The 108879-nt window shown below is 70.9% G+C and carries 91 protein-coding genes and 2 pseudogenes; 48 read left to right on the forward strand and 45 right to left on the reverse strand.

Annotation, left to right across the window (positions count from 1 at the left end; translation table 11 throughout):
- Nucleotides 1-1006: 1006 nt before the first annotated feature.
- The 3 genes from ME121_RS12860 to ME121_RS12870 are packed head-to-tail and all read right to left on the reverse strand — an operon-like array spanning nucleotide 1007 to nucleotide 3227.
- Complete coding sequence (locus ME121_RS12860; RefSeq protein WP_012329875.1) at nucleotides 1007-1852, reverse strand: ABC transporter substrate-binding protein; 846 nt, start codon at nucleotides 1850-1852, stop codon at nucleotides 1007-1009.
- The gene (locus ME121_RS12865) at nucleotides 1825-2535 is read right to left on the reverse strand and encodes an ATP-binding cassette domain-containing protein (RefSeq protein ID WP_012329876.1); all 711 of its coding nucleotides are present in this window, start codon (nucleotides 2533-2535) and stop codon (nucleotides 1825-1827) included. Before ME121_RS12865 ends, ME121_RS12860 begins: the two co-directional genes overlap by 28 nt.
- Entirely contained in the window at nucleotides 2532-3227 is a 696-nt protein-coding gene (locus ME121_RS12870) for an ABC transporter permease (RefSeq protein ID WP_041372974.1), read from the reverse strand. The genes ME121_RS12865 and ME121_RS12870 overlap by 4 nt, the downstream gene beginning before the upstream one ends.
- A gap of 376 nt (nucleotides 3228-3603) precedes the next feature.
- On the opposite strand from ME121_RS12870, the gene ME121_RS12875 reads away from it, so the two are divergent.
- The 3 genes from ME121_RS12875 to ME121_RS12885 all read left to right on the forward strand — a co-directional run bounded on the left by ME121_RS12875 (nucleotide 3604) and on the right by ME121_RS12885 (nucleotide 7165).
- Nucleotides 3604-4695, forward strand: a complete 1092-nt coding sequence (locus ME121_RS12875) for a molybdopterin-binding protein (RefSeq protein WP_059408951.1) — start codon at nucleotides 3604-3606, stop codon at nucleotides 4693-4695.
- Nucleotides 4692-6680 carry a molybdopterin biosynthesis protein gene (locus ME121_RS12880; RefSeq protein ID WP_041372976.1) on the forward strand — a complete coding sequence of 663 codons (1989 nt, stop codon included), beginning with the start codon at nucleotides 4692-4694 and terminating at the stop codon, nucleotides 6678-6680. Before ME121_RS12875 ends, ME121_RS12880 begins: the two co-directional genes overlap by 4 nt.
- Nucleotides 6681-6835: 155 nt before the next feature.
- Nucleotides 6836-7165 carry a winged helix-turn-helix domain-containing protein gene (locus ME121_RS12885; RefSeq protein ID WP_024827492.1) on the forward strand — a complete coding sequence of 110 codons (330 nt, stop codon included), beginning with the start codon at nucleotides 6836-6838 and terminating at the stop codon, nucleotides 7163-7165.
- A 261-nt stretch (nucleotides 7166-7426) separates the two neighbouring features.
- On the opposite strand, the gene fdhF is transcribed toward ME121_RS12885, so the two are convergent.
- The 3 genes from fdhF to ME121_RS12900 form a co-directional block, all read right to left on the reverse strand.
- On the reverse strand, nucleotides 7427-10396 hold the full coding sequence (gene fdhF / locus ME121_RS12890; protein WP_012329881.1) for a formate dehydrogenase subunit alpha: 2970 nt from the start codon (nucleotides 10394-10396) through the stop codon (nucleotides 7427-7429).
- Nucleotides 10397-10451: 55 nt separating this feature from the next.
- A complete protein-coding gene (locus ME121_RS12895; protein ID WP_059408952.1) occupies nucleotides 10452-12170 on the reverse strand; it encodes an NAD(P)H-dependent oxidoreductase subunit E in 1719 nt (572 codons plus the stop codon).
- 62 nt (nucleotides 12171-12232) lie between these two features.
- Nucleotides 12233-12547 carry a hypothetical protein gene (locus tag ME121_RS12900; RefSeq protein WP_012329883.1) on the reverse strand — a complete coding sequence of 105 codons (315 nt, stop codon included), beginning with the start codon at nucleotides 12545-12547 and terminating at the stop codon, nucleotides 12233-12235.
- A gap of 249 nt (nucleotides 12548-12796) precedes the next feature.
- Here ME121_RS12900 and mobB point away from each other — a divergent pair, with 249 nt between their 5' ends.
- From mobB to ME121_RS12915, 3 genes are all read left to right on the forward strand, one after another.
- On the forward strand, nucleotides 12797-13315 hold the full coding sequence (gene mobB / locus ME121_RS12905) for a molybdopterin-guanine dinucleotide biosynthesis protein B (protein ID WP_012329884.1): 519 nt from the start codon (nucleotides 12797-12799) through the stop codon (nucleotides 13313-13315).
- Between the two features lie 4 nt (nucleotides 13316-13319).
- A complete protein-coding gene (locus ME121_RS12910) occupies nucleotides 13320-14576 on the forward strand; it encodes a molybdopterin molybdotransferase MoeA (protein ID WP_059408953.1) in 1257 nt (418 codons plus the stop codon).
- 138 nt (nucleotides 14577-14714) lie between these two features.
- Nucleotides 14715-15068: an avidin/streptavidin family protein gene (locus ME121_RS12915; protein WP_076729952.1), complete on the forward strand. Its 354-nt coding sequence runs from the start codon at nucleotides 14715-14717 to the stop codon at nucleotides 15066-15068.
- A gap of 563 nt (nucleotides 15069-15631) precedes the next feature.
- Here the strand turns inward: ME121_RS12915 and ME121_RS33595 are convergent.
- Nucleotides 15632-15753 (reverse strand): annotated as a pseudogene (locus tag ME121_RS33595) (IS5/IS1182 family transposase); the annotation flags it as partial.
- A 405-nt stretch (nucleotides 15754-16158) separates the two neighbouring features.
- Between ME121_RS33595 and ME121_RS12920 the strand changes: the two are divergent.
- The 9 genes from ME121_RS12920 to ME121_RS12960 all read left to right on the forward strand — a co-directional run bounded on the left by ME121_RS12920 (nucleotide 16159) and on the right by ME121_RS12960 (nucleotide 29414).
- Nucleotides 16159-17283 carry a sensor histidine kinase gene (locus tag ME121_RS12920; RefSeq protein ID WP_059408979.1) on the forward strand — a complete coding sequence of 375 codons (1125 nt, stop codon included), beginning with the start codon at nucleotides 16159-16161 and terminating at the stop codon, nucleotides 17281-17283.
- A complete protein-coding gene (locus tag ME121_RS12925) occupies nucleotides 17267-17692 on the forward strand; it encodes a response regulator (protein WP_012329888.1) in 426 nt (141 codons plus the stop codon). The genes ME121_RS12920 and ME121_RS12925 overlap by 17 nt, the downstream gene beginning before the upstream one ends.
- An 8-nt stretch (nucleotides 17693-17700) precedes the next feature.
- Nucleotides 17701-18870, forward strand: a complete 1170-nt coding sequence (locus ME121_RS12930; RefSeq protein WP_012329889.1) for a hybrid sensor histidine kinase/response regulator — start codon at nucleotides 17701-17703, stop codon at nucleotides 18868-18870.
- A gap of 167 nt (nucleotides 18871-19037) precedes the next feature.
- Nucleotides 19038-19847 (forward strand): Crp/Fnr family transcriptional regulator, encoded by an 810-nt coding sequence (locus tag ME121_RS12935; protein ID WP_012329890.1) that lies wholly within the window; start codon nucleotides 19038-19040, stop codon nucleotides 19845-19847.
- An 8-nt stretch (nucleotides 19848-19855) separates the two neighbouring features.
- Complete coding sequence (locus ME121_RS12940) at nucleotides 19856-23419, forward strand: PAS domain S-box protein (protein WP_052516986.1); 3564 nt, start codon at nucleotides 19856-19858, stop codon at nucleotides 23417-23419.
- Nucleotides 23420-23496: 77 nt separating this feature from the next.
- Nucleotides 23497-23895, forward strand: coding sequence for a DNA-binding transcriptional response regulator (locus tag ME121_RS12945; RefSeq protein WP_059408954.1), 399 nt, complete (start codon nucleotides 23497-23499; stop codon nucleotides 23893-23895).
- A gap of 296 nt (nucleotides 23896-24191) precedes the next feature.
- Nucleotides 24192-26942: a hybrid sensor histidine kinase/response regulator gene (locus ME121_RS33600; protein ID WP_089231015.1), complete on the forward strand. Its 2751-nt coding sequence runs from the start codon at nucleotides 24192-24194 to the stop codon at nucleotides 26940-26942.
- Between the two features lie 800 nt (nucleotides 26943-27742).
- The gene (locus tag ME121_RS12955; protein ID WP_059408980.1) at nucleotides 27743-28729 is read left to right on the forward strand and encodes an alpha/beta fold hydrolase; all 987 of its coding nucleotides are present in this window, start codon (nucleotides 27743-27745) and stop codon (nucleotides 28727-28729) included.
- A gap of 265 nt (nucleotides 28730-28994) precedes the next feature.
- Complete coding sequence (locus tag ME121_RS12960; RefSeq protein ID WP_024827482.1) at nucleotides 28995-29414, forward strand: RidA family protein; 420 nt, start codon at nucleotides 28995-28997, stop codon at nucleotides 29412-29414.
- A gap of 88 nt (nucleotides 29415-29502) precedes the next feature.
- On the opposite strand, the gene urtA is transcribed toward ME121_RS12960, so the two are convergent.
- The 9 genes from urtA to ME121_RS13005 form a co-directional block, all read right to left on the reverse strand.
- A complete protein-coding gene (gene urtA, locus ME121_RS12965) occupies nucleotides 29503-30735 on the reverse strand; it encodes an urea ABC transporter substrate-binding protein (RefSeq protein ID WP_012329896.1) in 1233 nt (410 codons plus the stop codon).
- Between the two features lie 176 nt (nucleotides 30736-30911).
- Nucleotides 30912-31748 (reverse strand): urease accessory protein UreD, encoded by an 837-nt coding sequence (locus tag ME121_RS12970; protein WP_059408955.1) that lies wholly within the window; start codon nucleotides 31746-31748, stop codon nucleotides 30912-30914.
- A 2-nt stretch (nucleotides 31749-31750) separates the two neighbouring features.
- Complete coding sequence (gene ureG / locus ME121_RS12975; RefSeq protein WP_059408956.1) at nucleotides 31751-32377, reverse strand: urease accessory protein UreG; 627 nt, start codon at nucleotides 32375-32377, stop codon at nucleotides 31751-31753.
- Nucleotides 32378-32419: 42 nt separating this feature from the next.
- Complete coding sequence (ureC, locus tag ME121_RS12980; protein WP_059408957.1) at nucleotides 32420-34132, reverse strand: urease subunit alpha; 1713 nt, start codon at nucleotides 34130-34132, stop codon at nucleotides 32420-32422.
- Nucleotides 34133-34142: 10 nt separating this feature from the next.
- Nucleotides 34143-34838 (reverse strand): urease subunit gamma, encoded by a 696-nt coding sequence (locus ME121_RS12985; RefSeq protein ID WP_059408958.1) that lies wholly within the window; start codon nucleotides 34836-34838, stop codon nucleotides 34143-34145.
- Between the two features lie 10 nt (nucleotides 34839-34848).
- The gene (locus ME121_RS12990) at nucleotides 34849-35532 is read right to left on the reverse strand and encodes an urease accessory protein UreF (protein WP_012329901.1); all 684 of its coding nucleotides are present in this window, start codon (nucleotides 35530-35532) and stop codon (nucleotides 34849-34851) included.
- Nucleotides 35526-35990 (reverse strand): urease accessory protein UreE, encoded by a 465-nt coding sequence (ureE, locus tag ME121_RS12995; RefSeq protein ID WP_012329902.1) that lies wholly within the window; start codon nucleotides 35988-35990, stop codon nucleotides 35526-35528. Before ureE ends, ME121_RS12990 begins: the two co-directional genes overlap by 7 nt.
- A 157-nt stretch (nucleotides 35991-36147) precedes the next feature.
- Nucleotides 36148-36942: an ABC transporter permease gene (locus tag ME121_RS13000; RefSeq protein ID WP_024827480.1), complete on the reverse strand. Its 795-nt coding sequence runs from the start codon at nucleotides 36940-36942 to the stop codon at nucleotides 36148-36150.
- Nucleotides 36943-37104: 162 nt separating this feature from the next.
- Complete coding sequence (locus ME121_RS13005) at nucleotides 37105-37686, reverse strand: hypothetical protein (RefSeq protein ID WP_059408959.1); 582 nt, start codon at nucleotides 37684-37686, stop codon at nucleotides 37105-37107.
- 165 nt (nucleotides 37687-37851) lie between these two features.
- Here ME121_RS13005 and ME121_RS13010 point away from each other — a divergent pair, with 165 nt between their 5' ends.
- Nucleotides 37852-38751: a helix-turn-helix transcriptional regulator gene (locus ME121_RS13010; RefSeq protein ID WP_059408960.1), complete on the forward strand. Its 900-nt coding sequence runs from the start codon at nucleotides 37852-37854 to the stop codon at nucleotides 38749-38751.
- A gap of 52 nt (nucleotides 38752-38803) precedes the next feature.
- Here ME121_RS13010 and uraH read toward each other — a convergent pair whose 3' ends face one another.
- Nucleotides 38804-39157 carry a hydroxyisourate hydrolase gene (gene uraH / locus ME121_RS13015; RefSeq protein ID WP_012329906.1) on the reverse strand — a complete coding sequence of 118 codons (354 nt, stop codon included), beginning with the start codon at nucleotides 39155-39157 and terminating at the stop codon, nucleotides 38804-38806.
- Nucleotides 39158-39432: 275 nt separating this feature from the next.
- On the opposite strand from uraH, the gene ME121_RS13020 reads away from it, so the two are divergent.
- From ME121_RS13020 to uraD, 3 genes are read left to right on the forward strand one after another with little or no spacing between them, the layout of a single operon-like run.
- On the forward strand, nucleotides 39433-40686 hold the full coding sequence (locus ME121_RS13020; protein ID WP_012329907.1) for a urate hydroxylase PuuD: 1254 nt from the start codon (nucleotides 39433-39435) through the stop codon (nucleotides 40684-40686).
- A 40-nt stretch (nucleotides 40687-40726) separates the two neighbouring features.
- On the forward strand, nucleotides 40727-41683 hold the full coding sequence (puuE, locus tag ME121_RS13025) for an allantoinase PuuE (protein WP_029357845.1): 957 nt from the start codon (nucleotides 40727-40729) through the stop codon (nucleotides 41681-41683).
- Nucleotides 41680-42189, forward strand: coding sequence for a 2-oxo-4-hydroxy-4-carboxy-5-ureidoimidazoline decarboxylase (uraD, locus tag ME121_RS13030; protein WP_059408961.1), 510 nt, complete (start codon nucleotides 41680-41682; stop codon nucleotides 42187-42189). The genes puuE and uraD overlap by 4 nt, the downstream gene beginning before the upstream one ends.
- Nucleotides 42190-42199: 10 nt before the next feature.
- On the opposite strand, the gene ME121_RS13035 is transcribed toward uraD, so the two are convergent.
- The 6 genes from ME121_RS13035 to ME121_RS13060 all read right to left on the reverse strand — a co-directional run bounded on the left by ME121_RS13035 (nucleotide 42200) and on the right by ME121_RS13060 (nucleotide 50420).
- On the reverse strand, nucleotides 42200-43129 hold the full coding sequence (locus ME121_RS13035) for a LysR family transcriptional regulator (protein ID WP_024827474.1): 930 nt from the start codon (nucleotides 43127-43129) through the stop codon (nucleotides 42200-42202).
- A gap of 128 nt (nucleotides 43130-43257) precedes the next feature.
- Nucleotides 43258-44274 (reverse strand): hypothetical protein, encoded by a 1017-nt coding sequence (locus ME121_RS13040; RefSeq protein WP_089231010.1) that lies wholly within the window; start codon nucleotides 44272-44274, stop codon nucleotides 43258-43260.
- A 25-nt stretch (nucleotides 44275-44299) separates the two neighbouring features.
- Nucleotides 44300-45628, reverse strand: coding sequence for a cytochrome c (locus tag ME121_RS13045; protein ID WP_059408962.1), 1329 nt, complete (start codon nucleotides 45626-45628; stop codon nucleotides 44300-44302).
- A gap of 8 nt (nucleotides 45629-45636) precedes the next feature.
- On the reverse strand, nucleotides 45637-46182 hold the full coding sequence (locus ME121_RS13050) for a (2Fe-2S)-binding protein (RefSeq protein WP_012329913.1): 546 nt from the start codon (nucleotides 46180-46182) through the stop codon (nucleotides 45637-45639).
- Entirely contained in the window at nucleotides 46179-49016 is a 2838-nt protein-coding gene (locus ME121_RS13055; protein ID WP_059408963.1) for a xanthine dehydrogenase family protein molybdopterin-binding subunit, read from the reverse strand. Before ME121_RS13055 ends, ME121_RS13050 begins: the two co-directional genes overlap by 4 nt.
- Before the next feature lie 12 nt (nucleotides 49017-49028).
- Nucleotides 49029-50420 carry a nucleobase:cation symporter-2 family protein gene (locus ME121_RS13060; protein WP_059408964.1) on the reverse strand — a complete coding sequence of 464 codons (1392 nt, stop codon included), beginning with the start codon at nucleotides 50418-50420 and terminating at the stop codon, nucleotides 49029-49031.
- Nucleotides 50421-50860: 440 nt separating this feature from the next.
- Here ME121_RS13060 and ME121_RS13065 point away from each other — a divergent pair, with 440 nt between their 5' ends.
- Nucleotides 50861-52219: an 8-oxoguanine deaminase gene (locus tag ME121_RS13065; protein WP_059408965.1), complete on the forward strand. Its 1359-nt coding sequence runs from the start codon at nucleotides 50861-50863 to the stop codon at nucleotides 52217-52219.
- A 211-nt stretch (nucleotides 52220-52430) separates the two neighbouring features.
- On the opposite strand, the gene bhcD is transcribed toward ME121_RS13065, so the two are convergent.
- From bhcD to bhcA, 4 genes are all read right to left on the reverse strand, one after another.
- Entirely contained in the window at nucleotides 52431-53396 is a 966-nt protein-coding gene (bhcD, locus tag ME121_RS13070; protein ID WP_059408966.1) for an iminosuccinate reductase BhcD, read from the reverse strand.
- A gap of 150 nt (nucleotides 53397-53546) precedes the next feature.
- Nucleotides 53547-54704, reverse strand: coding sequence for a 3-hydroxy-D-aspartate aldolase BhcC (gene bhcC / locus ME121_RS13075; protein ID WP_059408982.1), 1158 nt, complete (start codon nucleotides 54702-54704; stop codon nucleotides 53547-53549).
- Nucleotides 54705-54738: 34 nt separating this feature from the next.
- Nucleotides 54739-55698 carry a beta-hydroxyaspartate dehydratase BhcB gene (gene bhcB, locus ME121_RS13080; protein WP_029357832.1) on the reverse strand — a complete coding sequence of 320 codons (960 nt, stop codon included), beginning with the start codon at nucleotides 55696-55698 and terminating at the stop codon, nucleotides 54739-54741.
- A gap of 11 nt (nucleotides 55699-55709) precedes the next feature.
- Nucleotides 55710-56900, reverse strand: a complete 1191-nt coding sequence (gene bhcA, locus ME121_RS13085; RefSeq protein WP_012329920.1) for an L-aspartate--glyoxylate aminotransferase BhcA — start codon at nucleotides 56898-56900, stop codon at nucleotides 55710-55712.
- A 187-nt stretch (nucleotides 56901-57087) separates the two neighbouring features.
- Here bhcA and bhcR point away from each other — a divergent pair, with 187 nt between their 5' ends.
- On the forward strand, nucleotides 57088-57936 hold the full coding sequence (gene bhcR, locus ME121_RS13090; protein ID WP_012329921.1) for an HTH-type transcriptional regulator BhcR: 849 nt from the start codon (nucleotides 57088-57090) through the stop codon (nucleotides 57934-57936).
- Nucleotides 57937-57962: 26 nt separating this feature from the next.
- Here the strand turns inward: bhcR and ME121_RS13095 are convergent, their stop codons facing one another.
- Nucleotides 57963-58208 (reverse strand): hypothetical protein, encoded by a 246-nt coding sequence (locus ME121_RS13095; protein ID WP_059408967.1) that lies wholly within the window; start codon nucleotides 58206-58208, stop codon nucleotides 57963-57965.
- A 257-nt stretch (nucleotides 58209-58465) separates the two neighbouring features.
- Between ME121_RS13095 and ME121_RS13100 the strand changes: the two genes are divergently transcribed.
- The 3 genes from ME121_RS13100 (at nucleotide 58466) to ME121_RS13110 (ending at nucleotide 63726) form a co-directional block, all read left to right on the forward strand.
- Complete coding sequence (locus ME121_RS13100) at nucleotides 58466-59098, forward strand: phospholipase A2 family protein (protein ID WP_012329923.1); 633 nt, start codon at nucleotides 58466-58468, stop codon at nucleotides 59096-59098.
- Nucleotides 59099-59230: 132 nt separating this feature from the next.
- A complete protein-coding gene (locus ME121_RS13105; RefSeq protein WP_029357828.1) occupies nucleotides 59231-61549 on the forward strand; it encodes a CHASE domain-containing protein in 2319 nt (772 codons plus the stop codon).
- A gap of 137 nt (nucleotides 61550-61686) precedes the next feature.
- Complete coding sequence (locus tag ME121_RS13110; RefSeq protein WP_053621545.1) at nucleotides 61687-63726, forward strand: YgiQ family radical SAM protein; 2040 nt, start codon at nucleotides 61687-61689, stop codon at nucleotides 63724-63726.
- Nucleotides 63727-63864: 138 nt separating this feature from the next.
- On the opposite strand, the gene ME121_RS13115 is transcribed toward ME121_RS13110, so the two are convergent.
- A complete protein-coding gene (locus ME121_RS13115) occupies nucleotides 63865-64557 on the reverse strand; it encodes a winged helix-turn-helix transcriptional regulator (protein WP_059408968.1) in 693 nt (230 codons plus the stop codon).
- A gap of 99 nt (nucleotides 64558-64656) precedes the next feature.
- Here ME121_RS13115 and ME121_RS13120 point away from each other — a divergent pair, with 99 nt between their 5' ends.
- Genes ME121_RS13120 through ME121_RS13130 form a run of 3 tightly spaced genes read left to right on the forward strand, consistent with a single transcriptional unit; the run spans nucleotide 64657 to nucleotide 66618 of the window.
- Nucleotides 64657-65448: a VOC family protein gene (locus ME121_RS13120; protein ID WP_012329927.1), complete on the forward strand. Its 792-nt coding sequence runs from the start codon at nucleotides 64657-64659 to the stop codon at nucleotides 65446-65448.
- Nucleotides 65449-65459: 11 nt separating this feature from the next.
- On the forward strand, nucleotides 65460-65960 hold the full coding sequence (locus tag ME121_RS13125; RefSeq protein WP_029357825.1) for a VOC family protein: 501 nt from the start codon (nucleotides 65460-65462) through the stop codon (nucleotides 65958-65960).
- Nucleotides 65953-66618, forward strand: a complete 666-nt coding sequence (locus ME121_RS13130) for a dihydrofolate reductase family protein (RefSeq protein ID WP_059408969.1) — start codon at nucleotides 65953-65955, stop codon at nucleotides 66616-66618. Before ME121_RS13125 ends, ME121_RS13130 begins: the two co-directional genes overlap by 8 nt.
- Nucleotides 66619-66722: 104 nt before the next feature.
- Here the strand turns inward: ME121_RS13130 and ME121_RS13135 are convergent, their stop codons facing one another.
- Together ME121_RS13135 and ME121_RS13140 are read right to left on the reverse strand one after the other, a co-directional pair.
- Nucleotides 66723-68513, reverse strand: coding sequence for a thiamine pyrophosphate-requiring protein (locus ME121_RS13135; RefSeq protein ID WP_012329930.1), 1791 nt, complete (start codon nucleotides 68511-68513; stop codon nucleotides 66723-66725).
- Between the two features lie 196 nt (nucleotides 68514-68709).
- Nucleotides 68710-69654, reverse strand: a complete 945-nt coding sequence (locus ME121_RS13140) for an SMP-30/gluconolactonase/LRE family protein (RefSeq protein ID WP_083743807.1) — start codon at nucleotides 69652-69654, stop codon at nucleotides 68710-68712.
- A 298-nt stretch (nucleotides 69655-69952) separates the two neighbouring features.
- Between ME121_RS13140 and ME121_RS13145 the strand changes: the two genes are divergently transcribed.
- The 11 genes and pseudogenes from ME121_RS13145 to ME121_RS13195 all read left to right on the forward strand — a co-directional run bounded on the left by ME121_RS13145 (nucleotide 69953) and on the right by ME121_RS13195 (nucleotide 81083).
- A complete protein-coding gene (locus ME121_RS13145) occupies nucleotides 69953-70612 on the forward strand; it encodes a cytochrome c3 family protein (RefSeq protein WP_024827459.1) in 660 nt (219 codons plus the stop codon).
- A complete protein-coding gene (locus ME121_RS13150) occupies nucleotides 70600-73395 on the forward strand; it encodes a 4Fe-4S dicluster domain-containing protein (protein ID WP_059408970.1) in 2796 nt (931 codons plus the stop codon). The genes ME121_RS13145 and ME121_RS13150 overlap by 13 nt, the downstream gene beginning before the upstream one ends.
- Nucleotides 73392-74750, forward strand: coding sequence for an NrfD/PsrC family molybdoenzyme membrane anchor subunit (nrfD, locus tag ME121_RS13155; protein ID WP_053621551.1), 1359 nt, complete (start codon nucleotides 73392-73394; stop codon nucleotides 74748-74750). Before ME121_RS13150 ends, nrfD begins: the two co-directional genes overlap by 4 nt.
- Nucleotides 74747-75274: a DUF3341 domain-containing protein gene (locus ME121_RS13160; RefSeq protein ID WP_043074977.1), complete on the forward strand. Its 528-nt coding sequence runs from the start codon at nucleotides 74747-74749 to the stop codon at nucleotides 75272-75274. Before nrfD ends, ME121_RS13160 begins: the two co-directional genes overlap by 4 nt.
- Nucleotides 75271-75799, forward strand: a pseudogene (locus tag ME121_RS13165) (c-type cytochrome). Before ME121_RS13160 ends, ME121_RS13165 begins: the two are co-directional and overlap by 4 nt.
- Nucleotides 75796-76761 (forward strand): hypothetical protein, encoded by a 966-nt coding sequence (locus tag ME121_RS13170; protein WP_059408971.1) that lies wholly within the window; start codon nucleotides 75796-75798, stop codon nucleotides 76759-76761. Before ME121_RS13165 ends, ME121_RS13170 begins: the two are co-directional and overlap by 4 nt.
- Entirely contained in the window at nucleotides 76754-77311 is a 558-nt protein-coding gene (locus ME121_RS13175) for a hypothetical protein (RefSeq protein ID WP_059408972.1), read from the forward strand. The genes ME121_RS13170 and ME121_RS13175 overlap by 8 nt, the downstream gene beginning before the upstream one ends.
- Nucleotides 77308-78390 (forward strand): cytochrome c oxidase subunit II, encoded by a 1083-nt coding sequence (gene coxB, locus ME121_RS13180; protein WP_043074979.1) that lies wholly within the window; start codon nucleotides 77308-77310, stop codon nucleotides 78388-78390. The genes ME121_RS13175 and coxB overlap by 4 nt, the downstream gene beginning before the upstream one ends.
- A gap of 28 nt (nucleotides 78391-78418) precedes the next feature.
- The gene (gene ctaD / locus ME121_RS13185; RefSeq protein ID WP_053621553.1) at nucleotides 78419-80116 is read left to right on the forward strand and encodes a cytochrome c oxidase subunit I; all 1698 of its coding nucleotides are present in this window, start codon (nucleotides 78419-78421) and stop codon (nucleotides 80114-80116) included.
- Nucleotides 80113-80790: a cytochrome c oxidase subunit 3 gene (locus ME121_RS13190; RefSeq protein WP_024827451.1), complete on the forward strand. Its 678-nt coding sequence runs from the start codon at nucleotides 80113-80115 to the stop codon at nucleotides 80788-80790. Before ctaD ends, ME121_RS13190 begins: the two co-directional genes overlap by 4 nt.
- Nucleotides 80787-81083 (forward strand): cytochrome C oxidase subunit IV family protein, encoded by a 297-nt coding sequence (locus ME121_RS13195; RefSeq protein ID WP_059408973.1) that lies wholly within the window; start codon nucleotides 80787-80789, stop codon nucleotides 81081-81083. Before ME121_RS13190 ends, ME121_RS13195 begins: the two co-directional genes overlap by 4 nt.
- A 7-nt stretch (nucleotides 81084-81090) precedes the next feature.
- Here the strand turns inward: ME121_RS13195 and ME121_RS13200 are convergent, their stop codons facing one another.
- Entirely contained in the window at nucleotides 81091-81507 is a 417-nt protein-coding gene (locus ME121_RS13200) for a YetF domain-containing protein (RefSeq protein ID WP_206406776.1), read from the reverse strand.
- Here ME121_RS13200 and ME121_RS33605 point away from each other — a divergent pair.
- Nucleotides 81500-81901, forward strand: coding sequence for a hypothetical protein (locus ME121_RS33605; RefSeq protein ID WP_206406777.1), 402 nt, complete (start codon nucleotides 81500-81502; stop codon nucleotides 81899-81901). The two genes, ME121_RS13200 and ME121_RS33605, sit on opposite strands and share 8 nt — an antisense overlap.
- A gap of 72 nt (nucleotides 81902-81973) precedes the next feature.
- Here ME121_RS33605 and ME121_RS13210 read toward each other — a convergent pair whose 3' ends face one another.
- Both ME121_RS13210 and ME121_RS13215 read right to left on the reverse strand, forming a co-directional pair.
- A complete protein-coding gene (locus ME121_RS13210; protein WP_266280480.1) occupies nucleotides 81974-82198 on the reverse strand; it encodes a hypothetical protein in 225 nt (74 codons plus the stop codon).
- A complete protein-coding gene (locus tag ME121_RS13215; protein WP_012329946.1) occupies nucleotides 82195-82419 on the reverse strand; it encodes a hypothetical protein in 225 nt (74 codons plus the stop codon). The genes ME121_RS13210 and ME121_RS13215 overlap by 4 nt, the downstream gene beginning before the upstream one ends.
- A gap of 1112 nt (nucleotides 82420-83531) precedes the next feature.
- On the opposite strand from ME121_RS13215, the gene ME121_RS13220 reads away from it, so the two are divergent.
- Entirely contained in the window at nucleotides 83532-84278 is a 747-nt protein-coding gene (locus ME121_RS13220; protein ID WP_012329948.1) for a MauE/DoxX family redox-associated membrane protein, read from the forward strand.
- A gap of 878 nt (nucleotides 84279-85156) precedes the next feature.
- On the opposite strand, the gene ME121_RS33610 is transcribed toward ME121_RS13220, so the two are convergent.
- On the reverse strand, nucleotides 85157-86023 hold the full coding sequence (locus ME121_RS33610; RefSeq protein ID WP_182179837.1) for a hypothetical protein: 867 nt from the start codon (nucleotides 86021-86023) through the stop codon (nucleotides 85157-85159).
- Between the two features lie 59 nt (nucleotides 86024-86082).
- On the opposite strand from ME121_RS33610, the gene ME121_RS13235 reads away from it, so the two are divergent.
- Nucleotides 86083-86502 carry a hypothetical protein gene (locus ME121_RS13235; RefSeq protein WP_012329951.1) on the forward strand — a complete coding sequence of 140 codons (420 nt, stop codon included), beginning with the start codon at nucleotides 86083-86085 and terminating at the stop codon, nucleotides 86500-86502.
- Between the two features lie 291 nt (nucleotides 86503-86793).
- Entirely contained in the window at nucleotides 86794-88773 is a 1980-nt protein-coding gene (locus ME121_RS13240; RefSeq protein ID WP_024827446.1) for an AI-2E family transporter, read from the forward strand.
- 88 nt (nucleotides 88774-88861) lie between these two features.
- On the opposite strand, the gene ME121_RS13245 is transcribed toward ME121_RS13240, so the two are convergent.
- The 5 genes from ME121_RS13245 to ME121_RS33615 form a co-directional block, all read right to left on the reverse strand.
- The gene (locus ME121_RS13245; RefSeq protein ID WP_059408974.1) at nucleotides 88862-89323 is read right to left on the reverse strand and encodes a low affinity iron permease family protein; all 462 of its coding nucleotides are present in this window, start codon (nucleotides 89321-89323) and stop codon (nucleotides 88862-88864) included.
- Between the two features lie 180 nt (nucleotides 89324-89503).
- Nucleotides 89504-92053, reverse strand: a complete 2550-nt coding sequence (locus tag ME121_RS13250; RefSeq protein WP_059408975.1) for an HWE histidine kinase domain-containing protein — start codon at nucleotides 92051-92053, stop codon at nucleotides 89504-89506.
- Nucleotides 92054-92658: 605 nt separating this feature from the next.
- Entirely contained in the window at nucleotides 92659-93789 is a 1131-nt protein-coding gene (locus tag ME121_RS13255) for an SMP-30/gluconolactonase/LRE family protein (protein WP_059408976.1), read from the reverse strand.
- Between the two features lie 44 nt (nucleotides 93790-93833).
- Nucleotides 93834-95003: a zinc-dependent alcohol dehydrogenase gene (locus ME121_RS13260; RefSeq protein ID WP_053621562.1), complete on the reverse strand. Its 1170-nt coding sequence runs from the start codon at nucleotides 95001-95003 to the stop codon at nucleotides 93834-93836.
- An 11-nt stretch (nucleotides 95004-95014) separates the two neighbouring features.
- Nucleotides 95015-95722 (reverse strand): SRPBCC family protein, encoded by a 708-nt coding sequence (locus tag ME121_RS33615; RefSeq protein WP_089231091.1) that lies wholly within the window; start codon nucleotides 95720-95722, stop codon nucleotides 95015-95017.
- Between the two features lie 1167 nt (nucleotides 95723-96889).
- Between ME121_RS33615 and ME121_RS33620 the strand changes: the two genes are divergently transcribed.
- Complete coding sequence (locus ME121_RS33620; RefSeq protein WP_210383152.1) at nucleotides 96890-98662, forward strand: PAS domain S-box protein; 1773 nt, start codon at nucleotides 96890-96892, stop codon at nucleotides 98660-98662.
- Between the two features lie 74 nt (nucleotides 98663-98736).
- Here ME121_RS33620 and ME121_RS13275 read toward each other — a convergent pair whose 3' ends face one another.
- The 3 genes from ME121_RS13275 to ME121_RS13285 form a co-directional block, all read right to left on the reverse strand.
- The gene (locus ME121_RS13275) at nucleotides 98737-99582 is read right to left on the reverse strand and encodes a Crp/Fnr family transcriptional regulator (RefSeq protein ID WP_059408977.1); all 846 of its coding nucleotides are present in this window, start codon (nucleotides 99580-99582) and stop codon (nucleotides 98737-98739) included.
- Between the two features lie 66 nt (nucleotides 99583-99648).
- Complete coding sequence (locus ME121_RS13280) at nucleotides 99649-100746, reverse strand: hypothetical protein (protein WP_029361341.1); 1098 nt, start codon at nucleotides 100744-100746, stop codon at nucleotides 99649-99651.
- Between the two features lie 108 nt (nucleotides 100747-100854).
- Nucleotides 100855-101217 carry a hypothetical protein gene (locus ME121_RS13285; protein ID WP_012329961.1) on the reverse strand — a complete coding sequence of 121 codons (363 nt, stop codon included), beginning with the start codon at nucleotides 101215-101217 and terminating at the stop codon, nucleotides 100855-100857.
- 82 nt (nucleotides 101218-101299) lie between these two features.
- Between ME121_RS13285 and ME121_RS13290 the strand changes: the two genes are divergently transcribed.
- The 4 genes from ME121_RS13290 (at nucleotide 101300) to ME121_RS13305 (ending at nucleotide 105225) form a co-directional block, all read left to right on the forward strand.
- Nucleotides 101300-102460, forward strand: coding sequence for a peptidoglycan-binding domain-containing protein (locus ME121_RS13290; RefSeq protein ID WP_024827436.1), 1161 nt, complete (start codon nucleotides 101300-101302; stop codon nucleotides 102458-102460).
- A 234-nt stretch (nucleotides 102461-102694) separates the two neighbouring features.
- Nucleotides 102695-102946, forward strand: a complete 252-nt coding sequence (locus ME121_RS13295; RefSeq protein WP_024827435.1) for a hypothetical protein — start codon at nucleotides 102695-102697, stop codon at nucleotides 102944-102946.
- 494 nt (nucleotides 102947-103440) lie between these two features.
- Nucleotides 103441-104616: a zinc-dependent alcohol dehydrogenase gene (locus tag ME121_RS13300; RefSeq protein ID WP_024827434.1), complete on the forward strand. Its 1176-nt coding sequence runs from the start codon at nucleotides 103441-103443 to the stop codon at nucleotides 104614-104616.
- 18 nt (nucleotides 104617-104634) lie between these two features.
- Nucleotides 104635-105225, forward strand: coding sequence for a hypothetical protein (locus tag ME121_RS13305; protein ID WP_089231086.1), 591 nt, complete (start codon nucleotides 104635-104637; stop codon nucleotides 105223-105225).
- A gap of 466 nt (nucleotides 105226-105691) precedes the next feature.
- Here ME121_RS13305 and ME121_RS13310 read toward each other — a convergent pair whose 3' ends face one another.
- Nucleotides 105692-107020, reverse strand: coding sequence for a Y-family DNA polymerase (locus tag ME121_RS13310; RefSeq protein ID WP_059408978.1), 1329 nt, complete (start codon nucleotides 107018-107020; stop codon nucleotides 105692-105694).
- The gene (locus ME121_RS13315; RefSeq protein ID WP_024827431.1) at nucleotides 107017-107469 is read right to left on the reverse strand and encodes a LexA family protein; all 453 of its coding nucleotides are present in this window, start codon (nucleotides 107467-107469) and stop codon (nucleotides 107017-107019) included. Before ME121_RS13315 ends, ME121_RS13310 begins: the two co-directional genes overlap by 4 nt.
- Before the next feature lie 197 nt (nucleotides 107470-107666).
- On the opposite strand from ME121_RS13315, the gene ME121_RS33625 reads away from it, so the two are divergent.
- The gene (locus ME121_RS33625) at nucleotides 107667-108104 is read left to right on the forward strand and encodes a hypothetical protein (RefSeq protein ID WP_432442971.1); all 438 of its coding nucleotides are present in this window, start codon (nucleotides 107667-107669) and stop codon (nucleotides 108102-108104) included.
- Nucleotides 108105-108879 lie beyond the last annotated feature (775 nt).

Here is a 108879-nt window from a genome sequence, read left to right on the forward strand (position 1 = left end):
TCGGCCACCTTCGACTTGACGGCATAGAAATCAGTCCAGAGGCAACGTCTGCTTTCGAGATGACGGCGGCACGACCTTTTCGTCCGGATTGGGCGCGAAGCCGAACGTCCGGTTCTGCGCGCGTTGACGATCCGGCATGACGCAGTCTGGCCGGAAGCAGCTCGCCTGCTTCGGAGCAGATCCGACACACCACATTCCGGGACCATACATCTAGCGCTGCTCCGCTCGCGCGAAACGGCTGGATCTCAGTGAACATCGGCCATGGAGCGGATCTCACGGCAGGATCGTCAGCGCACGGCGTCCGGGCACCCGAAACAATCGCTGCAGCTCTCGATGTCGCGAGCAGATCCGATGCCTTCTCTGTGAGCGGGCCGGCTCGCGCGGCCGGCGTCTCCCGGCTCTAGCGCTCCGGTGATGTCGCCGTAAGAGACCCGGATCTTCCGGATCGAGGCTCGGGGCGAGCATCATCCAGGGCAGGCCGGGGCCGCATCGGCTGAGAAGTCAGGCAGTGCGGATAGAGTTCGAGCTTCGCAGCATAGTCGCGCTCGACCCGATTCCGGCCAGACACCGTCTTCTGTGACGATGATGTCCGTAGGGACGTCGTGCACCTGCGGGTCCATCGACGCGCGCCCGCGCGTCGATGGACCCGCACGAGCCTCGGTGGCCTCGCCGAACGCTGTTTCAGCACCTTCGGTTCGGCGACGCGGATCGTGACATCCCGCATCACCACGACCGTCCCGGTCATCCCTCCCTGTGCGGCTTGGAGAGGCACGATGGCGGACTTCAGCGAGATCGACCGCCCATCCTCGCGGACGACCGGGACGGATGGGGGAGCGCCCGCACCATAGTGGCTCTCCCTGGTCGCCGTAGTCTTGCGGCACCCCTCGCGGCGGGGCTCGCGCGGTCGTTCGGGCATGATGAGGTCGAGCGGTCGGCTCATGGCCTCCGGCCCTCTGCTCCAGCCTGTGTCGACGCCGGTCCGGTTCCCCAAATCGCGGATACCGGGTCAGCGCGTCGTGAGCGCACTCGCGCTCGGGAAAAACAGCTCTTCGCCACCGACCTTGTAGCCCGCGATCGCCCCCTGCCCCTCCGGCGAGACAAGCCAGTCGATGAAGGCCTGCCCCTCCTTCGCCTTCACGCCGGGGTGCCTGTCGGGGTTCACCAGCATTACGCCGTAGGGGTTGAACAGGCTCGGATCCCCCTGAACCAGGATGACCAAGTCGGCGCGGTTCTTGAACGCGAGCCACGTCCCCCGGTCGGCGAGGATGTAGGCGCCGAGAGCCGAGGCCGCGTTGAGCGCGGGGCCCATGCCCTGGCCGACGTCCCGGTACCAAGGACCGCGCACGGCGGCGAGATCGACGCCGGCCTCCCTCCAGCTGCGCAACTCGGCGCTGTGGGTGCCCGAACGATCACCGCGCGACACGAACGCCGCCTTGCTGGCCGCGAGCTTGGCGAAGGCCTCGCGCACGCCCAGGCCGCGCACGCCGGCCGGATCGGAGGCCGGGCCGATCAGCACGAAATCGTTGTACATCACGTCGTACCGCCTCTTCGCGAAGCCCTCGGCGAGGAACTTGTCTTCGGCCGGACGGTCGTGGACCAGGACCACGTCGGCATCGCCGCGGCGCGCGGCGTCGAGCGCCTGGCCCGTGCCCAGAGCGACGACCTTCACGTCGATCCCGGACGTCTCCCGGAAGAGCGGGAGGATGTGCTTGAACAGGCCGGACTGCTCGGTCGAGGTCGTCGAGGCGACGACGATCGCGGTCGGTTCGGCGTCGGCCGATGGCAGGAGGCCGGCCGCGCTCAGGAGCGCGGCCAATCCCAGGGTCAGGAGGCGACGACGGAAGGGGTCCACGGCAATTCCCCGGCGAGGTAGGCCCGCGCCTCGGACGTGCGGGGCGAGAACAGGATCTGGCGGGATGGACCATGCTCGACGGCGCGGCCGGAGGCCAGCACGATCGCCGTGTCGGCGAGGCGCGCCACCTGCCCGAGATTGTGTGAGACGAGCACCACCGTGGTGCCCGCCCGCGCCATCGCGGACACCAGCCCCTCGACGATCTCGGTCGAAGCCGGGTCGAGGTTCGCGGTCGGCTCGTCGAGGAGGAGCAGGTCGGGTCCGACCGCCCAGGCGCGGGCCAGCGCCAGCCGCTGCTGCTCGCCGCCGGAGAACCGCGTCGCGGCATCGCGTGCGCGCTCCGCGAGTCGGACCCGGGCGAGCGCCTCCTGCACCCGCGCGGCGCGCGCAGGACGGGGCAGGCTTCCGAGAGCCAGCGCGACGTTCGCGGCGGCGGTCGCGCGGATCAGCGCGGGCCGCTGAAACACGAAGGCCCGCCGGTGCGGGCCGACCCGGACCGTCCCGCCGTCGGGTCGCAGGAGCCCGTCGATGACCCTGAGCGTGACGCTCTTGCCCGCTCCGTTCGGTCCGATGACCGCCGTGACGCTGCCCGAAACGACCTCCAGGCAGAGACGGTCGAGCACCGTTCGCCCGTCGAGAGACAGCGTCACGTCCTCGAGGCGGATGGCCGGCGCCGCGCTCATCCGTACACGCGCGCGGCGTGGCGGCGGAGCAAGGCCACGGCGACGTTCACCACCAGAACGAGGCCGATCAGCACGAGGCCGAGCGCCAGGGCAAGGCTGAGATCGCCCTTCTGGGTCTCCAGCGAGATCGCCGTCGTCATCGTGCGGGTATACCCGTCGATGTTGCCGCCGACGACGAGGACCGCGCCGATCTCCGAGATCGCCCGGCCGAACGCGGCGAGCGCCGCGGTCACGAGGGAGAAGCGCACGTCGTAGATCATCGCCCCGGCCTGACGCGGTGCGGAGAGCCCGAGGGAGCGCAGCTGCTCGCCGAGATGCACCCGGGCGTCGGCGACGACCTGCTGCGTCAGGGCGGCGACGAGCGGGGTCGCGAGCGTCGCCTGTGCGGCGATCATCGCGCCGGGGGTGAACAGCAGGCCGAGCGTGCCGAGCGGGCCGGAGCGGGAGAGGACGAGGTAGAGCGCGAGGCCGACGAGCACCGGCGGCAGCCCCATGAAGGCGTTCAGCAGGCCGACCGCGGCGCCGCGTCCGGGAAAGCGGGCCACAGCCAGGAACGCACCCAGGGGTATGCCGAGCACGAGGCCGATGCCGACGGCGGTGAGGCTGACACGCAGCGACAGCCACGCGATCGCCAGCACGTCGCGATCCAGGCTGAACAGGCGGGAGAGGATGTCCTGGAGCGTCTGCATCACGCGCCCGGGCCGGTCCTCAGGAACAGGACGCGGCGGATGGCGAGATCAGCCGATGAGGCCGACCTCGAGATGCAGGTTCGGCGGAATGGTCCTGTCATGCCTACCAGGGAGCGCGCGGATACCGGGTGAGCATATCGCCCGGAGCGCTTGTTGTCGTGCCGTCGGGACGTTCGAAGTGGCCATCGCCGTCCGTCGGGGATGTGAGCCCCTCTGCGGGGGAACCTGCCCGTCGGGGGCGTCGTCGGTGCCGCGCTCCGGGCGGGCCGCCCGGATTCTCGCCGACGCGGCTTCTCTCGGTACGCGAACGCGGCGCATGCCGGGTCGACCGCCGCGCCGGCCCTTGATCCTCGAACCCGGATGGCGCATCGCCGCCAGGATGATCCGAAATGCGTCCTCGGCGCTGATCCCACTTCGGGAGGCGGCGAACCTGCTCAGCGGCGAGTCTGCGCCCGTCGCCCCCGCGACCGTTCCGCTCGAAGCGGCGCTCGGATGCATCGCCGCGGGAGCGGTCGTCGCGCGCTCCGCCGTGCCCGCGGCCATGACGGCGGTGCGAGACGGATTCGCGGTCGAGGCCGCTGCGGTGGGAGGCGCGTCGGCCTACGCGCCGATCTTCCTGGCGCGGCCACCGCCATGGGTCGAGGCGGGACAGCCGCTGCCTTCCGGCACCGACGCCGTATTGCCCCCGGAGGGATACGCGGACGGGACGGTCGTCGCGGACATCGCCACGCGGGAAGGCGTGTGCGGGGCGGGCGACGACGTCGCTGACAACGCGAGGCTGATCGAGGCGGGCACCCGGATCGAGCCGCTTCACCTGCTCGTCCTGGAGGCGGCCGGCCTGGAGACGATAGACGTCCGTCAGCCACTCTTGCGCGTCGTCACCGCGGGGACGTCGAGCCTCGATACCGTGTCGCCCCTGCTCAGGCGTCTGATCGCGCGGGCAGGCGGGGTGACCGAGGCGGTTCGCGCCCGGGGAGTCGAGGACATCGTCGCGGCCATCCGCGGCGGCACGGCGGACGCGGTGCTGGTGGTCATGGGAAGCGGCTTCGGCCGCTCGGACCATAGCGCGGCGGCCCTCGGCCTCGCCGGAGAAGTCCGCGCGCACGGCATCGCGTTGCGGCCCGGGGAAACCACCGCCGTCGGCTCCGCAGCCGGCAGGCCGGTTCTTCTGGTGCCCGGGCGTCCCGAGGCGGCGCTCGCCGCGTTCTTGGCACTGGGCCGTCCTCTCATCGCGAGGCTCGCCGGCGCGCAGGACCGCTGGCCTCGGCGGCATGTCCTCGTACGGAAGATCGTCTCGTCGATCGGTCTGTCCGAGGTCGTCTTCGTCCGGAGCGGGTCCGAGGGCGTCGAGCCGCTCGGCGGAGCCGGGCTTCCGCTCGCTCGGTTGGTGCAGGCGGACGGGATCGTCGTGGTCGAGCCGGAGAGCGAAGGCTTCCGGGCTGGCGAGGAGGCAGAGGTTTGGGCCCTGTGAGCGGCGACGCAGACCGTGACGAGGCGGCGGATTTCGCCGCGCGTCTCGCCGCGGCCTCGAGCCAGGAGCAGTTTCTCAGGGTGATGAGCCGGGACGACGCGCTCGCGGCGTTCCGGGCGGCGGTCCCGCACACGCGCCTGCCGTCCGAGACGCTGCCCTTGGAGGAAGCGCTCGGGCGCGTGCTCGCCCGCGACGTCGCCTCGCCCATGGACGTTCCGCCCTTCGACCGTTCCCTGGTCGACGGATTCGCCCTGCGCGCGGCCGACACGGAAGGAGCCGGGCCGGCGAGCCCGCGGCGTCTCGCGCTGAACCGCGAGATCCTCGCCTGCGGTGTCGCGCCGACGGTCGTCGTTCAGCCCGGAACGGCGACGCCGATCTCCACCGGCGGCATGATCCCGCGCGGCGCCGACGCCGTGGTGATGGTCGAGCACTCGGAGTTCGACGCCCGGAGCCTCGCCGTCGACATTCTGACCGCCGTTCGGCCGGCGCAGTTCGTGGGATATGCCGGGGCCGACATGGCACGCGGCGAGACGGTGCTGCGCGAGGGCACGCGGATCACCGCCCGCGAGATCGGCATGCTGGCGGCGTGCGGCCTTCCGGCCGTCGACGTCACCCGACGCCCGCGCGTCGCCGTCCTCTCCACGGGGGACGAGCTGGTCGCACCGGGCGAGCCCCTGCCCGAAGGCGCGATCTACGACTCGAACGGCGCGATCGTCGCGGCCGCGGTGACCGAGAACGGCGGGGAACCGGTCCGGCTCGGGATCGTGCGCGACGACGCCGCCGTCCTGGAGGCAGCCCTCCACTCCGCCCTCCGGGACAGCGACCTCGTCGTGCTCTCGGGGGGCACGTCCAAAGGGACCGGCGACGTCTCCCACCGGGTGCTGTCCCGCCTCGGCGAGCCGGGCATCCTGTTCCACGGCGTAGCGCTCAAGCCGGGGAAGCCGCTCTGCGTGGCGGTGGCTCAGGGAAGGCCGATCATCGTCCTGCCGGGATTCCCCACCTCCGCGATGTTCACCTTCCACGACTTCGTCGTTCCCTTCGTGCGGGCGCTCGCCGGGCTGCCGCCGCGGGAGGACGAGACGATCGCGGCGCGCGTGTCCCAGCGGGTGCCCTCCGAACTCGGCCGCACCGAGTTCGTGATGACCTCCCTCGCCCACGGTCCCGAGGGGACGATCGCCCTGCCGCTGCCGAAGGGCTCAGGTTCGGTCACGGCGTTCTCGCAAGCGGACGGCTTCTTCGCGGTTCCCGCCGCGCGCGCCGGCGTCGAGGCCGGAGAGGGCGTCGCCGTGGTCCGCCTGGGCGCCGGCGTTCGGGCGCCCGACCTGACGATCGTCGGCAGCCATTGCATCGGTCTGGACCGGGTGGTCGGCCTGCTCGCCGAGCGCGGCTACCGCGCCCGAACCATCTGGGTCGGGTCGGCCGGCGGTCTCGCCGCCCTGCGGCGCGGCGAATGCGACGTCGCCGCCATGCACCTCTTCGATCCCGAGACGGGCCGGTACAATGCCCCGTTCCTCGCCGAAGGGATGTCCCTCGCGCCCGGCTGGCGCCGCCTCCAGGGCGTCGTGTTTCGCCGCGGCGACGCCAGGTTCGAAGCCCGGAACGCCGCGGACGCGGTCGCCGCGGCGCTCGCCGACCCCGACGCCGTGATGGTCAACCGCAACGCCGGATCGGGCACGCGCCTGCTCGTGGACGGCCTGCTGGACGGTGCCCGGCCGGCGGGGTTCTGGAACCAGCCGCGCTCGCACAACGCCGTCGCCGCAGCGGTCTCGCAGGGCAGGGCGGACTGGGGCGTGGCCATAGCGAGCGTCGCGGATGCCTACGGGCTGGGCTTCCGCCCGCTGACGGAGGAGGCTTACGACCTCGCGTATCGCGCGGACGCGCGGGAGATGCCGGCGCTCGCGGCCTTCCTGAGCCTGCTGGGCGAGCCCGGGACGGCCGCCGCGCTGCGCGCTCTGGGCTTCACGCCCGCCGCGGGAGCCGCGTGACGCGCGCACCGTCGGCCGGCCTCGACGGAACGGGACGGACGATCCTGTCGCCCGCCGGGATGATCGACGCGGCCGTTTCGCGTAGGGACGCCTGCGAGGCGCTGGGGCCTCCGGCGAAGCGGCGGTGTGCGTTGGGCGAGGACACGAGCATCAGTTTGCGGATCGAGCTCGGCTCGGACACCCTGCTGGGACCCGGCAAAGCCGCCCTCCTGAGCGGCATCCGCGACACCGGCTCCATCGCCGCCGCGGGGCGACGGATGGGCATGAGCTACAAGCGAGCCTGGTACCTCATCGACACGTTGAACAAGGCGTTCCAGGAGCCGCTCGTCTCCGCGAGCAAGGGCGGCCGCCGGGGCGGCGGGGCCGTCCTGACGGGCACGGGCGACGCCATCCTCGACAGCTACCTGCGCATGGAGCGGCTCGCCTCGGAGGCCGTGGCGGGCGAACTCGACCTTCTGGCCTCGCTGATGAAGGTTGATTCCTAGGAGCGAGGCCGGGCGGAGGCGCGCCTCCGTGGGAAGCGGTCTCTCGAGGGCGGGCGTCGGCTTCGGTCTGTGCAGCCCGCTGCGTCATCGCGGGCGCAGCGAAGTGACCCAGGGCCGCGCGACATCTGTCGGCGTCGCGCCGACTGGATTGCTTCGCTGCGCTCGCAAGGACGGCACCGGGCCGATCGACCGGAAACGGTATCAGCCCGCGAGCCCGGTGTCCGGCGGCACGCCTGGGCGCGCCGCCGGAGGTCACGCCGCCTACTCGGCGGCCATGGCCGTGTGGACGGCGGAGGCCCGGGCCGCGCAGAACTTGAACTCGGGGATCTTGCCCATCGGGTCGAGCGCCGGGTTCGTCAGCAGGTTGGCCGCGGCCTCGGCGTAGCAGAACGGCATGAAGATCATGCCGACCGGCACGTCGCGGTCGGAGCGCACCTTCAGGTGGACGGCGCCGCGGCGCGTCTCCAGCTTCATCGTGTCGCCGGGCTCCAGCCCGAGCCGGTAGAGCTCCTTCGGGGCCATGAAGGCGACCGCCTCGGGCTCCAGCGCGTCGAGGACGCCGGCGCGCCGGGTCATCGATCCGGTGTGCCAGTGTTCGAGCACGCGGCCGGTCGACAGGACCATCGGGTAGTCGTCGTCCGGCAGCTCGTCCGGCGGCACCACGGCGGCCGGAACGATCTTCGCGCGCCCGCTCTCCGTGGGGAAGCCGGCGTAGAAGATGATCTCGTTGCCGGGCTTGTCCGGCGCGTCGACCGGATAGGTCACGGCGCCCTCGCGCTCCAGGCGCTCCCAGGTGATGTTGTTGAACGACGGCATCACCATGGCCATCTCGCGGAAGATGTCGGCCGGACCGCCGTAGTTCCAGGGCAGGCCGAGGCGCTTCCCCAGTTCCTGGATGATCCACCAGTCCTGCCGCGCGTCGCCCGGCGGGGACACCACCGGCTGCGAGATCTGCACGCGACGGTCGGTGTTGGTGAAGGTGCCGGCCTTCTCGGCGAAGGCGGAGGCCGGCAGCACCACGTCGGCGTGGAAGGCGGTCTCCGTCAGGAACAGGTCCTGCACGACGAGGTGGTCGAGCATCGCCAGGGCGTGCCGGGCGTGGTTCAGGTCGGGGTCGGACATCGCCGGGTTCTCGCCCTCGACGAACATGCCCTTGATCTCGCCGGCGTGGATCGCCCGCATGATCTCGACGACGGTGAGGCCCCTCTGCGGGTCGAGCTTCTGACCCCAGAACTCCTCGAACATCTCCCGCACCGCGGCCTTCTCGACCGACTGGTAGTCCGGGTAGACCATCGGGATCAGGCCGGCGTCGGACGCGCCCTGGACGTTGTTCTGGCCGCGCAGCGGATGCAGGCCGGTGCCGGGGCGCCCGATCTGCCCCGTGACGAGGGCGAGCGCGATCAGGCAGCGCGAGTTGTCGGTGCCGTGGACGTGCTGGCTGATGCCCATGCCCCAGAAGATGATCGAGGACTTGGCGCGGGCGTAGAGCCGGGCGACCTCGCGCAGCGTCTCCGCGTCGATGCCGCAGACCGAGGCCATCTTCTCCGGCGTGAACTCGACGATCTTCTCCTTCAGCGCCTCGAAGTTCTCCGTGTACCCCGCGATGTACTGCTCGTCGTAGAGCTCCTCCTCGATGATCACGTTGAGCATCGCGTTGAGCATCGCCACGTCCGAGCCGGGCTTGAACGCGAGGTGCTTGTAGGCGTGCCGCGACAGCACCTGCCGGCGCGGGTCCATGACGATCAGCTTGGCGCCGCGCTGCTTCACGGCGTTCTTGAGGAAGGTCGCCGCCACCGGGTGGTTCACGGTCGGGTTGGCGCCGATCACGATGATGACCTCGGCGTCGAGCGCTGCCGAGAACGGCGCCGACACGGCGCCCGAGTTCAGGCCTTCCATGAGGGCCGCCACCGACGAGGCGTGGCACAGGCGGGTGCAGTGGTCGACGTTGTTCGAGCCGAACCCGAGCCGCACCAGCTTCTGGAAGAGGTAGGCCTCCTCGTTCGAGCCCTTCGCCGAGCCGAAGCCGGCGAGCGCCTTGCGGCCGTGCGTGTCGCGGACCGTCTTGAGGCCCCCGGCGGCGCGGTCGAGCGCCTCCTCCCAGGTCGCCTCGCGGAAGTGCGTCCACGGGTTGGCCGGGTCGACCTGATCGTTGGCGTCCTTCGGGACGTTGTCCAGGCGGATCAGCGGCGCCGTCAGGCGGTGGGGGTGGTGGACGTAGTCGAAGCCGAAGCGCCCCTTCACGCAGAGCCGGTTGTGGTTGGCCGGCCCGTTCACGCCCTCGGCGTAGACGATCTTCTCGTCCTTCACCTTGTAGGAGACCTGGCAGCCGACGCCGCAATAGGGGCACAGCGAGGTCACCTCGCGGTCGGGGTACACCGTCCGGGTCTTGTGCTCGGCGTCGAGATAGGCGGACGGCATCAGCGCGCCGGTCGGGCAGGCCTGGACGCACTCGCCGCAGGCCACGCAGGTCGAGCCGCCCATCGGGTCGTCGAAGTCGAACACGACCTTGGCGCCGGCCGAGCGGTAGGCCATGCCGATGACGTCGTTGACCTGGACCTCGCGGCAGGCGCGGACGCAGAGGTTGCACTGGATGCAGGCGTCGAGATTGACGCTCATGGCCGGGTGGCTGAAGTCGCCGGTCCAGCGCTCGGCCGCGGGGAAGCGGCTCTCGGACACGTCGAGGAAGTCGGCCTGCACCCAGAAATGCGAGGTCGGGTCGTGCGAGGTCGCGCGCTCGGGCTGGTCGGCCACGAGCAGCTCGAGCACCATGGCGCGGGCCTTGGTGGCGCGCTCGGTCGCGGACTTGACCTTCATGCCGACGGCCGGCGTGCGCTTGCAAGAGGCGGCCAGCACGCGCTCACCCTCGATCTCGACCATGCAGGCGCGGCAGTTGCCGTCCGGGCGGTAGCCGGGCTCGGGCTTGTGGCAGAGGTGCGGGATGTGGGTGCCGAGGCGCTTGGCGACGGCCCAGATCGTCTCGCCGGGGGCGGCCTCGACCTGCTGTCCGTCAAGCTCGAACGCGATGGTCGGGGGGGCGGTCGGCCGCCCCTTCAGATCGTGCAGGCCCGACGGCTCAGGGGCCGCTTGGCCGCCCGCCTTCGCCCCTTCCGAGTAGGAGCCGCCGGCCCCCGGCTTCGGGCCCGACGCGGGCCCGCCCGCATCCTGCAGCCCGTCGGCCCGGATCTCGGGCTTCTCGGTCTCGTCGCCGCGCTGTTCGGGGGCGTTGCTCATGCGGCCGCTCCTGGCTCGGACATCGGGATAGGGTTCGCCGGCACCATCGGTTGCCTCACTCGGCAGCCGCGGCGCGGGGGGCGGGGAACAGGTCCGGGAAGTACTTGATGACGCTGCTGAGCGGGTTCGAGGCGGCTTGGCCGAGGCCGCAGATCGAGGCATCCCGCATGCACTGGGACAGCTCGCCCAGGAGCTCGGTGTCCCAGACGCCCTGCTCCATCAGGATGCGGGCCTTCTGGGTCCCCGAACGGCAGGGGGTGCACTGCCCGCAGCTCTCGTCCTCGAAGAACCTCATCAGGTTCAACGCGGCGCCGCGCACATCGTCCCGATCCGACAGGATCACGACGGCGGCAGAGCCGATGAAGCAGCCGTACTTCTCCAGGGTCCCGAAATCGAGCGGGATGTCGTTCATCGACGCCGGCAGGATGCCGCCCGACGCGCCGCCCGGCAGGTAGGCCGCGAAGGTGTGGCCGTCGGCCATGCCGCCGCAATACTCGTCGATGAGCTCCTGGATGGTGAGGCCGGCCGGGGCGAGCTTCACCCCCGGCTCTTTCACGCGTCCCGAGACCGAGTAGGAGCGCAGGCCGACGCGGTCGTTGCGGCCGTGGCTCTTCCACCAGTCGCCGCCCCGCTCGATCAGGTCGCGGACCCAGAACAGCGTCTCAATGTTGTTGATCAGCGTCGGACGGTTGAACAGGCCGACCTGGAACGGGAACGGCGGCTTGTGCCGCGGCAACCCGCGCTTGCCCTCGAGGGACTCGATCAGCGAGGATTCCTCGCCGCAGATATAGGCGCCGGCGCCGCGGCGCAGGTGGATGCGCGGGCCGCCCTCGGGGAGCTTCGCGATCTCGCGCGTCAGGATCTCGCGGGAGATGGGGTACTCGTCCCGCAGGTAGATATACACCTCCGGCGCCTCGACGACGTGGGCGCCGATCAGCATCCCTTCGAGGAAGCGGTGCGGGTCGGTGTTGAGGTAGAGCTGGTCCTTGAAGGTGCCGGGCTCGCCCTCGTCCCCGTTGACCGCCATCAGCCGGGGCCCGGGCTCGCCGCGCACCGAGCGCCACTTGCGCCCCGTCGGGAAGCCCGCGCCGCCGAGGCCGCGCAGTCCGCCGTCGTCGAGCACCTTCAGGACGTCGTCGACCGGAAGGTCCCCGCTGCGGAGCCGGTCGAGGGTCGCGTACCCGCCGGCGGCCCGATAGGCGTCGTAATCCACGTAGTCCGGGACATGGGCGTGTGTGTCGCCGGCCTCGACCGCGGCCCTCACGGAGGCGAGGTCGGCCTTGTGCAGGAAGTTGTGCCCGACCTCGACGGCGGGCGCGTGGTCGCACAGGCCGACGCAGGGCGCGCGCACGACGCGGACGGCGTCGGAGGCGAGTTCCCGCTGGAGCGTCTCCAGCAACTCGTCGGCGCCGAACATCGCGCAGGTGATGCTGTCGCAGACCCGGACGGTCAGCCTCGGGATGGCGGCGTCACCCTCCTTCACCACGTCGAAATGCGCGTAGAAGGTCGCGGTCTCGAAGACCTCGGCGAAGGCCAGGGCCATCTCGTCGGCCAGCGCCGCCAAGTGCTCGGCGCTGATCTGGCCGTAGGTGTCCTGGATCAGGTGGAGGTGCTCGATGAGCAGGTCGCGCTGGCGCGAGCGGGAGCCGAGAAGCTCCTCGATCTCGACCTTCGCCCGCGGCTCGACCTGGCGCCCCTTGGGTACGCTGCGCGCCTTGTTCCGCCCCCGGCCGGGATGCGAGAAGTTCCTGACGGTCCCCGGTGCCTCACTCATGCGATATCTGGTTTCCAACTGCTGGGGCGGTTAGTCGCGGCGTCCTGACGGTCGGTCGGGGCTTACTGGCCGCCGAAGGCCCGGAGCGGCTGGCCGGCCTCGGACCGATGTTCCATCGCGACGGCGCCCGTCGCCGCGTCCAGGGAGGTGATCCTGGGCCCGACGACGGAGCGAAGCTCGATCTCGAACGCGTCGAGGGTGGCGTTGAGGCGGTCCATCAGGGACTTCGAGGCGTCCGCGGTCGAGGAAGCGATCGTCCCCGCGAGCGCGTCGCGAACGCGGTCCGCGAGCTCCTGCGTGAGCGGCGGCTTCGCGTCGGCGCAGTAGGCGTCCGTCACGATGGCGGCCCAGTCCGCCGCAGAGGATGCGTCGCTCATGCTCATGCCTGCGCGATCAAGGGAAGGTCGGAGTCGTGCATGGCGTGCCCGTTCGGGTCCGTTGGCGTGGCGTTCGCTCGTGGCATACCAAATGGCAGCCGTTATAGCGGAGGTGTTATATCGTTTTTGAAGTCGTTTCAATTTGCGTGAGGCGGGGTCACGCGCCCCGACGGCGTGGCTGACGCTTGCTCTGAGACATCGTGCGGGGCAGTGGAAACGTCGCGAGGGAGGCGGTCAGAGGTGTCCGGCATGCGCGTGATCGGACTTGCCGGGTGGAGCGGGGCTGGCAAGACCACCCTGCTGGTTCGGGCCATCCCCGTGCTCGTCGCCCGCGGCGTGAAGGTGGCGACCCTCAAGCATGCCCACCACGACTTCGACACAGACTGGCCCGGGAAGGACTCGTACGAGCACCGCAGGGCGGGGGCGGTCGAGGTGCTCGTGTCGTCGGGCCGCCGGTGGGCCCAGGTCCACGAGCTGCGGGACGAGGCGGAAGCGACCCTGGCTCAGCTCCTGCGGCGGATCAGCCCCTGCGACCTCATCGTCGTGGAAGGCTACAAGCGGGAGCCGATCCCCAAGCTCGAGGTCCATCGCGCCGAGAACGGCCGCCCGCCCCTCCATCCTTTGGACCCCACCATCGTGGGCATCGCGAGCGACGTCGGATTTCCGGCCTCGGGCATTCCCGTCGTAGATTTGAACGACCCGGAGGCGGTGACGGGGCTGATGCTCGACGTCGCCGTTCCCTTCGAAGACGTCCTCGGGAGGCTCTAGCCGGATGGCCCAGCTCAGCGACGACTGCTTCGCGTTCGGCGGCCCCCTGATGACCATCGAGGACGCGCACGCCCTGTTCGGCGAGCGGCTCGTAGCGGTCGTCGGCACCGAGGATGTTCCCGTCCAGGACGCCGACGGACGCATCCTGGCCGAGGATTGCGTCGCGCCCATCGACGTCCCGCCGTTCCCCAACTCGGCCGTCGACGGCTACGCGGTCCGTTTCGCGGACCTGCGCGCCTCCGACGCGACGGTGCTGCCGGTCGGCGCGGTCGTCGCGGCCGGCGGGTCGTCCGAGGGCGTGTCGGCGGTGGGCTCGGCTACCCGGATCTTCACCGGGGCCCCGATGCCGGCCGAGGCCGACACCGTCTTCATGCAGGAGGACGTCCACGTCCTGCCCGACGGCCGGGTGTCCTTGCCGCTCGGGCTGAAGCGCGGCGCCAACAGCCGCGACGCCGGCGAGGACGCGGCCAAGGGCTCGTCGATCATCGCGGCCGGCCGGCGTCTCCGGCCGCAGGACTTGGCTCTGGCGACCGCGGTCGGCCTGCGCATGTTGAAGGTTCGCCGCACCCTGCGGGTCGGCGTGTTCTCGACGGGCAACGAGCTCGTCGAGCCGGGGGCGCCCTTGAGACCAGGCGCGATCTACGACTCGAACCGCGTCCTGCTGCTCGCGCTTCTCCGGCGGATGGGCGTCGCGGCGAGCGATCTCGGCGTCATCCGTGACGATCCGACGGCGCTCGCGGCGAGGCTCTCGACGGCGGCCGCCGAGCACGATGTGATCCTGACTTCGGGCGGCGTGTCGACCGGTGACGAGGATCACGTGAAGACCGCCGTCGAGACCATCGGGCGCCTCGTCTTCTGGAGGCTGGGAATCAAGCCGGGGCGTCCGGTCGCGATGGGCATGATCGACGGCAAGCCGTTCCTGGGCCTGCCCGGCAACCCGGTGGCCGTCTACGTCACCCTGTTGTTCGTCGTGCGGCCGCTCCTCGCCCGGCTCGCCGGCGAGGCTTACGCGCCGCCGCGCGGGTTCAACGCCAGGGCGGCCTTCTCCTACCGGAAGCGAGCGGGCCGCAGAGAGTTCGTCAGGGTCAGCCTCGCCCGGGACGCCGACGGCACCTGGGAAGTCCGGAAGTTCCAGCGCGACGGCGCGGGCATGCTGTCATCGCTCACCGAGACCGAAGGCCTCGTGGAACTGGAGGATAACCGGACCGAGGTCGTGCCGGGCGACGTCGTGCGGTTCCATCCGCACGAAGTCCTTTGGTAGCGAGGCCGCACGCAGAGCCTCACGGGACACAGACCGCGCCCGAGCATTGCCGGGCCCGCGCCTTCGTTATATCAAATCTGCTATATCGCTTGTGATAGGCCGTGCGAGCGGCCGCTCGGTCGGCGGGCTTGGGCAACGATGTTCGATGGTGTCTGGCGGAGCCGAGCAGGCGCGGAACTTCGCCTCCTCCAGATGGGCGAGGCCGTCTCCGGGACCTACACCGCCGCCAATCCCGGCCCTGCGCAGACGCATCGAAGCCGCATCCTCGTCGGCACGGCCGAGGGCGACATCATCGGCTTCGTGACCAGCACGTCGTCGCCGCAGGAGATCACGGCCTGGACCGGGCGTCTCGTGCGCGCCGACGAGGAAACGGCCGAGGAGATCCACGCGGTCTTTCATGCCGTCGAGCGGTGTTCCAAGCCGAAGGCAGAGGACAACCCCATCGCCCTCGAGACGACCATCTTCTCAAAGGTCGAGAACGCCTGTTCATGATGGCAGGGCCGCTTCCATCCTCGATGTCATCCTGAGGAGCGGGCGGCGCGATCGAAGGGAGGAGCGGTCGGCGCGTTCATCGCCGACAACGATCGGCTTGCCGCTGCGTCCTCCAACCCGTCCTCTCGGCATCGGGTCAGCGAATGGCTGTTCGCACGTGGGGGCGTCCGCTTGCGGAACGTCTTCCAGTCCAGCGGAATGGCCGGGAGGGGCGCGAAGCTGACTGTCTGGTGCTGCGTGTGCTGCCGATCCGGCGCGCCGTAATAGGGTCGACAGCGGAACTGCTTCGGCGAAGCCCAGTTCGAAGCGGGCGGCCTCTCACCGAGCCAACGCGGTCGTAGAAGCCCGCCCAGGCAGCACCGCCACCGTAGACGTTCGTGCGCCAGCTATCCGATCACTTGGCGGCCCTGAAGGCTGCCAAGCCGATACAGCTCATCCTTTTGCGGGAGAACAACGGAGCGCGTATTGAGCGTCTCGGGGGAACGCCATCGCGGCCCACCGCCGCCTCCGGAAGCCTGCCCTCACAAAGCTGCCTCGAGCCATCCCTCGGGTCGGGGACTCCTTCAAGTCCATGCGATGACACAGGAAACGCGCGCGACAGCGGCGAGATCGTTGCAGGTCGAGCGAACACAGCGGGTCGCAACGCGCCCCAGTTTCTGAGATGGCCGGACAGGCGCCCGGTCCGCCCGCTCTTTCACCCCGGCAGATGAAGCATGGCAGCTGCCAGTGCGCGCCGCTCCGTAGGGCGGATGCGTTGGCCGCGCGCCGGGACGGTAAGGGTTGGCGCAGGGAGGCCCGCGGGCCGCCAGGTCGCCCACCGCCTCAACGCGGTCCTCCCGCTCGGCAGCCTCATCCAACGGGCGGCGCCTCATGGCCCGCGTCCCGTCGCGCATCGGGTCCGCGTCGTCCGATCGTTCGAGATCGCCGTCGTCGAGGCGATGCTGAGGTGGCGAGCATCGGTGAATCCGGTCACGCGTCGGCAGGCCTTGCCACCGCCGCCTTCCAGTCCCACTTGGCGCCCGCGCCGGTTCCCGATCGGGAAGAGTTGTTCTTCGCCGTCTCACCCGCCGCCTCGACGAAGGAGAGCTGGGTGGAGCGAGCCGCGAACCTGACGGCGGACGATTTTCGCGCGCTGGCCGACGCCCTGCCGCAGATGGCCTGGGTGGCCGAGCCGAACGGCGACATCATCTGGTACAACCGCCGCTGGTACGACTACACCGGCACCACCATCGAGCAGATGCGTGGATGGGGCTGGCGCGACGTCCATCACCCCGACCACGTCGAGCGCGTGGTGGGACGCATCAGCGAGGCGTTCCGGACCGGCGAGCCGTGGAAGGATACCTTCCCGCTCCGCGGCGCCGACGGTGAGTACCGCTGGTTCCTGTCGCTGGCACAACCCCATCGCGGATCCGACGGACGCATCCTGCGCTGGTTCGGGACCAACACCGACATCACCGAGCGCAAGGGCTTGGAGCGCCGGCTCGCCCGTCACGCCATCGACCTGCGCCGCTCGAACGAGGAACTGGAGCAGTTCGCCTACGTCGCCTCCCACGACCTGAAGGCGCCCCTGCGCGGCATCGAGAACCTCGTCGGGTGGATCGAGGAGGATCTGGAAGGCTCGCTGACCGGCGACGTGCAAACGAACATGGAGCTCCTCAAGAGCCGCGTGCGTCGGCTGGACAGCCTCCTCGACGACCTCTTGGCCTACTCCAGGGCGGGAAGGGCGGACGCGACCATGGACACGGTCGACACCCGGGCGCTGGTCGGGGAGCTCGCCGTCCTGGTCAGCCCACCCGAGGGCTTCACCATCTCGGCAGACGCCTCCCTGCCGACGATACATGCCCCCCGGGCGCCCCTCACCCAGGCCTTGCAGAACCTGATCGGCAACGCCATCAAGCACCACGACCGGCCGGCCCAAGGGCACATCCGGGTGGAGGCCAAACCATCGGGGGGCGCGGTCGAGTTCGTCGTGACCGATGACGGGCCGGGCATCCCCGAGCAGTTCCGCGAACGCGTGTTCGGCATGTTCCAGACGCTCAAGCCCCGCGACGAGGTCGAGGGCAGCGGCATGGGGCTCGCCATCGTGCGCAAGCTGGTCGACCGGCAGGGCGGCAAGGTCTGGCTCGCGGACGGCTCCGACGGGCGTGGCCTGACGGTGCATTTCACGTGGCCGCTCGACGGCGGGAAGGGGCGGACGGATGGGTTCGACGGTTAACATCCTGCTGGTCGACGACGACGAGGTCGACGTCCAGGGACTCAAGCGCGCCTTCAAGAAGAGCAAGATCGGCAACCCGATCACCGTCGCCCGCGACGGCATCGAGGCCCTGGAGATCCTGCGCGGCGAGAACGGGCGCGAGCGCCTGCCCAAGCCGCACCTGGTCCTGCTCGACCTGAACATGCCGCGCATGAACGGCATCGAGTTCCTGGAGGCGGTGCGCGCCGACGAGGACCTGCGCTCGGCGGTGGTGTTCATGATCACCACGTCGAAGGCCGACGAGGACCGGATGCGCGCCTACGGGCACAACGTCGCCGGCTACATCGTCAAGCGCGACCCGGCCAACACCTTCATGGAGGCGGTCGCGCTGCTGGAGCATTACTGGAAGGTCGTGGAGTTCCCGGCGTAGCCGCCCCCGTGACGACCCCGACCCGCATCCTGCTGATCGACGACGACGCGGTCGACCGGGCGGCCGTGCGCCGGGCGCTGGCCAAGTCCGGGCTCAAGCACTCGCTGACGGAGGCGCCGGGAGGCGACGAGGGCCTGCGCCTCGCCGCGGAGGAAACCTTCGACTGCGTGCTGCTCGACTACCGGCTGCCGGGCATCGACACGTTCGCGCTGCTCAGGACGCTGCTGGCGGCCGAGGGGCAGGCGCGGGCGGTGCTGATGCTGACCGGCGAGGCCGACCCGGACCTCGCGACCCGGCTGATGCGGGCGGGGGCGCTGGACTACCTCGACAAGGCCGAGGTCACGCCCTCCGGCCTGGCCCGTGCGATCCGCTACGCCGAGGCCCGACAAGCCTTCCAGGCGGAGCTCGCCGCGGCGCGGCGCGAGGCGGAGGCGAAGTCGCTCGAACTCGACACGCTGAACCGGCAGAAGTCCCTCCTGTTCTCGATCATCGCCCACGACCTGCGCAATCCGTTCCAGGCGCTGCTCGGCCTGTCCGAGGTGCTGGGCAAGGCCGTCGCGGCGCGCGACCCCGCGTCCGTGGAACGTCGGGCGAAGGGCATCCACGAGGCGGCGACGCAGGCCTATGACCTGCTCGAAAGCCTGTTCTCCTGGGCGAGCCTGCAGATGGACACGATGGCGGTGGCCCTGACCGACGTCGGTCTCGACGCCTTGGCGGCCGAGGTGATGCAGGGTGCGTCCGAGGCTGCCGCCGATAAGGGCATCGGCCTGGTGGTAACGTGCGACCGGGTCGTCGTTCGGGCACAGCGGGACATGCTCGCCACGGTGCTGCGCAACCTCGTGAGCAACGCGGTCAAGTTCACGCTGCCGGGCGGAACCGTCACGGTGGCCGGTCGGCGCGACGGCGACGAGGTCGAGATCTCGGTGACCGACACCGGCATCGGCATGCCGCCGGGCAAGGTCGATGACCTGTTCCGCCTGGACAGGCGGACGACGACGAACGGCACGGCGGGTGAGCGTGGGAGCGGGCTCGGCCTGTTGCTCTGTAGGGACCTCGTCGAGCGCCAGGGGGGCGTGCTGACCGTGACGAGCGCCATCGACCGGGGAACCACCTTCCGATTTCGGCTGCCGGCCCCCGTCGTGTCGGGGCCGATCCCGTCCGTCGCGGCGCTCACCTGACCCGCCGGCGCGCACCGTCCGTTGTCCGTCGGCGTTAGTCGAGGCAATCGACGGCTGAAATCCCGTGCCGCGGCGGTCACTTCGCCGCCAGTTGTCAGGTATCGGACATCTTCGCGCCCGGAAGTCCGCTACTGGACAATTCGGCCGCGCCGGCCCGGACCGCTCTCGTGACTGCCCGAAAATCGTCTTCCATCGACGGCAACCTGCTGCTCGAAGCCCTCAACGCGGCCGACCGCGCCTTGCTGGCCCCGCACGTCGAGCGTCGCGAGGTCAGTCGCGGCGACGTGCTGTTTCGCGCCGGCGACGACGTCAGCCACGTCACTTTCCCCGCGCAACGCTGCGTCGTGACCCTGGTGGTGCCGCTCATCGACGGGAAGTCGGTCGAGACAGCGACGATAGGCCGAGAAGGCGCCATGGGCGGCGTCGTCAGCCACGGCTACCTGCCGGCGTTCGGGCAGGCGGTGGTCCAGGTTGGCGGGCCCGTCATCCGGATCGACGCCGCGCGTCTGTCCGCGGCCAAGCACGCCTCCAAGGGCATCCGCGACCTGTTCGTGCGCTACGCCGACTGCCTGCTCGCCCAGGTGCTGCAGTCGGTGGCCTGCAACGCCGCCCATACCATCGAGCGGCGTTGCCTGCGTTGGCTCCTGACCCTGCAGGACCGGATCGGCACCGCCGAACTGCCGGTCACCCACGAGCTCCTCGCCGACATGCTCGGTGTGAGACGAGCGTACCTGACCGAAGTCCTCGGCCGCATGCAGCGCGAAGGGCTGATCGGCATCGGACACGGGCGCATCACGCTGCCGGACCGCGCCCGCGCCGAGGCCGGAGCCTGCGAGTGCCATGCCACCGTGCGGCGGCACTTCGAGGAAGTGATGGGCGCCGTTTACGCGCCCGGCGGGCGGATCATCGCCGTCGACGTCGCCGAGCCCGAGAGACTCCGGCCGCCATCGACGGTCGTGCGGGAGGGGAGCCCGTGAACCAAGTCATGCCTGTCGCCCGGATCGAGGAGGACGCGCGGCTTCTCGCGCTCGCGGCGTTCGGCATCCTCGATACGCCGCCCGAACGCGGCTTCGACGACATCGTCCACCTCGCCCGCCAGCTCTGCGCCGCGCCAGTGGCCTTGATCAGCCTGCTCGACCGAGACCGGCAATGGTTCAAGGCTCGCGCCGGCTTCCCGCCCTGCGAGACCGACCTCGACCGCTCGGTGTGCAAGTTCGTCCTCGCCGAAACGGGCGTGCTGCAGATCCCGGACCTGACGCTCGACCCGCGCACGCTCGGCAACCCCTTGGTGACCGGCGAGCCGCACCTGCGCTTCTATGCCGGCGCGCCGCTGCGAAGCCCCGGAGGCGAAGTCCTGGGAAGCCTCTGCGTTATCGACCACGCACCCCGCCCGGGAGGGCTGACACCGGCCCAGGTCGAGAATCTTGAGCGCCTCGCGCGACAGGTGGTGGACCAGCTGGTGCTCCGCCGCGCCCTGGCCGAGCGCGACCGGGGCGAGCGCCAGCGTACGGCCATCGCCGAGACCCTCGCCGCGGTCGTCGCGACCGGCGGCGATCTCGACGCGAGTTTCAGGGCGGTCCTGGCCGGCGCCATGCGTGCCGTGCCGGCAGCGGAGGCCGGCGCGGTCGAAATGCGCGACGGCGAGGACTTGGTCTATCGCGCCGTCACCGACGACCTGACGCCGCATCTCGGCCTCCGCTTCCCGGTCCAGGGGAGCCTCGCCGGCGCCTGCATCAGGGAGGGCATCCCGCTCCTCGTCCCGGACGTCCTCCGAGACCCGCGGGCGAAGCGGGACGTGCTGGAGAGCTCGCGCCTGCGCTCCTGCCTCCTCGTCCCGGTGCGCCGCGGCGGCACCGTGGTCGGCGTCCTGAAGCTGCAGTCGAGCCGGCCCGCCGCCTTCTCGGAGGACGACCTCAGGGCCGCCGCGGTCTTCGCCGCGACGGTCGCCACGGGCCTGGCCGAGGCGGGCGAGGTCGCCGCCAGGAGCGAGGCTTCGCGGACCGAGTACCGTCGCCGGGCCGTGTTCGACAGCGCGCATGACTACGCCATCATCGTCTTGGACCTCGAAGGCCGCGTCACCGACTGGAACTCCGGCGCGACGCGCATCCTGGGCTGGCGCTCCGAGGAGATGTGCGGCAAGCCTGCCGACGCGTTCTTCACGCCCGAGGACCGGCGTGACGGCATCCCCGACAAGGAGATGCGGTCCGCCATGGAGAACGGCCGCGGCATCGACGAGCGTTGGCATCTGCGCCGCGACGGCGAGCGTTTCTGGGCGAACGGCGAGATGATGGCGCTGCGCGACGAGGACGGCGCCGCCATCGGCTTCGTGAAGATCCTGCGCGACCGGACCGAGCAGAAGGAAGCCGTCGCCCGGCTGGAGGAGAGCCGGGAGCGCTACCGGCTCGTCGCGCGGGCGACCAACGACGCGATCTGGGACTGGGACCTGGCGACGAACCACGTCCTGTGGAACGAGGCCCTCAACGAAGCCTACGGCCATGCCTCCGGCGCGGTCGAGCCGACCGGCGAATGGTGGATCGCGCACATCCATCCCGAGGACCGAGCCCGCATCGATTCCGCCATCCGCGCGGTCATCGACGGCGCGGGGACGGCCTGGACCGAAGAGTATCGCTTCCTGCGCGCCGACGGGTCCTACGCCCACGTGCTCGACCGCGGCTACGTCATCCGCGACGCCGAAGGACGCGCGAGGCGCATGATCGGCGCGATGCTCGACCTGAGCGAACGCAAGCAGGCGGAGGACGCGCTGCGGGAGAGCGAGCGCCGGTTCGCCCTGGAACGCGGCCTGCTCCACGCGGTCTTCCAGCAGGCGCCGGTCGGGATCTCCATAGCGGGCGCCACGGCGGAGGTGCCGTCGGTCATCAATGCCAGGGCCGAGGAACTCCTCGGGCACGGGCTCGGGACCGAGGGCGACGCCCGCTACGTCTCGTATGGCGCGCAGCATCCCGACGGGCGCCGCTACGAGCCGGGTGACTATCCGACCTTGCGGGCCCTGCGTCACGGCGAGACCGTGCGAGCCGAGGAGATGCATTATCGCAACGCCGCTACCGGCCTCGTCCGGCCCCTGGAGGTGTCGAGTGGTCCCGTGCGGGACGCGGACGGTACGATCCAGGCCGCCGTGACCGTGTTGGTCGACGTCGAGGACCAGCGCCGGGCGGAGGCGGAGGCGCGCAAGCTCGCCGCCCTCGTCGAGCAGTCGCGTGACTTCATCGGCCTCGCCGCACCCGACGGAACGGTCGACTTCGTCAACGAGGCCGGCCGCCGGCTTGTCGGGCTGCCCGATCTTGCCGCCCGGACCAACCGCATCCTCGACTACTTCGTGCCGGGGGAGCACGACCGGATCCTCGCGGATGTCCTTCCCGCGGCCGAGCGCGACGGGTTCTGGGAGGGCGAGCTGCACTTCCGCAACTTCGCCACCGGCGCGGGCGTACCCGTGCACTACAACATCTTCCAGGTCCGCGACCGCAATGGCGAGCTGCTCGGCTACGGCACGGTCACCCGCGATCTGACGGAGCAGCACCGCGCTCGGCAGGCCCTGCAAGCGAGTGAGGCGTCGCTTCGGGCGGTCCTCGATACCGTGCCGGTGGGCATCCTGTTCGCGGAAGCGCCTTCGGGTCGCATCGTCGGCGGCAACCGCCGGCTGGAGGAGATCTTCCGTCACCCGGTGCTGCCATCGCCGAACGCCGAGAGCTACGGGGAGTGGGTCGCCTTCCACGAGGACGGACGGCGCGTCGAGCCCAACGAGTACCCGTTGAGCCGGATCATCCGCGAGGGTGCCGAACACGCGGCGCTCGAATGCCACTACCAGCGCGGCGACGGGACCCGGGTCTGGATCGAGATCGTCGGCGTGCCGATGCGCGACGAGAGCGGCACGATCGTCGGCGCTGTCGTGGCGGTCGCCGACATCGACGCCCGTCATCGGGCCGAGGAACGGCAGGACCTGCTCAACCAGGAACTCTCGCACCGCATGAAGAACCTGCTGGCGATGGTGCAGGCCATCGCCGCCTCGACGCTGCGCGGCGCGGCCGACATGGACACGGCGCGCGAGGTCCTCGGCAGCCGGCTGGTCGCCCTCGGTAAGGCGCATGACGTGCTCCTCGGCGGCGCCGCCGAGAGCGCCTCCCTGGCGGCTGTGGTCCGGGAGGGCGTCGGCGTGCAGGAATCGGCGGGGCGCCGCGTCGCCTTCGTGGGTCCGGACGTCGAGATCGGCGGAAAGGCCGTCCTGTCCCTCGCCTTGACCCTGCACGAGCTGACCACCAACGCGGTCAAGTACGGCGCGCTATCGGTGCCTGACGGGACCGTCACGGTCGAGGCCGCCCTGGTCGGGCCGGCAGCGGCGCCGCGCCTGCGCATCGCCTGGACCGAGCGCGGCGGCCCGCCGGTCGTGCCGCCGGCTCGTAAGGGCTTCGGGTCGCGCCTGATCGAGCGCGGCCTGACGGCACAGGTCAGCGCCAGCCTCGCACTCGACTACCGTCCCGAGGGGGTGAGCTGCGTCATAGAGGCCGCGCTCACCGATTTTCAGGCCACCGGCTGAGGATGCGGCGCAGCGGAGGGCGGCCCCGACCGTTGCCGCGCGCCACGACCGTTTGCCCGACACCGACGACGGCCCTGGTGGTCCGGGACGAGATGCTGTTCCGGCTGGAGGTTTGCGACCACCTCGAAGCCGGGGGCTACGAGGTGGTCGAGGCCGGGAACGCCGCACCGGCGCTCGAACGGCTGGACGGCGCGGTCGCCCTGACGGTCACCGACGGCCGCATGCCGGGTTCCGTGGATGGCCTCGCCCCCGCGCGCGAGGTGGTCCTCCGCCGCCCGGACGCGGCCCTGGTCGCGGTCTCGGCGCAGATGACCCCGCGACCGGGCGACCTGCCGGGAGGCGTCCCGTTCGTCGCCCGCCCGTGCCTGGAAAGCCACCTGCGCGAGGCGGTCCTGCGCGTCGCGGCCAGGCGGGCCGGCCGCATCCCGGCCCTGCGCGACGCCCTGCGGCAACGAGCGGCGCTAACGTTCGGGTAAAGGGATTGAACGAGGTGGAAAGCCGGCCGAGGGCGCATCCGCCGGAAACTGTGCGCGTTGACGTCCGCCGCTCGACAGGCGCACCCCGGGGATTTCACCATGCAATCTGACACGCCGCGCCCGGGAGGCGAGCCTCCGCCGCCCATCGGCGATCCGCCGCCCGGTCCGGTCAACGCTCCATGACCGCGCGGTACACATCTCGCCGGTATCCCGCCCGCCGGGCCGGAGCCGCTCACCACAACCAATGCGTCTTCTGACCGGTCGCGAGCGATGCGGCTGGAACCTGTCGAGCGATCATGCACCTACCCCTACCGGACCCGGGAACGCTGTCCCGCGAGGAACTGGAAGCCGAGGTTCGGCGCCTGCGCGGGCACTCGGCCTCCCTCGCGCAGATGTTCGAGCAGGCCCCGAGCTTCGTCGCCCTGCTCAGCGGGCCCGAGCACCGTTTCACGCTGACGAACGCGGCCTACCAGCGCATGGTCGACGGTCGCGACGTGGCCGGCCGCACCGTCGCCGAGGCGCTGCCGGAGGCCGCCGCTCAGGGCTACGTCGACCTGCTCGACGAGGTGTTCCGTAGCGGCCGAGCCCACCGGGCGACCGGCGCGAGGCTCGACCTTCAACCCGACCCGGGCGGCCCGGCCACGGAGCGCTACTTCGACTTCGTCTACCAGCCGGTCGCTGGCGCGGACGGTCGGGTCGCGGGCATCTTCGTCGAGGGCCACGACGTCACGGAGCGCACACGCGCCGAGGTCGCTCTGCGCGAGAACGAGGCGCGCTACCGGACCCTGTTCGAGAGCATCGAGGTCGGGTTCTGCATCATCGAGATCAGGTTCGAGGACGCGTGCGCCGTCGACTACCGCATCGTCGAAGCCAACCCTGCCTTCGTGCGGCAGACTGGCGCCGACGTTGCCGGCAAGTGGGTGAGCGAGTTCGCGCCGAACCTGGAGCGACACTGGTTCGACACCTACGGGCGCGTCGCCCTGACCGGGGAGCCCGCGCACTTCGAGCACTTCGCCGAGGTGTTCGGGCGCTGGTTCGACGTGCGCGCCTTGCGGACCGGCGAGGCCGCGGCGAACCGGGTCGCCGTCTTCTTCTCGGACATCACCGAGCGGCGCCGGGTCGAAGAGCGCGCCGAAGCCGGCGAGCGGGAACTCCGCCTGATCGCGGACGCCCTGCCGGTGCTCATCGCCTTCATCGGCGCGGACCACGTCTACCGGTTCGCCAACGAGGCCTATGACGACTGGTTCTTCGTCCCGGCCGGGCAGATCGTCGGTCGGGATGTCAGGGACTTGCTCGGGCCGGACGCGTACTCGGCACGCCGACCCTTCATCGACCGGGCTCTCGGCGGTGAGCCGGTCACCTTCGAGATGGACTGGCCGCATCGCGACGGGCGCCACCGGGTCGCCGAGATCCGCTACCTCCCGCGCCGGGACGCCGGCGGCCGCGTCGACGGCTTCCATGTTTTCGTGCAGGACGTGACCGTTCGGGCGCAGACCGAGGCCGACCTCGCCCGCCAGGTCGCCGCCCGGACCGCCGAACGCGACCAGATCTGGCAGGCGTCGTCCGACCTGCTCTGCGTGGCCAGCCTCGACGGCTACTTCGTCAGCCTCAACCCCGCCTGGCCCCGGACCCTCGGGTGGACCGACGCCGAGATGAAGGCGCGCCCGTTCCTCGATTTCGTCCACCCCGACGACGTCGCCGCGACCGTGTCGGCAGCCGGCGGCCTGGCGCGCGGGGAGGCCCAGCTTACCTTCGAGAACCGATACCGTTGCAAGGACGGCAGCTACCTTTGGCTGTCGTGGAACGCGGTGCCGCGCGACGGGCTCATCTACTCGTCGGTGCGCGACGTGACCGAAATCAAGCGGCAGGCCGAGGCGCTGGCCAGGACCGAGGAGGCCTTGCGGCAGTCGCAGAAGATGGAGGCGGTGGGGCAACTGACCGGCGGCCTCGCGCACGACTTCAACAACCTGCTCGCCGGCATCTCCGGCTCGCTGGAACTGATGCAGACCCGCATGTCCCAGGGACGGATGGGCGACCTCGAGCGCTACATGACGGTCGCCCAGGGCGCGGCCAAGCGCGCCGCCGCCCTGACCCACCGCCTGCTCGCCTTCTCCCGGCGTCAGACTCTCGACCCCAAGCCGACCAACGTGAACCGCTTGGTCAAGGACATGGAGGAGCTGGTCCGGCGGACGGTCGGCCCATCGATCCACCTCGAGGTCGTCGGGCTCTCGGGGCTGTGGCCGGCACTGATCGATCCGGGGCAGCTGGAGAACGCGCTTCTCAACCTGTGCATCAACGCGCGTGACGCGATGCCGGATGGCGGCCGCATCACCATCGAGACCGCGAACAAGTGGATCGACGAGGCGGGTGGCCGCCAGCACGACCTGTCTCCCGGCCAGTACCTCAGCGTCTGCGTCACCGACACCGGTACCGGCATGTCGGCGGACCTCGTCGACAAAGTGTTCGAACCGTTCTTCACCACCAAGCCCACCGGCGAGGGCACGGGCCTCGGCCTGTCCATGGTCTACGGCTTCGCCCGCCAGTCCGGCGGCCAGGTGCGGATCTACTCCGAGGTCGGCGAGGGCACGACCGTCTGCCTGTACCTGCCGCGGCACTACGGCGAGGCCGACGAGGACGAGGTCGCGCGAAGGCTCGCCGAGGTGGGGCAGGCCCGCCAGGGCGAGACGGTGCTGATCGTGGACGACGAGCCTTCGGTGCGGATGCTGGTCACCGAGGTGCTGGAGGACCTGGGCTATACCGCCATCGAGGCGGCCGACAGCGTCGCCGGACTCAAGGTGCTGCAGTCGGACGTGCGCATCGATCTGCTGGTGACCGACGTCGGGCTACCCGGCGGCATGAACGGACGGCAGATGGCGGATGCCGGCCGCGAACGGCGTCCCGACCTGAAGGTGCTGTTCATCACCGGCTACGCGGAGAACGCGGTCCTCGGGAACGGCTACCTGCGCCCCGGCATGCAGGTCCTGACTAAGCCGTTCGTGCTGGAAACGCTCGCCACCCGCATCAAGGACCTCATCGCTGAGGCTTGAACCGCGCCGCCCGCCCCGTGGGTGGCGACCCGCGTCAGCGTCCGCAGGGACCGGGGCCTCGCCTCGGCTTTGCCGCATGCGACTGACCGACCGGAGCCGTCACGCTGAACCCCTTCTATGCCGCGTTCCTGCTCGCGGCGGAGGCGCAGAAGGTCGTCGCGGCCATGGAGGCCGCCGATACCCTGATGGCGGGCGCCACCACGGCGACGGCATCGCGAGTTGCGGGGCGCTCGCCGCGGACGAGACCCTCCGGTCGATGGCCTGAGCTGTCTTCGAGGACGCCCTTCGAACGGCCATCCTAAGCCCGGCCTTGGAGCGTGGCGAGAACCGTCCCGTGGCTCGAAGCAGCGATCGTGCTGGACTCACACGTCCGTCTTCTTCCTGAGGATGCCGAGGTTGAGCGGCTCCCCTCGTCGTGGCGGGGCGGCAGGCGCTGGTGCTGCGACCGTTCGAACTCGACCCGATCCCGATCCGCCTCGTCCAGGTCGGGCAGGGACCGCCCCGCTCAAGGTACGGGCGTTCCTCGACTTCGCGACACCCTCGAGAGGAGCGCTGGACTTTCGTGAGCGGATCCTTCGCCGCGACGCCCGTCGACCGTTTCACGGCGCGGAAGGGTGAATTGCAGCGACACCCTGTTCTGATCCGCGCCGCGTCCCTGCATGATGGTCTCGCCATCGGGTCCGCGCGTCCGGGCCGCCGCCCGGTCAGGCGTGCCGCTGTCCCTCTCAGCGGTCGCGCCGTTCGACCCGGCGGCCGTCGAGCTCGACGCGTTCCGTCCCGCCAGCCTGAGGCGCGCCACGATGCGACACGAGTACGGACCTGAGGTCACCGGGCGCGGATTGGCGCGCGCGACGCGGCGGCATCTTCTCGCCGGCGGTGTGCTGGCGACGGGTGTGGGGGTGGGGGCCGCGCGGGCGGAGCTCCGCCCCGCGCAGGCCGGAGAGGTCCGCCACGGAACCGTCCGGGCCGACGGCGTCGACGTCTTCTACCGGGAGGCTGGCCGCCCGGACGCCCCGCTCCTCCTGCTGCTGCACGGCTTCGCCAATTCGTCCTTCTACTTCCGGCACCTCATGCCGAAGCTGGCCGATCGCTTCCGCCTGATCGCGCCCGACCTGCCCTCCTTCGGGTTCACGCAGGTGCCGGAGGATCGCGCCTACGTCTACGACTTCGCGTCGCTGTCGCGCACGATGGGGGCGTTCGTCGACGCGCTCGGCCTCGACCGCTACATCCTCTACGCGTTCGATTACGGGGCGCCGGTCGCGTGGGATCTGGCGCTCACCCGTCCCGACCGCGTCGCCGGTATCGTCTCCCAGAACGGCAATGCCTATCTCGACGGGCTCGGCGAGGCGGCCTGGGCGCCGCTGCGGGCGTACTGGGCGGCGCCGGACGAGACCGCCGTCGAGGCGATCCGCGCCCGCATGACCCTCGACGGCGTCAAGGCCGCCTATGTCCACGGAGTGGCCGACCCGTCCCGCATCGAGCCCGAGGCGTACACGCTCGACGCCGCCATCCTGGCGCGGCCGGGCAATGCCGACCGGCAGGTGACGCTGAAGCTCGACTACAAGCGCAATCTCGAGCGTTACCCGCTGATCCAGGCCTTCTTCCGCGCGCGCCGTCCGAAACTGCTCGCCGTCTGGGGCCGCAACGACCCGTTCTTCGTCCCGCCCGGAGCCGAGGCGTTCCGGCGCGACATCCCGGAGGCGCGCGTCACCCTCCTCGACACCGGGCATTTCGCCCTCGAAACCGACGGTGACGCGATCGCGGAGGAGATCCGGCGGGTCTTCTGAGCCTGTCCACCGCTCAGGAATGGTTCGTGCCGTCGCACGCAGTTCGCGTGCGGCCGGCCTCCTCCGGCCCGAGCGGCGATCGGCACGATCGGCTTCGGGGTGATCGGGATCCGCCGGGGGCGGCTCGGATCCGGCTGCCGGGCCGACACTATCCCCGGCCCGCTCGTGACCTTACGGTCGCGGACCTGGAGCACGAAGATCGGGCAGGTCGAGCCCGTCGTAAAGGGAGATCGCGGTGCCGCAGCCCCACTCAGCCTCGTCGGCCATGCTGTTTCACATGGTCTCCGGAGGGCCGCAGCCGGTCGCCCCGTTCAGCCACGCGGTCGAGGTCGACGGTTTCGTCTTCGTCACCGGCCAGATGCCCGACACCCCGGACAGGCCCGGCGTCCTGCCCGACGGGATCGAGGCGCAGACCCGCAACGTGATGGCCAATCTCGGTACAGTCCTGGCCGGCCTCGGTCTGGGCCTCGAGAACGTCGTCGTGGCGCGCGCCTTCCTGACGGAGTTCAAGCGCGACTACGCCGCCTTCAACGACACCTACAAGTCCTTCTTCCCGCCCGACCGGCTGCCGGCCCGGACCTGCGTGGGCACGACGGGGCTCGCCTATGACGCCCTGGTCGAGATCGACCTCATCGCCCATCGCGGCGGCGCGGCTCCGCCGTCGTCGGACGCGCGCGAGGGCTGAGCCGCGTCGCCCGCGCGGGGACGATGTCCTGCGGGGATGCTGTTCGGCCCGGTCTCCCCGCGCCCGCCGGATCACCCGGCCGCGCGCCTCACTGGTAGCCCTTCGGGAACGGGTCGGGTTTGATCAGCTCGGGGCTGGTATAGACGATCTCGAACTGGCCGTCGGGCTTGGCCCGGCCCACCCGGGTCTTCGACCAGAGGTGATGGTTCTCGTCGATCTTCACGTAGCCTTCGGGCGCGCCCTTGAACTCCAGCCCCGGCGAGGCCGCCACCACCTTGTCGACGTCGAACGAGCCGGCCTTCTCGCAGGCCATCTTCCACAGGAACGGGCCGAGATAGGCCGCCTGCGTCACGTCGCCGATGACCGTCTTCTCGCCCCACATCTTCTTGAAGGCGGCCACGAACGCCTTGTTGTTCTCGTTCTGGATCGACTCGAAGTACTTCATGCACGAGTAGGCCCCGGCTATGTTCTCGCCGCCGATGCCGTCGACCTCGTCCTCGGTGACCGACAGCGTCATCAGCACCTGCTTCGACAGGTCGATGCCGGCCGCCTTGAGCTGCTTGTAGAACGCCACGTTCGAGCCGCCGACGATCGTCGCGAAGATCACCTTCGGCTTGGTCAGCTTGATCTTGTTGATCACCGAGTTGAACTGCGTGTGGCCGAGGGGGAAGTACTCCTCGCCGACGACCTTGCCCTTGAGCACGGTCTCGATGTGCCTGCGGGCGATCTTGTTGGAGGTGCGCGGCCAGATGTAGTCGGAACCGATGAAGTAGAAGCTGTCGCCGCCCTTCTCCTTGTGGACCCAGTCGAGCCCGGCGAGGATCTGCTGGGTGGCCTCCTGGCCCGTGTAGAAGACGTTCTTCGACTGCTCCAGGCCCTCGTAGAAGGTCGGGTAGTAGAGCAGGCCGCCGTACTGCTCGAAGACCGGCAGCACAGCCTTGCGCGACGCCGAGGTGAAGCAGCCGAACACGGCGGCGCAGTGGTCGTTGACGAGGAGCTTCTTGGCCTTCTCGGCGAAGGTCGGCCAGTCGGAGGCGCCGTCCTCCTGGATGATCTTGATCTTGCGGCCGAGCACGCCGCCGGCGTCGTTGATCTGCTGGATCGCCAGCTTCTCGCCCTGGCTCGGCCCGGTCTCGGAGATCGCCATGGTGCCGGTGATCGAGTGCAGGATGCCGACCGTCACCTCGCGGTCGGTCACCGCCAGCCCGCCGGCATCGGCGGCCGCCGCGACGCGCGGCAGCGAGGCCGCCAGCGGCGCCGCCGCCAGGCCGAGCAGCAGGCGCCGGCGGAGGGTGAAGTGTGCGGGATCGTCTGTCACCATGGCGGGCTGATCCTTCCGATCGTCCGAGAGGGTTGAGCCGCCCCATCCGCAGCGGATCAGCCGTCACGCAGGGGATCGTCTCCGCATGCATATTTCTTCCAAAGAAAATATATTTCCTCAAGATGAAAACATCGGCAGCCTGCCCATATCGGCGGCGGCGTGCCGGGCGTCGGGGGCTATTTGCGGCGGCGCGCCGGCGCGAGGCCGGTCAGCGCCGCGAAGGCGCAACCGGCGGCCGCCTCCAGGCCCGCCGCGAGGGTCCCGCCGTCGGGCGCGAGGAGCCGGAGGCCGAGGCCGGCCGCGTTCGGCAGCGGGCTGAGCCCGGCCCGGCAGCCGGTGCGGTCGGCCGCGGCCTGGACGTCCCCGGGGTCCGGCAGGCACGGGGCCGGACCGAGGATGACCATGGCGCCGTAGGCCCGCCATGGGCCGAGCGGCGAGTCGGGAGCGTGGAACTCCGCGCCGGCGATGCGGGCCCGCTCGCGGACCAGGACTGCCCCCGCCGCCGTCTCGATGCCGAGGCCGAGTTCGACCCGGTCGAACGGCCTGCCGCGGCCCTCCGGGTCGTGGCAGGCGATGCTCTCGGACACGACGGCCCGGGCGCCGGGCTCGAGCGTGATCTGGGTCGTGGCCGAGAGGGCGGCGCCCGGGAACAGGATCAGGGGATCGGGCACGCAGTGCAGGAAGGCGTCCGCGGCGACGCGGATCCGCGTGTCCTGGCGGGCCGGCCGATCGGCGCTGCGATGGACGACCGTGGCGGCCTGGGTGGTGACGTGCGCCGCCGAGCCCGGACCCATCGCGATGTCGAGGCCGAGACGGTCGCCGCGGTAGAGGCCGCCGGAGGCCGATTGCAGGTACAGGGTGATCAGCTCCGGCCGCTGCGGATACAGGCGGAACGGCTTGGTGATGTGGAACGGGTACGGCACGTGCTGGTCGGCGAGCACGCTGGTTCCGCCGCCGCGCACGAAGCCGAGGCGGGCCGTCGCGCGGCGGCCGGTCTGGATGTCGTCGGGCACGGCTAGGGCGTGAACAGCACGGCGCGGCCGATGGCATCCGCCACCCGGTCGATGCCGAGGCCCGCGCGCGCGTTCGTGGCGATCACCGGCTTGCCGCCCCGGACCCGCGCGGCCTCCGCCAGCATCCCCTCGAGGTCGACGCCGACATGCGGCGCGAGGTCGATCTTGTTGATCACGAGGAGGTCGCAGCGCAGCACGCCCGGACCGCGCTTGCGCGGGATGTCGTCGCCGCCGGCCACGTCGATCACGAAGATCCACCAGTCCACGAGGTCGAGGGAGAAGGTCGAGGCGAGATTGTCGCCGCCGGATTCGAAGACGAGCAGCTGCAGCCCCAGGAAGCGCGCCTCCAGCGCGTCGCCCGCGGCGATGTTGAGGGTCGGATCCTCCCGGATCACCGTGTGCGGGCACGCCCCGGCCTCCACCGCCTCGACGCGGCTCGGATCGATCAGCCCGGAGCGACGCAGCCGCTCGGCATCCTCCTTGGTGACGAGATCGTTCGTGATCACCGCGAGATCGACGCCCCGCGCCTGCAGCACGGGGATCAGCCGCTCGATCAGCGCGGTCTTGCCGGATCCGACCGGGCCGCCGATCCCGATCCGGGCGGCGTTCGCGGGAGTCACGTCGGTCATGGGGAGCTGGGCCGTGAGAGGGGTGTCGGGGTTCGGCGGCGCTCAGCGCAGCATGTAGCGCTGGGCGAGCGGCAGGGTCCGGGCCGGCTCGCAGGTGGCGAGCACGCCGTCGACGAAGACGTCGAAGGTCTGCGGGTCGACGCGGATCTCCGGGCAGGCGTCGTTCCAGAGCATGTCGGCCTTCGTGAGGGTGCGGGTCCCGCGGGCCGGCAGGAGCGCCTTGCGGAGGCGGAGCCGGCCGCCGAGATCGGCCTCGATCGCCAGGGGATGGACGAAGCAGGCCGAGAGCGCCTGCTTGGCGCGCCCGAAGGCGCCCCATTGCGGGCGCATCAGCATCGGCTCGCAGGTCATGAGCGAGGCGGCGGAATCGCCCATCGCGCCCCAGGCGATGAAGCCGCCCTTGATCACGAGCTCCGGCTTGATCCCGAAGAAGGCCGGCCGCCAGATGACGATGTCGGCCATCTTGCCGGGTTCCAGCGAGCCGATATGGTCCTGGATGCCGAAGGTGCGCGCGGCGTTGATCGTGTACTTGGCGATGTAGCGCTTGATCCGGGCATTGTCGCCGAAGCCCGGTCTCTCCTCGGGGAGCGGGCCGCGCTGGTCCTTCATCTTCGAGGCGAGTTGCCACGTCCGGCAGATGACCTCGTGGATCCGGCCCATGCCCTGGCTGTCGGAGCCGAGCATCGCAATCGCCCCGATGTCGTGGAGCACGTCCTCGGCCGCGATGGTCTGGGCGCGGATGCGGCTCTCCGCGAAGGCCACGTCCTCCGGAAGGGCCGGGTTGAGGTGGTGGCACACCATCGTCATGTCGAGGTGCTCGTCGAAGGTGTTGACCGTGTAGGGGTTGGTCGGGTTCGTCGACGACGGCAGGCAGTGCGGCAGCCCGGCGACCCGGATGATGTCCGGCGCGTGGCCGCCCCCGGCCCCCTCCGTGTGGTACATGTGGATGGTGCGGCCGCCGATCGCCGCCAGCGTGTCCTCCACGAACCCCGACTCGTTCAGCGTGTCGGTGTGGAGCTGGACCTGGTAGTCGTAGGCGTCGGCGAAGCCCAGGCAGGCGTCGATCGCGGCCGGCATCGCGCCCCAGTCCTCGTGGATCTTGAGGCCGAGCACGCCGGTCTCGAGTTGCTCCTTCAGGGCGGCCGGCCGGTGGGTGTTGCCGCGCCCGAGGAAGCCGAAATTGACCGGCCAGGCCTCGGCGGCCTGGAGCATGCGGCCGGTGTTGAACGGGCCGCCGGAATCGATGCCGACCGTGATCGGCCCGAGCGAGCCGCCGAGCAGGGTCGTGACGCCCGAGGCGATCGCGTGGTCCGGCAGGCCGGCGGAATCGAAATGCACGTGCACGTCGATGGCCCCGGGCGTCGCGATCAGGCCCTCGCAGTCCCGCACCGTCGTCCCGGCCGACACGATCAGGCGCGGGTCGACGCCGTCCATGATCGCCGGGTTGCCGGCCTTGCCGAGCGCCACGATCCGCCCGTCCTTGATGCCGAGATCGCCTTTCTGGATGCCGAGGACGGGGTCGATCACCACGACGTTGCACAGGAGGAAGTCGAGCGCCCCCTGCGCGGCGGTCACCCCGGGCGCCATCCCGATCCCGTCGCGCAGGGTCTTGCCGCCTCCGTGCAGGCACTCGTCCCCGTAGACGGCGTGATCGTGCTCGACGACCGCCACCAGGGAGGTGTCGGCGAGCCGCACCCCGTCCCCGGTGGTCGGCCCGTAGAGGGCGGCGTAGTCGCGGCGCGGGATCGTCACCATGGCACTCTCCTCAGGCGCCCTTGAAGCCGCGGGCCTTGGCGCGGGCGAGGGCCGCCGCCCGCGCCGCGTCGTCGGGCAGGGTCCCCTGCGTCAGGTCGTTGAGCCCGGTCAGCTCCCGGGCGCCGCCGAAGCCGACCAGCGTCACGGTCTTGCGCTGGCCCGGCTCGAAGCGGATCGCCGTCCCGGCCGGGATGTCGAGGCGGTGTCCCAGGGCCGCCGCCCGGTCGAAGTCGAGCGCGCGGTTCACCTCGAAGAAGTGATAGTGCGAGCCGATCTGGACCGGGCGGTCGCCGGTGTTGACGACGTCGAGGGTGACCCGCGGGCGGCCCGCGGCGAGCTCGATCGCGCCGTCGGCCGGCAGGATCGCGCCGGGCTCGAGGGTGTCGGCGGAAGCACCTTCCCGGGCGCGGATCGGCTCGTGGACCGTGACGAGCTTGGTCCCGTCCGGGAAGACGCCCTCGACCTGCAGGATCGGCAGCATGGCGGCGATGCCCGGCATCACGTCCTCGGTCGACAGGATCGTGGAGCCCCAGCCGATCAGGTCGGCGACGCTGCGCCCGTCCCGCGCGCCCTCCAGGATCTCGTCGGTGATGAGCGCCACCGCCTCCGGGTAATTGAGCTTGAGGCCGCGGGCGCGGCGCTTGCGCGCGAGCTCGGCCGCGGTGAAGATCGTGAGACGTTCGAGCTCGGTGGGCGTGAGCAGCATCGCGCGCTCCCTAGTTGGCGAACAGGCGCAGGTCGGCGCGCGCGTGCCGCATCGCGGCGACCTCGATCAGCGGCGTGAAGCCCGTGAGGACGATGGCGCCGTCGGGGTCGTCCGGCACCGGCCGCTCGGCGATCTCCGCGACGAGCGGCAGCACCGCCTGCACGGCCTGCTGACCCTGGATGGCGCCGACCTGCCCGAGCCGGACCGCGGCCGAGACCAGGCCGGAGACGAGCTGATAGCCGGCGATGGCCGCCGCCTCGGGTTCCGACAGGCCCAGGGCGCGCCACAGGGCGCCCTGCACGGTGGCGAGGTGCCCGAGCATGAGCCCGGACCGGATGGCGGCGCGGATCTCCGCGGCACCGGGTGTCGCGAGCCGCGCGTGCGTGGTCAGCAGGGAGGCGCCGTTGCGCCGGCTCCCGGTGCGCATCGCCTCGACGAGCGTGGCCGCCTCCACGGCGGCGTCGACGCGGCCGAGCCGGACCGGATCGGGGCCGGCGCGATGGGCGAGGATCAGGGCGACGCGGTCGCTCTCCGCCCAGCGGAAGCGCACGAGGGCCGTGAGCGTCCGCGTCAGGCTCTCCGTGTCGAAGGCCGGGTCGCCCGCGATGAGGCCCTCGATCCCGTTGGAGAAGGCGAAGCTCCCGCTCGGGAACGCGGCGTCGGCCTGCTGGAGGGACAGGAGCCGGCTCAGCACGGCGCCGCCTCGTCGAGGATGGTGTGGGTCACCTGCCCGTCGGTGACGAGGGCGCCGAGGCGGACGAGGTAGTCGTCGGCCGGCCCGTCCAGGGCCACCAGGAGGGCTCCCTCGGCGAAGCGCACCCGCCAGTGGAGGTTGCCGGCGTGGTAGCCGAGTTCGAGGGCGGCGGCCTGGCTTGCCGGGACGAGGCGAAGCCAGCGCTCGGCGCCGACCCGTGCGACGAGGGCGCGGTCCGCGTCCAGCGCCAGCACGGCCCCGTCGAAGAGCGGCTCGTCCCGCGGCAGGGCCAGGGCGATCTCCTCGCCGGACTGGGTGGTCGCGCGGATCCGCCGCCGGGCGACGTCGGTGCTCGACACGACGAGCACGTCCACCGCGCCGTGATGCGCGAGATGGTGCAGGCGATGCGCCATCGCGGCGTCCTGCCGGCTGCCCAGGATGCGATGAATGACGCGCATGTCGGCCGCTCCTCCCCCGACCGGATCCGTCCGCGGGAGCGCCTAGCAAAAGCGAGTCCGTCGACGCTCCGGGCGACGCGGGGCGGCCTCTTTCGATGTCGGGCGGCCGCGGCCGACCGCGGCACGGCGCTCTCGGGCTCGGGCGTCCCGTCCCCGCTCAGCCCTGCAGCCGGCCGCCGCCGCGCACGACCAGGCACAGGCCGACACTCGCCGCTGTCAGGCCGAACATGATGACGTAGAGGTGGTCGACCTGAAGTCCGGCGGCCGGGTAATAGGCCGACCGCATCCACTCGGCCAGCTGCAGGGCCGGGTTGAACTTGGCCCAGTAATAGAGCCTCTCCGGCAGATAGCTCGGCAGGAAGAGAACGCCGCTGGAGACGTACAGGACGATGCTGAACAGGGCGTAGCCGATCAGCCATCCGGGGAAGAAGCCGATGATCGCGACGTTGATCGTGCCGATCCCGATCCCGAGCGTGATGGCGGCGAGATAGCCGCCCACCGCCGTCAGCGGGTCCGCCGGCACCGGGTCCGTGCCGAGCGCGACCAGCACGGCGCTCACGACCAGCAACGCCAGGAAGCCGGTCACGATCTCCACGAGCACGCGGGAGAACACCAGATCGAACAGCCTCACCTGCGGGTAGTAGGTCAGGGGCCGATTGGTGATCACCGACTTCATGACCTCGCGCGAGATGTACTGGAAGACGAGGACGGGAACGGCGCCCGTCGCGAAGAACAGCGCCCTGTCGTCGCCGAGCGGCGCGGCCAGTTTCTGAACCGTGTAGATTGTGATCAGCACGAAGACGTGCACGCACGGCCAGAGGACGACGACCCCGTAGCCCCACATCGACGCGCCGAAGCGGGTGCGCATGTCGCGCAGGATCAGCGCGTGCAGGACGTGCAGGTAGGCCTCGAACGGACTCTTTCGCGACTTCGCGCTCGATTGCTCGCGCATGGAACATGGCCTCTGCTGGTCCGGGAAGGGTCGGACGAGACGACGGTGCAGATGTGCGGAGGCTCTCTCAGGGGCGATTGCAGTCCGACGTCGCCCCCTCGGCGCGGTGTCCGGGAGATCCGGGTCGTTGATCGAGGCCCGGCCCGCACGGACGCGCGCCGCCTAGGCGGCGCGCGTCCGCGATGCGCCCCGCATGATTGCCACCCTCAGCCAGGCCGCAGAGACGAGGAAATAGAAGGCGCCGAACGCCGCGTAGGGCGCGACATCCACGATTCCGGGGACCGCGGCGCCGGCGGCCTGCTTGATGAAGAAGCCTCCGGCGAGCGCCGACTGGGCGCCGCTCAGGACCATGGCCCACTGTGCGCCGGCCCTCCAGCGCCGCGCGCCGGTCAGAAGCTGGAACAGTCCGGAGAGGATGGCCCAGGCGCCGAACACCGCGAGCACCGCGTTCGGCCCCCATCCGAGTGCGACGGCGACCGCGAGCGCGGTCGCCGAGCTGATCGCCGCGTTGAGGGCCTGACTGGGATTGTCCGCGAGGCCGCCGTTGCGCCGCGCGTCGACCAGGTTGGCGAGCGCGTCCCAGACGGGATACGCGACCAGAAGCGTCGCGGCGACGGCCGGCATGCCTCTGCCGAAGGCGAGGGCGGCTGCCACCCAGCCGGCGGCGACCCCGGCACGCACGAAGTAATAGGCGCTCAGCCAGGGCAACGCAGGATCGCGATCGTGCTGCGGGACGGCTCTCATCGTCGGCTCCTTCGTGTCATGAGCGCGGAGCGGCGGGCCGGATCTATTCGTGAACATCCCAGATGGACACGACAGGTGCCAATTAATAGCTTTGTTGATCCGGATACGCCGAGCGAATACGCGCTGCGATGGATCCACGTGTAGGATCGGGGGCCGAGGCCGACCATGTCGGAAACGCTGGAAAACTTGACCGATCTTCCGGATGGCGGCCCGCGCAGCGCGGCCTCCGGCGACCTGCTCTCACACGTGCTCGCCCAGATCCGCCTGACCGGCGACCGCGTCGAATCCCGGCCGGTCGCGCCGGGCGAGCGCCTGGATCTGGATGTCGGCGCAGGTCACGTCCTCGTGGTGGTCGCGGGCGCCCTGCGCCTCGAAGGCGGCGCGGCGGCTCTTACAGTCGGCGCCGGCGACCTGCTGTTCCTGCCTCCCGGCCTCGGAACCGGGCGATTGATCGCCTCCGAGGGCGCGGAGGTCGTCGTCTGCCGATTCTGGTTCGATCCCTACAGTCTCCGCAGCATGATCGCGCTCCTGCCGCAGCACATCTGCATCCGGCGCGAGGAAGGCGCCGGGTGGCTCGACGGCCTCGTGCATTTCCTGCTCGTCGAGACGACCGACGCCGAACCCGGCGCGGCCTTGATGATCTCCCGCATCATCGACCTCGCGGTCATACGCACGCTGCGGACCTGGGTTCATCTCGGCCGGACATCGGGGTGGCTCGCCGGCCTGGCCGATCCCCGGATCGCCCGCGCCCTCAAGGTCATGCACGAGAGGCCCCTGCAGCGCTGGAGCGTGGAGACCCTGTCGGACGTCGCCGGCATGTCGCGCTCGAGCTTCTGCGAGCGGTTCAACGCGCTCGTCGGTCGCTCACCCCTGCGCTACCAGAACGAGTGGCGGCTGAACCTCGCGCGGGACATGCTCGCCGCGGGCGACGGGCGCGTCGGCGAGATCGGGCTGCGCGTCGGATACGAGTCGGAGGCGGCGTTCAGCCGGGCCTACAAGGCGCTGTTCGGCCACTCGCCCAGGGAGGCGACCGGTCGAGTGGCCGGAGCGCGGCTGGAAAGCTGAGTTCCGGCGCTCCGACCCGCTCCGCCCGGGCCGATGCCGGCCCATCCCCGTGTCAGCTCCCGCGATAGGTCGCGTAGCTCCACGGGGTGATGAGCAGCGGTACGTGGTACTTGGCGTCGGGGTCCGAGACCCAGAAGCGCACCGGCACGCGGTCGAGGAAGGGTCGCTCGGCGCCGGCGCCCGTCCCGGCGAAATAGGGGCCGACGGCGAAGACGAGTTCGTAGGTCCCGGGCGTCAGGGCCTCGCCGGCGAGCAGGGGCGCGTCGGTCCGTCCGTCGCCGTTGGTCGTGGCCGACGCGAGGATCTCCCCGGTGCCGTCCTCGGCGAGGCGCCGGAGCTCGACGGTGACCCCGGCCGCCGGCTTGCCTGCGGCCGTGTCGAGGACGTGTGTCGAAAGATGGCCCATCGGCGTCCTCCCGGACGGAGAGGCCCGCGCCCGCCGCCCGCTGCGGGCGGAGGTCCGTCGGGCCGAAGGAGACGGGCGAGAGGAGCACGCGGCGGGGGCTCGGACAACCCGGAAAGCGCCCGGCATTTTCCGAACGATTTTGAAGGTCCTTGGCGCCGGAGCGGGTCGCTGCCGGCCCCGGTTCCGGGCACACCCGGGGCAGCGGCTCGGGCCGAACCACGAGCCGCGATCGAGGCCGAACCCGGCCCCGTGACAGATCGCGGAGGATCCGTCCCATGTATCCGATCCTGCACGAATGGGGCGGGTTCCTCATTCGATGGACCCACGTCGTCGCGGCGATCGCCTGGATCGGCGCGTCGTTCTACTTCATGCATCTCGACGCCAGCTTGCGCGCCATTCCGGCAATCCCGACCGGCAAGGGCGGCGAGGCCTGGGAGGTGCACGGCGGCGGCTTCTACCAGGTGCGCAAGTATCTCGTCGCGCCCGACCGCGTGCCGGAGCACCTGATCTGGCACAAGTGGCAATCCTACGCGACCTGGCTGTCGGGCTTCTCGCTGCTGTGCTGGGTCTATTACGGTCAGGCCGACCTCTACCTGATCGATCCGGCGGTCCGCGTGATCACGCCGATGACCGGGGCGGCCATCGGCCTCGGCGCCCTCGCCCTCGGCTGGCTGATCTACGACGGGCTCAACCGCTCGCCCCTGGCCAACCGGCCGCCGCTGCTCGCGGCCGCCGTGTTCCTCACCGTGGTCGCCTTCGCGTACGGCTTCCAGCAGGTCTTCTCCGGCCGGGCCGCGATGCTGCACTCGGGCGCGTTGATCGCGACCTGGATGACCGGCAACGTCTTCTTCGTCATCATGCCCAACCAGCGCAGGGCGATCGCCGAGCTGGTCGCGGGCCGAGTCCCGAACCCCGCCTGGGGCAAGCAGGCGAAGAACCGCTCGTCCCACAACAACTACCTGACGCTGCCGGTGCTGTTCTTCATGCTGTCCGGCCATTACCCGATGGCGTGGTCCTCACCCTACAGCTGGAGCATCGTCGGCCTCGTGGTGATCGCGGGCGGCGTGGTCCGGCACTACTTCAACGTGCGCAACGCCGGCGGGGGCGACCGCTGGTGGACCTGGGGCGTCGCGACGGCCTGCGTGGCGGCGGCGGTGGCGATCAGCGTCGCCTCCTCGCCGGGCGCCCGCGAGCGGATCGGCCTGTCGGCCGCCGCCGAGGCGGCCCCGGCCGCGGCGATCAGCCTCGCGGCGGCCGGGGCCGGGGCGGGCAGGATCCCCGCGGTCGACGACGCCGTGATGGCCGTGGTCGGGACGCGCTGCGCCATGTGCCACGCCGCCGAGCCCCTGTGGCCGGGCATGACGGGCCCGCCCAAGGGCGTGCTCCTCGACAGCCCCGAGCACGTCGCGCGCTTCGCGCCGGCCATCCGCCTGCAGGCCGTCCTGACCCACGCGATGCCGCCCAACAACATCACCGACATGCAGCCCGAGGAGCGGGCGGCGCTCGCCCGCTGGCTGACCGCGCGATAACCGTCAGGCCCCGCCTCCGGCCCCACGCAGGATCCCGCCCGTGACCGCACCGCATACCGACGGCCCTCCGCGCGACTTCGTCGGCTACGGCGAGACGCCGCCCGACGCCCGCTGGCCCGGCGGCGCCCGCGTCGCCGTCCAGTTCGTGCTGAACTACGAGGAGGGCGGCGAGCGCTCCGTCCTCGACGGCGACCCCCACGCCGAGATCTTCCTCTCCGAGATCGCCGGGGCCACGCCGTTCCCCGCCCGGCACATGAGCATGGAGAGCCTCTACGAGTACGGGGCGCGCGCGGGCGTCTGGCGGATCCTGCGCCTGTTCCGCGAGCGCGGCGCGCCCCTCACGGTCTTCGGCGTCGCGCAGGCGCTCGCTCGCAATCCGGCCGCCGTGGAGGCCTTTCTCCGCGACGGCCACGAGATCGCCGGCCACGGCTGGCGCTGGCTGCCCTACCAGGACGTCCCGGAGGCGCTCGAGCGGGAGCACCTCGCCCGCGCGGTCGAGACGATCCGGAGCCTGACCGGCGAGACGCCGCTCGGCTGGTACACCGGCCGCGACAGCCCGAACACCCGGCGGCTCGTGGTCGAGCACGGCGGCTTCCTCTACGATTCGGACAGCTACGCCGACGACCTGCCCTACTGGGTGCAGGTCGCCGGCCGGGACCACCTCGTGGTGCCCTACACCCTCGACACCAACGACATGCGCTTCTCGGTCCCCGGCGGCTTCCCGTCGGGCGAGCAGTTCTTCGCGCACCTGCGCGACGCCTTCGACTGCCTCTACGAGGAGGGGGCGAGCGCCCCGAAGATGCTGTCGATCGGGCTGCATTGCCGCCTCGTCGGGCGCCCCGCCCGCCTGCCGGCCCTCGCCCGGTTCCTCGACCACGTCCTGGCCCGGCCCGACGTCTGGGTGACCCGGCGGATCGACATCGCCCGGCACTGGGCGGCCCACCATCCTCCCGGCGCCCCGGCGGCGGGACCGACCCCGGAGAGGACGATCCCGTGATCACCGTCGCCGCGCTCAACGCGCTCGCGCGCGACGCCTTCGTGGACCTCCTCGCCGAGGTCTACGAGCATTCCCCCTGGGTCCCCGACGCGGCCTTCGACCGCGGGCCCTTCGCGGCGCGCGCGGACCTGCACGCGGCGATGGAGGCGGCGGTGGCCGGCGCCGACCGGGTCCGTCAGCTCGCCCTCCTGCGGGCCCATCCCGAGCTGGCCGGGCGGGCCGCCCAGCGCGGCGAGCTCACCGCGCATTCCAGCCGCGAGCAGGTCGGAAGCGGCCTGCTCGGCGGCCCCTCCCCGGTGGTGGCGCGTCTGCAGGACCTCAACCGGGCCTACGCGGAGCGCTTCGGCTTCCCGTTCATCATCGCCGTCCGGGGCCTCGACCGCGACGCGATCCTCGCCCGGCTGGAGCAGCGGCTCGGCAACCCGCCGGAGGCCGAGCGGGCCGAGGCCCTGCGGCAGGTCGGACGGATCGCCGCCTTGCGCCTGGAGGCCCTCGTCGCGGACTGACGCGCCCGCGTCAGACCGCCCGGGCGCCGACCAGGGCGAGTTGCTCGCTCACGTGCTGGCGCAGCGCCTCGTGCGTCATGTCGACGAAGGTCTTGGTCCGGGCCGACAGCATCTTGCGGGACGGGTAGAGCAGGCCGAGCGTCACGCTGGTCGGCGGGGTGTGCTCCAGGACCTGCACGAGCCGGCCCTCGGCGAGGTGCGCCGCGACCTCGAACAGCGGCTTCAGGACGATGCCCTCGCCCGCGAGCGCCCAGGCGGTGAGCGTGTCGCCGTCGTCGGCATCGATATGCCCCGCGACCGGCAGGGTCACGGTCTCCTGCCCGTCCACCAGGGTCCAGCGGAACTGCTCGGAGCCGGGATAGCGCAGCAGCAGGCAGTCGTGCTGCAGCAGGTCCGCCGGCTCGGCGGGCGCGGGGTGCTCGGCCAGGTAGGCCGGCGCCGCGCACAGCACCCGGTCGATCTCCGCGACCTTGCGCAGGGTGAAGGTGGAGTCGCGCATCTGCGACAGGCGGATCGCGACGTCGACCGCCTCCTGGACGAGGTCGAGGAGGTGCTCCGACAGGCGCAGGCGGAGATCGGTCTCGCCGTGGCGGGCGCGGAAGCGCGGCACGAGCGGCGCGATGACCCGGCGGCCCAGACCGAGCGGCGCCGTCACCTTCAGCACCCCGCGGGGCACCGCGCCCGCGGTCTCGACGCTCTTCTCCGCCTGCTCCACCGCCGCGGTGATGTCGAGGCAGCGGTCGTAGAAGATCCGGCCGGCCTCCGTGAGGCTCATGCGCCGCGTCGTGCGGGTCAGCAGCAGGCAGCCGAGATGCTCCTCCAGGGTCTGGATCCGGTAGCTCACCACCGACGGTGACAACCGGAGCGAGCGGCCGGCCGCCGAGAAGCTCCCCGTCTCCGCCGAGCGTAAGAAGATGCGGATGCTCTCAAGGGACATCATGCGTCGAGATCTTCAGACGCATCCGGAAGCTGTCAACGAAATTTCCCGGGCGCGTTCGGACACGCGCCGGTCATCTCCCGGCCGCGAGGGCTGCGGCGGCTCGGCAAGGGGCCCGACCGCGCCGTCCCTCAGAACACGTGGAAGGCGACCCCGGCGAGGAAGCTCTTCTCCTCGGTGCCCTTGAAGGTCGCGGTCTCGACGTTCCCGAACTTGTTGTGCCAGTACTGGAAGCCGACGAAGACATCGACCCGGTTGGGCCGATCGTAGACGAGCTTGCCGAGGTCGAGTACGAGATTGGTGCGCGACAGGACTTCGAGCCCGCGGGGCGGGTTGAAGGCGAAGGCGGCCGGGTTGCGGACGCCGCGCCCCTTCGGCAGCACGATGTTGTTGAAGCCGACGAGGCTGAGCGGCAGCCCCGTGAAGGTCAGGGGAAAGCTGTAGACCAGTTCGAATTCCGGAACCGTGTCGAAGCTCTGGTCGCGGTCCGGCTGGAGATTGAACCCGTTCCGGTTCCATTCCTTGTAGGCTTGCACGGAGAGGTTGAGAAAGCCCGCCGGCACGTCGAAGGCGAAGTTCAGGCCGCCGACGATGTCGCGCTTCTTCGAGCCGAAGGCGTCGTTCTGGGCGTTGGCGTCGAAGCCGAAGGCGAGGGACACCTCCTTGACGAGGCCGGGAACGGTGAAGGCCTTCGTGCCCGTGAGCGCGTTGAGGCTCAGCGTGCCGCGGTACAGCCCGTAGGCTTCGGTGTTGCCGTAATCGGCGAAGAACGGGGCGGCGACGGAGCCCGGCGCGTTGGTGGTGCCGGCCGGGAACTGGGATCCGGACTTGAGGATGTCGAGGGAGAAGAAGTTCGTCCCATAGGCCCAGGCATCGGCGTGGGAGATGTTCAGGATCTGCTTGGGCGCCTCGCGGGAGACGAAGCTGCCGTCGGGGCGCTGGATCTGGACGCCCGGCGAGACGGTGGGGAACTGGTAGCGGTAGCTGATCTGGGTGTCGGCGAAGAGGAAGAACGGGCCGTCCTCCACCACCGTCGTGGCCTCGGGCGCCACCGGCGCCGAGGAGGCCGTCCCGAGGTCCTGCGCCCCCGCCGCGCACGTCATCCCGAGCGGCAGCAGCGCGGCCGCGATCCGACAAGCCATGGTCATGTCCACCCCCTCCTCCCGGCCGCCTTCAGTTCGAAGCGTCGGCCCGCAAACCCGCGCGCTGGCGCGCGACCTCGTCCGGCGTGACCGCCCGCCCCTGCCCGCCCCATTCGGCCCGCATCCAGGTCGCGAGGTCGGCGAGCGCCGCGTCGTCGATCAGGGCGGCGAAGGGCGGCATGGCCTCCATGCGCTCGTTGCCCGGGAAGCGCTGCGCCGGGAGCCCAGCGAGGATCGCCCGCAGGAGGCCGCCCGCGCCCGCGACCCGCATCGCGGCGTTCGTCCGCAGCGGCACCGAGACGTGGGGGATCCCCTCCCCCGCCCCGCCGTGGCAGCCGGCGCAGAGGCCGGCGTAGCTGGCCCGTCCGCGGGCCGCGACCGCCGCGGGGATCGCCGCGGGGGTGGCGGCGACGGGCGTCTCGGGCTCGGCCGGCAGGGCGTCGCGGTCGAACAGGTAGGCGGAGAGCGCCGCGAGGTCGGCCTCGTCCATGTGCTGCGTCGAGAAATGCACGACGTCGAACATCTGGTGCGTCGCGCCGCCCTGGGCCGAGAGGCCCGTGCGCATGAACCCGACGAGCCCGTGCGGGGTGAAGCCCATCCGCGCGAGGCCCGCCGGCGTGATGTCGGGCGCCTCGACGCCCTCGATCGTGGCGCCGCGATAGACGGCGTCGGCGCGCAGGGCCTGGATCACGGTGCGCGGCGTGTGGCACTCGCCGCAATGGCCGAGGGCGTCGGCGACGTAGCGGCCCCGGTTCCACAGGGGGGAGCGGCCCGGATCGGGCGCGGCGACCGTGGCCGGCAGGCTCAGGAGGTTCCAGGCCGCCAGGGTCCAGCGCTGGTCGAACGGGAAGGCGAGGGTGTTGGCCCTGTTCTCCACCGCGACCGGCGCGCGGGTCATCAGGTAGGCGTAGAGCCCGTCGACATCCTCCGGCGTCAGGCCGCGATACGACGTGTAGGGCATCGCCGGGTAGAGGTGGCGGCCGCCCGGCGCGATCCCGTCGCGCAGGGCCCGGTGGAAGTCGGCGCGGCTCCAGCCGCCGATGCCCTGCGGGCTCGGCGAGATGTTGGTGGCGTGGATCGTGCCGAAGGGCGTCTCCAGGGGCAGTCCCCCCGCCCAGGGCGCGCCGCCCCGGGCGGTGTGGCAGGCGAAGCAGTCGGCCGCGGCGGCGACCTCGGCGCCGCGGGGGGCGAGGCCGCGCAGGGCCTCAGCGCTCAGCGGGGTCTCGACGTCGCGGCCGACGACGCTGCGCTCCAGGGTGCCGGAGGCGACGAGGCCGGCCGCCGAGACGGCGACCGCGAGGGCCGCAGCGAGCCCGGCGCCGACGCGCCGGGCGGGGGTGGTGAGGGACGGGATCCGCACGGCGCGCCTCAGGCGGTCACCAGACCGGGGGTCGCCAGCACGAGGTCGCGCACCGCCTGATGGTAGCGGACGTAGCCGGTGCAGCGGCAGATGTGGCGGTCGAGCGCCTCGGTGACGACCCGCTCGACCTCGTCGCGGCGGATCGGCTCGCGCCGCAGGCGCTCGATCAGCACGCTCGCCCCGGTGACGAAGCCCGGCGTGCAGTAGCCGCACTGGAACGCGAAGTTCTCGATGAAGGCCTGCTGGACCGGCGAGAGCACGACGGTGCCGTCCGGCGCGGTGCGGGCATGGCCCTCGACGGTGCGGATGCTGCGCCCCTCGAACCAGTGGGCGCCGGTGATGCAGGCGCGCATCTCCCGCGGGCCGGCCGCCTCCTCCAGCATCACCGTGCAGGCGTGGCAGATGCCCTGCCCGCAGCCCATGCGGCTGCCGGTGAGGCCCAGCCACTCGTGCAGGACGTCGAGCAGGCTCGTGCCGACGGGGACGGGGATCGGACCGACCGCCGCGCCGTTCACGCGGAGCGAGAGGTCCTTGATCTCGATGGCGGCGCTCATGCCAGTGCCTCGCGGATGCGCTCGGGCCGGATGGGGAGTTCGTGGAAGCGGTGGCCGATCGCGTGCGCGACGGCGTTGGCCAGCGCCGGGACGACGGCGATCATCACGACCTCGGCGATGCCCTTGGGCGGGTCGGTCTCGGAGAGCGGCGGCAGGATCTCCACCGTCTGGTTCCACGGGGCCACGTCGCTGGCGCGGGGGAGCTCGTAGCGGTTCCAGTTCCACGTGCCGTCGCCGGGGCCGTCCTCGTAGAGGGGCAGCACCTCCTTGAGGGCGTGGCCGATCCCCATGGCGAGGCCGCCCTGCACCTGGCCGGAGACCAGCGCGGGCACGATCTGGCGGCCGCACTCGAGGATCGAGTGGTGGGACAGGATCGTCACGTCGCCGCTGGCGGTGTCGACCGCGACCTCCGCCAGGGTGGCCATCGGCGCGTAGTAGGTCGTGCCGACATTGTTGCGCTGGGTCGGCGGGTAGAAGACCGCCGCCCGGGGCACGAAGTGCCAGCCCGCATCCGCCATCAGGGCGCGGCGCTCGGGCGGGGCCCCGGCGCCGTAGCGCACCGATAGGGCGTCGATCGGCAGGCGCGTCCGGCCCGTTCCGGGCAGGTCGAACTCGGCCTCGGCCCATTGCCAGCGGTTGAAGGTGTGGAGGGTCACGCCGACCGGCAGCCCGAGCCGGTGCGCCTCGGCGGCCACCTCCTCCAGCGACAGCGGCGGGAGGCCGCCGCCCAGCACTTGCCCGTCCACCAGCCGCAGGTCCTCGCGGGCGACCACGTGGTAGGAGGTCAGCGCCCCGCCGCCGCCGCCCCGCGCCCAGAGTGCGCGGGCGGCGGGCCAGACGGCGTGGTCGACGAGGAACCGCGCGGCCGTCCGGGTGGCGTGGCCGAGGTAGTAGGCCGAGTTGGTCGCACTCATCGGCGAGGTGAAGCGCGGCGTCCAGCGGGGGTTCTGCGCCCGGCGGTCCTCCTCCTCCTGGGACGTCGTGTAGGGCTGGTCGGAGGTCTCGAGGGGCATCTCGGGCCAGCGCACCATGCCGAACGCGGTCTCGCCGGGGACCCGGCCGAGGATCTCGGCCACCATGACCGCCTGCGAGGTGGTGACGCCCGGGCCCATCTCGTGGGCGACGTGGCGCAGGCTCAGGCGGCCCCGCGGGTCGAGCTCCAGCGAGGCGACCGCCGCCTCGGCGCCCGTGCCGTAATCCTTGTGCACCTGCGCGAAGCCGACGCCGTAGCGGCGGCCGGGATGGGCGGCCTCGTAGGCGGCCTTGCGCGCCGCCCGGTCCCGCCAGAGGGGGTGCGCGGCGGCCTTCGTCAGGATCTCCGCGTTGCGCAGCGCCCCGGCCGGGACCGCGCCCTGGCTGTTGCGCTGGCCGGAGCGGAGCACGTTGCGCAGGCGCAGGTCGATCGCGTCGATGTCCAGGAGCGCCGCCGCCTCGTCGACCATCATCTCGGTGGCCGACATGGTCTGGAGCGTGCCGAAGCCCCGGGTCGATCCGGCCTCCACGGCCCGCGAGGCCAGGGCGATCGCCTGGAAGTCGCTCTTCGGCAGGTAGTAGATCGACTGCGCCGCGGTGGCGCCGACGAAGGAGACCGCGACGGAGTAGTTGGGGCGCCCGCCGCCGTCGCAGGCGAAGCGCCCGGTCATGGCCCGGAACCGGCCGCTGGCCCGATCCACCAGCAGGACGGTGTCCATGCGGAAGGCGTGGCGCTTCAGCCCGTTCTGGAACTGCTCGAACCGGTCGTTGGCGAGGCGCACCGGCCGGCCGCCCGCGTAGAGGGCGGCCACGACGCAGAGGAACGGGAAGATGTGGTGGTCCTTCGTCCCGTACCCGACCGTGTAGCCGACCTTGAGATCGACCTCCCTGAGCGGGAACCGGGACTTCGAGACCAGCGCGGCGGCGGCCTCGGCGACGTCGTAGGGCGACTGCGTCGCCATCATCAGGCGCAGCGTGCCGGTGGCCGGATCGTACCAGACGTTGCCGTTGTCGGCCTCCATGGCCGAGGCGTCCGTCGACTGCGACCGGTAGGTCCGCCGCATCACCAGGGCGTCCGCGCCGGCGCCGTCGATCTCGGCGGCGATGGCGGCCGCCGCCGCCATACCCCTGGCGAAGGGGCCGTCGTCGCCGGCTTCCGGCCAGGCGGGCTCGTCGCCGGAGAAGCCGGCGAAGATCGGGGACTGCTCGAACGGCGAGAACCGGTCGGGCGCGTCCGGCGCGTCGCCCTCGATCCGCACCCAGCGCGAGGCGCCGTAATGGGCTGGCGGCCTGGGACCGGTCTCCGCGCCGTACCGCACGACGTCGTCGGCGAAGCGCAGGGCGCGCTTGGCCGCGGCGAAGCGCGGGAAGTCGTCGTAGATCAGGATCGCCACCGGCTGCCCCAGCAGCCGCGGCGTCTCGCCCTGGGGCACGAGGAACCAGTCGCCGAAGAAGTCGGCGTGCGGGACCGAGACCCCGTCCGCCACCAGGTCATCGTGCCGGACGATCCGGTCCGGCTGCAGGGAGGCCGGGAGCCGCGACAGGTCGAGGCCGGTGAAGCGGCGGTCGGCGCGGGTCGCGGCGACGAGGAAGGCGTGGGCTTGGCCGTCGGGCCAGCCGGCGAGGTCGCGGGCCCGGTAGTCGCGGGAGAAGGTCTTGGCGCCCGTGACCTTGGCGACGGCGTCGAGGCGGTAGCGGGGCCGACCCGGCGCGGTCCACGGGGAGCCGGCGGACAGGCCGGTCTCGGCGAGCTGCGCCCGGGCCGGGGGCGCCAGGAAGGAGACCTTCACGGCGACGCTCGCCGCCGCGCCGGCCTTCAGGAAGTGGCGCCGCGAGAGCGCCCCGATGGTCTCGGTCGACATGACGTCTCCCCTTCAGGCCCGGTCCAGGACGGCCGCGTGCGCGAAGTCGGGCTCCGCGTCGGCGGCGCGGTGCTCGGCCCCGGCACCGAGACGGTCCGAGTTCAGCAGCAGGTTCAGGACGATCGCGCCGATGGCGCCGAGGGTGATCCCGCTGTGCAGGATCGGCCCGGCCCAGTCCGGCGCCGTGGCGGCGAAGAGCTTCGGCGCCGCCATCGGGATGAGGCTCAGGCCGATGCTGACCGCGACGACGATCTGGTTGCGGCGGTCCCCGAGATCGGCGCCGCTCACGATCTTGAGCCCCGCCGCCGCGACCATGCCGAAGATGACGATGCCGGCGCCGCCGAGCACGGCCGGCGGGATCGACGCCACCGCGAAGGCGACCTTGGGCAGGAGGCTGACGCCCAGGATGATGAAGCCCGCCGCGACCGTGACGTAGCGGCTGCGCACCCGCGTCATGTTCACGAGGCCGACGTTCTGCGAGAACGAGGTGTGCGGGAAGGTGTTGAGGCAGCCCGCGATCAGCGTCGAGAGCGAGTCGGCCATCAGGCCGCGGGTCAGGGTCCGCTTGTCCACCGGGCGCCCGACGATTTCGCCCACCGCCAGGAACATGCCGGTCGACTCGACCAGCGTGACCATCATGACGATGCACATCGCCGCCACGGCCGTGAGGTGGAAGGTGGGCCAGCCGAAGTGGAACGGCGCGACGAGGGCGAGCAGCGGGCGCTCGGCCAGCCCGTCGAGGCGGAACAGGCCGAGCGGCCAGGCGAGGCACAGGCCCGCGACGAGGCCGATCAGCACGGCGACGTTGGCGGCGAAGCCGGTGGCGAAGCGGCTGACCACCAGGATCACCGCCAGGACGAAGGCCGCGACGCCGAGATGGACCGGTGCGCCGAAATCGGGGGCGCCGAAGCCGCCGCCCGCCCAGTTGATCCCGACCGGCAGCAGCGTGACGCCGATGATCAGGATGACCGTGCCGGTCACCAGCGGCGGGAAGAAGCTCGCGAGCCTGGAGAAGAACGGCCGGAGCAGCAGCCCGAACACCCCCGCCCCGATGGTCGCGCCGAAGATGCCCGGCAGGCCGATGGTCGGGTCCTGCGCCATCGCCACCATCGGGCCGACCGCCGCGAAGCTGACGCCCATGATGACCGGCAGGCGGATGCCGAAGATCCCCAGGCCAAGGGACTGGATCAGGATCGCGATGCCCGTCACCAGCAGGTCGCAGTTGATGAGGTAGGCGACCGTCTCGGTCGGCAGGTTCATCGCCGCGCCGAGGATGAGCGGCGGCGCCACCGCCCCCGCGCTCATCACGAGCACGTGCTGCATGCCGTAGGCGAGGAGCTTGGGAAGCGGCGGGATCGCGTCGACCGCGTCCACCTCGCGCGTTGTCCTGTCGTGAGACGTCATGGGCGTGTCCTCCGCCAGCCGGGACCTGTCGAGGCGTCGTCCCGCGATGGTGTCGTCAGGGACCCGGCAGCGGTGGCCGGACCTCTTCCGGGTCCGGGCCGCCAGGAGCGGGTGTGGGGCCAGTCGCAGGGCGGGCCGTGGCGGCACGCCCGGGGGCGGGGGAGCGGGCTCTCGGCGGCCGCTCCGGGGTCATGCGCTGCCGACTTGGCTGGCTCTCAAACCTTGCATGGCTGGCCGCGAATGCCATGCCGGGATTTCGGAAGCAGTTTGCGAAAAATCGCCAAGGCGGCCGGTGGCTGCTGCCGTATGCTGCGGCCCGCTGACGGCCCCGAGACGGTGCGCCCGGCACGGCGTTCCTGCCGCCAGAGGGCGGCATCTGGCCGTGAGGAGGCGGCGCGGCCCATCCGGCGCGGCCTCCAGGGCGCACCCGGAGAGACGCGATGACCTCCCTGCTGCTGACGAACGCCGATATCCTGGTGACGATGGATGCGCAGCGCCGGGAGATCCCCGGCGGCGCGGTCTACGTGGAGGACAACCGCATCGTCGCCGTCGGCCCCGCCGCCGAGGTGCCGCAGCGGGCCGATACCGTCCTCGACATGCGCGGCCACGCAGTGCTGCCGGGCCTCGTGAACACCCACCACCACATGTACCAGACGCTCACCCGCGCGGTGCCGGCCGCGCAGGACGCCGAGCTGTTCGGCTGGCTGAAGGCGCTCTACCCGATCTGGGCCCGGCTCACGCCGGAGATGATCCGCGTCTCGACGCAGACCGCGATGGCGGAGCTGATCCTCTCGGGCTGCACCACGTCGAGCGACCACCTCTACATCTACCCGAACGGCTGCCGGCTCGACGATTCCATCGAGGGCGCCGAGGAGATCGGCATGCGCTTCCACGCCGCCCGCGGCGCGATGAGCGTCGGGGAGAGCGCGGGCGGTCTGCCGCCGGACTCGGTGGTCGAGGACGAGGCGGCGATCCTCGCCGACACGCGCCGTCTGATCGAGCGCTGGCACGATCCGGAGCGCTTCGCCATGCGCCGGATCGTGGTGGCGCCCTGCTCACCGTTCTCGGTGAGCCGCGGCCTGATGCGCGACGCCGCCGAACTGGCCCGGCACTACGGCGTCTCGCTCCACACCCACCTCGCTGAGAACGACGACGACGTCCGCTACAGCCTGGAAAAATTCGGGATGACGCCGGCGGCGTACGCCGCCGACCTGGGCTGGACGGGCCCCGACGTGTGGCACGCCCACTGCGTCAAGCTCGACCGCGCCGGCATCGCGCTGTTCGGCCGGACCGGGACCGGGGTGGCGCACTGCCCGTGCTCCAACATGCGCCTGGCCTCGGGCATCGCGCCCATCCGGCAGATGCGGTGCGAGGGCGTTCCGGTCGGGCTCGGCGTCGACGGCTCGGCCTCCAACGACGGGTCGCACATGCTGGGCGAGGCGAGGCAGGCCATGCTGCTCGCCCGCGTCGGCTCCGGACCGGCGGCCATGACGGCCCGCGAGGCGCTGGAGATCGCGACGCTCGGCGGCGCGAAGGTGCTGAACCGGGACGATATCGGCGCGCTGGCCCCCGGCATGGCGGCCGACATCGTCGCCTTCGACCTGCGGGGTCTCGGCATGGCGGGGGCGCTGCACGACCCCGTCGCCGCCCTCACCTTCTGCGCGCCGCAGACGGTAGCCTGGAGCGTCATCAACGGGAAGATCGTGGTCCGCGAGGGCCGCCTGACCACCCTCGACACGAAGGCGCTGGCCGCCCGCCACAACGCCCTCGCGGCGGCCCTGGTGCGAGACGAGGCGTAGGCCGCGCCCCTCCCCCGCACAGGGACTCGCGGATCCAGACATCGGGTTCGGCAGCGCGACTTCACGATCGGGCGCGGGTCCCCACTAGCGCACGGGGGGGGCGTCGCGCTCCCGCATCAGCGTCGCGATCCGCTGGAGATATGATCATCGCCATCCGCAGAGCGGAGACAGAACCGGGCCCCTCACCCGTGGGCGGCGCCCGTCGAGCCGGTCAGAAACCCACCTCGGTCGCCAGCCCCTTCGCCAGAGCACGGTCGACGGCCACCGCGGCGACCGCGAGGTCCTGCAGTCCGACCCCGGTTCCGTCGAAGACCGTGATCTCGGCGTCCGACACGCGGCCCGGATGATCGCCGTTGATCACCGCGCCGATCTCCACGATGGAATCCGCGGCGAGGAGCCCCCGCGCGACGGCGTGCTGCGCCTCGCCGAGGCTGACCGACTGCGCGACCTCGTCGGTGAACACCGTCGCGGCGGCGAGCAGTTCGGCCTCCACCTCCTGCTTGCCGCGCGTGTCCGTCCCCATGCAGGCGACGTGCGTGCCCGGCCGGACCTGCGCGGCCTTCAGGATCGGCGCGAAGGAGGACGTGATCGTCACGACGACGTCGGCCTCGGCGCCGAGGCGGTCGAGGTCCACCACCTCGAACGGCACGCCGCGCTCCCGCGCCACCGCCTCCATCCGGCCGAACATGCCGGGATGCAGGTTCCACGCGAGGACCCGCTCGAACGGCCGCTGCGCCAGCGCCGCGCGCAGCTGGAACGCCGACTGGTGGCCCGCGCCGATCATGCCGAGCACGCGCGCGCCCTCGCGAGCGAGGTGCCGGATGGAGATGGCGCAGGCCGCGGCGGTGCGGAGCGCCGTGAGGAGGTTGCCCCCCACCACGGCCCGGCAGCGCCCGGTATCGGCGTCGAACAGGAACACCGTCGACTGGTGGTTGGTCAGGCCCTTCGCGGCGTTGCCGGGCCAGAAGCCGCCGGCCTTGAGCCCGAGCGCGAGGCTGTCCCGGTCGAAGCCGGACTTGAAGCCGTAGATCGCGTCGGCGTGGCCGATGGCTTCCCGGACGACCGGGAAGTTCCCGGCCCGCCGCCGCGCCATGGAGGCGAAGACCTGCTCGACGGCGCCGAAGCACTCCGCCTCGGTCAGCAGCCCGTCGATCGCGTGCTCGGGAACGATGATCATCGCGGATGTCTCCTCGGTTCGTGAGCCGTCGTATCGCCTCCGTCATCGCGGGCGGAGCTAGGCGCCCCAGGGCAGCGGGCCCTTTTCAGGCGCGGCGCGTCCCCGGATCGCCGCGCTGCGCCCGCAGCGACGGAGTGTGTGCAGCGCGAGTCAGTAGGCCTTGCCGCGGGCCGAGACCGGCCAGAGCGTCTCGACCCGGCCGTTGCGCACGCCGACGTACCAGTCGTGGACGTTGCAGGTCGGATCGCAGTGGCCGGGGACGAGGCGCAGACGGTCGTTGACCTTCAGCCTGCCTTCGGGATCCTCGATCACCCCGTGCTCGTCCGAGCACTTGATGTACGTCACGTCGTCGCGGCCGAAGACGAAGGGCAGGCCGGAATCGACCGACTGGACCTTCAGGCCCGCGTCGCAGATCGCCTTGTCGGCCTTGGCGTGGCTCATCACGCTGGTGAGGATGAACAGGGCGTTCTGCCACTCGCCCGCGTCGATGCGGTTGCCGTCCCGGTCGCGGATGCGCCCGTAATCGGCGTCCATGAACGCGTAGCTGCCGCATTGCAGCTCGTTGTAGACGCCGGATCCGGCCTCGAAATAGTAGCTGCCGGTGCCGCCGCCGCTGACGAGTTCCGGCTCGAGTCCCACCCGGTTCAGCGCCGCGACGGCGTCGCGCACCTGGGCGATGGCCGCGTCGAGCTTGGCGCGCCGTTCCTCGTAGCCGTCGATGTGCTGCATGGCGCCCTGGTAGGCCTGGAGCCCCGCGAAGCGCAGGTTCGGCGCGGCTTGGACGGCCTGGGCGATCGCCACCACCTCGGGCGTCGTCCGCACGCCGCAGCGGCCGGCGCCGCAATCGATCTCGACGAAGCAGTCGAGCTGCGTGCCGTGCCTCTGCGCCGCCGCCGAGAGTTCGGCGACGTTCGCCACGTCGTCGAGGCAGACGATGATGCGGGCGCCGTGGCGCGGCAGCCGCGCCAGCCGATCGATCTTGCCCGGGTCGCGCACCTGGTTCGAGACGAGGATGTCGGTGATGCCCGCGCGGGCGAAGACCTCCGCCTCCGAGACCTTCTGGCAGCAGACGCCGCAGGCGCCGCCGAGGCTCTGCTGGAGCTTCAGGATGTCCACGGACTTGTGCATCTTGCCGTGGGCGCGGTGGCGCATCCCGTGCGCCCTGGCGTAGTCGCCCATCTTGCGGATGTTGCTTTCCAGCGCGTCGAGATCGAGGATCAGGCAGGGCGTCTGGATCTCGTCCTCGCGCATGCCGGGCAGCGCCGGGACGTCGAAGCCGACTTCGAGATCGGCCGTCCGGGCGTTCATGAGCCGGGCGTTCAGCTGCATTGTAAGCCTCCCATTATTGCCAGGGCAGCGCGTCGAGGTCGACGTTCCCGCCCGTGATGATCACGCCCACCCGCTTGTTCGCGAAGACGGGGCGGTTCTTGAGCACCGCCGCCAGGGCGACGGCGCTCGACGGCTCCGTGACGATCTTCAGCCGCTTCCAGATCAGCTGCATCGCCGCGACGATCTCGGCCTCGGAGACCGTGAGGATGTCGGCGACGTGGTGGCGGACGAAGTGCCACGTGAGGTCCTTCAGCGGCACCTTCAGCCCGTCGGCGACCGTCACCGGCGCGTCGTCCGCGATGATCCGCCCGGCCTTCAGGCTGCGATGGGCGTCGTCCGCCTGCTCGGGCTCGGCCGCGTAGACGGCGATGTGCGGGGCGAGCCCGGCCAGGGTCAGGCAGGTGCCCGACACCATGCCGCCGCCGCCGATCGGGGCGATCACCGCGTCGAGATCGGGGACCTGCGCGATCAGCTCGCGGGCGCAGGTCGCCTGCCCGGCGATGACCCGGGGATCGTTGTAGGGGTGCACGAACTCCGCGCCGGTCTCGGCGACGACCTCGGCGAAGACGGCCTCGCGGGAGGAGGTGGACGGCTCGCACTCCACCACCCGGCCGCCGTAGCCGCGCACGGCGTCCTTCTTCGCCTGGGGCGCGGTGCGCGGCATCACCACCGTGCAGGGGATGCCGCGCCGGCCCGCCGCGTAGGACAGGCAGGTGCCGTGGTTGCCCGACGAGTGGGTCGCCACGCCCCGGGCGGCCTGCGCGTCCGTGAGGCTGAAGACGGCGTTGGAGGCACCCCGCGCCTTGAAGGCGCCGGCCTTCTGCAGGTTCTCGCACTTGAAGAACAGCTGCGCGCAGGCCGCCTCGTCGAGGAGCCGCGAGGTCAGGACCGGTGTCTCGTGGATGTGCGGCCGGATGCGCGCGTGGGCAGCCAGAACGTCGTCGAGGGTGGGCGTGATCAGGGCGCTTTCCATGGCGCTCCCCCTCAGGCGGCCGCGCGCAGGCCGGCGGCCGGGGCGCGGCGGTACACCGCCTGCGCGGCCGCGACCCCCGATCCCAGCTCGATGCGCAGGCCGAGATCAGCCATCGCCATCTCGGCCGCGGCGATCCCCGACAGCGCCATCACGTCCGTCAGGCTGCCGAGATGGCCGATGCGGAAGACCTTCCCGGCCACTTCGCCGAGCCCCACCCCGAAAGCGACGTCGTAGTGGCGCGCCGCGTGGGTGACGATCCGCGTGGCGTCGAAGCCCTCCGGGGCGCAGATCGCGCTCACCGTGTCCGAGTAGAGGTCCGGGCGCGCGGCGCACAGCTCCAGGCCCCAGGCGGCGACGGCGGCGCGGATGCCGTCGGCGATGCGGCGGTGCCGGGCGAAGACGTTGTCGAGCCCCTCGGCCAGGAGCAGTTCCGTCGACAGCTTCAGGCCGTTCAGGAGGCCGACCGCCGGCGTGTAGGGGTAGGCGCCGTTCGGGTAGCCCTTCGCCATGTCGCGGACGTCGAAATAGGTCCGCGGCAGCGTGGCCGTCGCGGTGGCGGCCATGGCCCTCGGCGAGAAGGCCACGATGGCGAGGCCCGCGGGCAGCATGAAGCCCTTCTGCGAGCCGGTGACGGCGACATCGACGCCCCACTCATCCATGCGGAAATCCATGGAGGCGATCGAGCTGACGCCGTCGACCAGCAGCAGGGCCGGGTGGCCGCTGGCATCGAGGGCGCGCCGCACGGCGGCGACGTCCGAGCGGACGCCGGTCGCCGTCTCGTTGTGCGTGACGAGCACGGCCCGGATGCGGTGCGCCGTGTCGGCCGCGAGGGCCTCGGCGAAGCGGTCCGCCGGAAGACCCTCCCCCCAGGGGGCCTCGATCACCCGGACATCGAGGCCGTGGCGGCGGGTCATGTCGATCCAGCGATGGCTGAACATGCCGTGGCGGGCGGCCAGCACAGCGTCGCCGGCGCTGAGCGTGTTGGAGAGCGCGGTCTCCCACCCGCCGGTCGCCGTCGACGGGAAGACGAACACTTCGGCGTCCTGGCTCTTCAGCACCGTCTTCACGCCGGCGAGCGCCGGGTGGAGGATCTGCGCGAACAGCGGCGAGCGATGATCCAGCGTCGGCATGTCGGCCGCGCGACGAAGCACTTCCGGCATATTGGTCGGGCCGGGAATGAAGACGGGATTCTGTGCGAACATCGGCGGCGCTCTCCTCCAATACGCGGACGATAGCACCGCCCCCGCCACATTGATATTTTTTTGAAAAACTTTTTCATTAAAGCGTCGGCCGTGAAAACGCACGTCGCGGCAGAGGCTTATCTTTTTCCGTTGAGAGAAAAAATTTTCCACTCTACGGAAGGCGGGGACCGGGAGGGGCGAGGACGCCATGGATACGGGAAACCGGCGGCGCGGGCGGCCGAAAGGGTTCGGCGGCGCCAAGCCCACGGCGACCATCCAGGCGCTCGACCGCGCCCTCGATGTCCTCGACGTTCTGGCGGGCGGCGACGGGCTGACGCTCTCCGAACTGGCCGGGAGGCTCGAGCAATCCGTCGCGACCATGCACCGGGTCCTCGCGACGCTCGAGCGCCGCGGACTCGTCGAGATCAGCGCCGACAAGCAGGAGTGGCACGTCGGTGCGGAGGCCTACCGGCTCGGATCGGCCTTCCTGCGCCGCCACAACGTCGTCGAGCGGAGCCGGTCGATGATGTGGACGCTGATGCAGGAGACCGGCGAGACCTCCAATCTCGGTGTCGAGAAGGACGGCAACGTCCTGTTCGTCAGCCAGGTGGAGACCCACGAGACGATCCGCGCCTTCTTCCCGCCGGGATCCCTGTCGCCGCTGCACGCGTCGGGCATCGGGAAGGCGCTGCTGAGCACCTACGCGCCGGCCCGGACCGAGCGCCTGTTCCGGGGGAGGACCTTCGCGCGCTTCACCGACAAGACCATCGGCTCGCTGGACCAGCTGCGCGACGACGTCGAGGCGACCCGACGCCGGGGTTACGCGATCGACGACGAGGAGCGGAGCATCGGGATGCGCTGCGTCGCCGCCCCGATCCTCAACGTCCACGGTGAGGCCATCGCGGGGATCTCGGTGTCGGGGCCGACGCACCGGCTGTCCGACGAGAAGCTGCGCGCGATCGGCGAGCGGGTGCGGAGAGGCGCCGCCGCGGTCTCGCGCGCCCTCGGCGCGCCCGCCGCGACGACCGAGGCGCCGGACGAGCCCGGCCGGGACTGACCAGTGGGGCTCCGGCGCGGAGCGCCCTAGCGGCCGCGATGCGGGCGGCGCGGATCGGCGATTCCGACCGTCGGCGGGCGTCTGCCGCCGGCGTCGAGAATACCGGCGCGCCCGTCCGGCGCCGTGCGCGGATCCGCGACCGCCGCGCGGCCCTGGAGGCCCCCGGGAGCCGTGACGGCCGGGATGCCGGCGGGGGCCGTGAAGCTCTGCGCCAGGGCGGGCCCGGACAGGCCGATCCCGATCAGGGCGCCGATCAGTAGACGAGAGGTCATGGCGGCGGTCCAGCTCAGATCTGTCGCCGGGATCAGCCCGGCCGCGTTCCTCGAGATGTGGGATCGGCCACCCCGCGGTCCAACACGCGGCCCGACCCGCCAGCCAGACACCCGTGCGCCCGCGCACGGCACCGAACAGCCCGGTGCCGCCCCCGGCCGCGCGACGCGCGTACAGGGCCCCGTAACCGGGGTGGACGAAATTCCGGAACGGGAAAGCCGAGCTTCGAGTTGAGGGGCCGCTGAATCGGGGGCCAACCGTGAGACCGTCTCTCCTCGCAACGCTCGGGCTGCTGCTCGTCGCCTGCCCGCACCCGTCCAGGGCGCAGGATGTCCGCGATCCTCAACGTGTCCAGAGCGTCCAGCAAGACGTGCAGGACGTCCGGGGCCTGCCCGCCGCCACCGTCGAGCCGGGCGAGCCCCGCCCGGGACCGCCCCCGCCGCTCCCGGACATCTCCGACCCGAACGGCCGGGCCGGCGAGGCCCTGAACGAGCCGGGCGAGCGCTCCGGCATCCCGAAGGCCCTGCGCTCCTCCGGGTCGAAGGCGGGCGGGCCGGCCAACGACCTCAACCCGAGCGGCCGGGCCGAGGCGCCGGCACCGCCGAAGGGCGACCTGGGCCGGGTCATCGCCGGCAAGGAGCTGTTCCACGGCAATTACTGCGGCACGGGGCAGCGCGGCGAGGGGCTGCCGCCGACCGACGCCCTCGATGCGGCGTGCATGCGCCACGACGCCTGCTACGACACGGCGGGGTACCGCTCGTGCGCCTGCGACGCGGCGCTGAAGCGCGAGGCCTCCGCCGTCTCGGACAGCCCGAACGCGGCGCTGGAGGTGCGGCGCCGGGCGCTGAGCGTGATCGAGGCCGCGACCGCGATGGCGTGCCGCGCGCCCTGAGAGCCGCGCGTGGCCGGCGGCCGTCGCGGGGGCTGCCGCGGCGCGCGAATCCGCCCCGGTGACGCCACCATGGGCTTGCATCCCGGCGCATGCCTGCTTTGACGGGCCGCTGTCGAAGTCCGGTCTCGCCCTTTGCCCCACCTCTCCTCATCGCAGGGTCCTGATGCGAGCGCGGCCCGCCGGGGGGCGGGCGCGGCGCGGTGGATCGCGCCCGCGATCCTGGCCGCCGGCCTGCTCGCGACCGGGGTCAGCACCGCCCTCACGTGGCAGGCGGCGGCGCTGCGCGAGCGCCTGACCTTCGAGCACGCCACCGAGATCGAGCTGCGCACCGTCGAGGACCAGTTCCGCACCTACACGGCCCTCCTGCGCGGCGCCGCCGGCCTGTTCGCCGCCGAGGACGACACCGTCACGCTGGCCCAGTTCCGGGCCTACGTGCAGCGGATCGAGCTGCAGCGCCTCTATCCCGGCTTCCTCGGCATCGGCTTCACGCCGACCCTGCCCGCCTCGGCGCGGGAGACCTTCGCCGCGCGCGCCGAGGCGCTGGGCGTCGAGAAGTTCCGGGTGCGGCCGCCCACCGACAACCCGATGATCAGCCCGGTCCTGTTCGCCGAGCCGCCGAACCCGCGCAACCTCGCCGCCATCGGCTACGACGTGATGTCCGACCCGGTGCGGCGCGACATGGTCGAGCGCGCCCGGGACACCGGCCGGCCGGCCGCCTCGGCGCGGATCCAGCTCGTGCAGGAGATCGACGCGAACAAGCAGGCGGGCTTCCTCGTGGCCATGCCGGTCTATGCCGGCGGCGCCGTGCCGCCCGACCTCGAAGACCGGCGCCGGCGCTTCCTGGGCTTCGTGTTCGGCGCCTTCCGGGCCGACGACCTGTTCAACAGCATCGTGGCGGCCGAGGCCGAGGAGGACGCGGCCTTCGCCATCTACGACGGCGCGCCGAGCGAGGCGAACCTGCTGCACCGGTCCGCGCGGGTCCCCGCCGCCGGGGCGGGGCGCCTGACCCGCGAGGCGCATCTCGAGCTCGGCGGCCGCACCTGGACCGTCGCGTTCGCGCAGCGCGTCTCGCCCCGGCGCGGCTCGGCGCTGCCGGAGATCTGGCTCGTCTGCGGCGGGGGCCTGTTCGCCACCGCGCTGCTGGCCCTCGCGGCCTACCGGCAGCGCCGCACGCAGGACGAGATCCGCCAGCTCAACGCGTCGCTGGAGGCCCGCGTCGAGGAGCGGACGCGCGATCTCCGGGCGGCGGCCGACCGTCTGCGGCAGGCCGGGGAGGAGCGGGCGCGCATGGAGGAGGCGCTGCGCCAGTCGCAGAAGATGGAGGCGGTGGGCCAGCTCACCGGCGGGCTGGCGCACGACTTCAACAACCTGCTGGCGGGCATCTCGGGCTCGCTGGAGCTCATCGAGGCCCGCATCGCCCAGGGCCGGTCGAAGGATGTCGGCAAGTACATCGCCGCCGCCCAGGGGGCCGCCCGGCGGGCCGCGGCCCTGACCCACCGCCTGCTCGCGTTCTCGCGCCGCCAGACGCTGGCGCCCAAGGCCATCGACGCCGACCGGCTCGTCCGCGGGATGCTCGACCTGATCCAGCGCACGGTCGGGCCGAGCGTCGAGGTGCGGCACGTCGGGGCGGACGGGCTCTGGACCGTCCTGGCGGACCCGTCCCAGCTGGAGAACGCGCTCCTGAACCTCTGCATCAACGCGCGGGACGCGATGCCGGAGGGCGGCCGGATCACCATCGAGACGGACAATTGCTGGATCGACCGGCAGCGGGCCGAGGCGCAGGACATGCCGGAGGGGCCGTACCTGTCGCTGTGCGTGTCAGATACCGGCACCGGCATGCCGCCGGCGGTCGTCGCCCGGGCGTTCGATCCGTTCTTCACCACCAAGCCGATGGGCGAGGGCACCGGCCTCGGCCTGTCGATGATCTACGGCTTCGCCAAGCAGTCGGGCGGACAGGTCCGGATCAACTCGACGGTCGGCCAGGGCACGAATGTGTGCATCTACCTGCCGCGGCATTTCGGCGAGGCGGACGCGGACGGGCCCGACCCGGGCAGAGGCCGGATGGCGCCGGCCGAGGCGGGCGAGACCGTGCTGATCGTGGACGACGAGCCGACGGTGCGCATGCTGGTGACGGACGTGCTGAGCGACCTCGGCTACACGGCGATCGAGGCGGCGGACGGCGCCGGCGGGCTCAGCGTGCTGCAGTCGGGCGCGCGGATCGACCTACTCGTCACGGATGTCGGTCTGCCCGGCGGCATGAACGGGCGCCAGATGGCGGACGCCGCGCGCGTCGGCCGACCGGACCTGAAGGTGCTGTTCATCACCGGCTTCGCCGAGTCGGCGCTGCCGGGCGACGGGCGTCTCGAGTCCGGCATGGCTGTGCTGACCAAGCCGTTCGCCGTGGAGGCCCTGGCCGCCCGCATCCGCGAGATGATCGCGCGCGGAACCTGACCGGCCCTGGCGGCGGCCCGCGGGCGCTCCCGCCCTGCGCCGGATCGGCGCAGGGCGCCCTCCGGCGGCACGGCCGCGGCCATCGCCGCCCTGCCATTCGTTGAGATCGCGGCCCCGGAGGCCTATGCAGGGGCATCATGGAACTGCAAGCGACCGCCGACCGCCCCCTGGCGCCCCCCGTCCGCACGCCGTCGCCGCGCGGGCCTGCGGCGCCGTTCCTGCCGATGAGCCGCGCCGAGATGGCGGCCCTCGGGTGGGAGTCCTGCGACATCGTGCTGGTGACGGGTGACGCCTACGTGGACCACCCGAGCTTCGGCATGGCCATCATCGGCCGGCTGCTCGAGTCGCAGGGCTTCCGGGTCGGCATCATCGCGCAGCCCGACTGGCACTCGGCGGAGCCGTTCAAGGCGCTCGGCAAGCCGAACCTGTTCTTCGGCGTCACCGGCGGCAACCTCGATTCGATGGTGAACCGCTACACGGCGGACCGGCGGCTGCGCCACGACGACGCCTACACGGCCGGCGGCGAGGGCGGAAGGCGCCCGGACCGCTGCACCATCGTCTACACGCAGCGCTGCCGCGAGGCCTTCAAGGACGTGCCGGTCGTGCTCGGCGGCATCGAGGCGTCGCTGCGGCGCATCGCGCACTACGATTACTGGTCCGACAAGGTGCGCCGCTCGATCCTGGCGGACGCCAAGGCGGACCTGCTGATCTACGGCAACGCCGAGCGCGCCGTGGTCGAGGTGGCGAACCGCCTCGCGGCCGGCGAGGCGCCGCACCAGCTCGACGCGATCCGGGGCGTCGCCCTGTTCCGCCGCGTGCCCACCCACTACACCGAGCTGCCCGCCGACGACCTCGACTCGACGGACGAGGCCGCGACCCGCCGGCCGGGCGAGACCGTGATCCGGCTGCCCGCCTACGAGCAGGTCAAGGACGACAAGGAGGCCTACGCCCGCGCCTCGCGCGTCCTGCACCGGGAGGCCAATCCCGGCAACGCGCGCCCCCTCGTCCAGCGCCACGGCGACCGCGACCTGTGGCTCAACCCGCCCCCGATCCCGCTGACCAGCGACGAGATGGACGCGGTCTACGACCTCCCCTACGCCCGCGCGCCCCACCCGTCCTACGGCGACGCGAAGATCCCCGCCTGGGACATGATCAAGTTCTCGGTGACGATCATGCGCGGCTGCTTCGGCGGCTGCACCTTCTGCTCGATCACCGAGCACGAGGGCCGCGTCATCCAGAACCGCTCGGAGGGCTCGATCCTGCGCGAGATCGAGCGGATCCGCGACAAGACCCCGGGCTTCACGGGCGTGATCTCGGATGTCGGGGGCCCGACCGCCAACATGTACCGGATGGCCTGCAAGGACCCGAAGATCGAGGCGGCGTGCCGGCTGCCCTCCTGCGTCTTCCCGGACGTCTGCCCGAACCTGAACACGTCGCACGACGACCTGATCCGGCTCTACCGCAAGGTCCGCGAGGTGAAGGGCGTCAAGAAGGTGATGGTCGCCTCGGGCGTGCGCTACGATCTCGCGGTGAAGAGCCCCGAATACATCAAGGAGCTCGTCACCCACCACGTCGGCGGCCGCCTGAAGATCGCGCCCGAGCACACCGAGCGCGGCCCCCTCGACAAGATGATGAAGCCGGGGATCGGCACCTACGACCGCTTCAAGGAGATGTTCGACGCCGCCGCCAAGGAGGCGGGGAAGAAGTACTACCTGATCCCGTACTTCATCGCGGCGCATCCGGGCACGACCGACGAGGACATGATGCACCTCGCGCTCTGGCTCAAGAAGAACAACTACCGCGCCGACCAGGTCCAGACGTTCCTGCCCTCGCCGATGGCGACCGCCACGGCGATGTACCACACCGAGATCAACCCCCTGCGGGGCGTGCGCCGCGGCGGCAGCGAGCCGGTCGAGGCGATCAAGGGGCTGCGCCAGCGACGGCTGCACAAGGCGTTCCTGCGCTACCACGACCCCGAGAACTGGCCGCTGCTGCGCGAGGCCCTGCGGGAGATGGGCCGCGCCGATCTCATCGGGCCGCGGCCGGACCAGCTCGTGCCGTTCTCGCAGCCGCCGGGAACCGGGGCCGGCGCGGGCCGCTCGGGCGGCCAGCCGCGACCCGTGTACCGTCCGGGCGGTCAGCGCTTCACCACGAAGGGCGTGCCGCTGCGCAAGTGACGGGTCCGGCGCGTCGGGTCATGGTGAGCGCCGAACCGGCCCCGACCCGCGCTGGCCGGCGCCCCTGAGCGCGGCCCGGTGCGATCCCGGGCTGGTCCGCCCGTTCGAGGAGGCCGTCGCGCCCGCGCGAGGGGCGCCTCAGCCCGCCTTGGCCGGCAGGGTGAAGAGGTCGATGAAGGACCGCGCCAGGTCGACCGCCCCCGCGACGGCGAGCGTGCCGCCGGCGCCGTCCCGGTCCAGGGGCGCCTTGCCGTAGATCGTGCGGCGCAGCGCCAGCGTGTCGCCGGTGAAGGCGAGGTCGGGCGCCTCCGCGACGCCCCGGCGCACGCGGATCTCGCCGCCGGCGACCGTCGCGACGAAATCCTCGCCGGGGAAGTGGAACGCGACCGTCGCCGACAGCGCCGCCGCGCGCCCGCGATCGACCAGGGCCTGGAGCGACATCATGGCCGAGGCCGCCGACATGAACAGGCTCGGGTCGTGCCGCGGCGAGCGGGCGGCCCAGCGGCCCAGGTCGCGCATCAGGGGCGCGGCGTCGCGGCCCCAGTCGGTGAGATCGTAGACCTGCACGTTGGCCGGCGACGGCAGCCGGTAGCGCAGGACGATGCCCGCAGCCTCCAGGCTCTCGAGCCGCTGCGTCAGCACGTTCGCGCTGATCCCCGGCAGGTTCGCCCGGATCTCGCCGAAGCGGCGCGGGCCGTAGACCAGTTCGCGCATGATCAGCAGCGACCAGCGCTCGCCGATGAACTCCAGCGCGAGGGCCGTGCCGCAGGCGTCGTCGTAGACGCGCTCGCGCGGCCCGGACGCCGAAACAGTTGCTTTTTCTGACTTCATGGTTGCTTTGTGTAACCGAGAGTGCGAGCCTGGGCAAAGCGGGGCCGGAGGGGGCGCCGCGGAGCGGCCGTAGCGCCGATTGTCACGGAGGAGCGCCCGATGCCACCCGCCGAGGGGACACCCATCTGGTTCGAGCTGAACGGAACCGACCCGGACGCCGCACAGGCCTTCTACGAGGCGGTCGCGGGCTGGCGCGTCGCGCCGTCGCCGATGCCCGAGCACGGCGGCTACCGGATCGCGGAGGCCGACGGGGTGCCCGTGGCCGGGATCCGCCGGTCGATGCCCGAGGCGCCCGGCCTTCCCGGCTGGGCGATCTACCTCGCGACGCGGGACGTCGACGCCGTGGCGGCCCGCGCGGTCGAACTCGGTGGCGCGGTCCCGTTCGGACCCGTCGACATCCCCCATGTCGGCCGCTTCGCCATGGTGAGCGACCCGCAGGGCGTGATCTTCGCCGTGATGGATCCGGCCAATCCCGGCGCGAGCCGGGCCTTCGGGCCGGTGCCCCTCGGCACGGAGCGGACCCGCGGCCACGGCGTCTGGATCGAGCTCGCCACTCCCGATCCCGCGGCGGCCCTCGCCTTCTACGGCGCGCTCTTCGGCTGGGAGAAGCTCGGGGCCATGCCGATGGGCGACATGGGCGAGTACGCCTTCATCGGGCGGGGCGACCTGCGCCCCGGCGCGGTGATGTCGAGCGCGGCCACCGGCGCGCCGGCCCGGTGGAACTGGTACGTCCACGTGGCCGACATCGACGGCGCGCTCGCGACTGTCCGGGATCTGGGCGGCACGGTCCTCCAGGGGCCGGACCCGATCCCCGGTGGCAGCTACGCGGCCAACATCGCCGATCCCGCGGGCAACCGGCTCGGCCTCGCCGGCCCGCGGCACGCGTCGTGAGGAAGGCGGCGATGGCGAGCGACACGCTGACGACCTGCCTGTGGTTCGACCACGGCGAAGCCCGCAGGGCCGCGGAATTCTACGCCGCGACCTTCCCCGACAGCCATGTCGGCGCCCCCATGAACGCCCCATCGGATTTCCCCGGCGGGTCCGCGGGCGACGAACTCACGGTCGCGTTCACGGTGCTCGGCCGGCCGTTCATCGGCCTGAACGGCGGCCCCGCCTTCCGGGCCAATCAGGCGGTCAGCTTCATGGTGCTGACCGAGGATCAGGCGGAGACCGACCGGTACTGGGACGCCATCGTGGGCCACGGCGGTGCGGAGAGCCAGTGCGGCTGGTGCACGGACCGTTGGGGCTTCTCCTGGCAGATCACCCCGCGCGCGCTCCTGCGCGCCAACAGCCACCCCGACAGGGAAGCGGCCCGGCGCGCGTTCGAGGCCATGATGACCATGCGCCGGATCGACATCGCCCGGATCGAGGCCGCCATCCGCGGAGACTCGGCCCATGCGTGAGATCACCGGCTCCCTCTTCCAGTCCCTCGACGGGGTGATCCAGGCGCCGGGCGGACCGGAGGAGGATCAGACCGGCTTCGCGCACGGCGGCTGGACCTTCCCGTATTTCGACGCATCCCTCGCCGCGCCGATGGGCAAGCTGCTCGGAGGCGCTTACGAGCTGCTTCTCGGTCGACGGACCTACGAGATCTTCGCCGCCTACTGGCCGCACAACGCCGATCAGCCCATCGGCGCGACCTTCAACGCGATCCGCAAGCATGTCGTGACCGCGTCCGACGGGGCGCTCGGCTGGAACAACAGCTTCCGGCTCGCTGGCGATCCTGTCGCGGCGATCTCCCGCATCAAGGAGAGCGACGGGCCCGACCTCCTCATCCAGGGCAGCAGCATGCTCTACCCGGCGCTGCTCCCGGCGGGCCTCATCGACCGGATGGTCCTGATCACCTTCCCGGTCATGCTCGGTCGCGGCAAGCGCTGGTACGCGGACGACCCGTCGGCGGCCCGCACCTGGACGCTGGTCGAGCAGACCCACTCGCCGAAGGGTGTCCACGTCGCGATGCTCGCGCGGGACGGGGCGGTTCGGACCGGCAGTTTCGCCACCAAACCCCCGAGCGCGGACGAGCGCGCGCTCCGCCAGCGCCAGGCGGCGGGTCGCTGGTAGGCAGGCGCCCAGCAGGCCGCCGAGTGAGATCCGGAGGCTCACCGTTCGGCCGGACCAAGATCCGGCGGACCCTGACCACGCATGATCGGAACCGGGTCCCGGCCCTACTTCCTGTCGCCGGGCAGGACCGAGCTCAGCACCTGCCGGGCGGTGTCGGCGAGCAGGTGACGCTCCTTGGGGTCGCCCTTGCCGAGCATCGACATGAAGTTCTTCACCTGGTCCAGCGTGAAGAAGGGCGGCAGCGGCGGCACCTCGGGATCCGTCTTGACCTCCAGCACCACCGGCACCGGGCTCGCCAGCGCCTCGTCCCAGGCCGGGCCGACCCGGGCGGGATCGTCCACGTAGATGCCTTTCAGGCCGATCAGTTCGGCGAACTTGTGATAGGGCACGTTCGGGATGGTCTGGCTCGCCTCGAACTTCGGGTTGCCCTCCATCACCCGCTGTTCCCAGGTGACCTGATTCAGGTCCTCGTTGTTGAACACGCAGCAGATCCAGGTCTTGTTGGACCAGCGGTGCCTGTACTTCGCCACCGTGATCAGCTCGGCCATGTTGTTCATCTGCATGGCGCCGTCGCCGACCAGCGCGATCACCGGCCGGTCAGGATGGGCGACCTTGGCGGCGATGGCGTAGGGCACCGCCGCGCCCATGGAGGCGAGGCCGCCCGAGAGCGAGCACATCTGGCCGCGACGCATCTTCAGGTCGCGGGCGTACCAGTTGGCGCAGGAGCCGGAATCCGACGTGACGATCACCCGCTCGGGCAGGCGCGGCGAGAGCTCCCAGGTGACGCGCTGCGGGTTCACCGGGTCGGCCTTGGCCATGGCCCGATCCTCGGCCTCCTTCCACCAGGAGGCGACGCCCTTCTCGATGCCGGCGCGCCAAGCGCCGCCTTCCTTCTTCTGCTCCAGGAGCGGCAGCAGGGCGGTGAGGGTCTCGGCCGACTCGCCGCAGAGCGGCACCTCCATCGGATAGCGCAGCGACAGCATCTCAGGGGCAATGTCGATCTGCACGCCGCGGGCCTGCCCCTCCTCGGGCAGGAACTCGGCCCAGGGGAAGCCCGAGCCGATCATCAGCAGCGTGTCGCATTCGGCCATCATGTCGGAGGAGGGCTTGGAGCCGAGGAGCCCGATCGTGCCGGTGACGAAGGGCAGGTCGTCCGGCAGCGCCGCCTTGCCGAGCAGCGCCTTGGCGACGCCGGCCTGGAGCTTGTTGGCCACCGCGATCACCTCGTCGGTGGCGTGCAGCGCGCCCGCGCCCACGAGGATCGCGACCTTCTTGCCGGCATTGAGCACGTCGGCGGCCCGGCGCAGATCGGCGTCGAAGGGCACGACCCGCGGCATCGTGTAGCCGACGCCCGAGAAGGTGTTGCCGTGCTTGCGCACCGGCGCCTCGTAGGGGACGTCCTGCAGGTCGTTGGGCAGGATGATCGCCGCGACCTTCCGCTCGGCCTTGGCGATGCGCATGGCGCGGTCGACGATGTGGCGGACCGAGGCCGGGCTCGCCGCCTGCTGCACGTAGGCGGCGACGTCCTTGTAGACGCTCGTGAGGTCGAGCTCCTGCTGGTAATGCGCCCCGTTGACGTTGCGCGCCTGCTGGCCGGCGATGGCGAGCAGGGGGACGTGGTCCGAATAGGCGTCGTACATGCCGGTGAGCAGGTGCGTCGCGCCGGGGCCGGACGTGGCGAGACACACGCCGACCTCGCCGGTGAACTTGGCGTAGGCGGTGGCCATGAACGCCGCCATCTCCTCGTGGCGGACCTGGATGAACTCGAAGGGCAGGTCGTTGCGCTGGAGCGCGCCGAGGAGCCCGTTGATCCCGTCCCCGGGGTAGCCGAAGATCGTCTTGACGCCCCATTCGGCGAGGCGCTTCCAGAAGAAGTCGGCGACGGCGTCGGCCATGGGGGTGCTCCTCGATCCCGCGCGGCCGCGCGTCCCTGCGGAGGGGCGCGCGCCTCGGTACCTGCGCCGGGATTCCTGACTCGGCGCGCTGCGTCGCGCCCTGTGTCACGGGCTAACCGGCGGTCGCCGGGGGCGTTCCTGCCGGATGCGCGGGCGTTCTGACGTTCCCGTGAGGTGGCCGCGACGCGCGGCGCCCTCACCCGCCGGCCAGGTCGATGGCGTAGAGGTGCTCCTTCGCGGTGATGAACAGGCGCCGCTCGTCCGGGCCGAAACAGCAATTCGAGCAGGTCTGCGGCGTCGGGATCAGTCCGAGACGATGGCCCTCGGCCGAGAAGACCTGCACCCCGGCCCCCGAACTCGTCCAGACCCAGCCGCGGCGATCGACGCGGAGCCCGTCCGGCACGCCGGGCTCGACCTGGGCGAGGACGCGCCGCTCGCCGAGGTCTCCGTCGGGCCGCAGGGGATAGGCGTAGATCGTGTGCCCGTCCCCGCCCTCCGTGCGCGAGGTGTCGCTGACGTAGAGGATGCGGCCGTCCGGCGAGAAGGCGAGCCCGTTCGGCTGGCCGAGGTCGACCATGCGCCGCAGGCTGCCGTCGGCGGGGTCGAAGCGGTAGACGCTGTGATGGCCGAGTTCCGACTCGTCCAGCACGCCCTGTTTGGGCTGCCGCAGGCCGTAGGCGGGATCGCTGAACCACAGGGCGCCGTCGGCGGCGCAGGCCACGTCGTTCGGGGCGTTGAAGCGGCGGCCCGCGTAGGTCTCGACCAACGGCGTGGTGCGCCCGTCGGGCGTGGTGCGCGACAGGCGGCGGTTGCCGTGCTCGCAATGGATCAGGTTGCCGTCCCCATCGACGGTGTTGCCGTTGATGAACGGCGTGGCGTCGATCACCACGCGGACGCAGCCGTCCGGATGCCAGCCCAGCACCCGGCGGCCCTCGATGTCCGACCAGACCAGGATGTCCCGCGCGGGCCACCACGTCGGGCCCTCGCTGAACGTCGCCTGATCGTAGAGCGAGACGAGGCGGGCGTGGTGGGGCACCACCGCAGAGAAGCGCGGATCGGAGGCCCGCGGGGGATCGACGTGCGGCACGGGCGCGGGCGGGCCGGGTCGACGCAGGAGGTTCGATGCGGCTTCGGCGTTCATGACACTCCGGCGAATGGCCTGTCGGGGACCGGATCTCGGCGGCCCTCGAGGAAACAATCGCCTTCGTCAGATGTCGTTCGCTCGACCCGGGTGTCGGCGGACCCGACCGATCGGTCCGACCGGAGGCGGCCTCTGCGCGCGTCGACCCAGCCGAGCCCGTCTCGCCCGAACGCCTGCCGCCCGAGATCGAGCCCGCGTTCTCCGACGAGACAAACATAGATCGAGGCCAGGCCCGCCGGCCTCCCCTAGACCTCGACCGACCGACGGATCCGATGTCTCGCGGAGGCGGACGCGCGGAATGGTGCAGATCTTCCGACCGGGCGCCGACGCCGTCGCCCGCTTGGTCCTCGTGTCCCTCGCCGCCGCGCCGGTCTTCGGGGTGGGCCTCGCCTACGCCTACTGGCGCTCGCCCTACGCCACCCAGCAGGACGTGACCCGCGAGCAGCCGGTGCCGTTCAGCCACGAACACCACGTGGGCGGCCTCGGGATCGATTGCCGCTACTGCCACACCTCCGTGGAGAAGGCCGCCTTCCCGGGCATCCCGCCGACCGAGACCTGCATGAGCTGCCACTCGCAGATCTGGACCAACGCGCCGATGCTCGCCCCCGTGCGCACCAGCCTCGCCGAGGGGCGCCCCCTCGAATGGCGCAAGGTCCACACCCTGCCGCACTACGTCTACTTCAACCACGCGGTGCATGTGGCGAAGGGCGTCGGCTGCACCACCTGCCACGGGCCGATCCAGACCATGAAGCTCGTGCGGCAGGTGGCACCGCTCACCATGGGCTGGTGCCTCGACTGCCACCGGAACCCGGGCCCCAACCTGCGCCCCCGCGAGGCGGTGTTCGACGTGACGTGGACGCCGCCGCCCGATCAGAAGGCCGCGGGGGCGCGGCTCGCCGAGGCCTATCACGTCAAGTCGCCGGACCGGCTCAGCGAGTGCTCCATATGCCACCGCTGACCCCGCCGACCCGCCGCACGGCCCTGGGCCTGCTCTCCGCCGGCATCGCGGCGGGGCTCGGCGCCTGCGCGAAACCCTCCGAGGAGCTGGTGCCCTACGTGGTCCAGCCGGAGCGGCTGCTGCCGGGCGTGCCGGTCCGCTACGCCACCGCGCTCTCCCTCGGCGGCTGGGCGCGGGGCGTTCACGCCATCGCGGTGGACGGGCGGCCGATCAAGATCGAGGGCAACCCGCTCCATCCCGCCAGCCTCGGCGCCACCGACGTCTTCGCGGAAGCCGCGATCCTCGACCTCTACGATCCCGACCGCTCCCGCACCGTGACCGAGCGGGAGACCGGCATCGCCTCGTGGGACATGGCCGAGCGGGCCCTGGCCGCGCCCCTGGCGCAGGCGCGCCGGGAGAATGGCAGGGGGCTGCGCCTGCTCACCGGACGCGTCACCTCGCCGACCCTGGCCCGCCAGATCGCGGCCCTGCTGGCGGCGCTGCCGGAGGCGCGCTGGCACGTCCACGAGCCCCTGGACGACACGGCGGCCCTGCGCGGCGCCGATCTCGCGTTCGGCCGCCGCTACCGGACGCTGTCCGATCCCGGCCGGGCCGAGACGATCCTCTGCGTCGGCGCCGACCCGCTCGGGCCCGGGCCGGACCAGATCCGCTTCAGCCGCGCCTTCATGGAGCGCCGCCGGGATCCGGCGCGGTTCGGGCGGCTCTACGTGGCCGAGACCGCGCTGACCCAGAGCGGCATCAAGGCCGATGCCCGCCACGCCCTGTCGCCCCGCGACGCGGGAGGATTGCTCGCCGCGATCGCCAACGGGCTGGGCGCGGGGCTCCCCGTGCCCGATCTGCCGCCGGAGACGGCGCGGTTCGCCGACGCGGTGGCGGCGGACCTGACGCGGGCGGAGGGCCGCGCCCTGGTCCTCGTGGGCGGCGCCCTCGCGCCGGAGCTTCACGCCCTCGGCCACTGGATCAACGGGCGGCTCGAGGCACCCGTCGCCTATCTGCCGCCGGAGGAGGCGGCGCCCGCCGATCTCGCCGCCCTGGCGGCGGATCTCGATCGGGGCGCGGTCACCTGCCTCGCGATCCTCGGCTGCAACCCGGTCCACACGGCGCCCGCCGACCTCGCCCTGGCCGAGCGGATCGGCCGGGCCGGCTTCTCGGTCCATGCCGGGACACACGGCGACGAGACCGCCGGCGTCACACACTGGCACCTGCCGCTGGCGCACGAGCTCGAGAGCTGGTCGGACCTGCGCGCGCCGGACGGCACGGCGAGCCTCGTCCAGCCGCTGGTGCGGCCCCTCTACGGCGGGCGCTCGGTCCACGAGATCCTGGCGCTCCTCGCCGGAGAACCCGCCACCGCCGGCTACGACCTCGTGCGCGCGACGTGGCGCGACCGGGGCGGGGACGATTTCGAGGGCTGGTGGCGCCGGGCCCTGCACGACGGCGTGATCCCCGCCAGCGCGGCCCTGTCGGTCGCCCCCGGCGCGGCGCGGCTCCCGACCCTGCCGGCGCGCCGGCCCGTCACCGGCCTCGCAGTCGAATTGCGAGCGGATCCCTGCCTCTACGACGGCCGCTACGCCAACAATGCGTGGCTGCAGGAATGCCCGAAGCCGGTCTCGAAGCAGGTCTGGGGCAACGCGCTCGCCCTCTCGGCGGCGGAGGCCGCCCGTCGCGGTCTCGCGGCCGGCGACGTGGTGCGCCTCGGGATGGACGGCCGGACCATCGAGGCGCTGGTCGCGGTCGAATCCGGCGTCGCCGAGGGGGCCGGCGCCCTGACGCTCGGCTACGGGCGCCCCCGCGCCGGAGCGATCGGCAACGGCATCGGCACGGACGGCTACCGCCTCGCCACGGCGGCGTCGCCGCGCCTGCTGGCGGGCGTCAGCGTCGAACAGCTCGACCGCCCGGGCGAGGTGCTGCGCACCCAGAATTACACGCAGATCGAGGGCGAGACCCGGAAGCTCTTCCGCCAGATCGCGCTGGCGGACCTGAAGGACACAGAGCCCGAGGGCATCGGCGACGACCGGCCGACCCTGCTCACCCCCTGGACAGGCGACGCGGACGGCCATGCCTGGGCGATGGTGATCGACACCCACGCCTGCATCGGCTGCAACGCCTGCGTCGTCGCCTGCCAGTCCGAGAACAACGTGCCCGTCGTCGGGCCGGAGGAGATCGCCCGGGGCCGGATGATGCACTGGCTGAGGGTCGACCTCTACGATTCCGGGACGCCCGAGGCGGTGAATGCCGGCTTTCAGCCGGTGCCGTGCATGCATTGCGAGCACGCGCCCTGCGAGCCGGTCTGCCCGGTGGCGGCCTCGGTCCATGACGGCGAGGGGTTGAACCTCCAAGTCTACAACCGCTGTGTCGGGACGCGCTTCTGCGAGGCGAACTGCCCCTACAAGGTCCGGCGCTTCAATTTCTTCGGCTACGCCGACGGCCAGCCCTACGCGACCATGGGCGCCGAGAGCGTCAAGGCGCAGCGCAACCCGAACGTCACGGTCCGCGCCCGGGGGGTGATGGAGAAGTGCACCTACTGCGTCCAGCGGATTGCCAACGCGCGCCAGGACGCCACGCGCGACGGGCGGCCGATGGGGGCCGTCGCCACCGCGTGTCAGTCCGCCTGCCCGACCCGCGCGATCACCTTCGGCGACCTCGCCCGGCCCGGCGACCCGGTCCTGGGCCTGCGGCAGGATCCACGGCACTACGCCCTGTTGGAGGAGCTGAACACGCGCCCCCGCACCACCTACCTCGCGGATCTCCGCGCCCCGAACCCGGACCTCGGGGGCCGGACATGAGCGGCGACCCGCAGGCCCATCGCTGGATCGCCCCGGCGCAGCTCAGCCACGGCGCGATCTCGGCGGCGATCGCCGACCCGATCCAGAAACGGGGACCGGGCCGGCTCTGGGTCTACGCCCTGCTGGCGACCCTGCCCTTCGTGCTGGTGACGCTCGGCGCCGTCGGCGCGGTGCTCACCGTGGGGATCGGCCTGTCGGGGGTGAACACCACCGTCGTCTGGGGCTTCTCCATCGCCAACTACGTGTGGTGGATCGGCATCGGCAATGCCGGGACGCTGATCTCGTCGATGCTGCTGCTCACGCGCCAGCGCTGGCGCGCCTCGATCAACCGCTTCGCCGAGGCGATGACCCTGTTCGCCGCCGGGATCGCCGGCATCTTCCCGATCATCCATCTCGGGCGGCCGCTCTACGCCTACTGGCTGGCGCCCTACCCCAACACCATGGATCTCTGGCCGCAATGGCGCTCGGCGCTGGTGTGGGATTTCTGGGCGATCCTCAGCTACATCCTGTTCTCGGCCCTGTTCTGGTTCACCGGCCTGCTGCCCGACCTCGCGACGATGCGCGACCGGGCCACGACCCGGCGGGGCCAGGTGATCTACGGCGCCCTGGCGCTCGGCTGGCGCAACTCCGCCCGGCACTGGCAGGTCTACGAGACCTTCCACAAGACCATGGCGGCGCTGGCCGTTCCGCTGGTCTGCTCGGTGCACTCGATCGTCGGCCTCGACTTCGCCGCGAGCCTCATGCCCGGCTGGCAGGAGAGCATCTTCCCACCCTACTTCGTCGTCGGTGCCATGTATTCGGGCTTCGCGATGGTCGTGATGATCGCGATCTTCGTCCGCTGGGGCCTGAACCTCCAGGCGGTGATCACGCCGGCCCATTTCGACGTCATGGGCAAGGTCATGCTCTTCGCCAGCGTGGTGATGACCCTGTCGTACGCCACCGAATGGTTCACCGCCTGGTACGGGGGCGAGCATCCCGACCGGGACGTCGTGCGCTACTTCTTCGCGGGTGATTACCGCTGGCTGTACTACGCCCTGATCGTCTGCAACTGCGTCGTGCCGCAGGCCCTGTGGTTCCCCTTCGTGCGCCGCAACCTCTGGGTGCTCGCGGGGATCGCGGTCGTGATCAATGTCGGGATGTGGTTCGAGCGCATCCTGATCGTGTGGAACACGCTCTCGCACGGCCACGCGATGAGCCTGTGGCGCACCTACCATACGAGTCTCTACGACCTCGCGATCCTGTTCGGGCCCCTCGGTCTGTTCGTGCTCGGCTTCCTGGTGCTGGTTCGGATCTTCCCCGCGGTCTCGATGCACGAGGTTCGGCAGCTCAGCCACGAGGCGGGGGCCGCCGCATGAGTGCCTCCAGCAGCGCGCCGCTCCTCGCCGAGTTCGAGACCCCCGACGCCCTGGTGCGGGCCCTGCGCCTCGTGCGCGGCGACGGCCACCGGCCGCTGGACGCCTACACGCCCTTCCCGCTGGAGGAGCTGTCCGGCGCGCTCCCGCCCGCGCGCAACCCCGTGCGGTTCGTGATGGCCGTGGCGGGGTTCGGCGCGGCCGCCGCGATGTACGGGCTGCAATGGTACAGCGCGGTCGTGGATTACCCGCTGAATTCCGGCGGCCGGCCGCTCCATTCGTGGCCGGTCTTCACCCTGGTGCCGTTCGAGTTCGGAGTGCTGGCGGCGGCCGTCGCGGGCTTCGCCGCGATGCTCTGGGCCTGCGGCCTGCCGCGGCTCAACCACCCGGTCCACGACATGCCGCAGTTCGAGCGGGCGAGCCAGGACCGCTTCCTGCTCCTCGTCGCGCCGAAAGCCGAGCCCGCAGCGCTGCGGCGGCGGCTGGAGGAGGCCGGCGCGGTCCTCGTGTCCGAGTTGCGGGCATGAGGACCGCCCTCCTCCTCGCCGCCTTGCCGGCCCTGTGCCTCGCGGCCTGCGACGACCAGTCGATGCGGGTGCAGAACCGCTACGAAGTCTACGGCAAGGCGCCGCTCTTTCCCGGGGGGCGCCGAGGCGCAGACGCCGCCCGACGGAACGGTGGCTCAGGGTGACCTCGCCGTCGCGGACGGTCTCGCCACGCCGCCGCATCTCGACGCGGCCCTGCTGGCCCGGGGCCGGGAGCGCTACGAGGCGATCTGCACCCCCTGCCACGGCTATACCGGCGCGGGCGACGGCATGGTCGTGCAGCGGGGCTTTCCGCCGCCGCCCTCCTACCAGGAGGATCGCCTGCGCGCGGCGCCCGCCCGGTACTTCGTGGACGTGATCACCCGAGGCTACGGGGTGATGTACCCCTACGCCAACCGCGTGGAGCCCCGCGACCGCTGGGCGATCGCCGCCTACATCCGCGCGCTGCAGCTCTCCCAGGGAGCCCGCGTCGCGGCGGTGCCGGGCCTCGCGGAGCACCTGCCATGATGGACGCCCTCGCCCGGGGCTGGCTCGTCGCGTGGCTCGTCTGGAGTGCGGTGCCGGTGGGCAGCCTCGTCCTGATGCTGATCCACGGCGTGACCGGCGGACGCTGGGGCGAGGCCCTGGCCCCCGCCCTGCGCCCGGCCGCCGCCCTGGTGCCGCTCGCCGGCCTAGCCTTCCTCGGCGTCGCGCTCGGCCTGCCCGCCCTCTATCCCTGGGCGGCCGAGGCAGGGAGGGTGAAGCCGGACGTCGCCCGGCTCTATCTCGATCCGGCCCTGTTCGACCTGCGGGCGGCGCTCGCGCTCGCCGGCTGGTCGGCCCTCGCCCTCCTCTACCTCGCCGGGCGCTGCGGGCCGCTGGTCGCGGCTCTGGGCCTGAGCTTCTACGGGCTCACGATCAGCCTCGTGGCCGTGGACTGGATCCTCTCGGTCGAGCCGCATTTCACCTCGTCCGCCTTCGCGGCGGGGATCGCCCTGCACCAGATCCTGGCGGCCCTCGCCTGGGCCGCTGTCGCGAGCCCGCCGGGGCTCGACGAGGCCCGCGCCGCGGACCTCGCCGGGCTGATCCTCGCGAGCCTGCTCGGCGTCCTCTACCTCGGCCTGATGTCCTACATCGTCGCGTGGTACGGCGACCTGCCCGCCAAGGCGGCGTGGTACCTGAAGCGCGGCACCGGGGCCTGGGTCGCCGTGCTCGCCGCCGCCGTCGCGCTCGGCGGGATCCTCCCCTTCGCGGCCCTGCTCTTCGCGAGGCTGCGCCGGAGCGCCGCCGCCCTGCGGGTCGTCGGGCTCCTCGTGCTGGTCGGAATCGCCCTGCACCTCGCGTGGTACGTGCTCCCGGCCTACGGCGCGGAGGCGGGGCTCGCCGCCCTCTTCGCCGTGCCGGGCCTCGCCCTGCTCGCCTCCGCCTCGCGGCCGGTCGGCCGCCGCGTCGCCCGCATCCGCGCCGCCGGGAGGCCGCGCCATGTCTGACCGAGCGGCTGACCGAGCGCCTGACCGAGCATGCGACCGACCGGTGCCTCCGGCCGAGGGTCAGCTCCACACCGGCGTCCACGACGACGCGGTCGGCCATGCCCGCCCCGGCACGGAGGCGCCCGTCCTGGCCCTGCGCCCGGTGCTGCTGACCGGCCTGTTCATCGTGGTCTTCGTGGGCGCGACGCTGGCGGGCCTGCGCGTCTACTACACCCGCACCGTGACCCTGCCGCTGATGCGGCCGCCGCGCGATGTCCCCGAGCCCCGCCTCCAGCGTGCCCCGGCGCGCGACCTCGACGCCTTCCTGAGGGAGCAGAAGGCGCGGCTCACGGGCTATGCCTGGATCGACCGCGAGAAGGGCATCGCCCGCATGCCGGTCGACGCGGCGATGGCCCGCCTGGCGGCGCAGGGCGATGCCGGCTTCGCCGCGCCCCTCCAGCCCGAGCGGGTGCCCCCTCTCGGCAGCCGGGGCGGCGCCTCGGGCGCCCTGCCCTCCCCCGACGGGCAGCCCGGCAGCGCGCAGCGCGCCGCCTCCGAGGGGGAGCGCTGATGGAATCCCTCCTGCCCGCTTGGCTGATGCCGGTGGCGGCCTCGACGCAGGCCGCCAAGGTCGACCGGATCTTCATCGGCCTCACGATCATCTCCGCGCTGATCGTGCTCCTCGTGGTCGGCCTCGTGGTGACCTTCGCGATCCGCTACCGGCGGGGGTCGAAGGCCGACCGCGGGCCGCTGCCGGAAGTGGTCTCCCGCGAGTTCGAGATCGGCTGGACCGCCGCCACGCTGTTCGTGTTCGTCTTCATCTTCTGGTGGGCTGCGTCGGCCGAGATCACCGCCTTCTCGCCGCCCAAGGACGCGCTCGAGGTCCACATCGTCGGCAAGCAGTGGATGTGGAAGGCGCAGAGCGCCAACGGCGCCCGCGAGATCAACGAGCTGCACGTGCCGGTGAACGCGCCGGTGCGCCTCGTCCTGACCTCGCAGGACGTGATCCACTCCTTCTACATCCCGGCCTTCCGGCTGAAGCGCGACGCGGTGCCCGATCAGACGACCGAGGCGTGGTTCCAGGCCACCAAGACCGGCACGTTCCAGCTGATGTGCACCGAATATTGCGGCACCGACCACGCCCGGATGCTCGGCCGGGTGATCGTGATGGAGCCGCAGGACTACGCGTCCTGGCTCTCGGCCCAGCCGGAGGGCGACGACCTCGCCCACCAGGGCGAGCGCCTGTTCTCGGCCCGGGGCTGCTCGGGCTGCCACGCCCCGGGCTCGTCGGTCCACGCCCCGAGCCTCGCCGGCATCTGGGGGCAGGCGGTGCAGCTCGCGGGAGACAAGCGCGCGACGGTCGACGCGGCCTATATCCGCGACTCGATCCTCCAGCCGGCCCGGGACATCGTGGCGGGCTACGCGCCGGTCATGCCGAGCTACGCCGGCCTGCTGTCGGACGGGGAGATCCAGGAGCTCACCGCCTATATCCGCTCGCTGGGCGCGGGCCCGCGGGTGATCCGCACGCCCGGCCTGCCGCCCCTGTCGTCGCGGGTCCCCGGCACCGCGCCCGCCCGCAGCCCCGCCATGGTGCCGGGCGCCCCCGTCTCCGACACCCCAGCCCCCGCCGGACCGGCGGTGCGGCCGTGACCCCGTCCCGGCGACCAGGAGAGCGCGCATGAGCAGCCGCGTCGCGCAGAGCCCCCTCAGCCTCGCCGACCCGGACGAGCTGGCCCTCGGCCTGCCCGAGAGCTACCTCGCGGCCGGGAGCACGCTCGGATCGTGGCTCACGACCACCGACCACAAGCGCATCGCGATCCTCTACGCGCTGTCGGTGACCCTGTTCTTCTTCATCGGGGGCGCGGCCGCCACGATGGTGCGGCTGGAGCTGTTCACGCCCCAGGCCGACCTCGTCGGCGCCGACACCTACAACAAGCTGTTCACGCTCCACGGCGTGATCATGGTGTGGTTCTTCCTGATCCCGTCGATCCCCACCACGTTCGGCAACTTCCTGCTGCCCCTGATGATCGGCGCGCGGGACCTCGCCTTCCCGAAGCTCAACCTCGCGAGCTGGTACCTCAACGTCGTCGGCGGGCTGATCACCGCCGCCGCCGTCGTGGCGGGCGGCATCGACACCGGCTGGACCTTCTACGTCCCCTATTCCACCACCTTCTCCAATACCGCCGTCACGGTGGGCGTGCTCGGCGTGTTCGTCTCCGGCTTCTCGACCATCGCCACGGGGGTGAACTTCATCGCGACCACGCACCTGCTGCGGGCGCCGGGGATGACGTGGTTCCGTCTGCCGCTCTTCGTCTGGGCCATGTACACGACGAGCCTGATCTTCGTGCTCGCCACCCCCGTGCTGGCCCTGACGCTGCTCCTCGTCGTGGCCGAGCGCAGCCTCGGGCTGCCGATCTTCGACCCCGCGAAGGGCGGCGACCCGATCCTGTTCCAGCACCTGTTCTGGTTCTACTCGCACCCGGCCGTCTACATCATGCTCCTGCCGGGCATGGGTATCGTCTCGGAGGTGATCACCTGCTTCGCGCGGCGGCGGATCTTCGGCTACGAGTTCATGGTCTACGCGCTCGTGGCCATCGCGGTGATCGGCTTCTTCACCTGGGGCCACCACATGTTCACCTCGGGCATGTCGCCCTACGCGGCCCTGATCTTCTCGTTCCTGTCCTTCGTGGTCGCCGTGCCCTCGGCGATCAAGGTGTTCAACTGGACCGCCACCCTCTATCGCGGGCAAGTCGGGTTCGAGTCGCCGATGCTCTACGTGCTGGGCTACATCGGCCTGTTCACGGTGGGCGGCCTGACGGGGCTGTTCCTCGCCTCGATCCCGATCGACGTGCACGTGCAGGACACGTATTTCGTCGTGGCGCACTTCCACTACATCATGGTCGGCGCGACCGTCTCCGCCTACTTCGCCGGGCTGCACTTCTGGTGGCCGAAATTCACCGGTCGAATGTATCCGGAGACCTGGGCGAAGTTCGCGGCCGTGCTGATGTTCTTCGGCTTCAACCTGACCTTCTTCCCGCAATTCATCGCGGGCTACCTCGGCATGCCGCGGCGCTACCACGTCTACCCGCCGGAATTCCAGGTCTGGAACGTGCTCTCCTCCTCCGGCGCGGCGGTGCTGGCGGCGGCCTACCTGATGCCGCTCGGCTATCTGACGTGGTCGCTGTTCTTCGGCGCGCGGGCGGTGAACGATCCGTGGAACGCCGCGGGCCTCGAGTGGCGCACCACCTCGCCGCCGCCGCGGGACAACTTCGTGGGTCGACCGGCCGTGCTCGGCAAGCCCTACAACTACCACCCGGAGGGCGCGGTCCCCCTCCAGGACCAGCCGCGCGTCCCCTCGCAGGGCTCGCTGACATGAGCGATCCCGCCGTCGCCCCCGACGCCCTGCTCCGCGAACCGTGGGACGGGCTGAAGCTCCCCGAGGACGCGGCGCTGTCCGCCCAGCGCTTCGGCGCAACCTTCGGCATCTGGATCTTCATCGCCAGCGAGGTGCTGTTCTTCGGGGCCCTGTTCCTGTTCTACGCCGCCGTGCGGCTGGAGCACGCCGAGGCCTTCGCGCAGGCGGCCCGGGAGACGAACATCGTCTACGGCACCCTCAACACCGCGATCCTTCTGACCAGCGGGCTGACCGCCGCCGTCGCCTCGCGCGCCTCCGACCACCCGTCCCTGCGCCGCCTGACGCTGTGGTGCCTCGCGGCGACCGCGCTCCTCGGCCTCGCCTTCCTGGCCGTGAAGGGTTTGGAGTATCGCGAGGACATCGCCGAGCACCTCGTGCCGGGAGCGGCCTTCAAGCTCGAGGAGCCCGCCACGCAGCTGTTCTTCGGCTTCTACTGGCTGTCGACCGGCATTCACGGCCTCCACCTGATGATCGGCGTCGGCCTCGTCGCGCGGCTGGTCCGGATCGGCTGGCGGGACCCCGGGCGCCTGCCCGGAAGCCCGCAGGTCGAGGTCGCGACGCTCTACTGGGGGTTCGTCGACATGGTCTGGCTGTTCCTCTACCCGGCCCTCTACCTTGTGGGGCGCGCGGGATGAGCGCCCCCGTCTCCGCGGGCGCGATCTGGCGCCGCGTGCTGCCGGTCTGGCTCGGCCTGATGGCGCTGCTGGCGGTCGGCTGCGCGCTCGCCTACGCGCCGCTGGGCGCCTGGAACCCGGCGGTGAGCTTCGCCCTCGCCGCCACGCAGGCCGGTCTCGTGGCCCTCCTGTTCATGCGCCTCGTCCGGGCCGCGGCCCTGATCCGCCTGACGGCCGCCTGCGGCCTGTTCTGGTCGGCGATCCTGTTCACGCTGACCCTGGCCGACGTGCTGAGCCGCCTCGCGCGGACCTGACGCCGGCTCAGCCCGCCCGCTTCACCGTGATCTTGCCGCTGGGCTCCAGGGTGATCCGGGCGGTCTCGCCGACGCTGTCGATCCCCGCCTGACGCAGCGCTTCCGCGAGATCCGCCGCGCTCACCGACTGGCGCAGCCGGGCGGCTTCGTCGAGCCGTCCGCCGCGGCTCAGATCGATCGCCGCACCCTCGACGAGCCGCGCCAGACGCGAGGACCGCGTCGCGCCCTGCGCCAGCAGCCAGTGGAGCAGTACGAGGATCGTGCTCGCCGCCATCGTGCCGAACAGCGGCGCGCTTCCAGTCAAGGCCCAGCTGAGGGAGGAGCCGAGCATGATCGACACGACGATATCGAGCGCCGACCACTTGCCGAAGGTCCTCCGGCCCGAGAGCCGCATCAGCAGCAGCCCGTAAGCGAAGATGAGCACGGCGCGCACATTCCTGCCAGAGGGTCAGGTCGCGGCCGGTGCCGAAGAGGGTGTCGAGGAACATCGCGGTGACCTCTGGGTGCCCGAACCCTCCGACAGCGCAACCGCGCTGCCGCGGGATCCCACGGGCCGCAGGCGCGGCCTGGAAATAGGTCACCTGAAATCGACCCGAGGCACTCCGTCCGCACGCGAGCCGATCCGATCGGGCGGAATGCCATCGGCGCTTGCCGAAAGCGGTCAGTATCGCGCCTTCTCCGGCAAGGGTTACTGTGCTCGTCCCGGCCCGTCCCTCAAACCCAATCGCAAAGCCATCGCGAGCAGGGCGCTCAGCGTGATCCAGTCACCGCCATCGATCCGCCAGCGGGCGAAGTCGTCATCCGGTTCAACCGTGTAGCCGTGACACTGAAGGACCGCGACCGCGTCGAGCACTGGGTCATCGCTTTCGTCTACGCGGGTATTCTTTCGGTCACGAGCGTGGGTCATGGCTGCGGCTCACCACATCCGCGATCTGGAACAGGAGGTCGCCTACGACGCCGATCGGCAGCAGGACGCAGAACTCACTGTCGTCGGGCGAGCGCAATCGAACCGCCAGCGTGTCGCCGCCGTCGATGATCTCGACTGACCTCACGCCCGCGGCTCCCAGTACGAACGGGACCTCGTTGTTCGACGCCGTCATCCTGAGGCCGATCACGCGGCTTCCGTCTCGAGGGCGACGTCGGCCAGATAGGCCGCTAGGCGCGCGCGAGCCTGAAAGTCCGACGCTTCGATGACGAAGCCCGCACCGCCGGGGGACGTGTCATAGCGTCGAAGAACGGATTCGGCCTTGAGCGCAGCCTCTCGCTCAGTCGTCGCGAGGAGGATGCGCCGGTCGCCGTTGATGCAGATCGTGATGCGGAATGGAGCGCGCTTCATGCCTGGACCGCCTAGATCTTCTCGCCGCGCTATCGCGATCGATTGGTCCAGTTACGGTCAAGCTGGCAAAACCGTTCCTCGAGCCGAGCGGGGATTTCTGGTCGCGTCATTCGCGGCGGTCTCCATCAGGCTCACACTCGGCGCACCCGTTAGAGCGCCGGGGGGATGCGTTCCAACGATCTGGCATTCGCCATCGTCCAGGTCGACGGAGGCTGAGGCCCAGCCCTCGATCAAAGATGGAGACGCAGGTCGGCTCCACGGCCCGCGCGCAGATGACGGCCGCGCGCGGCACTCCGACCGGCTTCTCAGCCGAACCCCGAACATCGGCAATCTCAAGATCCGTGAGGAACACGAACTCCGGGAAGCGCCGGAGCGATCGAACCGGCGCCCGTGTCGGACCGCGTGTCGCCTCGGTCACAGCCGGCACGCCCATGCGGTGACCGCGCTGAGGCTGCGATAGCGACTGGACGCGAGGCACTCGCGCAGCCGCCGCGCCCTCTTCCTGGATGATCGAGACGGTCACGGTGCATCTCAAGGGCATCGCCGGAGTGATCCATCTTCGGATTGGCCTTTACGATACAGCTGACACAGCGCGATCTCCCTGCTCGGGGTAGGCTCAGGTGAGACAGCGCTTGAGGCGCTTCTGCCGTCCGGAACGGATCGCTCAACCGTTCGGAGGCGACATCGGCAGATAGCCAAGGACTATCGGATGGATACAGCCTCGGTGGGCAGCCGGTGAGGGGGGCATTCAAGGAGACGAGGAGCGGCGCGAGCGACCACCGCGGCTGTGTCAGCTTCGGTGTCTCGATCGACCAGAAGCGGACGGGCAGACAGCCACCCGCCTCGGACGCCGAGGGGAGGTGCCAACCATCAGGCGCCGCCCCCTCAATCTGACCGACTTTGGTCGTCTTCGAAGCACCGCTGGTCGTCGGCGCGGTGTTCCCAGCCCCGCCGACGCTGGTAACGCTCCCCACCATCAACGCATTTGTGAAGTGTCGGGCGCCGGCGTCGGGCAACCAATGCCGTGCGGTGTCCGTCGAGAAGACGAATTGCCACCGGGTCACCGTCGCGCAGCGACGCCGTTCCCGACCCGCATCGAGCCGGAGCCGACCATGCCGTCAGCCGCCCGCAAGGCCGTCCTGTACCGGATGGTCACCCCCGAACACACGTGCCCCTACGGCCTGAAGGCCAAGGACCTGCTCGAACGCCAGGGTTTCGAGGTCGAGGATCACCTCCTGACCGACCGGGCCGAGACCGACCGCTTCAAGGCCGAGCACCAGGTCACGTCGACGCCGCAGACCTTCATCAACGGCGCGCGCGTCGGCGGCTTCGACGACCTACAGCGCCACTTCGGCAAGGCCGCCAACGATCCGAACAAGCCGACCTACACGCCCGTCATCGCGGTCTTCTCGATGACGGCGCTGATGGCCTTGGCGGCCAGCTACGCCGTGTACGGCACGCCGCTGACGATGCGCGCGGCGGAGTGGTTCGTCGCCTTCAGCATGTGCGTGCTCGCCCTGCTGAAGCTCCAGGACGTCGAGTCGTTCTCCTCGATGTTCCTGGGCTACGACCTGCTCGGGCGGCGATGGGTCCGCTACGCCTACGCCTACCCGTTTCTGGAGGGGATCGCGGGTGTCCTGATGGTGGCGGGCGCGCTGAACTGGATCTCGATCCCGGTGGCCCTGTTCATCGGCACGGTCGGGGCGGTGTCGGTGTTCAAGGCGGTCTACGTCGATCAGCGAGACATCAAATGCGCTTGTGTGGGCGGGGCGAGCAAGGTGCCGCTCGGCTTCGTCTCGCTGACTGAGAACGTGATGATGGTCGCGATGGCCCTTTGGATGCTGGCGATGCACCACTGAGCGCCGCCCACGCCAGCCCGTCGAGCCGCCTGAACCGTGCGCAGTCGCCGATGGCGCAGGCATCATGCCAGGTCGCGGCCAAGCTTCGTGAGGTCGCGGCCCAGTGACGGGCATCCAGCCTCGCGGACGTACCCCATGGGACCGCTCCGCCCCGTGCACCGTCTCCGGTCGGTGACCGGCGGCATCCGGGGACGAGGCAGGCGTTTGATGGTTCGCGGACTGTCACTGGCCGTGCTCGGGGTGATGACGCTGGCGGGCGACGTCTTTGCGGCCCCCTAGCCCGCCCTGGCCGACCCGCCGCCACCGCGGTTCGGCGGCTGCGGACACAGGGACGTGCGCACCTGCGAGGAGCGCCGATACGTCGGCTTCGGCGGATACGGCTGCGGCCGCTGGTGAGGCGGCATCCGAAGCGGCCGCGGGGTCGACGATGACCGAAGCGTTTTCGGGCCGCCGCCGGCTCAGCTTGGTTTGATGACCGGCCGCGCCTCGCCCTCCCCGCCGCGAAGCCCCATCGGCACACCGTAGGGCGGTGGCATCGCCGCTTTCCGTCCAGGCTGCCGACCAGGCCTCGCTCTCTAATAAAGCCCCAGCCGACGATGGAACGGTCCCTTCGGGAGCGCCGTTCCTGGCCGCGCGTCACGCCAGCACGTGACCGACCTCGGGCGAGGCCACCCCGCGCAAGTCGACGCCCGCCGCTTCGAAGGCAAAACCGGCTCCAGAGCGGGTTTCGCCTCGCGACACACTCATGCTCAACACGATGAATCACGCACATTCCGCTGCCGTTAGTGTTGGCATCGTGCGCGGATACTGCCGTTTTTGCTGGAACGGTTTGCGCAATCTGCCCGTTTCAGCGCCGTACGATCATTCAATCGGAGATTCTACATGCTGAAGCACGTTCGCGTCGCCGCCCTCGCGACGACCTTCGTCATCGGCGGTGCGGCCATGGCCCTCGCCCAGTCGTCCTCGACCGTCGGCACGGGCGGTTCCTCGGCGGGCGGCGGGACCAGCTCCTCCACCGTGGGCACAGGCGGTTCCTCCTCGGGCTCCGGCACCGGCTCCGGCTCCGGCTCGTCCTCGACGCTTGGCACCGGCGGCTCGTCGGCGGGCGGCGGGACCAGCTCCTCCACGGTGGGCACGGGCGGCTCGTCCGCGGGTTCCGGCTCCGGCTCGTCCTCGTCGATGGGCACCGGCGGTTCCTCGGCGGGCAAGGGCACGAGTTCCTCGTCGATGGGCACGGGCGGTTCCTCGTCCGGGATGTCGGACGGCGCGGGCAAGTCGGGCAGCGCCCCGGGCCATGACAAGAGCGGCCCCGGCAACTCCGAGAACGCCCCGGGCCACAACAAGCGCTGACCCTCGGCGGGTGCAAGCACCGGGCGCGGTCCGGGAGGATCGCGCCCTCCTTGTCTTCGAGGAGACCGGAACATGCCTCGCCTGATCATGCCGTTACTCTGCGGCACTTTCATTCTCGCCGGCTCGGTCGCGGGCCACGCCCAGACCAGCACGGTCACGACCGGCCCGAACGGCGTCTCCGGGAGCACGACCGTCACCACCGGCCCGAACGGCAAGCCGTGCAAGGTCGTGCATTCCGACGGGGCTGGCGACACCGGCTCGATGTCGAGTTCCGTCACGGCCGGTCCGGGCGGCGTCAGCAGTGCGACCACGGGCGGCCCCTCGGTGACGACGAGGTCCGGCAACGGATCGAGCAGCAGCTCGGCCTCCAGTTCGAGTTCCGGCGGCACGACCATGACGACCACCGGAGACGGCGACTGCGTCGTCACCGTCCCGAAGGGGAAGTGAGGATCACATGACGACCAAACACATCGTTCCGCTCGCGGCCCTCGGGCTCCTCGTCGCACCGGCGCTCGCGTTCGCCCAGTCCAGCGCCACCGGGGGCTCGGCCGGCTCGGCCGCGGCCGGCGGCACGTCGGCCTCGACCGTCGGCACCGGCGGCACCTCGACCGGCGCAGACGGGTCGACGGGTTCGTCGCTCGCGACCGGCGGAAGCGCGGCGGGCGGCAAGACCAACGATCGTTCGCACGTCAACGGGACCGGGAACGGAGGACTCAACGGGCAGTCGAAGGCGATGGCCCACGACGGCGGGACCTTCTCGAAGTCGCACACGAAGACGAAGGTCCGCGACGGCGAGGTGGAGTCCCGCACGAAGACCATGGCGCACGAGCCGGGGTCGAAGCCGGTGAAATCGACCACCACGACCGGCCGGTGACGGCGTCGTCCCGGCGGATCGACTCGCGGGCGCGCGTGCCGGCGATGGGGTGGGACGAGGCGACCATCTGACGACACTCCCGATGGGCCGGCGCCGCGCTGATGGCCGTGCGGTCCATGCTGCCGTTCCAGCTTCCCACTCGAAGCGGCTCGGCCCGGACGACGCGCTCGAGAAAAGGCGTGACGACATCGATCGCCGGGCCATGCCGCGAATGAGCCGAAGCTCGCGCAACGAGGTTGTCCCAACGGTGTGCCGCACGAGGTCGGCGCAGCGACGAGGAATTCACGCCGCATGCCTGTCGACGACGCCCTGCCACGCCAACCCGCCCAGGTCCCGCCGCCGCTCGTCCCGGGCCTGCGCGGGCTGCTGACTCTCGCGGTCGGCGTCGTGCTCGTCGCGGCGCTCTACTTCGGGCGCGAGGTTTTCATCCCCCTCGTCCTGGCCGTGCTGCTCAGCTTCGTCCTCGGGCCGGTCGTCAACCTGCTGCGGAAGGCCAAGCTCGGGCGCGTACCCTCGGTCATCGTCGCGGTCCTGCTGGCCCTCGGCGTTCTCGGCGGCATCGCCGCCGTCATCGGCACCCAGGTCGCCGGGCTCGCCGGTAACCTGCCGCAATATCAAGCCACCGTGCAGAGGAAGGTCGCGGGCCTGCAGCAGGGCTGGCTGGGCGAGGCCAACCGCATCCTCCAAAAATTCAACCACCAAGTGCACGACGTGACCCAGAAGGCGGACGCAGCCGGCACGACCGCCGCGACCGGACCGGCGGGCGAGACGCCCAAGGCGCAACTGGTGCGCGTGGAGCAGCCCGAGCCCTCGCCCTTCGCGCTGGCCGAGAAGGTCCTGGGACCCATCGTCTCACCGCTGACCGACGTCGGTATCGTCCTCGTCGTGGTCGTGTTTCTCCTCCTGCAGCGCGAGGACCTGCGCAATCGCATGATCCGCCTGTTCGGATCGAGCGACCTGCACCGCACGACGGTGGCCATGGACGACGCGGCCGGCCGCCTCGGCACCTACTTCCTCGCTCAGCTCGGCATGAACGCGACGTTCGGGGTGATCGTCGGGATCGGCCTCTGGTTCATCGGCGTGCCCAACCCGCTCCTGTGGGGCGTGTTCTCGGCGATCATGCGCTTCATCCCCTATATCGGTGCCATCGCCTCCGGCATCCTGCCCGTGGCCTTGGCGGCCGCGGTCGACCCGGGCTGGTCGATGGTCATCGCGACCGCGGCGCTCTTCCTCGTCGCCGAGCCGCTCTTCGGGCAGGTGATCGAGCCGCTGCTCTACGGCCACTCCACCGGGCTCTCGCCCTTCGCGGTGATCGTCTCGACCCTGTTCTGGGGCTTCCTGTGGGGGCCCATCGGCCTGATCCTGGCGACCCCGTTCACCGTCTGCCTCGTCGTGCTCGGCCGCCACGTGGACAGCCTGGAGTTCTTCGACGTGCTGCTGGGCGACCGGCCACCACTGACGCCGGTGGAGAACTTCTACCAGCGCATGCTGGCCGGCGACCCGGACGAGGTGCGCGAGGTCGCCGAGGCCATGCTGAAGGACCGCTCGCTCTCCTCGTATTACGACGAAGTGGCGCTCAAGGGCCTGCAACTCGCCGCCAACGACTTCGCGCGCGGGGTGGTGACGCCCGCGCAACTCGACAACATCCGCGCTTCGGCCCGCTCGCTGGTGGAGGACTTCGAGGACCATCCCGACGCGCCACCCGCGGGCGACGACAAGAAGGTGAACCCGAGCGAGACCCCGACCCTGGCCGAGCGGACCCACACCCGTACCGAGGCCGTACCGGGACAGGCACCGCCGCGGGACACACTGCCTGAGGCGTGGCGCGGGGAGGCACCAGTCCTGTGCGTGGCCGGGCGCGGCCCCCTCGACGAGGCCTCCTCGGCGATGCTGGCCCAGCTGCTGCGCAAGCACGGGCTCGGCGCGCGCGTGACGCCCTACCGGGCGGTCTCGCGCGAGGGCATCCGCGACCTCGACGTGACCGGCGTCGCCATGGTGTGCATCTCCTACCTCGACATCACCGGGAACCCGGCGCATCTGCGCTATCTCCTGGAGCGGGTGAGGCGCCGGGCGCCGGGCGTCCCGGTCCTGGTGGGCCTCTGGCCGGTCGGCGAGCGGGTGCTCACCGACGCCGCGCTCGGTCGGGAGGTCGGAGCGGACGTCTACGTGTCCTCGCTCCGTGACGCGGTCGAGGCATGCCTCAGGGCGGCCGAAGGCGCGACCCGCGGCCCGGGCGTCGGGGATCGAGAGGCCTTCGCCATGATCCGATGAGGGGCCGCCCAGACGCGGTTCACCGAACCCGGGCTCCCGAGCTCGGTCCCATGCAGTGACGCGCGCCGCAGCTGCATCGCCGGGCCCGTCAGCTCGGGTAGTTCGGCGCCCCTGCGACCCGGGCCGCCGCCTCGCGGGCCCTGGCGTCTGCCGCGGCCTCGGCTTGGTTGGCCGCCGCTGCGATGGCACCGGGCCGGACGCCATTGTGTAGCGCAAGACGGGCGCGCAGCTCGTCGAGTTCCTCCTCTGTCAGGTTCTCGATGCCGATGAAGCGGTTCTGCGCCGCGCTGGCCCGGATCAGCTCGTCGAGCTTGGCCTGGATGGCCGCCCCGTCCCGGTTCTGGGTGTTCTGGATCAGAAACACCATCAGGAAGGTGACGATGGTCGTGCCGGTATTGATCACGAGCTGCCAGGCATCGGAGTAGCCGAACAGGGGGCCGGTGACCGCCCAGACGACGATCAGGCCGATGCTGGTCGCGAACGTCGATGGCCGACCAGCGGCCCGGGCGACCCGTGAGGAGAATTCCGCGAAACCCTTCAGCGTAGTCACCGTCCCGACCTCCGACCATCTTCGGCCGCACGCCTGAGCCCCGCGGCCCCCGGGAGCGTTCCGCCGGCGGACGACGGATACGGCGAACGTGCTTGGACCGTTCCACCACGAGACCGCGAGGCCGGGCGTGGGGGCGCTCCGAGACCGTGCCTCCCGCTCCTGGCCGATAGGATCCCGGGCTCAGCGCCGCGGGGAGCGACCGAACGCCTGTCGCAGGCTGTCAGCCCCGTAGGGCTTCTTGATCACCGGCACGTCGCCCAGGTCGGGCGGGACCTGGAAGCTCTCGCCGTAGCCGGTGGCGAACGCGAACGGGATGCCGAGCTCTGCGAGCCGGCGGGCGACCGCGACGCTCGTCTCGGCCCCGAGATTCACGTCGAGGAGCGCGCGGTCGGGCGGCGATGCGTCGATCAAGCGGAGCGCTTCCCGGACGGAGGCCGCCATGTCGACCGCCTCGGCTCCCAGCGCACTGAGCACCTCCTCCGCCTCCAGCGCGATGATCATGTTGTCCTCCACAACCAGCGCGGTCCCGTCGAACGAGACGGGCTGGACTCCCTCAGGCTTCGCGGCCCGCACTGCCCGAGGCGGCGCGGCCCGGACGAAGGCGGCCGGGATGGAGAGCCGCGCGGCCAAGCCGGTCAGCGCGTAGCGGACCTCGGCCTCGCCCTTGAGCTCGTAGGGGACGGATCGCTCGATGATCGTCGAGCCAAAGCCCCGCCGGGTCGGGGCCTTGACGGCGGGGCCGCCTGTCTCGGTCCAGTGGACGACGAGGCTGTCGAAGCCGTCCCGCTCCCAGCGAACGTCGACCCGGCCGCCGCTGTCGCTCAGCGCGCCGTACTTGGCCGAGTTGGTCATCAGCTCGTGCACGACGAGCGCCATGGTCGTGAAGGCCTGTGGTTCGAGCAGGACATCGACGCCGTCGAGGACGACGCGGTCCGCTTTGGCGCCGAGGTAGGCCGCGGCCTCGACGGTGAGGAGCTCGGCGAGGGAACCCGGTCCCCAATTGGCGGAGGTGACCTGGTCGTGGGCCCGGGCGAGGGCCTGGATGCGGTCGCCGACCACTTCGGTGAAGTCTTCCGCATCGCCGGCGCTGGCCCGGCTCTGGGTGACCACGCCCCGGATCAGGTTGAGGATGTTGCGCACCCGGTGGTTCAGCTCGGCGATGAGGAGTTCCTGCCGCTCCTGCGCTTCCTTGCGCTCGCGCTCGGCCGAGTCGCTGAGCCGGAGGATCACCTCCAGGAGCGTGACCCGCAGCGCCTCCGCCGTGCGGGCTTCCGCATCCGTCCAGGGGAGCGACCGGCCGTGCACGACCTCCCGCCACGCCTCGAAGCTCTTGCGCGGGGTCAGGCGGACGCCGTTCGGACCGAGGCTCGCCGGCTTTTCCGGATTGCCCGCCCACGTTACGGTGCGCGCCACCTCCTTGCGGAAGAACACCAGGAAGTCGCGCGGCGTGCGCGACACGGGCACGGCCAGCATCCCGGCCGCCCGCTCGTTGAAGTCGCGGCCAGGCTCGTGGAACCGCCCGATCTCGTCCGTGGCGTAGACCCGGCTCGCCGCCGTGCGGTTGAGGAAGCGCACGAGGCCGGTGAACTCCTCGCGCGTCGGTGTCATGCCCTGCAGCGTGACCTCGCCGTTCACCCACAGGCCCAGCCCGTCGCAGGCCACAATGCCGGAGAGCTCATCGGCGAAATCCGCCAGCCCCTCCAGGCCGGCACCGCCCGAAGCCATGGCGCTCATCAGGCGGTTGTGCGTCTCGCGCGCCAGCGCCTCCTGGGCGGCGAGGACCTCGCGCTCGCGGCTCTCCAGGATCCACGAGAACATCTGGCCGAACAGCTCGGCGGCGGTGCGGCGCTCCAGGGAGATGTGGCGCGGCTCGGTGTGGTGGCAGGCGAACAAGCCCCAGAGTCGGCCGTCGCGCAGGATGGAGACGGACAGCGAGGCGGCCACGCCCATGTTGCGCAGGTACTCGAGATGGATCGACGACACCGTGCGCAGGGTTGAGAGCGACAGGTCGAGGGGCTCGCCCGCGGGATCGTGCGGCGGGATCACCGGGATGGCCGGCGCATCGACGTCGGCGATGATACGCAACCAGTTCCGCTCGTAGAGCGCGCGGGCCTGCTTGGGGATGTCCGAGGCCGGGTAATGCAGGCCGAGATAGCGGTCGAGACCGGACCGCACGGCCTCGGCGATGACCTCGCCCGAGCCGTCGGGGGCGAAGCGGTAGACCATGACCCGGTCGAAGCCGGTGAGCGCCCGCATCTGTCGAGCGGCCTCGCGGCAGAGCGGCTCGAACTCCGCGGTCTGCTGCAGGCGGGAGACCATGTTGCGCACGAGGTTGCCGGCGCTGAGGTGCTCCGGCGCGCTGGGCTCGGCCTCGATGATGATGGCGCCGCCGGACACGTGCAGCGCGATGTCGAAGACGGGCTTGTCCGGCACGAGGCGGACCCCGAAGACCCGGTCGACGGCGTCGGGCCCGCGCAGGGTCTGCAGGTGGCCGCGCAGCAGGTGGATGGCCTCCCGATCGACGATCGCATCGAGCGGCAGGCCCAGGAGGTCCTCCGCGGGACGTCCGAGCCATTCTTGGGCGTTGGCGCTGGCACGCACCAAGATCCAGTCCGAGGAGACCGCGAGCAGGAAGCCGAACGGCTGCACCGTGCCGAGCACGTGGATCGGCTCGCGGTCGCAGGAGGTCAGATCGACCGGCGGCTCCTGTTCTTCCGTGCTCGCGTCCATGCGCCGCTTATCGCTCCGCGGATCCCGGTCCACACTCGATCTCGTCATCGTTCGAGTAATGCGGAGGGGCGGCAAAGGTATCCGCCTAACCTCGGTCGTCGGCCGGTCAAGCCGTAGCGCGCCGCGGGGACGGCTTGCGCCCGTCGGGCAGGATGTCCGCGAGGTGGTCGTGCACCATCCCGGCAAGGAACGGCTTGCCGATCAAGCGCCCCTTCGCGCATTTCGCTGTGGCCTGGATACGCCCGGTCCGAGGCGACGACGATCGCCATGTCTTCGGCCATCGCCGCGCGGCCTCGCGGGCCACGGCGAAGCCGTGATGCTCGAAAAGTGGACCGGCGAATATCCGCCCGTCGGAAACATCTACACAGGCGGCTAACGTTGCCCTTGAACGGAGCGACAGCCTCGGAGCGGGCCTACCGGATAAGTTGACGGGCTCCCGCCGATTCATGTCAGTCCTATGGAGCCGCCCTGCATCACCGGGTCGCGAGGTCCGGTGTACAGGACTGCTCTCACACGCCCGGCTTTGATGAATCACCTGTATCGTTCGAGCCGGCGTTGTAGGCTGCCGGAGGGACTGGCTCTACCGCCGTTTTCCGATCCTCGCGTCACCGCTTCCCTTCGATACGCCACAGGTGCGTCGTGAGGCGCGGGCCATTCTCGGGCTTGAACCAGCTCATGTCTTGGATGCGCGAGCTTGTGACGTAGATCGTGCCGTCGGGTCCCTCGGCGAACGTGTCGGGCCAGCGCAACCGGTCGTCTTGCACGAGGGTCGTGTCGCGACCGCTCTCCCGGACTTTCACGGCGTTCTCCTCGATGGCGCTCAGGTAGAGCCGCCCGCTCTTGTCGATCCATAAGCCGTCCGTGGGCTCCATGGCGCCGACCCGCTCGACACGGGCTTCCAGCTCTCTCCCGGACAGGCGCGGATCGTCGAGTGCCTCGGTCGCGACGCGATACAGCGTCCGGCCAGTCAGTGCCTTCCAGTAGAGATGACGACCGTCGGGGGAGAGCGCGATGCTATCGGCCGCGAAGTCGACGCCACGGCCGTCGGGCCGGCGCAATTCCCGTCCGTCCGTGCTCACCACCACACCGCTTTCCGGTTGCGTGCTGGTATGTCCGTCGAGGACACGGCGCGCGTCACCGCTCTGGAGATCGACGACGACGAGCGCGCCCTTCGCGCCCGAATCTGTCAGGTACGCGCGCCGTCCATCTGGGCTGAAGCGCACGTCGTTGAGGTAGCTGCCTTGGGGCGCCACCGCGTCGGCGAACGGGATGGTTTGCGCGACCTGATTGGCCTTCAGGTCAATCCGGACGAGCTTCGGTCCACCCGGCACGACGCGCGCGGTCGCCGGAGCCGCGGCATCGACCACCCAGAGGCTTCCGCGACCGTCGGCTACGACGCTTTGCACGCAGACGAAGTGGTCATGCGGCGTGAGTTCGTTATTCTTGACGTTCCGCCAAGCGTTCCATTCGACATTCGGGTACGGTTTTACTTGGCCGTCGCCCGTGATTTCGGCAACGGAGACCGGGGCATCTTCGGTCCAGCGGGGGAAATTCACGAAGATGCGCCCGTCCGCCGCGACCGTCACCCCGGTCACCTGGTGCTCAAATCTTGCCACGAGCTGCAGCCGCCCCGCTCCACCCGGCCTCGGAGCGTCATTCTGCTGCGCGAGCGACGCGCTGCTGAGGTGGAGCGCCAACGCAAAGGTGATGGCTGCAGGGGCTGCGAAGCCTTTCATGATCCCCTCATCGGCAGGTGCGGGCTCGCGGTGGGCAGCGGCTGCTACGGCGCAAACACCGCGCGCACGCAGCCGTCCGTCTTGTGCTTGAACATGTCGTAGCCGCGCGGTCCGTCCTCGAGGGAGAAGCGGTGGGTGGCGAGGTAGGCCGGATTGAGCTCTCCCTTCGCGACATGCGTGAGCAGCCGGTCCATGTAGGCCTGCCCGTGCTGCTGGGCAGTGCGCAAAGTCATGCCCTTGTTCATGATGACGCCCATCGGGAACTTGTCGATCATCCCGTAGACGCCGAGCACCGACAGCGTGCCGCCCTTGCAGCAGGCCATGACGGCCTCGCGCAGCGCCTGCCCGCGGTCCGTCTCCAGGCGCAGCGCCTGCTTCACGCGGTCATAGGCGTATTGGGATCCGGTGCCGTGCGCCTCCATCCCGACGGCGTCGATGCAGGCATCCGGCCCGCGCCCGCCGGTCATCTCCTTCAACGCCTCCAGGACGCTGTGCACTTGCGTGTAGTCGAGCGTCTCGGACCCGGCGTGCTCGCGCGCCATCCGCAGCCGCTCGGGAAAGCGGTCGATCGCGATCACCCGCTCGGCGCCCATCAGCCGCGCGCTCTGCTGCGCCATCAGGCCGACGCCGCCGCACCCCCACACCGCGACCGTGTCGCCCGGCCGGATGCCGCAGAAATCGGCGCCCATGTAGCCCGTGGGCGCGGCATCGGAGAGGAACAAGGCCGTCTCGTCCGCGACGCCGTCGGGCACCTTGAAGCAGTCCACGTCGGCATGCGGCACGCGGATATACTCGGCGTGCGACCCCGCATAACCCCCGAAAGCGTGCGTGTAACCGTAGATGCCGGCTGTCGGATAGCCGAGCAGCGGCTCCTGGAGTTCCGGCTTCGGGTGTGTGCAGTCGCAGAGCGAGAAGAGCTTCTCCTGGCAATACCAGCATTCACCGCAGGCGATGAACGAGGGGACGACGACCCGGTCGCCTTTCTTCACCTGCCGCACCTCCGTGCCGACCTCGACGACCTCGCCCATGAACTCGTGGCCGATCACGTCGCCGGCTTTCATGCTCGGGATGTAGCCGTCGATGAAATGCAGGTCCGAGCCGCAGGTGGTCGACAACCTGACCTTCAAGATGGCGTCACGCGGGTTGACGATCTCGGGATCCTTGACGGTTCCGACGCGCAGGTCGTTGACGCCGTTCCAGTAGAGCGCGCGCATGTCCAAGCTCCTCAGCGGGAATCACGCCGGGCCGCCGGCTGACGATCGGTGGTGGGGACCTCGCCAGTCAGGACAAGGCTCTTGAAGTAGTGAAGCGCTTTCGACGCGAGTTCCTTCGGCACGACGCCGTCGAAGAAGCGGGCGGCCACGTCGCCCAGCATGCCCCCGGGGGGATCGAAGCGGACGCGCAGCGTAACGACCGTGCCGCGGCCGCCCTGAGCCGCGCGGAAGCGGACCTCGCACGCGGTCACGAGCGCGCTGCCGCCGTCCGCGCTCGCGCGGATCAGCTCGCCCGGCCGCTCCTCGGTGATCTGCATGACCCAGGCATGGCTCTGGCCGAGCGGGCCGTCGGCGCGCCACTCGGTCCGTCCGTGTCCGCTCGGGCGGATCTCCGCCAAGAACGCCATGATGCGCGGAAGGGTCTGCGGATCTCGCCAGACCCGATAGAGTTCGTCGGCCGGGCGCTCGACGGTGATGGAAGACTCGACCTCGGGCTCATCGCCCCAGCCGTGCGGAGCGTCGGTTTCTCGCGCACGCCCTCGACCCGGCTGACCGAGCTGCTGCGCGCCGAGGATGGCAAGAGCCGCTGCCCCAGCCGCACCGGCCAGCGCCCATCCGACACCACCGAGGCCATGCCCGGCGTGCGCGCGCGAGCCGGCCGGAACCCGATCATGCCCCCGTGGGTCGCGCGGTCTGCCGTTTCCGTGTCGATCATCCACGGGTCACCCCCTTGGTCAGAGTGCTGCGAAGTGCGGACTTGCGTGATGGTCCGGCGGCGTAGCGGGATGCGGAGCGACCCGCTCCGATCTGCTCGGCCGTTTCGCGTTTGGACAACAGCGGCTGGAGGACCCGGGTTTGATAAGGGGTGACCCTAGGGATGTTCCCGGCCGTTGCGCGAGCGGGCAAGCGTCGGCGCAGCGCCGACCTCCGTTCATCGATCGCTCATCCTCGCGCGGGGATCTGGCGGGCATCGGCCTGACGAACGCCGTCGGGCGGTCATGGCCGGAGCCACGAGCTCGGACAGCATCTCGGCGCCGAGCCGGTCCGTCAGGCGCGCGGTGCCACGCAACCGTATACGGATCGTAGTTTCCCCGCCCGGCGATATTCGTGTCGGTGCCGCCGTCGAGCATGCGGTCGAGCACACCGCGCGCAGGCATGGACGTCGAGCGATCCGCGCTGAGGTGTCCCGAGGGGCGATCGTGCTCTAGCCCTCCCGTGCGGAACACGGTGCGCGGGACACGGCCGAAGGCGTCGGATGCATTCCGAGCGCCTGTCCGGGCCGGGGGCGCAGCATCACGCCATGTAAGCAGCGGGGTCGCGCGCGGAGCGGCCGGCGAGAGCCGGCGATCCGCGAAGGCGGCATGTCAACGTTCAGCCAACCTCATCCGGTGGGTGGACCCGTGCAGGATCGGGACCTGGGGCAGAATTGCCGCCCCTCCCCCGCTGGCTCAGCTCCCGACGCGATCAGAGCCCGAGCGGCGCGGCTCTGGAAAACAATGACCCTGCGGAGGCAAGAAGGCCTCTGACCGAAACGCCGCAGCGGCAGATCCAGGCAAGCTTATCTGGCATCGACGGATGGTTACCGGCCCTCTTTGGCCCATGTCGGCTGGCGCCTGTTCGGACTCAGGATCATCAAGCTAACATATTTAATATTCCGCCGACCGATACGGATTCAATGATGTGGTGGGCCATGATGATCGTAGACCGGGGCCGAGCTCTGATCCGCCACGTCGACAGAAGCCAGTGAGGAAGCCGACGTGGGATCCGGAGATTTCCTCACGGGAGGCGGTCGAGTCGCCGTCCGCATCCGTGAGCGTGACTGGACAGCCACGTCGCTCGGCCCGATCGCGGCGTGGCCGGACGCATTGCGGCACGCATTGAGCAGCATGCTCAACTCGGCCTTTCCAACTTACCTCGCCTGGGGACCAGACCTCATCAGCTTCTACAACGACGCGTACCGACCCATCCTCGGCATCAAGCCCGAGGCGCTTGGGCGTCCTTTCCCCGAGGTCTGGGAAGAGGCCTGGGACCAGATCGGGCCTGTGATGGAGCGAGCGCTGCGGGGCGAGGCAAGTTATCTGGAGGATTACACCGTTACGGTGGATCACCACGGCACGCGGGAGCAGAGTCTCTGGACGTTCGCCTACTCGCCGGTTCGGGACGAGCGCGGCAGCGTGCGCGGCGTCCTCTGTCACGTTCATGAAACCACCGCGCGGATCCTGACGGAGCGGCGTCTCCGATGCGCCATTCAGGAGATCGAGGCACACCGAGCGCGCTTCGAGGCCCTGATCGAACATCTCCCTTTCGGGGCCGGACTCTTCGGGGCCGACGGGCAAGCCCTGATCACCAATCCCCTTTATCGCAGATTCCTCCCTGACGGCTGGCCGCCCTCTCTCGATCCGGAGGTGCAGCCGCGTTGGACGGGCTTCGACGCGGAGGGCCGGGTCGTCAGCCCGTACGACTACCCTTTCGCGCGGGCGATGCGGGGCGAACTCGTGAAGAACATGAGCTTCCTGCACCGAACCCGTGAGGGCGACGAGTGCTGGATGCGCATCAGCGGCATTCCGGTCCACGGAGGCGATGGCGTTGTTCGGCAAGCCATCGTTGTGGTGCAGGACGTCGATCGGGAGAAGCGCGCCGAAGCGGCTCTGCGCGAGAGCGAGGCCCGATTTCGGCGCTACGCCGCGCATTCGGCAAACGTCCTCTGGCTCGCCGACCTGACGAGCGGGCGACTCGATTACCTCAGCCCGGCCTTTGTCCAGGTCTGGGGCATGCCCTGCGCGGATATGCCGGATCTCGCGGCTTGGCTCGAGAGCGTCCACCCGGAGGACCGTGACGCCGCGGCGCACGCGCTTGAGCGTGTCGGCGACGGCGAGACCGTGGTTCTGGAGTACCGGATCCTGCGCGCGTCGGACCACGCCGTGCGCCGGATCCGCGATACATTCTTCCCGATCCCGGCGGAGCACGGCCGCGTCCGGCTCGTGGGTGGGATCGCGCAGGACGTCACCGTCGTGACCAGCCCGCGTGCCTATGTGGTCACGGGCGGGGAGGATGCCCGGCACGCGCTTGTCGGTGCCCTGCAGGCCGCCGGGTACGCCGTTCAGGCCTTCGCGAGCGATCAGGCCCTCCTCAAGCTGGCGGGCTCCCTGATGCCGGGCTGCGTCGTGCTGGACTTGGAGCAAACCGACGCGTTCGTGACCGCGAGCCAGCTGAAGGCGTCTTGCGCGCACCTCCCCGTCGTGGCGGTCGGGGCGGGCGGGGGCGATGTCGGGATCGGCGTGCGCGCCATGAAGGCGGGGGCGGTCGATTTCCTCGAAGCGCCCTGGACAACGGAGGTGCTGCTCCTCGCCGTGAAGACGGCTCTGGCCGGGATCCGCGACGTCGCCGAGCGGTCGCGCGCGCTCGACGAGTCTCAGGATCGGATCGCGGCTCTGTCCGGGCGCGAGCGCGCGGTGCTGGAGGGCTTGCTCGCGGGCGGCACCAACAAGACCATCGCCCGGACGCTGGGCCTGAGCCCGCGCACGGTGGAGATCCATCGGGCGCGGCTCATGGAGACGCTCGGCGCCCATACCCTGCCCGAGGCCGTCCTCATCGCGTCCGCGGCCGGCGTGCGCCCCGCCCAGCAGGAGGGCGGCAAGGCCGAGCCCGGCGGCCGGTAGATGCGGTCCGCTCGGCACCTCGCAGCGGCGGCGGATACGGAAGTGGCGTCGCGGAAGCCGGGATCGGCGTTGCGTCAGGCCGGTGGTCGCACACCATTGCGAGTGCCGGCGCCCCGCGCCCGGTACGAGGGCGAGAGATACCCCGCCTCGAACTCTGCGAGTTGGCGAAGTTGGCGCGGCGCGAGGATCCGCAGCCGACGTCCGCGCAGCGTGATCAATCCGTCGCGCCGCAGGACTTGCAGCACGCGGTTCACGTGGACACTCGACAGACCGAGCGTTTCGGCCAGCTCCCTCTGGGTCAGCGGCATATCGAACTGCCCGGCCGCGGTCTCGCCGATCGACCCGAGGCGCTCCAGTAGTTCGCACAGAAGGTGGGCCATGCGCTCGGGACCCGAGCGCATGGCGATATTGGCCATCCACTCGCGGGCAGTCGCCTCCTCGGTGAGCTTCGCCCTCTGCAGCGCCAGCGCGATACCGGGATGCCGGTCGAGCAGGTCGAAGTAGACCGCGCGCGGGACCTCGGCGATCCGACAGGGGGTCAGGGTTTCGATCGTGTGGTCCAGGGGGTAGCCGTGGATGGCGCCCCGGTCGCAGAGATCGCCGGGGATGAGATAGGCGAGGATCTGGCGCCGGCCCGACGCGCAGCGCTTGAGCCGGCCGGCGAAGCCGGCCGCGACGATCAGGGCATGTTCGGCCACGCCGTCCTGCTCCACGAGGGCGGTGTGCCGCGCGATCGGCCGAACATACCGAGTCAAGCCCGCGAGCGCCGCCCGATCCGGCACCGTGAGCGGGGCAAGCCCCTCGAGCTTGCGGATCAGCGCGGATCTGGGTTCGCTTCCTACCGGAGCCGACGGCCGTGGCGGACGAATACGCCTGGATACGGCGGTATCCGTGACGGTCATGGGGACGACGGTCTCCATAAGGGCCTCTCCGAAGACGGGCCCTATTCACCTGTCCCGGCGCCGGACGTACATCCGGCCCGTTCCTTAGGACCTCTCCGATCCGCGCGCTTCGATGTCTTCGCTCCGATACGCCATCGCGGGCGCAAGCCGGGCGATGTGCGGCCACCAGCGCGCGCGCAGGTCGACATAGGCCTGCGCCGCTGCCTCGTCTCGGGCGACCGCGATGCCGGCCTCGGCGAGCCGGGATGCCGCCGCCTCCCAATGGGTGCGCCAGCGCTGCCGCTCAAGCGGATCGACGCCCGTCACGACTGCCGGATCAACCGACAGAAAGGTCGCCTCCAGGGTGACGACCAGCATCTGGGCCACCCGCCAGAGTGCCTCGATCGCTGCGGCCTCCTTCAACCATGCCGTGTCCTCGCCCGCGATGGTGCTGCGGATCAGCGACGCAGTGTCGAGCGCGAGGTAAGCTTGCGCCGAGACTGAATAGTAAGGTTGTCGGAAGCGAAAGTAGAACAACACTGGATAGAAGTGATGAGTCTCCTTCATCTCGGCCATCCCCTGGCCGAGAGAGACGAGGTGACTGTAGCCGCCGCTGAACTGCCCGCGCGGTCCGAGCCGGGCCAGCAGCTCTCCCGCGTCGGAGGTGCCCGCCGAGAGGATATGAAGCTGAAGGCCGAGCGCGTTGCGCTGCCGCAGGGCGCCGTAGACCTGCATGACGTAGGTCAGGACCAGCGAGGTCACCGACATGCCGATCAGCGAATTCACCAAGTAGACGAGCCGATAGGCGTCTGTCGTGGGCTTGAAGTCGCTGGCGCCGACGATCGCCATGCTGCTGCCACCGGCGTAGAGCGCGGTGAGAAAGTCCGCGGGTGTCGGGCCGCTGGCCGCCTGCACGCCGGTCCCGAGCCCGGGATGGATGATGAGCCCGGCGCCGAGGGTCAGGCCGACGGCCCAGAACAGGACGTAGAGGAGGAGGATGACGGGTCCGCAGAAGGACAGCACTGCCCCGCGGTGCGTCCCGGTCGCCTCGGCGGCGCGGCGAAAGGCCATCCAGGCGAGATGCGCGACCCGTTCGGCAATCAGGCCGGTGCCGATGCGGGCGTAGAGAACGGTCAGGAAGACGTCGAGGAGAACGATCCCCATCACGAGGACGCCCGACGCGCGTTCGAGAACGGACACCATGATCAGCCTGTCGCGAGGTCCTGTGCGCCGTAGGCGCCACTCTCGTCGCGAACCGGCCGTCGCCGTTCCCGTTCCTGCGATCCATCCTTAGGATAATCCCTGTCGGGATCAGGCAGGCGGCCGAGCATCCAGAGACGCGCTCGGTTCGGCCGGCAGCCGCCCGCAGGACTCGGTGTCGAGCCGGTATCGCTTCTCGACCGCGCCCCAGAACGCGCATTTCAGCTCCGGGCACCGGTGGTCGAGCACCGCTTCGATGGCCGCGGCGGCTTCGCGCGCGCAGGCATCACGGTCCGCATCCGGGACAAGATCGATCATGGCGCCACTCCAGGCCAGCGGCCAGCCGCGGCGCGCGTGGGAGAAGAAGTAACGGTCGGCGTCGCCCACAAGGATCCGGACATCTCCGTAGGTTCGATGCGGATTCGATCCGATCCTCCGATAAATTCGCGCGCGGTCTGAGAAATGCGCCCGCATCGGATACTTCCTATGGATTCGTCCGCAGGAAACGGGTGCAGGCCGGCCCGGTTCAGCCATAAGTCCACATCAGGAGGTCTTTATGGAACTGAAGCAGGTCTTATTCGCGAGCACGATGATCGTGGCCCTGGCCGGCGGTAACGCGCAGGCTCAACAATCGTCTGTCAGCAATCAGCGCGTCACGCAGGATCAGCCGGATGGGCAGGGCACACAGATCTACGTCAGCTCGGCGGGCGTGCGGCAGATCCAGCAGGCCCTGACCCAGAAGGGCTACAGCACGGGCAATGTCGACGGCCGCTGGAACCCGCAGACCGCGGCGGCGGCGCGCAGCTTCCAGCAGGCGCAGAACATGGAGCCGACCGGCTCGCTCACCATCCCGCTCGTCTACGGTCTCGGTCTCGAACAGGACATCATCTTCGGCAACCGCGACCGGCAGGGCGGACAGGGCGGTGATCAAGGCACCAAGCAGGCCGACAACCAGCGCATCGTCGTCGAGCGCGCGGACAGCCGCGGGACGCCCCTCTACGTCAGCCCGGCCGGCATCCGGCAGATCCAGCAGGCGCTGAACCAGCAGGGCTGGAACACGGGACAGGTGGATGGCCGCTGGGGCCCCGCGACCGTCCAGGCGGCGCGCAGCTACCAGCAGGCGCATGCGCTCGAGCCGACGGGACGGCTCGAGGTCGGCCTCGTTGCCGCCCTCGGCCTGACCGATTCCATCTTCTCGGCCGGGCACGGCACAGGCCCGCAGGCCGCAAACGCGGCACGGCCACAGCCGAGTCAGGCGACCGGCTCGGGTGGCGATCGGCAGGTCGACAACCAGCGCATCGCCGTGGAGCGCACGGACAGCCCCGGAGAGCCGCTGTCCATGAATGCCGACGGTGTGCGGCAGATCCAGCAGGTGCTCAACCAGCGGGGTTACGCGGCCGGCCACCTCGACGGCAATTGGAACAACGACACGACGATCGCCGCGACGCACTTCCAGCAGGCGCAGGGCCTGGAGCCCACCGGCACGCTGACCACGAACCTGCTGGCTACGGTCGGCATGTCGCGCTGGGAGCGGGGCGAGTTCATGGGCGGCATGACGGCGCGTGCGAACACGCCGGGCAATCCGAACCCACAGACCACCGGGTCCTTCAACGGTTCGGGCGCCGCCGCATCGGGCGGTGCGGATGGCGGCACCGCGAAATCCGACGCGGCCGCCGGCCAGGGCGGCGACGCGCACGCAGCGCCGGGCGCACGCTAGCCGGAGTTGGGGGCGGTGGCCCGCCGCCGGCGCCTCGTTCTCGGAAGCGCTTCGACAGGCCTTCGCCCCCGCAGCGCGCATCGCACGATCCGACCCGGCTCTTACGGGAGCCGGGTCGGAGGCGCAGGCGGCACGATCTGATCCTTCTGGCGGGCAGTCAGATCTGCCCGATCCGGCGAAGTCGAGCGTCGCGTGATCGGCCGGACCGGTCGGCCGCCCCGAACGAGGTGCTCTATGCAGAGCCTACCCAGAGCCGTCGACGATCCGATGATGCGCAGACTGGTCGCACTTATGCAGGAGCGGCTGCCAAGCTCGGTTCCCCAGGGCCGTCTCCACTTGTTGGAGCAACTGCGCGCCTTCGAGCGCGAGGCGCTGGAGCGCGGGGCAGATCCAGGCACCCTGCGCTCGATCCGGGCCACACAGGCCTTCGTCCGGAGATGCGATCCGCCATCGACGTCTCGAGGCACCGGCAGCGATCAGCTCTGACGGCGCGCGAGCGAAGTGTCGAGCTTTGGATGGCTCCGCCGGGCGGTGCCGTGACGGATGCCCTCGCCCGAGAACATGCCGGGAGACGCTTCGCCGCTGGCGCGGTCCTCGCGCCGCGGGACTCGGCGAGCGCCGTTCCGCGGCGGAAGAGCCCGGCGCGCCTGCGGCAGCTCTCGACCGGACCAGACGGTGGCGTCTCGACGGATCGCCGCCACACCCACGAGGCGCGACGATGGCGGCCCGCGTCCTGCAGGCGAAGTCGATTCCTCCGTCAACCTGACGCGGATCTCAGACGCCGCGCCGGAAATCCTTTCCCGGACCGGGACGCCTGCCCACGCCGGAGGTCTCCTAGGGGATTGTCCGCAGGAACGGGGCGGATGGGTCCCCGGTTCGCCTCGTTGCAACACGGACCCCATCCCCGCGAGCGCCCAAGTCCGGAACGGTCGTACCGCCGGATCTGGCTCCCGCCCCTCGGCCGATAGGAGAAGACGGCAATGCGAGCCCTAGTCTGGCACGGCAAGGAGGACATCCGCTGCGACACCGTCAGCGATCCGGAGATTGAGGACGGGCGCGACGTCATCGTCAAAGTGACGAGTTGCGCGATCTGCGGCTCGGATCTGCACCTGTTTCACAACTTCATTCCCGCGATGCTGCCGGGCGACGTCCTGGGCCACGAGACCATGGGCGAGGTCGTCGAGACCGGGCGCGGGCTCAATGGGAAGGTGAAGAAGGGGGACCGGGTCGTCGTGCCCTTCACCATCGTCTGCGGCGAGTGCGACCAGTGCAAGCGCGGCTATTTCTCCGTTTGTCAGCGGAGCAACCGCAAGAAGCACCTCGCCGACAAGGTCTTCGGCCACACCACGGCGGGCCTGTTCGGGTACTCGCATCTTACCGGCGGCTATCCAGGCGGCCAGGCCGAGTATCTGCGCGTGCCGTTCGCCGACGCGACGGTCCAGAAGGTGCCCGAGGGCATCCCTGACGAGAAGCTTCTCTTCCTCTCGGACATCTTCCCGACCGGCTGGCAGGCGGCCGTACAGGCCGACATCCAGCCCACCGACACCGTGGCGATCTGGGGCTGCGGGCCTGTCGGCCAGATGACGATCCGCTCGGCCATTCTGCTGGGCGCCGAGCAGGTCATCGCGATCGACCACCTGCCGGAGCGGCTGGAGATGGCCGAGGCCGGGGGCGCCATCACCATCAACTTCGACGAGGAGAACGTCGTCGAGCGCCTCAACGAGCTGACCGGGGGCGAGGGTCCCGAGAAGTGCATCGACTGCATCGGCATGGAGAGCCACGTCACACCTTCCCTGCCGGACACGGTCTATGACCGGGCCAAGCAGATCCTCCTCGCCGAGAGCGACCGGCCGCATGTGCTGCGCGAGATGATCTACGTGTGCCGACCGGGCGGCTTGATCTCGATCCCGGGCGTCTACGGCGGCTTGGTCGACAAGATCCCGATGGGCGCGGCGATGAATAAAGGCCTGACGTTCCGCATGGGACAGACCCACGTCCAGCGCTGGACCGGCGATCTCCTGCGGCGGATCGAGGAGGAGCAGATCGACCCCTCCTTCGTCATCACGCACGAGGTGCCGCTCGATCAAGGACCCGAGATGTACCGGACGTTCCGGGACAAGCAGGACAGCTGCATCAAGGTCGTTCTCAAACCCTGACCCTTCGCGAGGAAGATCATGACGAACATTACGAGCTTCTCGAACATCACGCGGTCAGAGGGCGATCCGAAGGTGCTTCGATCCGGGCCGAGTTCGCGCGGCGTGCCGGACAGCCTCGCGAAGGGGCTGGGCTGGTTCAGCCTCGGGCTGGGTCTCACGGAACTCCTGGCGCCCGGGCGGATCACGCGCGCGCTGGGGATGGAGGGCAAGGAGGCCTTGGTGCGCGTCTACGGTGCCCGGGAGATCGGCAGCGGCATCCTCTCGCTGTCGGTCGACAAGAACGTCGGGCTCTGGAGCCGGGTCGCGGGCGATGGCCTCGACATCGCGACCGTATTGACGGCGCTGCGGCCGGACAACCCGAAGCGCGGCAATGTCGCCATTGCCCTGGCGCTGCTGGTCGGTATCACGGCGGTTGACCTGATCGACGCGCAGACCAGCACGGCGCGGCACAGCCGCGCGGTGGGCCGCAAACGCTCCTACCGGGATCGCAGCGGATTTCCGCGCGGCGTCCAGGCATCCCGCGGTGCCGCCCGGGACTTCAAGACACCGTCCGACCTTCGACACGCCCCAGCTCTCGCCGCGGTGTCGAAGAAGACGACTGCAGCTTGAGGCAGGGCTGTCCGGAGCAGAGCCCCTTTACCTGGGCGGCTGACCGCGTCGCGTGAGCGAGCCGGCACCGTCCAGATTGGCCTCGATGAGCCGAATTGTTTGTGCTCTTCCTGAGCTGGGCGGCTCACGGGCGTATCGCCCACCAACCATCTATACGCGTGCAGCTGTACCCGGGCCCATTTTTCGGTTGTCGCAAATCTACGATGGCATGTCGCGTGGTGCGGTTATGCGGTTGTGGATGAAAATCCATTTATGTCTGCTTTCAGGAACTCACCCCTCGACGAATCAGCGACGGGAACGGGTGCGAAGCTGAATGTCCGATCTTGCGCGCGATGACGCTTCGGCGTGACGCGGTCCGGCCGAAAGCGGCCTGTCCGCTTCGGGGAAAGAGCGCCGGAATAACGGACGGCCTCCTACCGACCCAACCTATCCACCTCAGCGGTCACCCACGCACTGCGGAAGCCGTTCACGCATGGGCGACCGGCAGTTCGCCGACCCGTGTCGTGTAGCGCGGCGTGCGCATCTCGAACTTCGTGGTCCAGTCGCGCCGGTTCACGAGCCCGGCCCGCGCCGGCACGACGGCGCCGCGGCCCCAGCGCGCGTTGCACGCGTCCATCGCCGCCATCAGCGGTCCGGATCGCGCCCGGTCCAACGTGCCGATCAGAGCCCGCGGGCTGTGCGACAGCGTCACGAGGTCGTTCGTCACGATCCCGGCCTTCGAGTACCGCCACGGCCGCTCGCCCGGCTCGCGCCAGGTCCGCGCCACCCCGTGCCGCGCCGCCTTGATCAGCGCCAGCGTGTCGGAGCTGTGCTCCGGCAGCTGCACCGTCGTCGAGACCGAGCGCATCGGCTCGTCCCGGTCGTGCTCGCTCGTGTGGTAGAAGACCGTGACGTGATCGGTGCCCAGCCCCTCGCGCCGCAGCTTCTCTCCGAGCCGTGTCGCGTGCGCCGCCACCGCCTCCTCCAGCACCGCCCGCTCGGTGATCCGGCTGGAGAACGAGCGCGTCACCGCGCAGCCCTTGCGCCGCGCCGGCACCAGCTCCAGCGGCAGGCAGGCCGCGCCGCGCAGCTCGTAGATGATCCGCTCGCCCACCACGGTCAGGCCTTTGCGCACCGGCCGCGGGTCGAGGTCGCGCAGGTCCGCCACGCTCTCGACGCCCATCGCCCGGAGCTTGGCGAGCGAGGCCCGGCCGATGCCCCAGACCTCGCCGACGTCGATCCGGCACAGCCAGTGCGCGTAGGCCGCCGGGTCGGTCAGGTCGCACACGCCGCCGAGAACCGGAACGCTCTTGGCGATGTGGTTGGCGAGCTTGGCCAGCGTCTTGGTCGGGCCGATGCCGACGCAGGTCGGGATCCCGGTCCAGGCCCGCACCGTGGCGCGCAGGTCGCGCGCGAGCTCGACCCGCAAGCCCGGCGCCACGTCCGACAGGTTCAGGAAGCTCTCGTCGATGGAGTAGATCTCCACCTGCGGGCTGAATTGCCGGTACACCGCGTTGGTCCGCCCCGACATGTCGCCGTAGAGGGTGTAGTTCGACGAGAACACCCGCACGCCCCGTGCCCGGCACAGGTCGCGGATCTTGAAGTACGGGTCGCCCATCTTGATGCCGAGCGCCTTGGCTTCGCTGGTCCGGGCGATGGCGCAGCCGTCGTTGTTCGAGAGCACGATCACCGGGACAGTGGCGAGCTTCGGGTCGAACACGCGCTCGCACGCGCAGTAGAAGCTGTTGCCGTCGATCAGCGCCACGGCGCGGCCGCCGCCGATCCGGTCGCGCCGGCGGGCTTCCAGCGTGCTCACAAGAGCTGCCCGCGGGCGACATGCCAGCGGATCGAGAAGCGCACCACGCCCCAGATCACGCCCTCGCCGAGCTCGTCGACCGCGAAGGCGGGCAGGTCCGGATTGCAGAAGGCGAGGCGGGCGACGTTGCCGTCGATCACGAGGCGCTTGCAACTCATCTGGCCGTCGACGGCCGCGACGACGATGCTGCCGTGGCCCGCCTTGAGGCTGCGATCGACGCAGGCGAGGTCGCGGTCGTAGATGCCGGCCCCTTCCATCGACGAACCGCTGATTCGCCACAGGAAGGTGGCGGGCGGGTTCGGCACGAGCCAGCGGGGCAGTTCGAGCGCGCCCTCGAGGAAGTCATCGGCGGGCGACGGGAAGCCGGCGCACAGGGCTTGGCCGATCAGCGGCACGCGGACGGCGTCCGGGCTCCCAACCAGCAGTCCGTCGATCCGGTTGAGGTGCACCCGTGGCTCCGCCGTTCTGGAACGAATGCGGAACAAATCCCATGCGCGGGCTCGGTTCAATCTGCGGGCGAGATGTTTCTTTCCGGCCGGTGGACGAATGTGAACTCGGATCGAAAACGCCTGCTTGGGCTGGATCTTAAGCGGCTCGCGCGGTCGGCGAAGAGCGTTCGGCAGGTCTGGACAGGTGAGGGTCGACGATGGCGAGGACGACGGCGTTCGTGGTGCAGCGCTTCGAGGTGCATCGGAAGCGGCTGCGCCCGGCCCGGCAGGAGCCGGCGCAGACCGAGAGCGGGGCGGTGAAGAAGGCGGAGAACATGGCCAAGCGGATGCCGGGCGCGGCGGCGCCGAAGGTCTTGGCCGACGAGACCGTCGGGCCGGACGTCATCACGATCATCGCCAATGGGGCGAGATCCCGAAGATCTCGCCGCGAGCTTGCAGGGTGGCTGACCATCGGTGATGTCGGCGTCATGCGGGCTGACGAGCTTGCCGTTGCCGGCCGCGAGCTTCTGATTGCCAGCGCCAAGCGACACATCGCCCAAGGTGAGGTCGAGCGGCGTAGGAGAGGGGCGCCGGCCGAGACCTATAGCCGGCTGCCCGACGTCGGCGACGTGAGCCCATCGCCAGCCTGCACGTAGATTACAGGGTATTCTCGTGCGATGAGAGTGCGCGGGCGAACTTGAGTAGCTTCTGGCGGTCCCGGCGGTCTTCTAACCCGTACCAGAGCTGCAGCAGCTCACATGCTTCACTGGACTCAATCCCATGGGCTTCACCGCTCAGAAACGCATGAGGCGAAACGCCAACTGCGGATGCAATGCGGCTGAGAAGCTCCCTGCTTCGAGCGATGCTCGAAAAGAGCTGCCCTGCATCACTCATGATCGCCAACGTCGAAGCCCGCAACGGGAAAGCGTGCTGTGGTCCTGAATGATTGGCGTCAGGGTCTCTCGGAGCAGAGCCATGGAACCCCATCTGAGACCGAGCGGACCGGGGCGCCTGAAACGGCGGCCAACAAGAAGCTCGAGCCTCTTGTAATCGCTTCGCACATGCCCACATCAGCTCAGTTGCTGCGGGCGCACTGTGAAGTGCCTGCCGAGAGTGTTGAGGCTCTTGGATCCGCGGTGGCACCCGCCATATCCTGTTCATCAGCCGGCGTGCGAAAGCAGTCGCTGATCCCTCGACATCGGCAATCACTCGTCGGCCCCTAGGTTTAGGGACTGTCACGTGCGCGAAAGGCGAGTGTGCCTCGGATCTCCGCTTGCCGAATGCGAGAGGGGATCCAGACACAGGAGGTTGGCGCGGACGCTGCTCCATGCAGATCTGCGCGTCCGCTTCCCGGTCGTGCGAGACGGCAGCCGGCGCGAGCCAGTGCCGCCCACAGCTCAGGGGGGCGCCTCGCGGCCGATGTGGAAGGGT

The organism is Methylobacterium sp. ME121 (assembly GCF_000974725.1).
GTDB lineage: Bacteria > Pseudomonadota > Alphaproteobacteria > Rhizobiales > Beijerinckiaceae > Methylobacterium > Methylobacterium radiotolerans.

Bases quoted from the DNA above. Each gene is read 5' to 3' on its own strand.
- ME121_RS13035 (WP_024827474.1), bottom strand. From the start codon at position 43,129: ATGATGTCCCTTGAGAGCATCCGCATCTTCTTACGCTCGGCGGAGACG.
- ureC (WP_059408957.1), bottom strand. From the start codon at position 34,132: ATGGTGACGATCCCGCGCCGCGACTACGCCGCCCTCTACGGGCCGACC.
- ME121_RS12955 (WP_059408980.1), top strand. From the start codon at position 27,743: ATGCGACACGAGTACGGACCTGAGGTCACCGGGCGCGGATTGGCGCGC.
- ME121_RS13055 (WP_059408963.1), bottom strand. From the start codon at position 49,016: ATGTCGACCGAGACCATCGGGGCGCTCTCGCGGCGCCACTTCCTGAAG.
- ME121_RS12865 (WP_012329876.1), bottom strand. From the start codon at position 2,535: ATGAGCGCGGCGCCGGCCATCCGCCTCGAGGACGTGACGCTGTCTCTC.
- ME121_RS13135 (WP_012329930.1), bottom strand. From the start codon at position 68,513: ATGGCCGACGCCGTCGCCGACTTCTTCTGGAAGCGCCTCGCCGAATGG.
- ME121_RS13060 (WP_059408964.1), bottom strand. From the start codon at position 50,420: ATGACGTCTCACGACAGGACAACGCGCGAGGTGGACGCGGTCGACGCG.
- ME121_RS33620 (WP_210383152.1), top strand. From the start codon at position 96,890: ATGCTCAACTCGGCCTTTCCAACTTACCTCGCCTGGGGACCAGACCTC.
- ME121_RS13000 (WP_024827480.1), bottom strand. From the start codon at position 36,942: ATGCGCGAGCAATCGAGCGCGAAGTCGCGAAAGAGTCCGTTCGAGGCC.
- ME121_RS13190 (WP_024827451.1), top strand. From the start codon at position 80,113: ATGAGCGATCCCGCCGTCGCCCCCGACGCCCTGCTCCGCGAACCGTGG.
- mobB (WP_012329884.1), top strand. From the start codon at position 12,797: ATGCGCGTGATCGGACTTGCCGGGTGGAGCGGGGCTGGCAAGACCACC.
- ME121_RS13255 (WP_059408976.1), bottom strand. From the start codon at position 93,789: ATGAAAGGCTTCGCAGCCCCTGCAGCCATCACCTTTGCGTTGGCGCTC.
- uraH (WP_012329906.1), bottom strand. From the start codon at position 39,157: ATGGGCCATCTTTCGACACACGTCCTCGACACGGCCGCAGGCAAGCCG.
- ME121_RS13065 (WP_059408965.1), top strand. From the start codon at position 50,861: ATGACCTCCCTGCTGCTGACGAACGCCGATATCCTGGTGACGATGGAT.
- ME121_RS13095 (WP_059408967.1), bottom strand. From the start codon at position 58,208: ATGACCTCTCGTCTACTGATCGGCGCCCTGATCGGGATCGGCCTGTCC.
- ME121_RS12910 (WP_059408953.1), top strand. From the start codon at position 13,320: ATGGCCCAGCTCAGCGACGACTGCTTCGCGTTCGGCGGCCCCCTGATG.
- ME121_RS12940 (WP_052516986.1), top strand. From the start codon at position 19,856: ATGCCTGTCGCCCGGATCGAGGAGGACGCGCGGCTTCTCGCGCTCGCG.
- ureE (WP_012329902.1), bottom strand. From the start codon at position 35,990: ATGCGCGTCATTCATCGCATCCTGGGCAGCCGGCAGGACGCCGCGATG.
- ctaD (WP_053621553.1), top strand. From the start codon at position 78,419: ATGAGCAGCCGCGTCGCGCAGAGCCCCCTCAGCCTCGCCGACCCGGAC.
- nrfD (WP_053621551.1), top strand. From the start codon at position 73,392: ATGAGCGGCGACCCGCAGGCCCATCGCTGGATCGCCCCGGCGCAGCTC.
- ME121_RS13250 (WP_059408975.1), bottom strand. From the start codon at position 92,053: ATGGACGCGAGCACGGAAGAACAGGAGCCGCCGGTCGATCTGACCTCC.
- ME121_RS13260 (WP_053621562.1), bottom strand. From the start codon at position 95,003: ATGCGCGCGCTCTACTGGAACGGCGTCAACGACCTGCGCGTCGGAACC.
- ME121_RS13125 (WP_029357825.1), top strand. From the start codon at position 65,460: ATGGCGAGCGACACGCTGACGACCTGCCTGTGGTTCGACCACGGCGAA.
- ME121_RS13300 (WP_024827434.1), top strand. From the start codon at position 103,441: ATGCGAGCCCTAGTCTGGCACGGCAAGGAGGACATCCGCTGCGACACC.
- ME121_RS33600 (WP_089231015.1), top strand. From the start codon at position 24,192: ATGCACCTACCCCTACCGGACCCGGGAACGCTGTCCCGCGAGGAACTG.
- ME121_RS13305 (WP_089231086.1), top strand. From the start codon at position 104,635: ATGACGAACATTACGAGCTTCTCGAACATCACGCGGTCAGAGGGCGAT.
- ME121_RS13170 (WP_059408971.1), top strand. From the start codon at position 75,796: ATGATGGACGCCCTCGCCCGGGGCTGGCTCGTCGCGTGGCTCGTCTGG.
- bhcA (WP_012329920.1), bottom strand. From the start codon at position 56,900: ATGTTCGCACAGAATCCCGTCTTCATTCCCGGCCCGACCAATATGCCG.
- ME121_RS13120 (WP_012329927.1), top strand. From the start codon at position 64,657: ATGCCACCCGCCGAGGGGACACCCATCTGGTTCGAGCTGAACGGAACC.
- ME121_RS13040 (WP_089231010.1), bottom strand. From the start codon at position 44,274: ATGACCATGGCTTGTCGGATCGCGGCCGCGCTGCTGCCGCTCGGGATG.
- bhcR (WP_012329921.1), top strand. From the start codon at position 57,088: ATGGATACGGGAAACCGGCGGCGCGGGCGGCCGAAAGGGTTCGGCGGC.
- ME121_RS13150 (WP_059408970.1), top strand. From the start codon at position 70,600: ATGCCACCGCTGACCCCGCCGACCCGCCGCACGGCCCTGGGCCTGCTC.
- ME121_RS13005 (WP_059408959.1), bottom strand. From the start codon at position 37,686: ATGAGAGCCGTCCCGCAGCACGATCGCGATCCTGCGTTGCCCTGGCTG.
- ME121_RS13235 (WP_012329951.1), top strand. From the start codon at position 86,083: ATGACGACCAAACACATCGTTCCGCTCGCGGCCCTCGGGCTCCTCGTC.
- ME121_RS33610 (WP_182179837.1), bottom strand. From the start codon at position 86,023: ATGGTCGTGCCGCCGGAACTCGAACTGGAGGCCGAGCTGCTGCTCGAT.
- ME121_RS13215 (WP_012329946.1), bottom strand. From the start codon at position 82,419: ATGAAGCGCGCTCCATTCCGCATCACGATCTGCATCAACGGCGACCGG.
- ME121_RS13280 (WP_029361341.1), bottom strand. From the start codon at position 100,746: ATGGTGTCCGTTCTCGAACGCGCGTCGGGCGTCCTCGTGATGGGGATC.
- ME121_RS12915 (WP_076729952.1), top strand. From the start codon at position 14,715: ATGTTCGATGGTGTCTGGCGGAGCCGAGCAGGCGCGGAACTTCGCCTC.
- ME121_RS13110 (WP_053621545.1), top strand. From the start codon at position 61,687: ATGGAACTGCAAGCGACCGCCGACCGCCCCCTGGCGCCCCCCGTCCGC.
- ME121_RS13020 (WP_012329907.1), top strand. From the start codon at position 39,433: ATGTATCCGATCCTGCACGAATGGGGCGGGTTCCTCATTCGATGGACC.
- ME121_RS12875 (WP_059408951.1), top strand. From the start codon at position 3,604: ATGATCCGAAATGCGTCCTCGGCGCTGATCCCACTTCGGGAGGCGGCG.
- bhcB (WP_029357832.1), bottom strand. From the start codon at position 55,698: ATGGAAAGCGCCCTGATCACGCCCACCCTCGACGACGTTCTGGCTGCC.
- ME121_RS13145 (WP_024827459.1), top strand. From the start codon at position 69,953: ATGGTGCAGATCTTCCGACCGGGCGCCGACGCCGTCGCCCGCTTGGTC.
- ME121_RS13290 (WP_024827436.1), top strand. From the start codon at position 101,300: ATGGAACTGAAGCAGGTCTTATTCGCGAGCACGATGATCGTGGCCCTG.
- ME121_RS13285 (WP_012329961.1), bottom strand. From the start codon at position 101,217: ATGCGGGCGCATTTCTCAGACCGCGCGCGAATTTATCGGAGGATCGGA.
- ME121_RS33605 (WP_206406777.1), top strand. From the start codon at position 81,500: ATGAGCACGGCGCGCACATTCCTGCCAGAGGGTCAGGTCGCGGCCGGT.
- ME121_RS13295 (WP_024827435.1), top strand. From the start codon at position 102,695: ATGCAGAGCCTACCCAGAGCCGTCGACGATCCGATGATGCGCAGACTG.
- ME121_RS13115 (WP_059408968.1), bottom strand. From the start codon at position 64,557: ATGAAGTCAGAAAAAGCAACTGTTTCGGCGTCCGGGCCGCGCGAGCGC.
- ME121_RS12960 (WP_024827482.1), top strand. From the start codon at position 28,995: ATGCTGTTTCACATGGTCTCCGGAGGGCCGCAGCCGGTCGCCCCGTTC.
- fdhF (WP_012329881.1), bottom strand. From the start codon at position 10,396: ATGAGCAACGCCCCCGAACAGCGCGGCGACGAGACCGAGAAGCCCGAG.
- bhcD (WP_059408966.1), bottom strand. From the start codon at position 53,396: ATGATCATCGTTCCCGAGCACGCGATCGACGGGCTGCTGACCGAGGCG.
- ME121_RS13175 (WP_059408972.1), top strand. From the start codon at position 76,754: ATGTCTGACCGAGCGGCTGACCGAGCGCCTGACCGAGCATGCGACCGA.
- ME121_RS13240 (WP_024827446.1), top strand. From the start codon at position 86,794: ATGCCTGTCGACGACGCCCTGCCACGCCAACCCGCCCAGGTCCCGCCG.
- ME121_RS13010 (WP_059408960.1), top strand. From the start codon at position 37,852: ATGTCGGAAACGCTGGAAAACTTGACCGATCTTCCGGATGGCGGCCCG.
- ME121_RS13140 (WP_083743807.1), bottom strand. From the start codon at position 69,654: ATGAACGCCGAAGCCGCATCGAACCTCCTGCGTCGACCCGGCCCGCCC.
- ME121_RS13160 (WP_043074977.1), top strand. From the start codon at position 74,747: ATGAGTGCCTCCAGCAGCGCGCCGCTCCTCGCCGAGTTCGAGACCCCC.
- ME121_RS13130 (WP_059408969.1), top strand. From the start codon at position 65,953: ATGCGTGAGATCACCGGCTCCCTCTTCCAGTCCCTCGACGGGGTGATC.
- ME121_RS12925 (WP_012329888.1), top strand. From the start codon at position 17,267: ATGGGTTCGACGGTTAACATCCTGCTGGTCGACGACGACGAGGTCGAC.
- ME121_RS13220 (WP_012329948.1), top strand. From the start codon at position 83,532: ATGCCGTCAGCCGCCCGCAAGGCCGTCCTGTACCGGATGGTCACCCCC.
- ME121_RS13195 (WP_059408973.1), top strand. From the start codon at position 80,787: ATGAGCGCCCCCGTCTCCGCGGGCGCGATCTGGCGCCGCGTGCTGCCG.
- ME121_RS13050 (WP_012329913.1), bottom strand. From the start codon at position 46,182: ATGAGCGCCGCCATCGAGATCAAGGACCTCTCGCTCCGCGTGAACGGC.
- ME121_RS12900 (WP_012329883.1), bottom strand. From the start codon at position 12,547: ATGAGCGACGCATCCTCTGCGGCGGACTGGGCCGCCATCGTGACGGAC.
- ME121_RS12985 (WP_059408958.1), bottom strand. From the start codon at position 34,838: ATGCTGCTCACGCCCACCGAGCTCGAACGTCTCACGATCTTCACCGCG.
- ureG (WP_059408956.1), bottom strand. From the start codon at position 32,377: ATGACCGACGTGACTCCCGCGAACGCCGCCCGGATCGGGATCGGCGGC.
- ME121_RS33625 (WP_432442971.1), top strand. From the start codon at position 107,667: ATGGCGAGGACGACGGCGTTCGTGGTGCAGCGCTTCGAGGTGCATCGG.
- urtA (WP_012329896.1), bottom strand. From the start codon at position 30,735: ATGGTGACAGACGATCCCGCACACTTCACCCTCCGCCGGCGCCTGCTG.
- ME121_RS12895 (WP_059408952.1), bottom strand. From the start codon at position 12,170: ATGAGTGAGGCACCGGGGACCGTCAGGAACTTCTCGCATCCCGGCCGG.
- bhcC (WP_059408982.1), bottom strand. From the start codon at position 54,704: ATGAACGCCCGGACGGCCGATCTCGAAGTCGGCTTCGACGTCCCGGCG.
- ME121_RS13275 (WP_059408977.1), bottom strand. From the start codon at position 99,582: ATGGAGACCGTCGTCCCCATGACCGTCACGGATACCGCCGTATCCAGG.